General features: G+C 50.8%; 107 protein-coding genes and 1 tRNA gene (1 of these 108 running past the window's edge). 70 read left to right on the plus strand and 38 right to left on the minus strand.

Annotated features, from left to right (window positions below):
• A partial coding sequence (locus NDI52_RS13875) for a helix-turn-helix domain-containing protein (protein ID WP_190774902.1) occupies window positions 1–440 on the minus strand: 440 nt, incomplete at its 3' end.
• Window positions 441–748: 308 nt separating this feature from the next.
• On the opposite strand from NDI52_RS13875, the gene NDI52_RS13880 reads away from it, so the two are divergent.
• A complete protein-coding gene (locus NDI52_RS13880) occupies window positions 749–1,564 on the plus strand; it encodes a DUF1186 domain-containing protein (protein WP_190773009.1) in 816 nt (271 codons plus the stop codon).
• Between the two features lie 143 nt (window positions 1,565–1,707).
• Here NDI52_RS13880 and NDI52_RS13885 read toward each other — a convergent pair whose 3' ends face one another.
• Complete coding sequence (locus NDI52_RS13885) at window positions 1,708–2,307, minus strand: hypothetical protein (protein WP_190773010.1); 600 nt, start codon at window positions 2,305–2,307, stop codon at window positions 1,708–1,710.
• A gap of 234 nt (window positions 2,308–2,541) precedes the next feature.
• Between NDI52_RS13885 and NDI52_RS13890 the strand changes: the two genes are divergently transcribed.
• Window positions 2,542–2,814, plus strand: a complete 273-nt coding sequence (locus NDI52_RS13890; RefSeq protein WP_242045932.1) for a hypothetical protein — start codon at window positions 2,542–2,544, stop codon at window positions 2,812–2,814.
• Window positions 2,815–3,470: 656 nt separating this feature from the next.
• Here the strand turns inward: NDI52_RS13890 and NDI52_RS13895 are convergent.
• From NDI52_RS13895 to NDI52_RS13910, 4 genes are all read right to left on the minus strand, one after another.
• A complete protein-coding gene (locus NDI52_RS13895; protein WP_190773012.1) occupies window positions 3,471–3,926 on the minus strand; it encodes a DNA phosphorothioation-associated protein 4 in 456 nt (151 codons plus the stop codon).
• Between the two features lie 54 nt (window positions 3,927–3,980).
• Window positions 3,981–6,041, minus strand: coding sequence for an AAA family ATPase (locus NDI52_RS13900; protein ID WP_190773013.1), 2,061 nt, complete (start codon window positions 6,039–6,041; stop codon window positions 3,981–3,983).
• Window positions 6,038–6,202, minus strand: coding sequence for a hypothetical protein (locus NDI52_RS13905; RefSeq protein ID WP_190773014.1), 165 nt, complete (start codon window positions 6,200–6,202; stop codon window positions 6,038–6,040). Before NDI52_RS13905 ends, NDI52_RS13900 begins: the two co-directional genes overlap by 4 nt.
• Window positions 6,203–6,463: 261 nt before the next feature.
• Complete coding sequence (locus tag NDI52_RS13910; RefSeq protein ID WP_199330832.1) at window positions 6,464–8,578, minus strand: DNA phosphorothioation system restriction enzyme; 2,115 nt, start codon at window positions 8,576–8,578, stop codon at window positions 6,464–6,466.
• Window positions 8,579–9,038: 460 nt separating this feature from the next.
• On the opposite strand from NDI52_RS13910, the gene NDI52_RS13915 reads away from it, so the two are divergent.
• Window positions 9,039–10,724 carry an alpha-glucosidase gene (locus tag NDI52_RS13915; protein ID WP_190773015.1) on the plus strand — a complete coding sequence of 562 codons (1,686 nt, stop codon included), beginning with the start codon at window positions 9,039–9,041 and terminating at the stop codon, window positions 10,722–10,724.
• A 109-nt stretch (window positions 10,725–10,833) separates the two neighbouring features.
• Here NDI52_RS13915 and NDI52_RS13920 read toward each other — a convergent pair whose 3' ends face one another.
• The 3 genes from NDI52_RS13920 to NDI52_RS13930 form a co-directional block, all read right to left on the minus strand.
• On the minus strand, window positions 10,834–11,466 hold the full coding sequence (locus NDI52_RS13920) for a LuxR C-terminal-related transcriptional regulator (protein ID WP_190773151.1): 633 nt from the start codon (window positions 11,464–11,466) through the stop codon (window positions 10,834–10,836).
• 22 nt (window positions 11,467–11,488) lie between these two features.
• Complete coding sequence (locus NDI52_RS13925) at window positions 11,489–12,382, minus strand: trypsin-like peptidase domain-containing protein (RefSeq protein WP_190773016.1); 894 nt, start codon at window positions 12,380–12,382, stop codon at window positions 11,489–11,491.
• A gap of 176 nt (window positions 12,383–12,558) precedes the next feature.
• Window positions 12,559–13,005 carry a molybdopterin-binding protein gene (locus tag NDI52_RS13930; RefSeq protein ID WP_348256440.1) on the minus strand — a complete coding sequence of 149 codons (447 nt, stop codon included), beginning with the start codon at window positions 13,003–13,005 and terminating at the stop codon, window positions 12,559–12,561.
• A 318-nt stretch (window positions 13,006–13,323) separates the two neighbouring features.
• Here NDI52_RS13930 and modA point away from each other — a divergent pair, with 318 nt between their 5' ends.
• The 3 genes from modA to NDI52_RS13945 all read left to right on the plus strand — a co-directional run bounded on the left by modA (window position 13,324) and on the right by NDI52_RS13945 (window position 16,953).
• Window positions 13,324–14,121: a molybdate ABC transporter substrate-binding protein gene (modA, locus tag NDI52_RS13935; RefSeq protein ID WP_190773018.1), complete on the plus strand. Its 798-nt coding sequence runs from the start codon at window positions 13,324–13,326 to the stop codon at window positions 14,119–14,121.
• A gap of 197 nt (window positions 14,122–14,318) precedes the next feature.
• The gene (modB, locus tag NDI52_RS13940) at window positions 14,319–16,166 is read left to right on the plus strand and encodes a molybdate ABC transporter permease subunit (RefSeq protein ID WP_190773019.1); all 1,848 of its coding nucleotides are present in this window, start codon (window positions 14,319–14,321) and stop codon (window positions 16,164–16,166) included.
• Window positions 16,167–16,458: 292 nt separating this feature from the next.
• Window positions 16,459–16,953, plus strand: coding sequence for a 3'-5' exonuclease (locus tag NDI52_RS13945; RefSeq protein WP_190773020.1), 495 nt, complete (start codon window positions 16,459–16,461; stop codon window positions 16,951–16,953).
• Window positions 16,954–17,060: 107 nt separating this feature from the next.
• Here NDI52_RS13945 and NDI52_RS13950 read toward each other — a convergent pair whose 3' ends face one another.
• The 4 genes from NDI52_RS13950 to NDI52_RS13965 form a co-directional block, all read right to left on the minus strand.
• Entirely contained in the window at window positions 17,061–17,996 is a 936-nt protein-coding gene (locus tag NDI52_RS13950) for a DUF4432 family protein (protein ID WP_190773021.1), read from the minus strand.
• Window positions 17,997–18,318: 322 nt separating this feature from the next.
• Window positions 18,319–18,615, minus strand: coding sequence for a GIY-YIG nuclease family protein (locus tag NDI52_RS13955; protein ID WP_190773152.1), 297 nt, complete (start codon window positions 18,613–18,615; stop codon window positions 18,319–18,321).
• 45 nt (window positions 18,616–18,660) lie between these two features.
• Window positions 18,661–19,158: a hypothetical protein gene (locus NDI52_RS13960; protein WP_190773022.1), complete on the minus strand. Its 498-nt coding sequence runs from the start codon at window positions 19,156–19,158 to the stop codon at window positions 18,661–18,663.
• A 327-nt stretch (window positions 19,159–19,485) separates the two neighbouring features.
• Window positions 19,486–19,983 carry a hypothetical protein gene (locus NDI52_RS13965; protein ID WP_190773023.1) on the minus strand — a complete coding sequence of 166 codons (498 nt, stop codon included), beginning with the start codon at window positions 19,981–19,983 and terminating at the stop codon, window positions 19,486–19,488.
• A gap of 247 nt (window positions 19,984–20,230) precedes the next feature.
• Here NDI52_RS13965 and NDI52_RS13970 point away from each other — a divergent pair, with 247 nt between their 5' ends.
• Window positions 20,231–21,427, plus strand: coding sequence for an HNH endonuclease domain-containing protein (locus NDI52_RS13970; protein ID WP_190773024.1), 1,197 nt, complete (start codon window positions 20,231–20,233; stop codon window positions 21,425–21,427).
• 212 nt (window positions 21,428–21,639) lie between these two features.
• Here NDI52_RS13970 and NDI52_RS13975 read toward each other — a convergent pair whose 3' ends face one another.
• Entirely contained in the window at window positions 21,640–23,265 is a 1,626-nt protein-coding gene (locus NDI52_RS13975; RefSeq protein WP_348256441.1) for a tetratricopeptide repeat protein, read from the minus strand.
• Between the two features lie 196 nt (window positions 23,266–23,461).
• Here NDI52_RS13975 and NDI52_RS13980 point away from each other — a divergent pair, with 196 nt between their 5' ends.
• Window positions 23,462–23,623, plus strand: coding sequence for a hypothetical protein (locus NDI52_RS13980; protein ID WP_190773026.1), 162 nt, complete (start codon window positions 23,462–23,464; stop codon window positions 23,621–23,623).
• Window position 23,624: 1 nt separating this feature from the next.
• Window positions 23,625–23,834 carry a hypothetical protein gene (locus tag NDI52_RS13985; RefSeq protein ID WP_190773027.1) on the plus strand — a complete coding sequence of 70 codons (210 nt, stop codon included), beginning with the start codon at window positions 23,625–23,627 and terminating at the stop codon, window positions 23,832–23,834.
• A 146-nt stretch (window positions 23,835–23,980) separates the two neighbouring features.
• On the opposite strand, the gene NDI52_RS13990 is transcribed toward NDI52_RS13985, so the two are convergent.
• The 3 genes from NDI52_RS13990 to NDI52_RS14000 form a co-directional block, all read right to left on the minus strand.
• A complete protein-coding gene (locus NDI52_RS13990; protein WP_199330834.1) occupies window positions 23,981–24,520 on the minus strand; it encodes a hypothetical protein in 540 nt (179 codons plus the stop codon).
• 413 nt (window positions 24,521–24,933) lie between these two features.
• A tRNA-Arg gene (locus NDI52_RS13995) sits at window positions 24,934–25,007 on the minus strand.
• A 73-nt stretch (window positions 25,008–25,080) separates the two neighbouring features.
• Window positions 25,081–26,175, minus strand: coding sequence for a tocopherol cyclase family protein (locus NDI52_RS14000; protein WP_190773028.1), 1,095 nt, complete (start codon window positions 26,173–26,175; stop codon window positions 25,081–25,083).
• A 29-nt stretch (window positions 26,176–26,204) separates the two neighbouring features.
• Between NDI52_RS14000 and NDI52_RS14005 the strand changes: the two genes are divergently transcribed.
• A complete protein-coding gene (locus tag NDI52_RS14005) occupies window positions 26,205–28,028 on the plus strand; it encodes a WD40 repeat domain-containing serine/threonine-protein kinase (RefSeq protein ID WP_190773029.1) in 1,824 nt (607 codons plus the stop codon).
• 23 nt (window positions 28,029–28,051) lie between these two features.
• Here the strand turns inward: NDI52_RS14005 and NDI52_RS14010 are convergent, their stop codons facing one another.
• The 4 genes from NDI52_RS14010 to NDI52_RS14025 all read right to left on the minus strand — a co-directional run bounded on the left by NDI52_RS14010 (window position 28,052) and on the right by NDI52_RS14025 (window position 31,884).
• The gene (locus NDI52_RS14010) at window positions 28,052–28,480 is read right to left on the minus strand and encodes a hypothetical protein (protein ID WP_190773030.1); all 429 of its coding nucleotides are present in this window, start codon (window positions 28,478–28,480) and stop codon (window positions 28,052–28,054) included.
• 625 nt (window positions 28,481–29,105) lie between these two features.
• Complete coding sequence (locus tag NDI52_RS14015; protein WP_348256442.1) at window positions 29,106–29,900, minus strand: calcium-binding protein; 795 nt, start codon at window positions 29,898–29,900, stop codon at window positions 29,106–29,108.
• Between the two features lie 490 nt (window positions 29,901–30,390).
• On the minus strand, window positions 30,391–31,206 hold the full coding sequence (locus tag NDI52_RS14020) for an SH3 domain-containing protein (protein ID WP_190773031.1): 816 nt from the start codon (window positions 31,204–31,206) through the stop codon (window positions 30,391–30,393).
• 345 nt (window positions 31,207–31,551) lie between these two features.
• Window positions 31,552–31,884 (minus strand): hypothetical protein, encoded by a 333-nt coding sequence (locus NDI52_RS14025; RefSeq protein WP_190773032.1) that lies wholly within the window; start codon window positions 31,882–31,884, stop codon window positions 31,552–31,554.
• A gap of 306 nt (window positions 31,885–32,190) precedes the next feature.
• On the opposite strand from NDI52_RS14025, the gene NDI52_RS14030 reads away from it, so the two are divergent.
• From NDI52_RS14030 to NDI52_RS14090, 13 genes are all read left to right on the plus strand, one after another.
• Entirely contained in the window at window positions 32,191–33,492 is a 1,302-nt protein-coding gene (locus tag NDI52_RS14030; protein ID WP_190773033.1) for an ABC transporter ATP-binding protein, read from the plus strand.
• A 108-nt stretch (window positions 33,493–33,600) separates the two neighbouring features.
• Complete coding sequence (locus NDI52_RS14035; protein ID WP_190773034.1) at window positions 33,601–34,389, plus strand: exostosin family protein; 789 nt, start codon at window positions 33,601–33,603, stop codon at window positions 34,387–34,389.
• Between the two features lie 64 nt (window positions 34,390–34,453).
• A complete protein-coding gene (locus NDI52_RS14040) occupies window positions 34,454–35,311 on the plus strand; it encodes an FkbM family methyltransferase (protein WP_190773035.1) in 858 nt (285 codons plus the stop codon).
• A gap of 30 nt (window positions 35,312–35,341) precedes the next feature.
• Window positions 35,342–36,439, plus strand: coding sequence for a polysaccharide pyruvyl transferase family protein (locus NDI52_RS14045; protein WP_190773036.1), 1,098 nt, complete (start codon window positions 35,342–35,344; stop codon window positions 36,437–36,439).
• A complete protein-coding gene (locus NDI52_RS14050) occupies window positions 36,423–37,421 on the plus strand; it encodes a glycosyltransferase family 2 protein (RefSeq protein WP_190773037.1) in 999 nt (332 codons plus the stop codon). Before NDI52_RS14045 ends, NDI52_RS14050 begins: the two co-directional genes overlap by 17 nt.
• 64 nt (window positions 37,422–37,485) lie before the next feature.
• Window positions 37,486–38,277 carry an FkbM family methyltransferase gene (locus NDI52_RS14055; protein ID WP_190773038.1) on the plus strand — a complete coding sequence of 264 codons (792 nt, stop codon included), beginning with the start codon at window positions 37,486–37,488 and terminating at the stop codon, window positions 38,275–38,277.
• Between the two features lie 33 nt (window positions 38,278–38,310).
• On the plus strand, window positions 38,311–39,453 hold the full coding sequence (locus tag NDI52_RS14060) for a hypothetical protein (protein WP_190773039.1): 1,143 nt from the start codon (window positions 38,311–38,313) through the stop codon (window positions 39,451–39,453).
• On the plus strand, window positions 39,450–40,481 hold the full coding sequence (locus tag NDI52_RS14065; protein WP_190773040.1) for a glycosyltransferase: 1,032 nt from the start codon (window positions 39,450–39,452) through the stop codon (window positions 40,479–40,481). Before NDI52_RS14060 ends, NDI52_RS14065 begins: the two co-directional genes overlap by 4 nt.
• A 21-nt stretch (window positions 40,482–40,502) precedes the next feature.
• Window positions 40,503–41,291 (plus strand): sulfotransferase family 2 domain-containing protein, encoded by a 789-nt coding sequence (locus NDI52_RS14070; RefSeq protein WP_190773041.1) that lies wholly within the window; start codon window positions 40,503–40,505, stop codon window positions 41,289–41,291.
• A 45-nt stretch (window positions 41,292–41,336) separates the two neighbouring features.
• Window positions 41,337–42,476 (plus strand): glycosyltransferase family 4 protein, encoded by a 1,140-nt coding sequence (locus NDI52_RS14075; RefSeq protein ID WP_190773042.1) that lies wholly within the window; start codon window positions 41,337–41,339, stop codon window positions 42,474–42,476.
• Between the two features lie 341 nt (window positions 42,477–42,817).
• Window positions 42,818–43,930 (plus strand): acyltransferase, encoded by a 1,113-nt coding sequence (locus NDI52_RS14080; RefSeq protein WP_190773043.1) that lies wholly within the window; start codon window positions 42,818–42,820, stop codon window positions 43,928–43,930.
• A 107-nt stretch (window positions 43,931–44,037) separates the two neighbouring features.
• A complete protein-coding gene (locus NDI52_RS14085; protein WP_190773044.1) occupies window positions 44,038–44,577 on the plus strand; it encodes a DapH/DapD/GlmU-related protein in 540 nt (179 codons plus the stop codon).
• Between the two features lie 99 nt (window positions 44,578–44,676).
• A complete protein-coding gene (locus NDI52_RS14090; protein WP_190773045.1) occupies window positions 44,677–45,519 on the plus strand; it encodes a sulfotransferase domain-containing protein in 843 nt (280 codons plus the stop codon).
• A 262-nt stretch (window positions 45,520–45,781) separates the two neighbouring features.
• Here NDI52_RS14090 and NDI52_RS14095 read toward each other — a convergent pair whose 3' ends face one another.
• The 11 genes from NDI52_RS14095 to NDI52_RS14145 form a co-directional block, all read right to left on the minus strand.
• Complete coding sequence (locus NDI52_RS14095) at window positions 45,782–51,496, minus strand: Ig-like domain-containing protein (RefSeq protein WP_190773046.1); 5,715 nt, start codon at window positions 51,494–51,496, stop codon at window positions 45,782–45,784.
• A gap of 505 nt (window positions 51,497–52,001) precedes the next feature.
• Window positions 52,002–53,201, minus strand: coding sequence for an HhoA/HhoB/HtrA family serine endopeptidase (locus NDI52_RS14100; RefSeq protein ID WP_190773047.1), 1,200 nt, complete (start codon window positions 53,199–53,201; stop codon window positions 52,002–52,004).
• A gap of 728 nt (window positions 53,202–53,929) precedes the next feature.
• Window positions 53,930–54,886, minus strand: coding sequence for an RpoD/SigA family RNA polymerase sigma factor (locus NDI52_RS14105; RefSeq protein WP_190773048.1), 957 nt, complete (start codon window positions 54,884–54,886; stop codon window positions 53,930–53,932).
• A 902-nt stretch (window positions 54,887–55,788) separates the two neighbouring features.
• Entirely contained in the window at window positions 55,789–56,088 is a 300-nt protein-coding gene (locus NDI52_RS14110) for an RNA-binding protein (protein ID WP_190773049.1), read from the minus strand.
• 219 nt (window positions 56,089–56,307) lie between these two features.
• The gene (locus NDI52_RS14115) at window positions 56,308–56,763 is read right to left on the minus strand and encodes a nitrate reductase associated protein (protein ID WP_190773155.1); all 456 of its coding nucleotides are present in this window, start codon (window positions 56,761–56,763) and stop codon (window positions 56,308–56,310) included.
• Window positions 56,764–56,985: 222 nt separating this feature from the next.
• On the minus strand, window positions 56,986–59,193 hold the full coding sequence (locus NDI52_RS14120; RefSeq protein ID WP_190773050.1) for a nitrate reductase: 2,208 nt from the start codon (window positions 59,191–59,193) through the stop codon (window positions 56,986–56,988).
• 101 nt (window positions 59,194–59,294) lie between these two features.
• The gene (locus NDI52_RS14125) at window positions 59,295–60,125 is read right to left on the minus strand and encodes a nitrate ABC transporter ATP-binding protein (protein WP_190773051.1); all 831 of its coding nucleotides are present in this window, start codon (window positions 60,123–60,125) and stop codon (window positions 59,295–59,297) included.
• A 61-nt stretch (window positions 60,126–60,186) separates the two neighbouring features.
• A complete protein-coding gene (locus tag NDI52_RS14130; RefSeq protein WP_190773052.1) occupies window positions 60,187–62,181 on the minus strand; it encodes a nitrate ABC transporter ATP-binding protein in 1,995 nt (664 codons plus the stop codon).
• Between the two features lie 52 nt (window positions 62,182–62,233).
• Window positions 62,234–63,073 carry a nitrate ABC transporter permease gene (ntrB, locus tag NDI52_RS14135; RefSeq protein WP_190773053.1) on the minus strand — a complete coding sequence of 280 codons (840 nt, stop codon included), beginning with the start codon at window positions 63,071–63,073 and terminating at the stop codon, window positions 62,234–62,236.
• Window positions 63,074–63,207: 134 nt separating this feature from the next.
• Window positions 63,208–64,524, minus strand: coding sequence for an ABC transporter substrate-binding protein (locus tag NDI52_RS14140; protein ID WP_190773054.1), 1,317 nt, complete (start codon window positions 64,522–64,524; stop codon window positions 63,208–63,210).
• Between the two features lie 134 nt (window positions 64,525–64,658).
• Window positions 64,659–66,200 carry a ferredoxin--nitrite reductase gene (locus NDI52_RS14145; RefSeq protein ID WP_190773055.1) on the minus strand — a complete coding sequence of 514 codons (1,542 nt, stop codon included), beginning with the start codon at window positions 66,198–66,200 and terminating at the stop codon, window positions 64,659–64,661.
• A gap of 269 nt (window positions 66,201–66,469) precedes the next feature.
• On the opposite strand from NDI52_RS14145, the gene NDI52_RS14150 reads away from it, so the two are divergent.
• The 3 genes from NDI52_RS14150 to NDI52_RS14160 all read left to right on the plus strand — a co-directional run bounded on the left by NDI52_RS14150 (window position 66,470) and on the right by NDI52_RS14160 (window position 70,639).
• A complete protein-coding gene (locus tag NDI52_RS14150; RefSeq protein WP_190773056.1) occupies window positions 66,470–67,687 on the plus strand; it encodes a HEAT repeat domain-containing protein in 1,218 nt (405 codons plus the stop codon).
• 756 nt (window positions 67,688–68,443) lie between these two features.
• On the plus strand, window positions 68,444–69,406 hold the full coding sequence (locus NDI52_RS14155) for a LysR family transcriptional regulator (RefSeq protein ID WP_190773156.1): 963 nt from the start codon (window positions 68,444–68,446) through the stop codon (window positions 69,404–69,406).
• A 117-nt stretch (window positions 69,407–69,523) separates the two neighbouring features.
• Window positions 69,524–70,639, plus strand: coding sequence for an anthranilate phosphoribosyltransferase family protein (locus NDI52_RS14160; RefSeq protein ID WP_190773057.1), 1,116 nt, complete (start codon window positions 69,524–69,526; stop codon window positions 70,637–70,639).
• Between the two features lie 80 nt (window positions 70,640–70,719).
• Here NDI52_RS14160 and NDI52_RS14165 read toward each other — a convergent pair whose 3' ends face one another.
• Window positions 70,720–71,397 carry a molybdenum cofactor guanylyltransferase gene (locus NDI52_RS14165; RefSeq protein ID WP_348256443.1) on the minus strand — a complete coding sequence of 226 codons (678 nt, stop codon included), beginning with the start codon at window positions 71,395–71,397 and terminating at the stop codon, window positions 70,720–70,722.
• Window positions 71,398–71,829: 432 nt separating this feature from the next.
• On the opposite strand from NDI52_RS14165, the gene NDI52_RS14170 reads away from it, so the two are divergent.
• The 3 genes from NDI52_RS14170 (at window position 71,830) to NDI52_RS14180 (ending at window position 74,895) form a co-directional block, all read left to right on the plus strand.
• Window positions 71,830–72,759, plus strand: coding sequence for a response regulator (locus tag NDI52_RS14170; protein WP_190773158.1), 930 nt, complete (start codon window positions 71,830–71,832; stop codon window positions 72,757–72,759).
• 129 nt (window positions 72,760–72,888) lie between these two features.
• Entirely contained in the window at window positions 72,889–73,584 is a 696-nt protein-coding gene (gene ubiE / locus NDI52_RS14175; protein ID WP_190773058.1) for a bifunctional demethylmenaquinone methyltransferase/2-methoxy-6-polyprenyl-1,4-benzoquinol methylase UbiE, read from the plus strand.
• 75 nt (window positions 73,585–73,659) lie between these two features.
• A complete protein-coding gene (locus NDI52_RS14180) occupies window positions 73,660–74,895 on the plus strand; it encodes a DUF445 family protein (protein ID WP_190773059.1) in 1,236 nt (411 codons plus the stop codon).
• Window positions 74,896–75,120: 225 nt separating this feature from the next.
• On the opposite strand, the gene NDI52_RS14185 is transcribed toward NDI52_RS14180, so the two are convergent.
• Together NDI52_RS14185 and NDI52_RS14190 are read right to left on the minus strand one after the other, a co-directional pair.
• Entirely contained in the window at window positions 75,121–75,471 is a 351-nt protein-coding gene (locus NDI52_RS14185) for a hypothetical protein (protein WP_190773060.1), read from the minus strand.
• A complete protein-coding gene (locus NDI52_RS14190; protein ID WP_190773061.1) occupies window positions 75,458–75,736 on the minus strand; it encodes a hypothetical protein in 279 nt (92 codons plus the stop codon). The genes NDI52_RS14185 and NDI52_RS14190 overlap by 14 nt, the downstream gene beginning before the upstream one ends.
• Before the next feature lie 442 nt (window positions 75,737–76,178).
• Here NDI52_RS14190 and NDI52_RS14195 point away from each other — a divergent pair, with 442 nt between their 5' ends.
• From NDI52_RS14195 to NDI52_RS14230, 8 genes are all read left to right on the plus strand, one after another.
• Window positions 76,179–77,516: a hypothetical protein gene (locus NDI52_RS14195; protein ID WP_190773062.1), complete on the plus strand. Its 1,338-nt coding sequence runs from the start codon at window positions 76,179–76,181 to the stop codon at window positions 77,514–77,516.
• Between the two features lie 796 nt (window positions 77,517–78,312).
• Window positions 78,313–78,702, plus strand: coding sequence for a DUF4160 domain-containing protein (locus NDI52_RS14200; protein ID WP_190773063.1), 390 nt, complete (start codon window positions 78,313–78,315; stop codon window positions 78,700–78,702).
• Window positions 78,692–79,093, plus strand: a complete 402-nt coding sequence (locus tag NDI52_RS14205; protein WP_190773064.1) for a hypothetical protein — start codon at window positions 78,692–78,694, stop codon at window positions 79,091–79,093. The genes NDI52_RS14200 and NDI52_RS14205 overlap by 11 nt, the downstream gene beginning before the upstream one ends.
• A gap of 1 nt (window position 79,094) precedes the next feature.
• The gene (locus NDI52_RS14210) at window positions 79,095–79,985 is read left to right on the plus strand and encodes a hypothetical protein (protein WP_190773065.1); all 891 of its coding nucleotides are present in this window, start codon (window positions 79,095–79,097) and stop codon (window positions 79,983–79,985) included.
• A 109-nt stretch (window positions 79,986–80,094) separates the two neighbouring features.
• Window positions 80,095–80,958 (plus strand): tyrosine-type recombinase/integrase, encoded by an 864-nt coding sequence (locus NDI52_RS14215; protein WP_190773066.1) that lies wholly within the window; start codon window positions 80,095–80,097, stop codon window positions 80,956–80,958.
• Window positions 80,959–81,052: 94 nt separating this feature from the next.
• Window positions 81,053–81,343: an HU family DNA-binding protein gene (locus tag NDI52_RS14220; protein ID WP_190773067.1), complete on the plus strand. Its 291-nt coding sequence runs from the start codon at window positions 81,053–81,055 to the stop codon at window positions 81,341–81,343.
• Window positions 81,344–81,461: 118 nt separating this feature from the next.
• Window positions 81,462–81,686 (plus strand): hypothetical protein, encoded by a 225-nt coding sequence (locus tag NDI52_RS14225; protein ID WP_190773068.1) that lies wholly within the window; start codon window positions 81,462–81,464, stop codon window positions 81,684–81,686.
• Window positions 81,687–81,694: 8 nt separating this feature from the next.
• Complete coding sequence (locus tag NDI52_RS14230) at window positions 81,695–81,958, plus strand: DUF1653 domain-containing protein (protein ID WP_190773069.1); 264 nt, start codon at window positions 81,695–81,697, stop codon at window positions 81,956–81,958.
• Between the two features lie 2 nt (window positions 81,959–81,960).
• Here NDI52_RS14230 and NDI52_RS14235 read toward each other — a convergent pair whose 3' ends face one another.
• Complete coding sequence (locus tag NDI52_RS14235; RefSeq protein ID WP_348256444.1) at window positions 81,961–82,362, minus strand: hypothetical protein; 402 nt, start codon at window positions 82,360–82,362, stop codon at window positions 81,961–81,963.
• Window positions 82,363–82,470: 108 nt separating this feature from the next.
• Here NDI52_RS14235 and NDI52_RS14240 point away from each other — a divergent pair, with 108 nt between their 5' ends.
• The 25 genes from NDI52_RS14240 to NDI52_RS14360 all read left to right on the plus strand — a co-directional run bounded on the left by NDI52_RS14240 (window position 82,471) and on the right by NDI52_RS14360 (window position 109,053).
• Window positions 82,471–83,295 (plus strand): sigma-70 family RNA polymerase sigma factor, encoded by an 825-nt coding sequence (locus NDI52_RS14240; protein ID WP_190773071.1) that lies wholly within the window; start codon window positions 82,471–82,473, stop codon window positions 83,293–83,295.
• Window positions 83,288–84,139 (plus strand): hypothetical protein, encoded by an 852-nt coding sequence (locus NDI52_RS14245; RefSeq protein ID WP_190773072.1) that lies wholly within the window; start codon window positions 83,288–83,290, stop codon window positions 84,137–84,139. Before NDI52_RS14240 ends, NDI52_RS14245 begins: the two co-directional genes overlap by 8 nt.
• 263 nt (window positions 84,140–84,402) lie before the next feature.
• Window positions 84,403–84,894, plus strand: a complete 492-nt coding sequence (locus NDI52_RS14250; RefSeq protein ID WP_190773073.1) for a helix-turn-helix domain-containing protein — start codon at window positions 84,403–84,405, stop codon at window positions 84,892–84,894.
• A complete protein-coding gene (locus NDI52_RS14255) occupies window positions 84,876–86,207 on the plus strand; it encodes a PBSX family phage terminase large subunit (RefSeq protein WP_348256445.1) in 1,332 nt (443 codons plus the stop codon). The genes NDI52_RS14250 and NDI52_RS14255 overlap by 19 nt, the downstream gene beginning before the upstream one ends.
• A 20-nt stretch (window positions 86,208–86,227) precedes the next feature.
• Entirely contained in the window at window positions 86,228–87,805 is a 1,578-nt protein-coding gene (locus NDI52_RS14260) for a DUF4055 domain-containing protein (RefSeq protein ID WP_190773074.1), read from the plus strand.
• A 14-nt stretch (window positions 87,806–87,819) separates the two neighbouring features.
• The gene (locus NDI52_RS14265; RefSeq protein ID WP_190773075.1) at window positions 87,820–88,182 is read left to right on the plus strand and encodes a hypothetical protein; all 363 of its coding nucleotides are present in this window, start codon (window positions 87,820–87,822) and stop codon (window positions 88,180–88,182) included.
• Complete coding sequence (locus tag NDI52_RS14270; RefSeq protein WP_190773076.1) at window positions 88,182–89,087, plus strand: minor capsid protein; 906 nt, start codon at window positions 88,182–88,184, stop codon at window positions 89,085–89,087. Before NDI52_RS14265 ends, NDI52_RS14270 begins: the two co-directional genes overlap by 1 nt.
• On the plus strand, window positions 89,084–89,269 hold the full coding sequence (locus tag NDI52_RS14275) for a hypothetical protein (protein WP_190773077.1): 186 nt from the start codon (window positions 89,084–89,086) through the stop codon (window positions 89,267–89,269). Before NDI52_RS14270 ends, NDI52_RS14275 begins: the two co-directional genes overlap by 4 nt.
• A 47-nt stretch (window positions 89,270–89,316) precedes the next feature.
• The gene (locus NDI52_RS14280; RefSeq protein ID WP_348256446.1) at window positions 89,317–90,063 is read left to right on the plus strand and encodes a hypothetical protein; all 747 of its coding nucleotides are present in this window, start codon (window positions 89,317–89,319) and stop codon (window positions 90,061–90,063) included.
• A gap of 159 nt (window positions 90,064–90,222) precedes the next feature.
• On the plus strand, window positions 90,223–91,209 hold the full coding sequence (locus NDI52_RS14285; protein WP_190773079.1) for a major capsid protein: 987 nt from the start codon (window positions 90,223–90,225) through the stop codon (window positions 91,207–91,209).
• 100 nt (window positions 91,210–91,309) lie between these two features.
• Window positions 91,310–91,699, plus strand: a complete 390-nt coding sequence (locus NDI52_RS14290) for a hypothetical protein (protein WP_190773080.1) — start codon at window positions 91,310–91,312, stop codon at window positions 91,697–91,699.
• On the plus strand, window positions 91,699–92,076 hold the full coding sequence (locus NDI52_RS14295) for a hypothetical protein (protein WP_190773081.1): 378 nt from the start codon (window positions 91,699–91,701) through the stop codon (window positions 92,074–92,076). The genes NDI52_RS14290 and NDI52_RS14295 overlap by 1 nt, the downstream gene beginning before the upstream one ends.
• Before the next feature lie 4 nt (window positions 92,077–92,080).
• The gene (locus tag NDI52_RS14300; protein WP_190773082.1) at window positions 92,081–92,359 is read left to right on the plus strand and encodes a hypothetical protein; all 279 of its coding nucleotides are present in this window, start codon (window positions 92,081–92,083) and stop codon (window positions 92,357–92,359) included.
• 9 nt (window positions 92,360–92,368) lie between these two features.
• Window positions 92,369–95,260, plus strand: coding sequence for a hypothetical protein (locus tag NDI52_RS14305; RefSeq protein ID WP_348256447.1), 2,892 nt, complete (start codon window positions 92,369–92,371; stop codon window positions 95,258–95,260).
• Window positions 95,261–95,307: 47 nt separating this feature from the next.
• Complete coding sequence (locus tag NDI52_RS14310) at window positions 95,308–96,048, plus strand: hypothetical protein (RefSeq protein ID WP_190773084.1); 741 nt, start codon at window positions 95,308–95,310, stop codon at window positions 96,046–96,048.
• Between the two features lie 3 nt (window positions 96,049–96,051).
• Window positions 96,052–97,086 (plus strand): hypothetical protein, encoded by a 1,035-nt coding sequence (locus NDI52_RS14315; protein WP_348256448.1) that lies wholly within the window; start codon window positions 96,052–96,054, stop codon window positions 97,084–97,086.
• The gene (locus NDI52_RS14320) at window positions 97,086–98,729 is read left to right on the plus strand and encodes a hypothetical protein (RefSeq protein ID WP_190773086.1); all 1,644 of its coding nucleotides are present in this window, start codon (window positions 97,086–97,088) and stop codon (window positions 98,727–98,729) included. Before NDI52_RS14315 ends, NDI52_RS14320 begins: the two co-directional genes overlap by 1 nt.
• The gene (locus NDI52_RS14325) at window positions 98,726–99,169 is read left to right on the plus strand and encodes a hypothetical protein (RefSeq protein WP_190773087.1); all 444 of its coding nucleotides are present in this window, start codon (window positions 98,726–98,728) and stop codon (window positions 99,167–99,169) included. The genes NDI52_RS14320 and NDI52_RS14325 overlap by 4 nt, the downstream gene beginning before the upstream one ends.
• 3 nt (window positions 99,170–99,172) lie before the next feature.
• Entirely contained in the window at window positions 99,173–99,634 is a 462-nt protein-coding gene (locus tag NDI52_RS14330) for a hypothetical protein (RefSeq protein ID WP_190773088.1), read from the plus strand.
• Window positions 99,635–99,775: 141 nt separating this feature from the next.
• Window positions 99,776–100,165 (plus strand): hypothetical protein, encoded by a 390-nt coding sequence (locus NDI52_RS14335; protein WP_190773089.1) that lies wholly within the window; start codon window positions 99,776–99,778, stop codon window positions 100,163–100,165.
• A gap of 39 nt (window positions 100,166–100,204) precedes the next feature.
• Window positions 100,205–100,633, plus strand: a complete 429-nt coding sequence (locus tag NDI52_RS14340; RefSeq protein ID WP_190773090.1) for a hypothetical protein — start codon at window positions 100,205–100,207, stop codon at window positions 100,631–100,633.
• A 42-nt stretch (window positions 100,634–100,675) separates the two neighbouring features.
• On the plus strand, window positions 100,676–101,377 hold the full coding sequence (locus NDI52_RS14345) for a hypothetical protein (protein ID WP_190773091.1): 702 nt from the start codon (window positions 100,676–100,678) through the stop codon (window positions 101,375–101,377).
• Complete coding sequence (locus tag NDI52_RS14350) at window positions 101,377–101,601, plus strand: hypothetical protein (protein ID WP_206758189.1); 225 nt, start codon at window positions 101,377–101,379, stop codon at window positions 101,599–101,601. Before NDI52_RS14345 ends, NDI52_RS14350 begins: the two co-directional genes overlap by 1 nt.
• A gap of 43 nt (window positions 101,602–101,644) precedes the next feature.
• Window positions 101,645–102,337 carry a hypothetical protein gene (locus tag NDI52_RS14355; protein WP_190773093.1) on the plus strand — a complete coding sequence of 231 codons (693 nt, stop codon included), beginning with the start codon at window positions 101,645–101,647 and terminating at the stop codon, window positions 102,335–102,337.
• A 53-nt stretch (window positions 102,338–102,390) separates the two neighbouring features.
• Complete coding sequence (locus NDI52_RS14360; RefSeq protein ID WP_348256449.1) at window positions 102,391–109,053, plus strand: hypothetical protein; 6,663 nt, start codon at window positions 102,391–102,393, stop codon at window positions 109,051–109,053.
• A 29-nt stretch (window positions 109,054–109,082) separates the two neighbouring features.
• Here the strand turns inward: NDI52_RS14360 and NDI52_RS14365 are convergent, their stop codons facing one another.
• Window positions 109,083–109,214, minus strand: coding sequence for a hypothetical protein (locus NDI52_RS14365; RefSeq protein ID WP_277874851.1), 132 nt, complete (start codon window positions 109,212–109,214; stop codon window positions 109,083–109,085).
• Window positions 109,215–109,288: 74 nt separating this feature from the next.
• Here NDI52_RS14365 and NDI52_RS14370 point away from each other — a divergent pair, with 74 nt between their 5' ends.
• From NDI52_RS14370 to NDI52_RS14405, 8 genes are all read left to right on the plus strand, one after another.
• Window positions 109,289–109,783, plus strand: a complete 495-nt coding sequence (locus NDI52_RS14370; RefSeq protein WP_190773095.1) for a hypothetical protein — start codon at window positions 109,289–109,291, stop codon at window positions 109,781–109,783.
• A 48-nt stretch (window positions 109,784–109,831) separates the two neighbouring features.
• Entirely contained in the window at window positions 109,832–111,649 is a 1,818-nt protein-coding gene (locus NDI52_RS14375; RefSeq protein ID WP_190773096.1) for a hypothetical protein, read from the plus strand.
• Window positions 111,650–111,651: 2 nt separating this feature from the next.
• Window positions 111,652–111,918: a hypothetical protein gene (locus NDI52_RS14380; RefSeq protein ID WP_190773097.1), complete on the plus strand. Its 267-nt coding sequence runs from the start codon at window positions 111,652–111,654 to the stop codon at window positions 111,916–111,918.
• 194 nt (window positions 111,919–112,112) lie between these two features.
• Window positions 112,113–112,334, plus strand: coding sequence for a hypothetical protein (locus NDI52_RS14385; protein WP_190773098.1), 222 nt, complete (start codon window positions 112,113–112,115; stop codon window positions 112,332–112,334).
• Window positions 112,321–113,406: a hypothetical protein gene (locus NDI52_RS14390; RefSeq protein ID WP_190773099.1), complete on the plus strand. Its 1,086-nt coding sequence runs from the start codon at window positions 112,321–112,323 to the stop codon at window positions 113,404–113,406. Before NDI52_RS14385 ends, NDI52_RS14390 begins: the two co-directional genes overlap by 14 nt.
• Before the next feature lie 39 nt (window positions 113,407–113,445).
• The gene (locus tag NDI52_RS14395; protein WP_190773100.1) at window positions 113,446–114,117 is read left to right on the plus strand and encodes a lysozyme; all 672 of its coding nucleotides are present in this window, start codon (window positions 113,446–113,448) and stop codon (window positions 114,115–114,117) included.
• Between the two features lie 75 nt (window positions 114,118–114,192).
• A complete protein-coding gene (locus tag NDI52_RS14400; RefSeq protein WP_190773101.1) occupies window positions 114,193–114,429 on the plus strand; it encodes a hypothetical protein in 237 nt (78 codons plus the stop codon).
• 15 nt (window positions 114,430–114,444) lie between these two features.
• Window positions 114,445–115,125: a hypothetical protein gene (locus NDI52_RS14405; RefSeq protein WP_190773102.1), complete on the plus strand. Its 681-nt coding sequence runs from the start codon at window positions 114,445–114,447 to the stop codon at window positions 115,123–115,125.
• A gap of 99 nt (window positions 115,126–115,224) precedes the next feature.
• Here NDI52_RS14405 and NDI52_RS14410 read toward each other — a convergent pair whose 3' ends face one another.
• Window positions 115,225–115,343: the 3' portion of a hypothetical protein gene (locus NDI52_RS14410; protein WP_190773103.1), read on the minus strand. It continues 196 nt past the right edge of the window; the window shows 119 of its 315 coding nt (coding positions 197–315); the start codon falls outside the window, past its right edge; its stop codon occupies window positions 115,225–115,227.

A 115,343-nucleotide genomic window follows, 5' to 3' on the forward strand; every position in this document is an offset into this window, starting at 1 on the left:
TTTTTAAGAGTTTGTCGAATCGTTTCATGGGAAATGCTCTCGACATACTCCAGTTCCACCATCTTTTCGGCGAGTAGGCGGAGACTCCAACGGGCTCTGCCGTCTGGAACCTCCCCACAGGTCATCGTAATCAAACGGGCTTCCTGCTCACCATCTAAGCGTCGAGCTTTTCGCTGGTGCTGAACTTGCCGAGTTAAAGCGGCCTCTAAACTGGTTTCGACGAACCGTTGCCGTACCCGTTCAATGGTGGCAATACTGATATCTAAGGCGTCACTGATAGCCTCATCCGTCCAACCGCCTTCCGCTCGATTGATATCGGCCTTCAGCAGAATCCGGGCATGATTCATTTTGTAGGCTGAGGTTTTGCCTGTCGTCGTCAGTTTTTCCAATGTTTCTCGCTCTTGCTCAGTCAGAGCTACGATGTATTTCTTTTTTGCCATGCTGTTAAAGGGGGAGACGAGCTTTCATCCATTATCGTTTAGTTACCCCTCAAAATAAAGCTGACAGACCACTAGATTCTGAGTGCAAACTGTGTGCGCTGTTATTGCGAACGCTGAACGCTAACAACTTTAACAATTACAGCTCTTAGAATCCGACCTTCACACGGAAGGGGTCACTGGTTCGAATCCAGTATCGCCCATAATATTACATGCCCTATGCTGAGGGCTTTGTTATGCCTTCAAAGTCCTTTGCATAGGCAAAAGTTCCCGATAATGTTAGGGAAACTGATGCTTTGGAGATTCAGCTCGTGACTCTGGAATCTTATACTGGCCCTGTTGCACAGCTACTCACCTATGGGCAGAAGGACATATCCTACAGCAAGCCGTGGCCGGATTATGTAGATAATTTTGGGCTGACCACGGAAAATGTTCCTGAGCTGATTCGTATGGTGCTCGATCCCATCTTCAACGAATTGGATTCAGAGGGACCAGAGGTTTGGGCTCCTATCCATGCAATGCGAGCTCTGGGCCAGTTGCAGGCAACAGAAGCGATCGCCTCTCTCATCCCAGTTATGACATGGGAAGACGATTACATCCCAGGTAGTTTACCTTTAGTGTTTGGAATGATGGGGGAAAAGGCGATCGCCCATCTCATGGACTTTATTCACGATTCGGAACCCGATGTATGGGCGAAAACCGCAGCCGTTAGAGGAATTGCGGCAATACCTACTTACCATCATGAACTACGGGAAACGTGTGTAAACCTGTTGAAAACTGAACTGCATGATCTCGGCAACCTTGATGACATCCTGATGAGTTACCTTGTGGATGAACTCATTCAACTGAAGGCAACAGAGGCTCTACCAGAGATAGAACAGGCTTTTGCAACGGGAAAGGTAGACGAGCTTCTGACCGGCAGTTGGGCACAGGTTCAGGTAGATTTCGGGATAAAGCAGCAGTCAGATTTTACTCCTGAAGAACTGCGTCCCAAAATACCAGAGTCCATGAAGGCGATCGCCAAATTGTCAAATTTGATAGATCGAATGCCACCTCCACCCAAGGGGTTTGGCGTAGGTTCACCTCCTCCATCTAAAAAGAATAAAAAGAACAAGAAGAAAAAGTAAAAATTTGCTTTACCGGACATGATTTATTTCCCGGTAGCAATCACCAAGCTCATGTATTCAATAATTTGTCATTCTTTTTGTGAGGGTGCCGGTTGCGCCGACACCCTCACAAAAAGAATGACAGGCTAATTTATTCGTGATCTTTAACGGCCTGAGAGGGGATGGTGATCAGAGTCGAGAAAATATTTGGCTAATAGCAATGGGCCTCCAATACCTACCGCTATATTGAGCAACAGCCATAGAAAAGAAGTCGCTCCATCAAATCCGTGAATATAAAATCCACGTTTTGTTGAAGACAACAGAGCATCCCAGGCAAGATGTGCAGAGATACCCACCGACAGACCGATCGCACTATCTCGCAGTAAATCTACACCTAATCGCTGGAGGCTATTCAGTCCTGGCTTTTGACGCCACCAGAACCAAAGTCCTTTAAGCCCCATAGGAATAAGGACAGAATGAAACAACCAACTGCGATGAATCAAAAATCTTAGCCGGGTTGCGTTGTAGATGGGAATATCCCAATCTGGAAACGCCATGTAGAACATTTGGTGACTGAGTAGTGGAATGCCAAGTTTACGAAAAAAGAACAATCCACTAGCGCCCCAAACCAACATAATCAAAAACACAATTGGGTTGATAGTACGAGCAGCAGGACGAGCGTAGCGTTCCAGCAAATACCAGAAGCCTATACCAACCGCAACACCAACGATAAAGTGCAGTAGCTTGTCTAAAAATGCGCTCATACTCAGCCAGTTGAGACTTATAACGATAATGCCCTTTTTAACAAGAAACGGCTACATTTCTGCTGTTTGCCGAGGGTGAATGAGAAGTGTGACCTGGACTTACGCATTTGTGTTGTGGGTGGTGTGCGAAGTACACCACCCACAACGCAAATGCTTTATACGTGGTGGACTTGCGTAAGTCTTGTTTATATTTGGCAGATGAGGTTTAGGCAATATTTCAGTGCTGGCGATGCCATGCTAGGGCTTCAAGGCTGGGATAGAAGCGTTCTTCGGCTGGCAGATAGATTCCCCTGCAAAGTCGAGCATGGAACGGGAATTGTGGGGGGCTTCTTCGAAGAAGCGATCGCCCTCCATCACAATCCGGTAATCATCACTGATACTGAACTAACCCCGATCGCAGGCCCAATGATGATTTTTGCAAAGGGCCAGGCCGTTTTGAAAGCGATCGTCTCGGAACTGGGAAAAGGGTTTGATGTGCCCTCCATCCACAATATTCTGACTATCTGAACTGATGATTTTTAGGCGGCAAAAGCACATCGCTGCGTATATAAGGAAACGATAATGCGGCGAAATGCAGCAGTTCTGACAAAAGTTTTGTCATCGTCTTTTAGTTCCCCCATGCTGTAGACTGAGCCACCCTGCTCAAACAACTGGGGCCGGATGCTTTCAAACTCATCAATGCCGTAAAGTTGATTAACATCCTGTGCTTTATTCTGATATCATGTCGCGTTAAATGCACACAACAAAAAGCAATGTGACGCTTTGCGTCACATTGCTTTTTGTTGTGTGCATTTAACCTTACTTGTTATGAAACTAGGCTTGAATTAGAACTGCAATGAGTTACATAGTATTGGAGATCTTTTGTCATAAGAGATACTCACCTTCAGCCCCACTTGTAAAACTTGTTGAGCTTGTTGTATTCCTGTTCTGGCGTTACCTGATAGGCGAGAGGAGCGCAGAATCTTGAGCGCGATCGCTTCTTAGGTGTTGAAACTTCCTGGCGTAAGAACTTAATAATTCAATATTTTGGATAGTCCTTTTGTATTCACTTTTAGACATACAGCGTTTTTCAACCGCTTAAAACCTGGTTGTTTTTGTGAGAGCCGCGCGGAGCGCGGCTCTCACAAAAACAACCGTGTCTGACTCAAGCGCAAGGCGCTGTATCAAAATAATTGATCTAAATCGAAATCCTCTTCGTCAGGTTGCTTTCTTCTCTTTTCTGCATACAAGATTAATAAAGTGCGTTCCAATGGCTCTTTAATGCCATATAACTCCTTACTTAAAATTTCCAGTCCTCCATTTGCATACTCTTGAAAAATCTCAACTCTTTGAAGGTCGGTTTCTGGATCAGGGGAAAGAATTTTAGGATTATTTGTTTCTGCTACGGCAATCAAATCAATTACTGAACGATCTCTAAATTGTTCCTGCAATACGGCATCTGGGTCTTTTCTTGAAAATTTCCCCAAGGGCACTCTTTTCTTATGTTGAAATCCCAAGCTTGCAGCAAATGTCAAGACATCAGCATAGGTTAGGAATAGCCCTGTTCCATCTTCTTTGGCTCTGAGGGCTTTGACTATTTCCGCTTTGTCTTGAGATATTTGGACCCTGGCTAAAGGCATATTGAGTCTCGGTGTTAATATCCAACTCTTATACCATCAGAAGCTCGCTTGCAATCATGAGCGTTTCACCTCCACAATCTCCGCCCACTCGAATGCGTTGGGGCTTTGCCGCACCCAGGGATACGTTTCTCCATTTAACTCAATGGTATCGGGTTGACAGTCCGGCTTGGCGGAATTAAATACCAGCACGTATTCCTTGGCGATGTAGGGCTCCATCTCGTTTTCCACCTCGTCCCGCCACTGGGTCTTCGTCACCAGCACTACCAACTGGTCTGCCAGGGTAGGGATGAGCCGGGCAATTTGCCGCTTATAGTTCTCATCCAGTGTGCCAAAGGGCGAATCCATCACAATGGGAAAACTGCTACCGTCCAGCCCAATTAGCGAGTGCTTCCGGCTCCAATACCGCACCCGCTCAATGATGCTGCCAATAAACGATAGACTCAAAATCTGATTTTCCCCCGTCGAAGGTGCAACCACACTTTCTCCATCCGTCAGGGTTTCGGTCAGCATCAGCTCGTAGTTCTCCGTCAACTTGGGCACCTGTGTCTTAAACGATACCTGCCGGAAAATCTCGCGCACCTTCTGTTCCAGCACCACCCGGAATTTTTGATCGACGCGCGATCGCACCTCCGTAATTCGCTCCATCGCATCATCTGCCGCCCGAATCTGCCGCTGAATCAGCGCCTGCTGTTTCCCCTTCGCCTTCAGTTCCTTAATCTGTTTGTTGAGGGCCGCGATCTGCTCGTTACACTTCGCGATATCCCCCGCAATGCTCTCGTCTTCCCGGTGCAATTCAATAATTTTGCCTTCAATATCCTCCAGCCGCTTCTCCAGACCGCTAACATTAACATCCTCGCTGCCCTTCAACTGCTCCCGGATGCCATCCAACTGATCCTCCAGGGTCGAAAGGTGCCGCCGCAAATTCTCAATGCTGGCCTGCTCCTGCTCCACCTCGGCCCAAAATTCTGGGAGCTGCCGCTCCATGCTGTTAACCTCGCCTCCCATCTGGATGACGGCTTCTTCGACCTGTTGAATTCCCGAGCGATCGAGCCAGGATTCTACCCAGGTTCGGGCTTTGGTTCCCTGCTTCAGCTCTGTCCCACAGATACAAGTCTCATCTTCCAGCAAGTCCTCTACAAACTGCTGCTTAATCCCCGCGGGCAATTCCCCCCGCTGGCGCAGGTCATCGGATAGGTTGCGAAACTGGGCGATCGCATCTGTCAGAAATACCATGTAGCCTCTCGCAGAGATGGTTCGCCGTAGCTTATCCTCACTCCGCTCTAGCTGGGCCTGAATTTCCTCCGCCTGGGCCTTCAGGTCATCTCGTCGTTCCTGAATCTGGCCAACCTTGTCCAATTCCCTCAGTAGAGCGGTAACCTTCTGCTTCTGCTCTTCATAGGCTTCCAGTTCCGAGGCAATTTCTCCCCGCCCTATTTCCCATTCTTCCTTCTCTTTAATGAAGTCCTCTTTTTCTTTGACAAGCCGCTTCGTTTCGGGGTCGCCAATCTCAGCTAATTCTCTATTGAGCGATCGCACCGCTTCCTTCAAATGGTTAATCGCCCGATCCAATACTTCTACACTTAACAGTGTCCGAATGGCTTTCGAAATTTCGGATTTATTTTCTGACTTAACAATATAATCAATCCGCTCTCCATCAAAGAAGAAATAGCGATGCAAGCTCTCCGGTAAAACCTGCCCAATTTTGTCCTCGGGTATCTCTGGAGCTTGAACCAATTTGTCATTGATCTGAAGGGCCAGTCCCCCATCCTGCTCTACGGGCATCTCATCAGAGCGTAGCTTTTCCATATAGCACGAGCGTTTGGCCCGGTAGTGATTGCTATTGTGCTCAAACGTTACCTCGACCCAGCAATCCACGCGTTCTCCCAGGTTGGTTTGGGCGATCGCACGTTTATTAATATGCTGCTCTGGCGAGGAAAACGCCTTCGTATGCTGACCGTATAGCACCCAGGTAAAGGCGTTGAGCAGCGTCGTTTTTCCGGCCCCGTTACTGCCATGTATGACCGTTACGCTACGTCCCGGCTGCCCTGCCAAACTAATCTCAACTTCGCCCCAAAACTGACGGAAATTGAACAACTTTATCGACAGTAGCTTCATCGCACCGCATCCTTGATGATCTGGAGAATATCGGCTTTCACCCTGGGTCTATCCGAGTGTAAGTTCTCTTTCTCCACTCGAATCACCTCCCGAATAATTTTTTCAACTTCCGGTGGTGCCGTTGTAATTGGTTCTTCAATATCATTTTCTGAGCTAGGCATAATCATGTTAAGAGGTACTTACAGCACACGGAGGCGTTAACCTCTATGATGCCTGTTATTTTAAGCCTGGATGCCGTTAATCTAACCGATAGTCCCTTGAAACGGTTCAGGACTTACGCAAGTCCGCCACCTGTCGTGTATTGTCGTTGTGGGTGGGGTGCAGAGCACCCCACCCACAACGACAATGCGTAAGTTCTGACGGTTCTTAGCTCCCCGACCTTTTGAAAAAATCGGGCTGAATATTCAGCTCTGCTGAAAGCGCTACAAATCTAACAATTGATACTTTTCTTGTAAGGACAAAAGTACCTTTCGCGCAGCACCACTATTGATTGCTAAATCTGCAAACTCAACAAATCGCTTCAATTCTTTTCGCAGCAAGTTTCGTTCGATCGTCCAGGATTCTCGCCCTAAATCAGGGGGAACTACGATCATGTCAAACAGCTCTGCCCTCTCCTTACCAGGGCTTGTACGTAGAATCCGTCCTCGTCGCTGCACGAACTGACGGGGGTTGCTGCTGCTTGCCAAAATCACCGCCGTTTGAATGGCTGGAATATCCACCCCCTCATCCAGGCAACGAATTGCAACCAATCCCGACAGGATGCCATTAGCGAACTGGTAGCGCAGTTCCTCTCGTTCTTCCAGGCTCGTTTCGGCTGTGTACGCTTTTACCTGATAGCCCAGGTCTTCTTTTAGCAACGTCACAACTGCTTCAAATTGACGAACACTCTCTTCTGTCGTTTCGTCCTCTACAGAACCGTCACCACAATAGAACAGCGTATGATTCGTTTGCAGTCGGTTAGACATGATTTGCCGTAACGCACCCAGTTTGTTTGTTGCGGCTCCCACTAATCGTGCCCGTTGCATCAGCAAAGCAGTCAACAACTCATCGTCATGGGTATCACCTCCCATCCCGATCGCCCGGCCAATGCGGCTTGTCAATTCCTCGTACCGCTCAATTTCGGGTTCTGTTAACTCCACTAAAATGGGGTAGTAAAGGTAGGGAACCAGGGCTTTAGCGGCGATCGCATCTTTCAACGTAAACTCTGGTTCTAGAACAGAACCAAAATACTTCAACAACTGCTCTGTGCCCCGCTCATCAAAGTACCGTTCGGGAGTGGCAGATAGCCCCAGCCGCAGCTTGATCCCCTGGGGCAAACTTGCCTCCAAACGAGCGGCACCCAGGTTATGAGCCTCATCCCCAATGATGAGCGATCGCTTCGGAAAAAATTGCAGTTGGGATTGCAGACTATCGCGAATTAATGTTGCATTCGTTGTAATAACCGTGACAAACTTTTGATTTCCTGAAAGCACAGCCAACAATTGAGATTGCAGTTCACCCTGCCAGCTTTGCACACTTTCAAAAGCCAAAATCGGCTGTAATCCAAACTGACGAGCTTCTGCGGCCCATTGTGTGACTAAATGCCGATAAGGGCAGACAATCAGCAACCCCTGAAGGGGTTTATCCTGTTCGGCGCTTTTGCGATAGAGTTCTGCTGCGATCGCCAAAGAGGTAATTGTTTTACCACTCCCCGTTGCCATCTTGAGCGTTCCCCGTCCCTTGTTCGCAAACCAGTTGGCGATCGCCTGCTCCTGATAAGGCCGGAGTTTTAGCCAGGAGGGAAGGATAGGAACTCCACTTGAAGATGCCAAGCTAGAATAACGACCGTTCAGTTCTTTCACCTTGGCCTCCATCAAGGGTGACTCTTGAGGGCAGAGTTTGAGGAGCGATCGCCGCGCCGCTTCTGGAAACTCCAGCACATCCAGGTTCTCAGTCTGATTATCCCAAAGCCTTTGGAAATTCTCAACTTTCCGCAGAGCCCGCTTGCGGAGAGCCGCATCCCATGACCAATAAACGTCGATGCACTCAAAGTTTTCGATGAGGGCACTGTAACTCTCATTGGCTGAGCCCATGAAGGTAACAACGTTTCCCTCATTGTCAGCGAAAATCCCCACCTTCTCGTGATAAATCCCTCGGTCACGTGCCTTTTGGGGAATGGCAAGCTTAATTTCTAGTAAACCCTTCGCAAGGAGCCATGCAAGACAGGCAAGGCGATCGCCAACGACTTGATCAAATTCACGCTCCAGCTCGCGCAAAAGCGTTTCGCTAACAACCTCTTCCCGTTGCTTCAATCCCTGCTCAATCGCTTCGGCATCTTCAGGCGACAACTGTGGAGAGGCAATCAGTTGCATCCTTCCGCCAGAACGGATTAAAGCAGACAATCCCTTTGCCGCTGCTGCCATTGAGGAACTGGAGAAATAGCCAACGGCCCGGTTGTAAACCATTGAGTTTTCGAGACAGGGAATATAGAAATCCTGAATCAAATTGCAGCGATCGCTTCGATATTCATCCTGAAGCTCTAAAACGCTCAAACTCAATGCTTACAGCCCTTTAATCTATGAACTTTAGTTTAGCCTGTTCAACCATTTTCATTATGAGCTTCAAGCCTGGGAGTTCACGTCTTATATCATGTCGTGTTAAATGCACATAACAAAAAGCAAGGTGACGCAAAGCGTCACCTTGCTTTTTGTTATGTGCATTTAACCTTACTTGTTATTACTGGCGCAACTCCCAGGCTTGCAGTCCCGAAACAGTCCAGAGTGGGCTGTTTCGGGACTGCATTTCAAAATGAGAATTGCTGAGACTGTTCCTCAATGCTTTATCGCCAGGAAACTTCCGCAAGTTCTCATTCTCAGCGAAGCACACTAACGCCAATCGTTCCAGGGATAGAGCCTTGCTCGCCGGTTCATCGATACGCTGATGGGCAGTATGTTTTTTGGAAGGAGTAACCCTGGATGGGGCTATTCACTTCCGAATCCAATTGGAGGCAATTCTGATATGCAGAAGACATGGTGGAAAGAGAGTGTTGTCTATCAAATCTATCCCCAGAGCTTCTGCGACAGCGATGGTGATGGCGTTGGTGATCTACGCGGCATCATTCAAAAACTGGATTACTTGAAGGAGCTAGGCATCGATGTGGTCTGGCTCTCGCCGGTCTACCAATCCCCCAACCACGATATGGGGTATGACATCAGTGATTATCAGGCCATTATGGACAGGTTTGGTACTCTCGCTGATTGGGAAGAGATGGTAGCTGGGATGCATGCGCGTGGCATCAAACTGGTGATGGATCTCGTGGTTAACCATACCTCCGATGAGCATCCCTGGTTTGTTGAGGCGCGTAAGTCGAAGGATAACCCTTACCGCGACTATTACATCTGGCGGCAGGGGGACGAAGGTCATGAACCAAATAACTGGCGAGGTTTTTTTGGTGGCTCCGTTTGGACCTATGACGAGTTAACGGGTGAGTATTACCTGCATCTCTTCTCAGAAAAGCAGCCAGATCTGAATTGGGAGAACCCAAAGGTGCGTCAGGCTGTGTATGACATGATGCGCTGGTGGCTGGATAAAGGGGTCGATGGCTTCCGGATGGATGTGATCAATCTCATCTCAAAAGTATCGGGATTACCCAGCGCCCCGATTACGTCCACCTACCGCTATCAGTGGGGAGGGCAATATTTTCTCCATGGCCCCCGATTCATGGAATTTTTGCGGGAAATGCGGCAGCAGGTGTTAGACGACTACAACACGCTAACTGTGGGGGAGGCGATCGCCGCTACCCCTGCCCAGGCCATTGAACTCACCCATCCCGAAACCGGACCACTCAGCATGATCTTCCACTTCGAGCATATGCAGCTCGACGAGGAGCCAGGAGCACCGATGGGCTGGGGCTGGCGGCATTGGAGCTTGCTGGAACTTAAACAAATCATGACCCGCTGGCAGAAGGAGCTGGAAGGGAAGGGGTGGAACAGCCAGTACCTTTCAAACCATGACCAGCCGCGCCAGGTTTCACGCTTTGGCGACGAGGGCCAGTACCGTGTTGAGTCGGCAAAGATGCTGGCGACTTTCCTCCACTTATTGCAGGGAACGCCTTATATCTACCAGGGGGAAGAAATTGGCATGACGAATGTCATTTTTCCCTCAATTGAGGATTACCGCGATATTGCGACGCGCAACCGGTACCGTGAAATGTTGGAGGAGGAAGGCGTGGATCGGCAAGCCGCGATGGAACTGGTTCACCGAAAGAGCCGAGATAACGCCCGCACACCGATGCAGTGGGACGACAGCCCCAACGCTGGCTTCAGCACGGGCACTCCCTGGATTAAGGTCAACCCTAATTACAAGGAGATCAATGTTGCGCACGCTCTAAGCGATCCTGAATCCATCTTCTACTACTATCAGCGGCTCATTCAGTTGCGCAAAACCAATCCTGTCATTGTGGAAGGCCGATATGACCTGATTCTAGAGGATGACCCTGAGATTTATGCCTTTACTCGAACGTTAGAAGGCGATCGCCTCTTGGTCATTCTCAACTTCACGGCCAACACTCCCATTTTTCGATTACCCAAAGATCTGTCTGCCAACTCACCAACCCTACTCATTGCTAACTATTCAGTGGACGAGACAGAAGCCATACAGGAACTAACACTGCGCCCCTTTGAAGCGAGAGTTTACCGGTTGTAGCTCTACACGTAGTTGTGTTCTGGAGATGTAAATGTGGTGAAAGGGGCATGAAGTGCCCCTTTCACCACATTCGCATGTTTAAACCATGGAACGGTTTCACCAAGCCAAATCAAATAAAAATAAGTCCCTGTCGCATACCGAGAGTGACAGCTTCAGTGCGGCTTGTTGCATTGAGCTTGGAGAAGATCGAGCTGATATGAAACTTGACGGTGTGTTCGGAGATATTGAGCTGGCGAGCGATCGCCTTATTCCCCAACCCCGTTGCCAGCAATTGCAGCACTTCTATTTCACGGGGCGTTAGAGGTGCATCCGAAGCGACCTCTGGTTCATCGGGTTCAGCCAATCCTTTCAGTAGGGCTTCTGCCACTTCCGGGTGTAGTACAACAAGACCTGTGGCGATCGCCTCCACAGTTACAATCATTTCGTCCGTTGTAACATCCATGGGAATAATGGCCCGAATGCCAGATTGGAGGAGTGTTGCAGCGGAGTAGGATTCATTTGGGGTAACCAGGAGGGCGATCGCCGCCTCATCATGGACGGTTGTGAGCAGCTCCAGATCGGTATCCATCAGCAGAGCGAACTCCAGCAGAACGACATCTGGTTGTTGGGTGCGGAGGGATTGCTCTAGGGTGGATAGCTCAGCGGTACGTCCGACCACTTGAATGGTAGGCTCGCGCGTCATCAGTGCCTCCAGCCCTGCTTGCATGATGAGCGAACGAGCCACAATTAGAACACGAATCACCAGAGCATCCTCGCAGGGAAGGCTAACGTCCACCGATCGTAACGGGCAACTCGATCAACTGCCCGCCCCGAATAATCTGTGCTGTGATGGATTGACCAATGCGATCAGGGCGGAGTTGCGATCGCAAGGCATGAGGACTGGCGATCGCCTCACCCTCCAACGTTAACAAAATATCTCCAATCAGTAATCCAGCCCGTTCGGCAGGGCTATCCGCCTCTACACTAACGATTAAAATCCCTGCTTCCTGGGTGAGGTTGAGGGATTGTTTGAGCTGGGTTGGTAGCTCTACAGGCTGTAGCCCTACGCCCAAATAACCCCGCATGACCCGCCCCCCTTGCACGATTTGATCCACTACTCGGTTGACTGTTGCCGTGGGAATGGTAATCGCAAAACGTCCTCGGGAATGGGTTGTATTAATGCCTAGCACCTGGCCCTGAGTATCGAGCAGAGGGCTTCCAGAAAAGCCTGGAAACGGTCGAATATCAGGGCGAATCAAGCAGTCAATATGTCCCCCGGTCCAGCTTTGCCACGGCCCACCTAGGGATGACAGAATGCTACTGCTAGCGCGGATATTTCCATCGTCGGAGCGGCCAACAGCCAGCACCAGATGCCCGACTCGTAGTGTATCGGATTCACCCAATTCAACGGTTGGTAGATTTGATGCCTCAACCCGCAACACAGCAATGTCCGTGCCTGGATCAGACCCCACTACCCTGGCCGGTAAAGCCTCTCCATTGGGGAGCAACAGCTCTAATTCCTCTCGACAGCGAACGGCATCAATCGTTGTTACAACAATGCCCGATCGCCAGTGAACACCGCTAATGGCAAAACGGCCCGACGGTAGGGCGACGATCGTTGTCGCGGCCTGGGCGATCGCATTGGCCAGTTCTTCTGAAAAAGCTGAAAGGGTAGTCATCGCAGTTCTCCAACGCTTTTCTTCAGAATGCCAAAGCATCCCCAAGTCAACATCGGGCAAATTGGTAGCTCCTCTCCTAGAAAAATGGCTAGGACTACACAGCGAAAATCTAACCTTAAAAACACGGACAAACCGATGATTATTTTTGCTGTGCGAAGCACAGCAAAAATAATCGTTTAACCGGCGGCAATCATGACGTTGTTAGATTTAATAACGGCAAATACTTCTTTTCCTTTTGCCAGCTTGAGTCTGTCTGCGGATGTGCGCGTCACGACAGAGACTAGCTCCACGCCGGGGGCGATCGCCAATGTCACTTCTGCATTCACCGTTCCTTTAGTAATGCGTTTTACTTTTGCCTTCAAGATATTGCGCGCACTAATTTGCACAGTCTGTAAATCGACTGTACTTACAGATTCATCCGTAATCTCTTCTTCCAGATCTTCTGAAAATTCAATGGCGCTAGTATCAACAGGGGAAGTGGATTGCGATCGCCCCATCTGCCGAATCATTTCTCTCAAAATTTCTGTTTTCGTCCGTTGTGTTTGTTTGCAGAGTTGCTCCAGAATTTGCCGCTCTTCATCGGAGGATTGGAAGGTGATCCAGCCTTGCTCTTTTCTTGGCATTGTAAGATACCAAAAATGTTGGTATAAAGTTGGTACTATCTGACGGTGGTTCAATTTTAACGGCAGGCCACTGGTTTTATCCAATGGCCAACTTTTACAGAGATTTCTGCATAAGGTTTACCCGTGATGTGGGTGCTTTGCCTACGAAGCGGGCAAAGCACCCACATCACAGAGGTCATTTCATGACAGGAAATCTCCTAATTTGGGCGTTTGAGGGGGCGTTTGAAACGTTGCTTTTTGCATCACGTAGACGAGAAATGAACGGTTTAACCATCGTCTGAATTCACCATACCAACCTTATCTCTTCCCCTCAAATCCATGAAACGAAGACACATTCTCGCTTTTCTAAGCGGACTCTCTGTCACGCTGCTGGTTGCCTGTGGGGCCCAGGTTGACCCGCCCACATCCGCTAAGGCTCAGGATACAACGCTTTTAATCGCTGCCGCTGCCAGCCTTCAAGATGTACTGGAGGAGCTTGATCCCGTGTTTAAAGCAGCCCATGATGGAATTATCATCAATTACAACTTTGCCGCGTCTGGGCCGCTACAGCAGCAGATTGAGCAGGGTTCCCCGGCCGATGTCTTTATTTCGGCGGGCAAGCGACAAATGGACGCGTTGCAGAGCCAAAATTTGATTGTGGCGGATACCCGTCGCAATATTCTGACCAACAGCCTGGTTCTGGTGGTCCCCAAGGATTCCACCCTGGGTTTAAGAGATTTTCGGCAACTCACCAGTAGCACTGTCGAGAAGATTTCCGTGGGTGAACCCCGGAGTGTACCCGCCGGACAATATGCAGAGGAATTGTTTACCAACCTGGGAGTTTTAGAGCAACTACGGTCCAAGTTTGTCTATGGAAATTCCGTGCGAAATGTTCTCAGCACAGTCGAGAGCGGTAACGCCGATGCTGGGATCGTCTACGCCACTGATGCCCGCGCTTCCGAGCAGATCGCCCATGTGGCGACGGCATCTGACAGCTTGCACTCACCTATCGTTTATCCGATGGCTGTTATTGCAGCAAGCCGTCACCAGGATGCGGCTCGTACCTATGCTCAATTTCTCACCAGCCCAGAAGCGCAAGCGGTTTTTCGTCGATACGGTTTTGGTGTTGCGCCTTAGCGATCGCCCCAATGATTCTGCTCTTATAGGACTTACGTGTTCGTGTTGTGGGTGGGGTGCTTTGCACCCCACCCACAACACGAATACATTACAGATAGTGGACTTGCGTAAGTCCTGTCTTACAAAGCATCATTGTTTTCCATCATTATTCTGCGGATATAGGCTGTTCTCACCCGCTTCTTTCTCACTTGATTACAATGACTTTCGATCTTTCCCCACTGTGGATTTCCTTGAAAACCGCAGGACTTGCGACCCTGTTTACCTTCTTTGCAGGCATTGCAGCCGCTTATTGGATGTTGGGATATCGAGGTCGTTGGAAATCAATCATTGAAGGAATTTTTGTTTCTCCACTGATATTGCCGCCAACCGTGGTGGGCTTCCTATTACTGTTGCTGTTTGGGAGAAAGGGGCCGTTGGGGCAACTGATGGCTCAGTTCGATTTCACCATCATTTTCACCTGGTATGCAGCGGTCATTACGGCAACGGTAGTGGCATTTCCGCTCATGTACAAAACAGCATTAGGAGCGTTTGAGCAGGTAGATAGCAGTTTGCTGCAAGTGGCTCAAACCCTTGGTGCATCGAAAAAGCATATCTTTTGGCAGGTGCTATTGCCTCTTTCGATTCCGGGGGTACTAGCGGGAACGGTACTGGCCTTTGCACGAGCCCTGGGGGAGTTTGGTGCAACGCTAATGTTGGCAGGAAATATTCCGGGACAAACGCAAACCATCCCCATGGCGATCTATTTTGCTGTGGAAGCCGGGGCAATGAATGAAGCCTGGTTGTGGGCTGCTACCATCATGGCGATTTCCCTGTCTGGGATTATTGCCGTTAATCTTTGGCAACAGCAGTATGAACGGAGGACTCAAGGCAGTTCTGGGATGGTGGAAGCCTATGAGCCAGTGGGCAGGCAAAGAGGGCTTGAAACGCCTCCAATTGTCCCCCTTGTTAGTCTTCCGTTGAACCAGACCGATCAAGGATTGTGGGTTGATATTGAGAAACAACTCAACACCTTCGCCCTCAAGACGGCTTTCACGGCTCAGCACGAAACCCTGGGGATACTAGGTGGCTCGGGTTCAGGTAAGAGTATGACGCTACGATGTATCGCTGGTGTTGACTCACCGACAAAGGGACGCATTGTTCTCAATGGAAAAACGTTATTTGATGCTGATAAACAAATCAATATCCCCAGCCATAAACGCAAAGTCAGTCTGGTATTTCAAAACTATGCGTTGTTTCCGCACATGACCGTTGCCCAGAATATTGCCTTTGGCTTACAGCATTTGCCCCAGTGGTTGCGATCGCAACGCACCCAGCAACAATTGGCCCTGGTGCAATTGGAGGGGTTAGGCGATCGCTACCCCCATCAACTCTCCGGTGGCCAACAGCAACGGGTTGCCCTGGCGAGAGCTCTAGCGACTGATCCAGAAGTTTTATTGTTGGATGAACCCTTTTCGGCGCTGGATACTTACCTCCGAGCACAGATGGAGCGTCAGTTGGTTGAAACACTTTCGACTTATTCGGGGGTAACGTTATTTGTGACTCATAACCTGGAGGAGGCCTATCGAGTTTGTGGGAGGTTGATGGTGATGTCGGGAGGACGGGCGATCGCCTTCGGCTCTAAACACCACATTTTTGAGCATCCTCGCACCGTACGGGTTGCCCAACTAACCGGATGCAAGAATTTCTCGCGAGCCAAAGTCTTATGTGCTGATGCGATCGCAGCAACCGATTGGGGCATTACATTGCAAGTAGTAGAAGCAATCCCTGATGGTTTGACTGATGTTGGCATTCGCGCCCACCAGTTAAAGCTGATGTCTCAGCCAGATACGGAACAACCCAATGTATTTTCCTGCTGGTTGGCGGCTACCAGCGAAACTCCCCACCGCATCACTCTGTTCTTAAAATTGAACGCTGCATCAGAAGGGGCACAAGACTTTCATATTCAGGCAGAAATGTTTAAGGAACAGTGGCAAGCCATTAAAGAGCAACCATTTCCCTGGTTTGTCAAGCTTGATCCTCTTCGTCTTATGTTGATGACGGGCTAATAATACAGTTTCTAAATTTAGAAAATTGTTATTAAGAGGGATACTCTTCGTTTATTTTCAGGCGGGCAAAAGACGTTCTCCACTATCCCCTCCATTTCCAGGCTAGCCGCTCCCCAAGTGGCAAAAAGGTTAGGGCACAGATATTAGAGTTTGTTTGAAGAGTTGTTTTTGCGTGTGCTTCGCGCGCAAAAAATAACTCTTCAAACAAACCCCAAACTATTTGTATTATTTTAGGAATGCTCAACGCTGATTGATGCGAGCATATTTTGAAAACCTGCGCTGTATGGCTGCTATGACGACCTTTGTTGCTCTGGACTTTGAAACTGCTGATAACGGGCGGGATAGTGCCTGCGCCATTGGCCTGGTTCGAGTACGAGATTGGAAAATCACCGAGCGAATCCATTATCTGATCCGACCTCCACGGCCGCAGATTCGCTTCACCGATATTCATGGCATTTGTTGGGAGGATGTTGCTAACCAGCCCTCTTTTGGCGAGCTTTGGAGCTCTATTTGGCCCCTGTTGGAAGATGCCGATTTTCTGGCGGCGCACAATGCGCCTTTTGACAAAGGAGTTCTGCATGGCTGTTGCAGTGCTTATGGCATTGCTCCACCGGCTCAAGCTTTTATCTGTACAGTGCAGCTTGCCCGTAAAACCTGGAATATTCGTCCTACTAAATTGCCCGATGTCTGTCAGTTTCTAGGAATTCCGCTACAGCACCACCAGGCACTATCGGATGCAGAAGCCTGCGCCAGAATTGTCATCGCAGCCAACCAAAACTCGTTGTAACGGTAAAAAGGCGCGGCGTTCACGTTGTCTCCCTTCTACCCTTATTTACCCAGTTTCAGTGGATTACAAAGGCTCGTTTGTGATCCACTGAAATTTTGATAATTGAGTTACCGATGTGAGTTTAATTGCAGGGTGAGCATACGGCGTTGTTTCTCATGAGGTTGGAGCAATGCAGCTGTTTGCTGACGGCAGGCCTCTTCCAGGTCAGAGGGCATTGTAGTACAAGGTTCTACCACAACTACATAGTGATCACGCCATCCACCATAACTTTGAAACATCCACACATACGGAAAATCAGATGTATCAAAGGTCATCCTTAACGAGGACTGGGTGCGCTGATTGCGAATGCCGCAGTATCCACTGGCTAAGTCAGAGCTGTAGTAGAACTCTTGTAATTGAGAGGATGGCGGTGGAATCATACGCAAGTCAACATCCTCGCCGTTAGCACCAACTGCCTTTGGAAAGCGGGTTTTTCCCGGTTCACCGATCAGTTTGCTAAACTCTAAAAATGCAGGCTCTACCCAACAATCGGGAAGTAAAATTTCATCCCCTGCTTCGATCGCGATCGCCGCATGGTGCTTCAACAAAAACGGAATTTCCTCGCCAGACTGGTTCTGAAACTCATACACCAACCTGGCCTCTGGCTGCTCTGGATCAAGCTGAATACTCTTTGTCACCTGGATTGGTACAGTCTGGCATTGATACCCGAGGGTAATGCTGAAAGGCGAGCTTTCCAGAACATCCCACCGTTGAGACCACAGTTCCCCATGATCGACAAGATTTCTTCCCCCAAATGGCCCAGCAGCATCATTGGGAAACACTTCATCCCATCCCCCTGTCCACGCTTCGTCAAAGGATGCACCGATGGAGAGCGATCGCGTCTCTTCTGAGTTGTAGCTTTCCGGATGCCAGAGCCAGGAATGCCCTGTTTCCAAATCTTCTAGCTGATCAATGCGTCCTCCCAGATCAGGGCGAATCGTGAGCCTGATTTTAGAGTTTTCCAGTTTTAAGACTTGAGCCTGTTCTACTATTTCCAGTGCCATTCTTACACTGACCCTCGTTATCATTCCTGCCATCAAAGTTACAGTGCAGGCTCATGTATATCCCTATGTCGAAAGGGATATTTTCGGAGAGGTTAGAATCAGGCATAAATTAGCCCATCATTCTTTGTGTGAAGGTGCCGGCTGCGCTGACACCCTCACACAAAGAATGACAGGTTATTGAATACGCGCTCCTTATGGATGGGTTGGGCGATCGCTGACTGCGGTAGTATCTGTGCGTTCCTTCCCTGGGAATTTTGGAGCGTTTCTGGGCGTGCAACGCACGCCCAGAAACGCTCGTTTGCGATCTATCTATTCAACTGGATCACATGTTATTTGCGATTTTTGTAGCCTCTAACAACCATTCAGGACATGCCATTTCTTCAATAATTTCTAACTTTTTGACACGGGATAACTGCTTAATTTGATACTCAATTTGCAGGGCTTCACGCTTAGTTTTCAGGCACCAGCAGGCAACGAGTTCTACCGGACGGTGCGCCCTCGTATAGCGACTGCCCTTACCCGCATTATGAGTCTTAATACGCGCTTTAGGGTTTCGGGTGTAGCCGGTGTATAACGAGCCATCTGCACATCGCACTACATAGACATAATGCTCATGCAGTTGCCGTTTCTCCCCCAACTGTTGCGTTTCCATTCACTCACACAGTTATGATTTCTTAGAATCCGACATGCTTGACACAACAGAGAGGTGAAACTGATCCTTGGTTTCTTTCAACTCAAAATCGAAAATATATCGCTTATGTTGAGCGAATTGAGTTCGTTTGCGCTCAACGAGTTCCGCCACCATCTCCTGCACCTCTAATTGAAACTGAGGATCTCGACCATCCGATAACTGTTGGATAATCATGTCCTGGGCTGACTGCTGCTCTTCCTCAGGAAGCAGAGGAATGTTCCAGGCAATAACAGCAATTTGAAACAAACTCTGACGCTGATTGAGGGTCAGGTGATCACCTATATAGGGTTCGACAAAAGCTTCCAAAACTTCAGACATCTTGGCCTCGCCTTTAGGATTGATGACAAGACCTCCCACTTTATCCTTAAAGTTGCGTTTGACTCGCTTGGCTAACCTGTCCAAGGATTCCTGTTCAGAGCCAGCCTGTTTTTGCTGTTGCACCAGTTTGCTAAACCCCTTCTTTTTCGCCATGGCTCAAATTTCTAACTTAGAAGAACACTCCGCTACATTTTACTCCTTCAGTCAAATGGCTAAGGGGTAACGCGCTATTAGTCAGCAATTCTCAGTATGGGCATCAAAGCCAAGAGTTCACGCCCTACGGGCGTGAACTCTTGGCTTTGATGCTCGAAAACCGCGCGCCTTTGAGGCGCGCGGTTTTTGGGCCTGATTTCAAAATGAGAATTGCTGGCTATTAGTGGCATGCCCCCCTTCGTCATTCAACCGATTCGATTAGATTGCCTCGGCAATTTCAGAGAATGAATACACACCCCAAACTCTGTTACGTTACCTGCCGTTACTTTACGGCTCCTGAGAATCCAGATCTGTTGAGACTACCGACAGGAAAAAATCATTTGGAGTTTCTTTCAATTCATAATCGAGAATATAGCGTCGATGGCTTGCGAAGTAGGCTAGCTTTCGCTCCATCAACTCTGCCAGAATTTCCCTTGTATCTTGTTCAAGCTGTGGGTTGTCACTCCCAGCTATGCTCTGAACGATATTGTCGATTTCGGCTTGCTGTTGATCTTCAGGAAGTAAGGTGATATTCCAGGCAAAGGCGGCGATCGCCAACAATTTCTTGCGTTGCTCGGTATTCTTAGTCGCGTTCAGAAAGGGCTTTACGAAGGCTTCCAGCACTTCAGATGTCTTGATTTCGCCCTCATTCCAATGCACAGTTTCAACTTTGCCCTGAAGGCTCTGTTGAATGCGCTGTTCTAGCTTTTCCCTAGACTGCTGCTGTGCCTGAAAGCGTTTCTGCTGGTGCAGCAATTCACCGAACCCCTTTGATTTCTTTGCCATGATCCTTTCCTGCATGGAGGCCATAGAGATTTATTTTATCGGCTTGGCATCGGATGCGCTCCTGGGCATCGTATAACCAGCTTGACATTGCTTCAAACCAAAGTGCTGCATAAAATTTCAGGCGTAACACTTGATGAACGGCCAGATGACGTTAGCTCAGAACGGGAATAAGGTGGAGGAGTAATCATGGGTAGATTTCGCATCCTTTCAACCTAAACATCAGGCCGTTGGCTCTTGTCGAGAGAACATGGCAGAAGAATCTGCAGGTTACTTTACATCTGGCGTAAGACAACTTCCTGAATCTGCGGAAGTGAATATTGCTGCTCTCTCAAGACTTTTTGCGGATACGACCAATTCTTATAAATATGTCTTCTTCATTTCCATGTTGGATATTTTGAAGAGACGAAATTTTGATGCCTTACAACCCATCGCCTTCAAAGAATTGATCATTGAGATGCTGGCAAACGCCTGGTATCCTCACACCTATTTCAAGCTGTCCTTTGGAATACGCGACAAAATCGCTGAAAGTCTTGATTCATTGACACTGGACATTCAAGAACCTATCTTAAAATTTACAGACACAGACAAAAAACTATTACGGGCAGCAATTGACGACCAAGATCTCAAGCAAGTCATCCAAAAGCTTAGAAGGTATGTTCCCTTCAGGTTAATTGTTCCTTTTTTTGAGAATGAGTTAGCCAATATCGAAAACAGGCATAAAGGAAATACTTTAGATGTTTTAGTGCCTAAAGTTGCAGAAACTCATTTTGGCGATCGCAAGCCTCTATACCGCTTCGATTCTGATAACTATAGCTCTTGCAATGCCATCATTCTGCATCCATCCTGGGCAATCTACTTGGAGAAGCACCATGCGATCGTTCGTGGCTGGGCTTCCTGGGAGTGGCTTAGCTATATGCAGAAACGCAATCCTAATACTCCAAGCATTATTCACAAACTATTTGCGCCAAACAAGAGAGAATCACTTTCAAAGCAAACAGTTTACTGGAGGATTGTTTTAGAAAATATTGATTTGCGTTGTATCTATTCTGGTCAACCAATAGAAATTAATAACTTCTCCCTGGATCACTACTTACCCTGGTCATTTGTCGCTCATGATCAACTATGGAATTTGGTTCCAACACTTCCTGAAGTCAATTCCTCAAAATCAAATGATTTACCCTCTCCTGGATTCTTTGAGAAATTCGTTGAAGCACAGCATCGAGGCTTGAGAGTGTGCCATGAAAAACTTGCGACTCAACAATGGAATAAAACAGTAGAAACTTATATCAATGATTTAGGAATTCAGAATCAGGATGATTTGCTGGATTTGGAGAAACTGGGAAATTCCTATAGCCATGTCATTCAACCCTTAGTATCTTTAGCCATCAATCAAGGCTTTAGATTATGGCAGCCCTCATCTAAAAAATTGACCTCTACTGCCTGATATACTCAGGACTTACGCAAGTACGCTATATCTAAAGTATTTGTGTTGTGTGGGGTGCTCTGCACCCCACACAACACAAATGCGTAAGTCCTGATAGTGACATCTTGCATCAACGTCAAAAGCTCTATTTTTCGTGTGCTTCGTGTACGAAAAATAGAGCTTTTGACGTTGGTATTGTAGCGATCGCCCTTCCCTTATCCCGCCCTACGTTCCTAATACATAGGATTAGAGCGCATCTCATCCCGCAACGTTTGGGCCTGCTGCGTATACTGCTGTGCCTGATCGCCCCGTCCCTGCCGCTCGTAGAGATTTGCCAAGCGCTCAAGAACAAAAATCTGTCCGTAGGGGAACATGGCTTTCTGATACTGCGCCAGGGCTTGCTGATAAGCTGTTAAAGCAGGCTCAAATTGTTCCCCGGTCTCGTAAATCTGCCCCATCTGCTGGAAAATTCGGGCTATGTTGGTCGTCTGCTCACCAAATTCCTGTTGCGACTCCTCAAAGGTGGTCAGGGCTTGCTGATAGGTTGCTAACGCCCGCTCCCATTGCCCTGCTCGTTGATAAGCTTGAGCTAACCCCGCCAAAGATTCAGCGTTGTTCACAGGAAGCCCTGCCTCCCGTAAGACTTCCAGTCTTCTTTCCTCATAGGGGATGGCTTGCCCCGGCTGCCCAGCTCGGGTGTAATGCAAAGTGATACTGCCGAGCAGACTGCTCTCATCGTAGGGAGCATTGAGGGATTGGTGGGCGATCGCCAGTGCCCGCTCAAAATAACGGTTTGCCCGATCAAAGTCTCTTTCTGCCAGGTAAAACTCCCCAACGTTCTCCAGAATCAGAGCTTGCCGCAACGAATCCCCCGCGGGTGAAACACCATCCTCAGGAGGAGTGCTCAAGGCCGTCTCGGCTTGTTGAGCATAGGCAGTGGCCTGCTCGGTCTGACCTCGCACCTCGTAGAGATGGCTGATGTTTTCGAGGGTTAGAATGCGATTCACAACTTGGAAGGACTCTTGGGGGTCAGTAATAGCATCCAGACCTTGCTGATAGGCCGTAAGGGCTGGCTCAAATTGCCCCTGTGCCAGATAGATCAATCCAATACGATTCCATACAAGCGGTGCATTGTAAGAATTGCCTCCCAGGTCTTGATAGTAAGTGAGCGCTTGCTGATAAGCTGTCAACGCCTGGTCGGGTTGTTCAGCCAAACGGTAAGCAATGCCCATCTGGCTCAGGATATTCGCTTGTCCCCAGGGGGTTAAGGCTCGACGGGCGATCGCTAATCCCTGTTCATAGGCCGTTAACGCCTGCTCCGTCTCTTCCAACGCGAGATAAACGGCACCGAGTCGCTTCACTAACTCACTCAGCTCATAAGCATAGTTATCGGGGCTGCCGAAAGAATCAGCGCCACCATCGTAGAGATCCAACGCTCGCTGATAGTAGATAGCCGCACGTTGCAACAGCCCTTGATATTCCAGGCTGGATGCAAGAGCATTTAGAGTCGCAACCTCTTCCTGGTGGTCACCCTGTTCGTGGAAGCGTTGCAATTCCTCCTCATAGAGTGCTATTCCATCCTCAATCAACCCTAGCCTGATGAGGCTGTCGGCTTGCAACAGACGTTGTGCCTCTAGGCTCGTAATGTCTGGAAAGATCTGGGCGATCGCCGGAGCAACCCCTGCCGATACGGCACGTTTATGAATATTTCTACCCCTGGCTTGAAACGGTTGGCTAGAAGCGGGATTGCCTGACCTTAAAAACTCTGGTTGATTCAGAAACGCTGGCTCGTTTAGTGGTGTGGTTAAACGAGCAGTCAGAGGAATCGTCAGAGCAAGAGATACAAGAATTGAAAGCATAACTGTTTAGTTTTTAGGGTTCTGATAAATAGCGACCCTGGTTGAATTCGCAATATAGGGTGACCTTAAGCACCACGCCATCCCATATTACTGATTCAACCGAATATCACGCCAGGAAATTCGCATTGCTGAATGAAGAGATGAAATGGAACGTGAAACCGTAGTTTCACGTTCCATTTCATCTCTTCATTCAGCAATGCCAAGTAATCAGTGCAGCAGCTTCGGTGCAGCCTCCCGTCGTACCCATACCGTAGATGCCTCGTTGTTTCATAAGCGAGAGCTAGAGTTAAGCCTGCTGAAGAACTGGGTTTCGCAGGTTCGCTGTCGGCTGGTCATGCTGTTTGTTGGGCATGGGTAGAATGGGCAAGACGATGTTGTCTGTGCGATTAGCTCAGCCGCTAGAGGAGGAATTTGAGGAGATAATTTGGCGATCGCTCCGCAATGCCCTTCCCCTCTCCACCCTCCTGGCAGACGTCTTGCTAACATTATCGGGCAATCAGCGGGTGCATCCTATTTCTGTAAGTGAGGCGGACGCAGCCCACCTCACTCACAAAAGTTCAAATGACTAACTCTGAGATTCAGTCATGTCCTCAATTTACTGCCGCATCCGATGGTCGGACGACTCAGCATGGTGTGATTTACAAGAGGCAGGAGTTTTAGATTCTAACTCACGATTCTGCACAAAAATAGCAGCAGGGATTGCACCTGTTTCTATTTAGTCGAAAGCCTCCAGTTGGCCTTCGTGAATGTATCCTCTAGAGCCGCAGGCGTCTGTAATGGCCCATGCGCCCTCCCAGCCATAAACATTAACAGCCTGCACGGAACGGATGCTGCATTGGACTGCTCCGTTGGGCCTGACTCTTACATTCGATGGCGGTTCAGAGACAACCCAGGTTATTTCATGGGTGCCCTCATAGGTGGCTTCTGAAGCATTGCTATAGCCACCGTTACAAACCAAACGAATCATCTCAGCCGTAGTTGCAGATTGAGGGCTGTGAACGACCCCATCCTCAAATGTAGTCCAGGTACCGTTGCCACAGTTCGCTTGGCTATACCGTTCGTCATTGCCCAAATAATAGGTAAAATCAACACTTCGGCCACTAACACGGTTGATTGAGTTCAGATCAACACTGACCCGCTGTCCTCCAACAGCTTGGCCAATATAGTGAAGCGAACTTTGGGCCTGAGCTGTTGACGGTGCGATCGCTAATACTCCGGCACTGAGAGCGATCGTGAGCCATTGAGCTAATTTCATAGATTGCCTTGGTAGACTAACAGGAATGCTTATTTAGAATTCCCAAAGCTGAGGACTGCCTCCTATTGAAGAGCATCTCAATTAAAAATATTTAGAACTATACAAAATTATTAGCGATGTAGAAAAAACGTGAAAGGAGACCGACAAATTAGATTCTCAGTTTTGAGAGGGGATGTTTGACGCTAGTCAAACGTCCCCTCCCAAAACTGAGAGGCTTTTTTTGAGGGGCGCACTTTATACGCTCTTCAAAAAAGCCCTTTTGGCGTACGCTCTGCGCACGCTAAAAGGGGCACTTGGGCTTGTCCCGAATTGGGTTGATAAAGCTCCCCTCAATATAAAAATGTGACGTATTCTCACGCGTTTTGCATGATTGCGAATGCCCAGAAACATTTAATAGAAGGGGTTTTGAGGGACGGGACTGGTGCGGTTCGAACGCACGGCCTAGCGCTTAGGAGGCGCTCGCTCTATCCAGCTGAGCTACAGCCCCAAGTGAATATAGACATGATAATAGCTTAGCCGATGGATGAATAGGGGCAAGAGAGCCGAGGAGCAGATATAGATTACCTATCGCCCATTACCCAGGAGACATCCCAAGGGCCGCCGCCCACTTCTAGGCCAGCAGATTGAGTGTGGGCTTCGAGAATGAGTGTGGTGCCTTCCCAGAGTTTGAGGGTGAGGTGGCCGTGGGTAGTATCTTGGCAGGCAAAGACCATGCCTTCCGCGGTGGGAACACGAACTTGGGCAGGAGGGCGATCGCACCAACCTACCACCTCTGCACGATAGCGATCGCTCTCAGCCCACACCGTCCACTTACCCCACGGCTCTACTCGCCAGGCAATCTTCGAGTTCCAGGGTACGAACTCGTAGAAGCGACCGTGATGGTGGATGCCGATGAGGCCCACCTGTTCTCGCCAGGCTAGCACTTGTCGCCAACTGCCAACGGCGGTGAGGGAGAGTTCAGATTCGTTTTCAAAGGCGTTGCATTGAATCCAAAACCACTTTTCTGGAAAGGCTCCGCCCCAGTTTTTCTCGGCATAGGTGGGAGCATGGGTAAAGTCATAGCGATCGCCCTGCCACTCGATCCAGCCTGAGGCGAGGCCGTGGGCCATGAGCACTTGCCAGCCGGGTTCGAAGATTGGGAAATAGGAGAGCCATCCGGCCGTGGCAAGGGGGAAGGTATGGCGCTCGCCCCACCCATCCAGGGGCTGCACCTGGTACTGCCAGCGCACCCAGGAGTTGGATGCAGGATCCCACAGTTGGCCCTGGTGTAACGTTGCTATAACCTGAAAGCCTTCTGAAACTTTTTGGACAAACGAGTCGGGGGGAAGATAGCGAGGGGAGGAGCAGCGAGAGGTGCGCCAGTAACCCAGCCCTAAACTGCGAGGCCACGTCCAGAAGCACCGTACATCGGGGAGGGTACGGCAGAAATAGGATTCCTGTGGCCCCAGGATTTGAGCCGTACCGCCGCTGTGGGGGCGATCGCCGCTTGGGTCTTCCAGGGAGTACATAAACGCGAAGGACTCTTGAATTTCTGGCAGGGTCAGCCGAAAGTACCAGCCCTCAAAGAAACGGCGAGGGGAGCCATCCCAGTGATAGCCGCTGTGGGGAGGCTGAAGCCAAATTTTCGGGAATCTAGCACGGGGAGATGAAGCCATAATGAAATGGAACCAATTGCCTTGCTTTGATGAGCTACTGTCTCAGTCCGGATTGCGCCCACCCCCATAACCCCGATGACGCCAGGTTCTGTCTGGCCTGTGGGGCCGCGATCGCCCTACAAAGCCGCTATCAGGCTATGAAGTTATTGGGCCAAGGGGGGTTTGGGCGCACGTTTTTAGGGATTGACCTGCATGAAACAACCCACCCCCTGTGTGTTATAAAGCAATGCTGCCCCTATCGTCAAAATCGGCATCGCCTGGCAAAGGTTGCGGAACTGTTTGAGCGAGAGGTCAAAAACCTGCAAATTCTGGGGCAGCATCCTCAAATTCCCGATCTATTGGCTCATTTTTCTGAGGGGGTACAGGAGTATTTAATCCAAACCTATGTTGAGGGGCCAACGCTGGAACAGGTCTTGAACCGTCGCGGCCCTTATGATGAGGCACAAATTCGTCAAGTATTAAGCGATTTACTGCCAGTCCTACAGTTTATTCACGATCAGCAGGTGATTCACCGGGATATTAAGCCCGCCAACTTGATTCACAGTAAGGTGAATGATCACCTGGTCCTTGTCGATTTTGGGGCCTCAAAAACCATGGCAGGTGCTGCCTTTGTCCGTACGGGAACCTCTATTGGCAGTGCCGGGTATGCCGCGCCAGAGCAGGTGATGGGCCGAGCCACCTATGCCAGCGATCTCTACAGCTTAGGGGTAACCTGCCTCAACTTACTGACGGGGATTTCTCCGGTGGATTTGTTCTCGTTTGGAGAAGGGGAGTGGGCCTGGAAAGATTATCTGCAACAACCCGTCAGTGATGAGTTAGCGGCTATTCTAAACCGTATGGTGGAACGGGATTTAGATAACCGCTACACATCAGCCGCCAGCATTTTATATGACCTCGACCCCAATAATGTCAAGCCTGCGGAACACACAACGGAATTCTTTCAAGCATTTCATGTCGTTACACCGGATATTGGGTGGCACTGTGTAGAAACGCTGTGTGGACACCGGGGGCCGGTGACAGCGATCGCGGTGCATCCCAACGGCCAGTACATCGCTAGCAGCAGTTTTGACAGAACAATTCAACTCTGGTCGTTAGAACATCGCCAGGTCATCGGTACCTTTTTGGGGCACAGTGAAGCGGTTACCTCCTTAGCCTTTAATGCGACAGGAAGTATATTAGTGAGTGGCGGGGTGGATGACACAATTCGCCTTTGGGATGTGGCGACTCAAAGTTTAATCCGGTTAATTGATGATCCGTCGGATTCCATCACCTCTCTGGTTGTAGCGTTATGTCCATTAGGCCAAACTATCGTCAGCGGCAGTGACGATTGTAGCCTGCGGTTATGGAACGTCAACACTGGAAAGCTGCTCCGCACCTTTCGGGAAACGCGCTCAGTTACAGGGGTTCAGTTCACCCCAGAGGGCGATCGCTTGGTCACTAGCAGCAGCAACAACACCCTCAAGATCTGGCATCTTGCCACAGGCAAATGCCTGCAAACCCTGTCTGCCCATAGCCAGGATGTACTGGCCTTTGCGATCGCCCCCCAAGGCAATCTCATTGTTAGTGGAGGCGGGGACAATACGGTGCGGCTGTGGGAGCTGGAAACAAAGCAACTCAAAACTCTGACTGGGCATCTTGATTGGGTAAAAAGCATTGCCCTACAACCCGGTGGCACTCTCATTGCCAGTGGTAGCAGCGACACCACCATTCGCCTTTGGCAATGGCCTCAAGGCACTTTGAACACCACGTTGACAGGCCATACGCGGGATGTAAATGCTTTGGCGTTTACGCCAGATGGCACAACACTGGTGAGTGGAAGTGGCGATCGCACTCTAAAAATTTGGCAGGTCTAGTGGCAACCTTAAGCCGCCGAGCATTAGATACTTAGTATTGTTACTACAACAGCAAAGAAGATAAGGATGGCGACGATAACGACATAAGGCACGCTCGCTGCAGTGGTGGAACGTCTAGCAGGAAGCTTAAAGCCACTTTCCGCTACAGCCTTAAAGACTCGCCATTGAATCACGAGAAGGATAAGCCCAACGCTGTAAGAAACAACAAATCCTAACCCAGTATCAACCCCAAGCAGAAGATTGAGCGGTGCAACTAATACGCCCATCACTCCTAATGTGTATGCACAGGCTCGAAGGGCCAGGCCAAACGGACCTCTGCCACCTAGTACTGTTGCGCCAGCCCAATATACCAAAGCCAGGAACAGCATTGTAATGCAGGCTTGCAGGGGCACAACAAATAGAGCTGACACCAAATCGGTTACTAATGAGCGATCGGAGTCAAGCCCCGCCAACGCATATCTGAGCCGTTCGCATGGGCTTATGAGAACGGCTGAAATGAATAGAAAAAGAAACGCATCCCTAACGTTACCTCCCGGAATAAGCGAGCCAAATTGCGAAGGAGAACGGAGACAAAGACGGAGTGTTTCAAACCATCGTAAGGGAAGAAAGCGATTGCTTTCTTCCCAGGGTACAACCTCGAATTTTTTAGGTGATGGCGGGCGAGGCCGTGCAGGGTCGCGTTGTCGATGATTTGGTTTGCTCATTTTAGCGTAGGTCTACCCAACCAATCCTTGACGGAACTTTCCGTTCATTATCTCGAAGAAAGGATGAGAAGGCTCTTTCTTTCGTATTTTTTTACGAATAAGGACCGGCACTATCAGTGCGCTCCACAGAAACGAACAATCTAGTACGCTGAGGCGGAAATCCATCACCTATGTTTTTGTATGGGGTGCTTCGCACCCCATACAAAAACATAGGTTGCAAACTTAAGCCGCAGCCTACTAGATACTGCACTTGGCCTATCGCTCATCATGTCAGCCAGCTAAGGTCTGGGTTACCGCTAGCTGGCTTAAAGTTGTCCTTTCTGAAGTTAAGACGAACTTGAATCACCGCTTTATTCTGTGCATTCAAGTCTTGCTAAATCGTTTTGAAGTAATCACTAGCAAGGCTGAGTTGCCCAACCGCAACATCTTGAATAACTGCAATCAGTTCATTAGCTGCACCATTTGTGCCTTTTAGATAAACACCTGTATCCGCTTTGTCCGCTAAACCGAGTGAGATCGGCGAGTTCTTCAAGATGTATAGCGACTTGCTTCCTGCCAGCTTGATCTTGTCCTCGTTCTTATTGAAATAAGCAATCTGTGCATAGTCAGCAAGTCCAGCTGTTGTTGCTACCTGGTCGTCATAGAATACACGAGCCGTACCAGTATGGTCTTTCTGGCCTAGATAAAACGTATCTTTGCCATTATTGGCAGCTGTTCCAGCGCTCAGATAGTCAATTTCTCCTTTTCCTATTGAAATGCCCAAACTGCCTGAATTTTCCTTACCTGAACCGATCAAAGTGTCATCGCCCTCATTACCAAAGAGAGCGTCATTACCGCCGCCGCCAATGAGTAAATCATTGCCGTAACCACCATGTAGAGTATCTTTACCCGAACCTCCAAAGAGTTGGTCGTTGCCTGTACCTCCGTAGATTAAATCATGTCCCCAATTACCGTTCAGCAGGTCATTACCATCAAAAGCACCATTATTAAAAGCCGTCTGACTACTGCCACCATAAATGACGTCATCGCTATCTAAAGCAGATATTGTATCGTTGCCACCATTTCCATAAATGGTATCAGTCAAAAGAGTTCCAAAAGTGTTATCATCGCCGTTGCCTAAATTTATTACTGCCATTGTCATTTCCCCTAAAAATTTCAGTGTTTTCAATTACATGTCTTCGCAGTACAAGTTCAGCTGCCTTACCTGAGGTAATGAAGCTGAAGTAACTTACTGCAAGTTAGTCAAAAGCTTGTGAACGGGAACAGGCGAAAAAGGGGAAAATAAATCTTATCTTTCTCCTCTTTTATGTCCTTGTTCTTTGAGGCTCTCTTGTTGCTTTTGTAACTTTGACATCATCACGATATACCGAGTTTTTGAGGATGTCGTTGCAGAAAAAGTCTGGAGTTGAATCAGCGAGAGTAGGAGCTTTTTTGAGGAAATACCAGTAGAATTTCAAGGATTCTGAAAAGTTCAGGTTAGGAATAACACAGGCAGTAGGGCTGGAGCAGGAAAACCGCAAGAGTCTGCTCCATGTTCTCGAGTTGCTGAAGTACCATTCTTGTGTACGTTTCCCGCACAAAAATTGGATGTTTTGAAGTGCCACGTGTTGTGCGGCACTTCAAAACATCTTTAATCCATCAGGTTCGCTAGCAAAGAGTTATGGTGTTGAGATAGAACTTGGGCGTGTCCGGTCAATTGTGACAAAATCCTCACGTACCCAACCAACATGCCTCGACTCCTGAAAACGGACTTGATACCAGGTAGAATTCCGGTTGTCTTGGGTTTCGGCCAGCAGAACGACTCGGTCGCCAGCAAAGCCATAGGCAGATGAGCTGGCCGAGGTGGAGGGACCGCTGCGGACATTAATTCGGCTTCCAGGCGTATCCGAGGTGAGTTCAGCAGGGGTTTCAGACAATGATGTAATGTCAGAGCCAGTTGTGGGAGAAGGCGATCGCCCTAATTCGGTCGTGACAAAATCCTCACGTACCCAACCAACATGCTTGGACTTGTTAAATCGCACCTGATACCAGGTAGCGTTTTGCTCATCCTGCGCTTCAGCCAGCAATACAATGGCATCTCCAGCATAGCCATAAGCTGAAGCCCGTGCTGCGGTAGAAGGCCCATTCCGAATATTGATTTTGGCATCGGGGGTTTCGGATGTCAGTACAGCTGGAGTTTCGGGTAGAGGTCTTGTTTGTGGGCTCACGCTAGGGGATGGTGCCGTTGCTTGAGGTGACGCAGGGCTACCGTTCCACTCATCGCAGAAATGACGGAAAGAAGCTGAGAACCAATCAATGTAGTCACCTACAGTTTCTTCCAGACCATCGGGTGGCCCGATCTGAAGTAGAGCGCGATCGCCATTCTGTTTCAGATCTGTGCAGTTGATGACGACTGAAGTTTCTTCATTCGTCTCCAGGGTGATCAGGGTCAGATTAAGGTCACCAGAATCAGTGATGGGTTCTAACAGAACCATGTACTGTTTGGTTTCCTCGTTGGTGAAAGTCGGCTTACTTTGATGCTCTGGTTTAACAAGGCTTTTAGATAGTGCAGGGTTAGCAGGTGGCTCAGTTTGAGGAACAACAGCTTCGTTTTTGTTTGAGCTGGTTTCGTTTCCGCACCCACTTAGGAGCATGAGTCCAGAAACGGCTAGCACTGTTATTGTCCTTTGACACAGGTGTTTTAGCATAAATCTTGAGCTCTCCTCAGTATGCATGAGTTGATTGCCAGGAAATTGCTATGGGTCATAGTGGGTCGACTTCCTTGTGAGGAACGCACGGCATACAAAGCTTCATCACAAGGGAGTCAATGTGTAAACAGGTTAGCGATCGCTTACGGGTAACCCACCCTTCTTAATGTTCTTAGACTTGGAATTGGCTGGGAGTTTAATCTCTACTTGAAGGTGGTCGGGTTTTCCCTTGATCTGTTTCCGATCAAAGGATTTGTTGATTGAATCGGATACTTGCTTCAAGTAGTCAATGCCAGAGGTAGGCTTGCTGACAGCAGGTTCAATGCTTTTATAAACAGGTTTACCATCGCCGCCCAGTAAATCTTTGGCGGCTCCTGGAGAAGCGATTGAGGTGGCGATACTGGGTTGGCCCACCAGTGCTCCCATTGGTTCAGCCAGGGCAGGGCTATTCAATACTAATCCCACTACCATCACACAGCAAATGACAATACTCTGGACAGTTTTTCTGAAACCCTTGATTTTGCGTGCGCTTCGCACACGCAAAATCAAGGGTTTCAGAAAAACTGTCCGAACTAATGAAATGACAAACAGGTGAAATAAATGCACAACACGGCGTTTCATAAGTGAAGTTCTCTAAGGAGCAATGAGCGACTATGTTTTTCTACAACAGAGGCGCGATCGCAGATTCCGCAGGATGGCCTTGATTTTTCCTGATTTTTCATATTGCTCCTTGTAAAGGGGAAGGACATTATTAGGGCAACGCCCCACGTTATGAGCGATCCCGTAATTCGCGTTGAAAATTTAGGCAAACACTACCGTCTCCGCCACCAACAACCGGAGCGGTACACTGCCCTACGCGATGTGATTGCCCATCGTACACAATCCTTTTTGCAGCGGCTAAATCCGTTAAGCTCCTTCAAGCCTCAGAGCGCAAACCGGAATGAGGAGGAGTTTTGGGCACTGAGGGATGTGTCATTTGAGGTAAATGCGGGCGATCGCATCGGTATCATCGGTCGTAACGGAGCCGGAAAATCCACCTTACTCAAAATCCTCAGTCGCATTACCGAACCCAGTACGGGCAGTATCCGCATCAAAGGCCGCGTTGCCAGTCTTCTGGAAGTTGGCACAGGCTTTCATCCCGAACTCACAGGCCGCGAAAACATTTTTCTAAATGGTGCCATTCTCGGCATGAGTAGAACCGAAATTCGTCGCAAGTTTGATGAAATTGTTGCTTTTGCCGAAGTTGAAAAATTTCTGGATACCCCCGTCAAACGCTACTCCTCGGGCATGTATGTGCGCCTAGCGTTTGCCGTTGCTGCCCACCTCGAACCTGAAATTTTAATTATTGATGAAGTGCTAGCGGTTGGAGATGCAGCATTCCAAAAGAAGTGTTTAGGCAAAATGGAAGATATCGCTGAAAATGAAGGACGAACAATTCTATTTGTTAGCCATAATGTAGCTGCTATTAAGAAGCTCTGCAATTATGGCTTCTTCCTACAAAATGGAGACCTTCTATTTCAAGGTGTAGTAGATAAAAGTATCGAGTTTTATCAAGAAAATATTCATTCCGATGCAAGCTTTGGAAATAACCAGAATATTCAAATTAACGATGTTTATCCTAAGAAAATTAATGATTTCTTTGAAATAAAAAACATAAATCTAGTCGATCAAAATGGTAGCGAAATTAAAACCATTACAACAGGGAAAAGCCTGCAAATTCAGATAGATTATTTGTCTCAAGAAAAAGTAATTTATCCATCATTTATACTAGCTTGTAAGACAGCAACAGACATAAAGCTATTCGAATTGCATTCATCTCCAACTATCTCGGGACATATGCCAGATATCGAAAAAGGACATGGCAGCATTACGTTAATAATCCCGTATCTTCCATTGTTGGGAGGAACCTATTATTTTGATTTAAGCCTGGCTCAAGTTGCTGTTAAACGCTACTTTACTATTGAACGGTTGATAAAGCTGCTTATTGAACCTTCAGATGTTTATAGCACAGGCTATCTCTTCGATCAGAAGAATGGATTTATTGAAATTCCTCATAAATGGGAATATTCGTGAAGAATTAGGCGTGAGATCTAAATCTAGAGTCTTGAGTTTTCTATGAAAGTATTACAAGTTAATGTTTCTTTCGACCTCATTCAGTCCATACGTCTTCTACACGCTCTTATGGAATCTGATTACAAAATTTTTGTTCCACCCGAACATACAGAAAAATTTTCAGAATTAAGGAAGCGATTTAACATTAATTATGTTTATGACTGCCCTTCTGAAAATCTACTGATATTACAGAAGCCTCATATTGAAGTATTACATCATGAACCAGAAACTAGGATTGGTACCCTCAGCCGACCTTTGATTTTTCCTCACCAGATTTTCCAATACTGTCAAAGTTTGTGGGCATCTAATAGACAGCACAAATTTACTTTTTCTGGACTGATAACTGCTTCCAGGAGAAAGATAATTGAAGACTGGATCAAAAACAGGCATCTAGAGGCTATAGAACCATTAAAAATTTTTGATGGTCAGAAAAAGAGAGGAAAAATAAGTTCTAGAATTCAAAAACTTTTTTTAGGAGCTTCCCGTAGAGACGTTGTCCTTCAGAGCGAAGATATTCTATTTTGGTCATCTGAAAATGGACGTAAGTTTCCTTTGAAATCTTGGGATAACCAGTATTTTAAGTTGTTAGCTAATTCTGAATTTACTTTATGCCCAGATGGAGATTTTGTTTGGACCTACCGATTTTTTGAATCTGCTATTTGCGGCGCAATACCTATTATTCAAAACTATACCTCTGTTTATGAGGGCTTTCGTTTTAAGATGATGGAAGAGACAACAAGAGATATGGTTTGGTCTAAAGAGGATGCTGAACATAACTTCCAGCTATGCCAGGAACGGCTAACAATTCCCCTCAATTTAATGAATGATGAGCTTGGAAAGCTGTTAGCCAAAGTATAGATAAAAGGCTGAATGACAAAGTATTAATGGTTGTTACTTAAATACTGTCTGTAGGAGAGGAAAAATGATTGTTGCTGATTTCATTCAAATTTTTAGAAATACTCGGTATCTAAGTGGAAAAAAATCAATAGGATTGCCTTCCAATATCATAGCAAAAGAATATTTTAACTTAAGCATAAAACTACTACTAAATAATTCTCCCGGTTCAAAAATAGATAATCGTCTACCTATTTTAGGATATGAGATTGAATATCTAGAGCTTCGTACACTCAAATACTTATTTGAAGAAATTTTTTCAAAACAGAACTATTATTTTTATACTGAGAAGGAAGATCCAATTGTGATTGATTGTGGCTCCAATATAGGGATGTCAATTTTATACTTTAAGCAGATATATCCGAAGTCTAAAATTATTGGATTTGAACCTTCAAAAGTAGAATTTGAAATACTTGCAAACAATATTAAAAACAATCATCTCAGAGATGTCGAAGTCTTTAACTTAGGTCTTGCTGAAGATGAGGGAATCCGTCCTTTGTTCTATAATTCCAATCGTTCAGGAAGTCTCTCGATGAGTCTTCTTGAAGAGCGATTTCAGGGTAATGAAACATGCTCGACGGCTATTGAAACAACTTGCTTGTCACGCTATATAAACTCAGAAGTAGATTTTTTAAAGTTAGATATTGAAGGTGCAGAACTTGCTGTTTTGAAGGAACTGGATGAAAAGAAGAAGCTCCCTCTTATAAAAGAAATGGTGATTGAGTATCATCATCATATTAAGCAAGATCATGATACTCTTTCAACAGTTTTTTCTATATTGGAATCTAATGGATTTGGTTATCAAGTTTCTGCCTATATCGATGGGCCCTTCAAGAAACAAAAATTTCAGGATATGTTAGTTTTTGCTTACAGAAAGAATGAATAAGCCCACCAGGAAACTTCCATTTGAATCTCTATGAAAACTTACTATGTTCATGGATGGCATGGCAACCTCAATGCTGGAGATGATGCTTTTGCCATTGTTGTTAACTGGGGGTTGCAGAAGTACTGTCATGCTGAATCAATGGTTCTAGAGGCTGATAAGTCTGGAACTCTAACTGAAAAATATGGGATCAAGACAGTTCAAATTTCAGGTATTACTATTCCGGGTTTAAGCCGGCTGAGAAGGTCATACTATCTATCACGCTCCAAACACTTTATTCTGGCGGGCGGTAGCCTGTTTAATGAAGGATCAGTTCATTCGATTTTAAGTACACCTTATTTCAGCTCACATAAGCCTTTAGCTTTAGGAGTATCAGTTGGACCATTTAAGTCAAACGACCATGAGGACAAAGTTATCGAATTGATGAATCGAATGCTTTATGTCGGTTTTCGGGACGACTATTCATATAACTGGGCCATCTCTAGAAATATATCTTGTCCCTTTTCTCGATCTTTTGATCTGGCAGCTTTAATGCCTTTCGTGCCTCAAAAAAACACTTCAATTGTTCCTGGCAAGAAAAAGATCGGGATTGTTCCGCTTGCTTTTCATGTGTTGACTGAAAAGACAGTTTCAACTGATTTGACGTATATTAAAAAATTTGCAGAACATACATATGAAATATCTAAAGAGTATGATGCAGATATAGAGCTATATGCGTTATGTACAAATCCTAATTACGATGATCGGTTAGTTTGTCAAGCTTTCTTGGATGCTATTCCTACAGCTGATAATATCCATATTTACAGGCATAATGGTGATGCCATTGAAACATTTAATGCTTTAAAAAGATGCACGCATGTTGTTTCCATGCGTCTGCATGGAAGTGTTTTTGCTTATGCTAATCAACTTCCATTGTTAATTTTAAGTTATCACCAGAAATGCCGAGATTTTGCAGATACTATTGGTCTGAAAAATGATTTCTTTCTGGATCTAAGGGATTTTGATTTTGAGTCCTATCAGACTTCGCTTGCCAAGTTCTTGACAACTCAGGTTCTCGACGCCACGCTATCTCTTCAATCTGCTCAAGATCGCGCTTTGGAGAATTTTAGAAGTTATGAAATTTGGCAATGATATTCAAGGTAATGCTTTATGTGATGAAGTGAGCCCCAAAATTTCCGTAATCTGTCCTCTTTTCAACAAGGAGCAATACATTGTAGAAACAATACAATCCTTGCAGGCCCAAAGTTATTCGAATTGGGAGCTTTTAATCGTCGATAATGGCTCCACTGATAATAGTGTTGATAAAGTAAAAAATATTGAAGAGACTCGGCTGCAATTGCTACGATCGCCCCAACGTGGCCCTGGAGCAGCCCGCAACTTTGGTCTCAAGCACTCCGTGGGTGACTGGGTACTATTTCTGGATGCTGATGATTTGTTGGAACCGGATTATCTGGCAACACAGATACAAACGGTTACGCAACACCCGACAGCCAGTATAGTGGCGGCAGGATGGCAGGAGTTTCAAGACGACGCGCCACAACAACGGGTTGTAAAACAGCCTGCGGGTTTAGGGCAATCTCTACAACAATTGCGGGATGGGGCGATCGCTTTCGTTCCCTGGGCCGTTCATGCGGCTATGATTCGTCGTTCTGCGCTCCTCCCTGAGTGCCACTGGCCAGAGGCATTGGATGGGTTTCTGGGGGAAGATTTGGCTTTCTGGTTCCGTCTGGTGAGCCGTTATCTAGTTGCCCATAGTGCCTGCCAGGGAGCCCTATATCGCATACACACCCCTCACTGCCGCACACAAAACCGGGATGTTGAAAAGTGGTTTACAGGGCTTCATGCAGCTGTAAGCGACAACCTGCAAGATTGCCAGAGGCGCAGCTCTCCCTTAACGGCCGGACAGTGTGAAAGCTTAACTCGTCTTTATAGCCAACTTTATCAACAGGCACTCAAGGCCAAGCATGATGCAGTCGCTAAAGAGACGCTTCAGTTAGCCCGTAGTTATCTGCAACAATACCTGGCGATCGCCCCTCAGCCTAAACCTTCTATGCGGTTGCGATATCTTTTAGGGCTGCGGCTATTTTCCCAACTGGCTACCCATTTGTCCTGACACACGCGATGAGGGCTGTATCTAGAGGGTAGTGAAGTAATGATGGCGATCGCCCTTACCTTTCATGATTCCACGGTTCTTACGTGATAGTTTTTTTAAGTTGTGGTACGGGTTTCGCGGAGTTCCGCGCACTCTGGGCAAACACTCTGTTCGGTTTGATGAATCCTTGCGCCGATGGGAGCTGGAAGCGGAGGATGTTGCTATTCAAGCCATTCAGCAATATCTACATCCTGGCCAGGTCTTTGTAGATGTAGGTGCAAACTTTGGATTACACACCCTGCATGCAGCCAAACAAGTTGGAGAACAGGGATTTGTATTTGCATTTGAACCCGTTCCTAGCAACTTAAAGTTATTACGGCGGAACATTGCGTTGAATGGAATTGAACATCAAGTTTTGATTGTTCCATCCGCTGTTTCAAATCAGACAGAAGCAACACTTTCGTTCCACGTGCCGGATGAAGAAATTCCTGTAACCGCCTCTTTAAGCACAGCAGAACAGTCCCGTAGCATTCAGGTCGCGAACGTTCGTTTGGATGACTACTGGGAGATGGTGAACCGCCCTATCCATCTAATCAAAATTGATGTCGAAGGAGCGGAGCTGGAGGTGTTGCGAGGCGCTGAGAATCTGCTACAGCGATGGCGACCCCACTTACTGATTGAGGTGCATGGTTTTGCTTTGCCTGCGTTTGGTAGCAGTGTCGAGGAACTACAAGATTTTCTGACGAAGCTGGGCTATCAAGAACACCGCTTAGAGTCGGCTCATTTTTCAGGAAAGGATTACTACCAGGCTATTTATCTCTGTCAGTCTGCCAGTGAGCTGGAGTTTCAATCCACACAATCTGAAATTCTGCTCTAACGCTTTCTTTGTGTACCTTCAAGCTGACCCATCATGACCATTGGGATTGTTGTTACAACGATTTATCACGGGGAATTCCTCGATGAATACTACGAGCACTTTAAGACCCGCCATGAGTTAGAACAGGTTCGTTTCTATATCATTGGCGATTTATCTACACCCATTGAATGTGAGCTTCGTGCTGAGCGTTACCGGGCAGAGGGACTGCCCTGGTTGTATGTAGGCCCAGATGCGCAAAAAGACTTTCTCTTATCCTTTCCAGAACTGGCTGCTGAAATTCCCTGGAATAGTGACAACCGGCGAAATATTGGATTCTTGATGGCCTATCGCGATCGCTGTGATGTGATCATTGCGATTGACGATGACAACTACCCCCGTTCAGATTGGCCTTTCTTAGACGGACATCGTGAGGTGGGAACTCAGATAACCGCTTCCATGGCTACAGGATATAACGGGTGGTTTAACCTGTGTGCGTTGATGCAGGTTCACTGTCCTGCACTCGATGGGCCTGGAACGGTTTACGCTCGAGGCTTTCCCTATGTTCGCCGAGATCCCCGTTGCGGGCAGATAAACACCACCTCCCAGCAGGGCTATGTCGCCGTTAACGCAGGCCTGTGGTCTGGAGATCCCGATGTTGATGCGGCAACTCGCCTGGTGACCCGCTGTGAAGCAGAGGCCGCATTTCAACAGAGCGTGCTGCTAGCGCCTGATACTCTGATGCCAATCAATACTCAGAACACGGCCCTGATTCGAGATGCCATTCCGGCTTACTACTACGTGCGGATGGGACATCCGGTAGGGGGCATGAAGCTGGATCGCTTTGGTGATATTTTTAGTGGCTTCTTTGTACAGAAGTGTGTTCAAGCGATGGGCCATGTGGTGCGGATTGGTAGCCCCGTAGTGGAGCATCGGCGATCGCCCCACAACCTCTACAAAGACCTCTGGCACGAACTGGCTGGCATGGTTGTGATCGACGATATGCTACCCCTGTTGGAAACTCCCCTACCCCCTGCTGGCTCCTATAGTGAAGCTGCGTTGACCCTGGCTGATCGCATTGAAGATTGGGCCAGGGAACGGCAAGGATTCCTGTGGGATGATGCCCTGCGAGGATACTTCCTCAGTGTTAGCCAGAACATCAGGCTTTGGACTGTCGTTTGCCGAGAGTTAGACACATGATTTCCCTGGTTTCGACAGTTCTGAATGACATAGAGGGGCTGAAAGTATTTTTTACTCAGATGGAAGCCCAAACCCGCCAACCCGATGAAATTGTCATCACGGATGCGGGGTCAACGGATGGTTCCTGGGAGCTATTACAGGATTATGCATTGACGGGTTCAATCCTGTTGCGCTGTCATCAGGAATTGGGTTGCAACGTGGCACGGGGGCGAAATTTAGCGATCGCCCTCACCCACCATGATCTGATTGCATCCACAGACATCGGCTGCTCCTGGGACCCAGAATGGTTGGAGGAGTTAACAGAACCTCTAGTGCAGAATCCCCAGACTCAAGCTGTGATGGGCAGTTGGGATGTGCCATGGGATACGTTGGAGAGTGATTGGGCCAAAGTAGATTATTGCTTGAATAGGGGGTTGCGCTTTATTGCAACGCCCAAAGCTCATGCATCGTCACGGGCGATCGCTTACCGCAAACAACTTTGGGAAAACATTGGTGGTTATCCGGAAGACTTGACTTTGGCCGGAGACGATATGGTGTTTGCCCTGCTGCTGCATAACACTACAGACCAGATTGCCTGTGCTCCTATTCCTCGCTGTCACTGGCAACGCCCTGTAACCTTACGTTCGTTCTTGAAGGAATCTCGCCGTAATTTTCGGGGAGGCGGAGAAGCCGGAATCTGGTTAGACTACGGGCTTTTAACAGGCGGAAGGCTGCTATTTGATGGCCTATTCAGTATTGGATTGTTCCTACTGTTACTGCCGCATTTTAAGGGAATGGCTGTTCTTTTGATGGTAGCTGCCAGCCTCAGTTTTATATTACGGATGTGGCGTTTGCTACCTGCTGTTAAACATTTTCGAGAGCAGGGTGGTTCAGGAAGCTGGCTCAAAATTTTGATCTTTGAATATCTGATCAAAGTATCAGGAGTACTGGGTTACTGGAAGGGATTCTTAATGGGCTTTAATCGCTGTCATCAATGTCGAGAACGACTAAGGCAGGTAAAGGCCCTAGAATCCGCACAGGTCATTTGAATTATCTGAACTGTATAGACGATGAAAATCTACAACCCTGATCAACCGCTATTCTCCTTACATATTCCAAAAACAGGAGGTTCTAGTCTGGAATATGTTCTGGCGACTTGGTTTAACAAAAGAAAGTTTCCTATCTTAAGAAACCGCCCAAAACTAGAACGAATACTATCCATTGGTAGCCTAGATTTTCAAATTCAGAGAACCTTGGGGTGCGGCTTTTACTTTCATTACAAAAATCATAGAAGAAATGAAGTTCCACGGAGAGTTCCGTTGGGGAAGACCTATGGCTTCTTAAGACCGACAAAGCAACCCGAGTGTGTTCACGGCCACTTTAGTGACTATAACACTGGAGAAAATGTGTTCGATTTTTACCCCGAAGCCAGCCAATTTATTATGGTTTTACGAGATCCTCTAGAGATGCATATCTCTTTGTACCACTATACAAAGCGAATGATTGAGGATAACTCTTTATATTGGAATGGGCAGAAACGAGATGAATTTCAATTTAATAGTTTGGATCAATGGATTTTGGAAAGAGATTTCTTCCTTCTAAAATCACTACCATGGAATTTAAAAGCCGAAAATTTTAAGGGTATTATTGATAAGTATTTTGTTCACGTCTGTGTCTTAGAGAACTTTCAAGAATCTCTTAATAAATTAGCTGATAAGTTGGGGTTTGAACCTGTAAAAATTCCTCAGGTCAATACAACCCTCAGGTGTGAGATGTCGTCCAGTGAGGCTGCTATTGCTTTTCGGGAAAAGTACAGCCTCGAGTATGCGATTTATGACTATGCTAAAACCCTAAGTTGATTATGCCTTTCTAAGCAAGATGACAAATGGAACGGTCACTGAACAATGAAGCTTCTTTACTATTTGCCACTTAGCTATGGGGGAATTGCTCGTTACGCCCATGAGCAGGCAAATGCTTTGGTAGGTTTGGGGACCGAGGTGTATTTGCTGACAACTGCCAGTTATCCAATCGGGCCGGAATCAAATTACAAAGTTTTGCCTTACTTGCAAGACCTGTGGAGCAGCCAACGATCCTCAAATAAAATTACTAGAGGTATTCAATACATTCGTGTAACTCTATTTAATATTCAACAATTAACTCAAACGATTCAAAAGCATCCATTTCAGTCCATCTTATTGGGGAGTTATTCAGAGTATCTGGCTCCCCTATGGTCTGGCTCTTTAACTCGATTAGCAAAGGAAGGAAAGACTTTTGGAGCGATTGTTCATGATCCCGTAAGGGATTTTGTAGTGGGGCCATATTGGTGGCATCGCTGGTCTATTGCCTGTGGCTATTCCTTCCTGCGAGAAGCTTTTGTCCATGAAGTCATTGCCCTAGAAACCGTCCGTCCTATGCCACAACTCCGGACAACTGTAATTCCCCACGGGCCATATCCTTTTCCATCTGTACCGATGTCTCGCGAGGAGCTGAGGCGGCGGTTTAGCTTGCCAGTAGAGGCCAAAGTTCTACTTGCCTTTGGCCATATTCGGGATAACAAGAACTTAGACCTCGTTATCCAGGCGATCGTCAATATTCCTGATATCTATCTCCTTGTGGCTGGCAAGGAGCAATCGAGCCAGCAGAAACCTGCTTGGTATTATCAACAACTGGCGGAAAAGTGTGGGGTAGGCGATCGTATCCGCTGGCACCTGGATTTCATTCCTGATATTGATGTAGCAAGCTTCTTTACCGCAACTGATCTGGTGCTATTGACCTACAGTGAGAGCTTTCGATCCGCCAGTGGAGTCCTGAATACAGCAGCGGTATTCCGCAAACCCTGTTTGGCTTCTAGTGGTGAAAGCAATTTGAAATCTGTAGTTGAACAATACAAGCTTGGCTTCTGGGTGCAGCCAGATTCCGTGAATGCCATCCAGCAAGGGCTGCAAACCTGGTTACGGGGCTCCCTGGAACCTTGCTGGGATGGCTACTTGATGGACTATTCCTGGAAAACGAATGCTGAACGTGTTCTGAAATCAATGTTGTAAATCAACTGCTACGTATGCTCATGGAGCACACCATCCTATGTCTACGCTTAAGATTCTGATTGAACTCAGTTGGCTTGTACAGATCAGGCGATCGCGTTCGGGTTGCCTATCGAGCCATCTTTCTTCCAGGAATCACAATTGAGGAGGGGGTGGCTGTGGGTGCAAGAACTGTCGTAATTAAAGATGTGGCACCTTACACACTTGTTACTGGCAATCCGGCACGTGCCCTTGGAGAGCGATCGCCCAATTTTGCATATACCCTCAATTACAATCCCAGGCTTCTTTGAAACTTCAAGAATCTCCTGGGCAGCAAGAAACGATGGAAATGTAATTCATTAAGAATGAGTATTAATCAGCAGATTGATTTAGAAAAACAGCCCGAAGGCAAAATACGGCATAGATTTACGTTGATTGATGGATTGCGTGGAATAGCTGCATTAGCCGTTGCTGGATACCACTTTTATCTGGGAAGCCCGTTACATGAACCCCTCTCTAAAGTTATTCCTACTCCCTTTGGCTTGCTGTTATCGTATGGCTGGCTGGGCGTAGAAGTTTTTTTCGTTATTAGCGGGTTTGTTATTGCCTATAGCTTAAGAGAATCTGAGATCACACTGGCTTTTCTGGGTAACTTCGCACTACGCCGCATTTTGCGCCTGAGCCCTCCTTATTGGATAACGATTGCTTTAGCTCTTTTTATTAAAGGGGTTTCCAATCTAGTTCTAAGTGATCGCATTGCTGCCCTGCCATCATCAAGTGTGGTTTTGGCTCACATTGTTTATCTTCAGAACGTCCTCAATATGGATAATATTGTGCCCGTTTTTTGGACACTTTGTCTGGAAATTCAATTCTACTTTGTATTTATTATCCTTATAAGTATTGATCAGCGCTTGTCTAAAAAGAAATCCAATTTATCTAGTTTTTTCAGTCCTTTACTCTTTTTTGTTTTGTTTCTTGGGTCACTGATTTTAAGGACAACCTCTCAAGAGTCAATACAATCATTTTTATATCCCTACTGGTATATGTTTTTTATGGGTTCCTTAACATGGTGGGTGTTGGAAAAGAAAATTCATACAACTTTTTACTGGCTTTATATTGCCATAATGATAGTGCCCCTAGTCCATCACTGGGATATTCGAATACTGGCAACCTTAATTACTGGCTTAAGTATTTATCTTGCCTCTTTAGGAAATCAATTAGATCATTGGTTGGATAATAGATGGCAGCAGTACCTCGGCAAAATTTCCTATAGCTTTTACTTAGTACACATTCCTATTGGAATGAGCCTTATTAATGTTGGTTATCGTTTAAGTGGTGGTTCTTCTGTAATGGCCTTAATTTGGTTTTTTCTAGCTTTCCTTGTTAGCATTGCAGCTGCTCATTTTATTTATCAATTTGTTGAAAAGCCAAGCTTAAAGCTGAGCCAAAAGTTTAAATTTGATACTTCATCGATTTAGTTTGAAATCTGGCCGACCCTTGTCTTAGATCAGATTTTGATGAGTATGAGGGACTTTTTTGCCAGCTGGAAAAGATAGATATTCCATTTGTTGGAAACGACTCACTTATGACATGGAAGCTAACAGTTGGCCAGATCATGCAATATAGCTACAACCAGATGGTTGGTAAAATTCCTTCTCGTACCATCCGCAATGCTTATCTAGAGATATATTTGGGAGGCATGGGAACAGGTGTTTCGGTGCAACTGGGATGTCGGTTTTTAAATGGAAGAAAAGTATATTTGGGCGATCGCACCATTCTCAATTTTGGCTGTTTATTTGATGGCCGAACTTACCCCATTCATATTGGTAATGATGTATCGATTGGCCCTGAAGCGACTCTTCTGACCCTGGGGCACGACCCATACTCTCCGGATTTCGCCGACAAGGGTGGAGAAGTAGTTATTGGCGATCGTGTCTGGATTGCCTATCGCGCCATCATCCTCCCAGGAATCACGGTTGGAGAGGGGGCGGTTGTGGGTGCAGGAGCCGTTGTCACCAAAAATGTTGAAGCTTACACTATTGTCGCTGGAAACCCGGCACGAGTGATTGGAAAGCGATCGCCTCATCTAACCTACACTTTGAACTATAAACCCTGGTTGCTGTGACATTTAACGGGTCTTGTATGTGCGCTGTTGTTTTATCGTGGACCACAATTGACAGCTAGTAGCCTTCATCTATGGGGAGTCCATAAGGAATCGATCGTCATGTCACCCTTCGCAAATATTGGCAAACCTATTTTAATTGCTAGCCATCCCCGTTCAGGCACTCATCTTACGATTGACTTGCTACGGAAACAGTTTCATGAATGTGCATCCTGGAAATATCCGGGAGAGTCACTAGGACATCTTTATCTACCTTTAGAGGGGCTAACAGTATCTACCCAGAAAATGGAGCGTGCAATGGCATTAGGGGTTCTTCAACGTAGCCAAAGACCTATTCTCAAAACTCATGATCACCCCACTTTGACGGCGCTGTCTCAGCAAGACCCAGAGTGGTTTGATTGGATTAAAACGGAAGCGACTCGATTATACATTTTTCGAGATGGGCGGGATGTTCTATGTTCGTTTCATCTTTATATGCAAAGTTTCCATGCCCCTAGTCGTTGCTCTCTGAGTGAGTTTTTGCGGCAACCAGATCTCAAACGCACCTGGATTCGACGGTGGGTTGAGCATGTTGAGCGCTGGCTAGCCGAACCGGATGTTACCCCATTGCAGTTTGAAAAAGTTTTACGCCAGCCGTTTGAAACCTTAACGCTCCTGGGTCAAGTGCTAGATTTAACCCCGAAATTTCACGAACCCCTGTTACCTCGGCCCTACCAAAACATTTGGCAAAGCCGCTGGAACCGCCTTACAGCTCAGCGACCAGAGAGCACAGCAATTTTGGGATTTTACAAAGGACAAAAGAAACAGCGGTGGCAGCAACACTTTACCCGAGCCGATCGCGAGTTTTTTCACCAGGAAGCGGGTGCCCTATTAATTCGGTTAGGCTATGAATCATCTGATGACTGGATTGATCGGGAGTCTCGACCGAACCTGCCACGGCATTGAAATAATACTCGTCTGGAATGTACACGGTGCTATGCACTGTGTACATTCCATATTTCGGTTCTATAGTTATTGAATGGGATTTGATATAGCAGTCCTAAATTATTTGTGAAATAAGTTGTGAGAGAGGCGGGCTTTGCTCGCCTCTCTCACAACTTATTTAGTAGTGCTATATTCCATTTTGCATCAAACTCTAAAAGCCTAGCTTTGCCGTCGTATCACGATGACAAAATTAGGCTTTTAAAGCTTAGTACAAGATGTAAAACTAAATGATCGACAAATTATTCAAATTGCCGGTATAGCCCGTAATCTCGACAATGGCATCCGTTGTGGCGGAAAATCCAGCTGTCGCATTATTGAGGGCGACAAAAGTACGAGTCCCAACAGTGAAAACCGCAGCTCCACTGGCAGAGAAATTGCTCGTTGTTAGTGCTGCACTGATTCCACTTTCTGTTAAGGTCGCGATCGCCCCTGCATTAAAAATTCTGGATGAATCTACGGCTGTAGGCCCATCAATGGAATCGATACCGATCTCCAGATCAGTGACGTGATCGATGTTACTTAACAGTGAGTCAGCTAAATTAAACCTGAACGTGTCAGCCCCAAAACTACCTGTTAGCAGATCGGCTCCGACACCGCCCACGAGAGTATCATCCCCATTTCCACCAAAAAGGTGATCGTTGCCACCACTGCCATTGAGCAAATCGCGGCCACTATAGCCTACGACGATATCCGCATTAGCTGCTCCAGTCAGGGTATTGTCCAACCCGTCACCAGCAACAACCCTGGCTGTAGCAAAAACGCTACTATTGCCTGCAACATCCATTGCTCTGACAAGAACAGAATAATTACCTCCGACCAGGCTGCCAACTGCATCAAAGCTCCAGCTACCATCACCTGTGGCAATAGTGGTTCCTAGCGTTGTACTCCCTACGTTGATGAATACTGTACTACCTGCCTCAGCTTTACCTGTCAGGGTTAGAGTGTTTGTCTCACTCGTAGTGGCATAGCTACTAATAACCGTGCCGGTTGGGATCGTGGTATCCAGGGTGAATACAAGGGGAGTAGGCGTTGAGGTTGAGGTGTTACCGACTACGTCGGTTTGACGCACGATAACTTTCTTAAGGCCGTCACCCGTTAGCGTGAAACTTGCGCCAGTGCCTGTAATCCAATTTTGTCCTTCGTCAATGCTATATTGCCAGGTTCCACCCACCTCGATCCCGGCTACATAAACCAACCCAGAGCGAGTAATTTTATCTGCGTTGGAGATGCCAGAATCCGATGCCAAATAGAAATTTGGAGTATTTGCGATGGTGTCTACGGTAAGACCCCGGTTTGTAGCCAATACACTTTGATTGCCAGCCATATCCTTAATATGAGCTGTAATCACATAGTATCGATCGAGCAAGGCGGTAGACGTTAGCGAAACACTTCCGTCGGCAATATCCTGGTTGGTCAAAACCCTGGTTGCGAGCACAGTAGAACCATTGATGAGCTGTAAAACATCGCCTGCACCGTGACTATTATTCAAACCAATGACAAAGGTTGGGGTTGTATCATCTGTGCGACCGGCGTTGGCAACAGAACCCTGGATAGAGCCCACATCATCTATTACGTCGATAATTGCAGGAGCATCTGGAACCACAGTATCGATATGCACTGAGCGAGTAACTGTGGAGCTGATGTTACCAGCATCATCTTGTGTTGTTACGCTGATAGTGCTGAGGTCTGTGTTACTACCGGTAGGGATTTCTGTTGAAGGGAAGACACGGACCCACTTTCCATTGGTATCTGTCCGGCTGGTAAGGGTCGTTTCACCCCAAACAATCGTGACATAGCTATCGGGCTCAGCGGTGCCGTATAGGACAACCCCTTTCATCTTTTCTGCGTAGTTAACCTGGTCGTCGTATGAAACGACATTAATAGTGGGCGCCACAATAACCGTATCAACCTGGACGGTACGGCTGGCGATCGCACTCACATTGCCAGCCGCATCTTGGCTAGAAACATTAATCACTGTCGACCCATCATCAGGTATTTGCTCTGGAGTGAAAGCTTGGCTCCAGGCTCCATTTGCATCAGCCTGAATGGTTACCGTGGTGTTGCCCCAGCTAAGACTAATAATGCTATTAGCTTCAGCGGTACCTGAGATTGTAGTACCCTGGCCCTTCTCATCCAGACTGATGCGGTCATCTCCAGAAACGATCGCAATAACGGGTTTTTCTACAGTAGTCGTATCGATGCTAAAAGGCTGAGAGATACTGGAAGTCGTATTTCCGGCTCTGTCGGTTGATAGAACCGTGATAGTTTTGCCTGTTCCTTCTCCCAACACGGTCAGGTCAGCGTTGGTAAGGGTATAACTCCAGGTTGTCCCACTGACAACGGCATTTCGAGTTTGCCCACCCATAATCAGGCTAACTTGAGAGCCTGCTTCCGTAGTACCCGTGAGCTCAACTCCGGCTACAGCTTCTGCAACGTTAATGATGTTATCCGTTGCGATCGCCCCAATTGCTGGAGCTACGGGAGCTGTCGTATCACGGGTAAAGGCAACGGAAGCCGGATTAGAAACATTGCCAGCCTGATCAACTTGCCGAACCTGAACGACATAATCACCATCCGTAACAGGTGTCAGATAGACAGAAGACCAATCACCGTTGTTGATCTTATACTCAACATTTGCATCCGGCTCTATTCCAGATACCGTTAAGTTGGCGTCATTGGTAATGTTGTCTCCGGAGCTGCCTGAATCGTTCGTCAGGGCGATCGCCAGAGCATTGGGGGCAATCGTGTCGACGGTAAAGTTGAGAGGGGTGACGACAGAGACATTACCTGCTACGTCAATCTGACGGACCTGAACTGTGTTTAGCCCCTCAACGGGAATAAAGCTAGTTGTCCAGGTATTGCCGCCATTCAGGCTGTACTCAATCCGAGCACCATTTTCTGCGGTGATAGCCAGCGCTCCATTGCTGGTGATGCGATCGCTATTAGATGTACCTGTATCCTGGACCAGTGTCACTCCTGGAGCCTGAATAGTAGTATCCAGGGTAAAGGAAAAGGAGGTAACCGTAGAGGTATTACCTGCAGCATCTATTTGCCGCACTAAAAACGTATTACTGCCCTCAACAGGAGTAAAACTATGGGTCCAGGTTCCACCTCCATTGAAGCTGTACTCAATTGTTGCCCCGGTTTCAGCCGCAATGCTCAGGGCTCCATCCCTTGTGATTTTGTCACTGCTGGAAAAGCCCGTATCATTGGCCAGTACCACTCCCGGAGCAATGATGGTTGTGTCTAACGTGAAGCTGAAACTGGTAGGGTCAGAAATATTGCCAGCTGTATCAGTCTGTCTGACCAGAATGGTGTTGTTGCCTTCTACAGGGGTGAAGCTGCCGATCCAGGTTTGACCATTGTTGGTGCTGTACTCGATCATGGCTCCAGTGACAGGTGTAACCGACAGGACACCATAGTTGGTGGTTTTATCGCTATTGGAAGTGCCTGTGTCATAGACCAAGGCAACTTCTGGAGGTAGGGCGATCGTGTCCAGGGTGAAGCTGAAACTAGTAGAGGCAGAAATATTACCAGCCGTATCAGTTTGCCGTACCCAGACGGTATTATTGCCTTCTACAGGGGTAAAACTGCTCGTCCAGGTTTGGCCATTATCGGTGCTGTACTGAATTGTGGCCCCATTTTCAGCCGTAATGGCTAGGTCGCCCTTGTTGGTAACTCTATCAATGTAGGAGCCTGTATCGCTGCTTAATGCAACACCTGGAGCCGCAGCAAAGGTATCAAGGGTGAAATTGAAGGGGTTGGAGGTGGAGATGTTACCTGCCAAGTCTGTTTGACGTACAATCACTGACTTGGCACCGTCACCGCCCAGTGTGAAGCTAGTGCCAGAGAAGGCTGTCCAGGTTTGACCATTGTTGGTGCTGTACTCGCGGATGGAACCTGCTTCCAATCCAGAGACGTTAACGACACTAGAATTGGTGATGCGATCGCTGTTGGAGCTACCAGAGTCAAGGGCCAGGCTCAAGGCAGCTGCCCCTGGAGCGGTAGTATCGAGGGTGAAATTGAAGGGGTTGGAGGTGGAGATGTTACCTGCCAAGTCCGTCTGACGCACAATCACTGACTTGGCACCGTCAGCACTCAGCGTGAAGCCAGCGCCAGAGAAGGCTGTCCAGGTTTGGCCGTTGTTGATGCTGTACTCACGGATGGAGCCTGCTTCCAATCCAGAGACGTTAACGACACCGGAGTTGGTGACGCCGTCACTGTTGGAACTACCAGAATCAAGTGCCAAGCCCAATGTGGAAGCAGTCGGAGCGACGTTATCAAAGGTAAACGTAAAGGTTGTTGAGGTAGAGTTATTGCCAGCTACGTCAACTTGTCTGACCAGAACGGTGTTGCTTCCCTGTGCTGGAGTAAAGCTGCTTGTCCAGGTTTGACCATTGTCGGTGCTGTACTGGACAGTAGCACTTGTCTCCAAATTGGATAAGGTGAGTGCCGCATTGTTGGTGATCCTGTCCGTGTTGGAGCTACCCGTATCATTTATAAGGGCAACGCCTGGAGCAAGAGCAATGGTGTCAAGGGTAAAGGTGAAGCTGTTACTAGTGGCAGTGATGCCGCCATTGTTGAAGGAGGCAGTAACGTTATAGGTACCATTAGTGCTTAAAGTAGGAGTCCAGCTCCAAACTCCGCTTGCATTTGAGGTTACTGTTGCCAAACCTGAAGCTGCCCCAGTGTAGTTAATAGTGATCTGGGTGTTGGCCGGAGCTGTTCCACTAAAGGCTGGTGTAGTGTCGTCGGTAGTAGTACCATTAGCTGCTGCTGGGGCCTGGATAAAGCCAGCATCATCATTAAAGCTATTAACTGTGACAAAGCCAGTGTTGTAGTAAACACTAGTACCGATGTTATATGCACTAGCAGTGTTCCAGTCAATGTTGGACTCACTAACTGAAGTTGCGCTTTGTCCTCGGTAATTAAAGCCACTATTACTACTTGTTGGAAAACTGACGACTGCTCCACTATAAGGCCTAGAAGAGGCGGGGGCATTGGGATTGGTAGTTCCTTGCCAAAAGGTGAAGTAAAAACTGCCGTTGTAGTTTCCTAGAGCATTCATTAAATTGAAGCTACTAGTGAAAGACGTACCACTACCCGTATTTCTGAAGGACTGCCAATATAATAAAGTTCCGTTAGAACTGTAGATGGCCATCAACAAAGATGCACCAATGCTACTTGTTGTGTCGAAACTGTAGTTGATGTTAACGTTTGATGCGTCAGTAGCTGTGAAAAGAGTATCTGTCGGAACTGTGCCTGAACCCGAGTTGGAACCAGGAATAGGAGTACTAACACCATTAAGGGTCAGTGAGGTAATGGCTAGAGTGCTTTGATATGTCTTTAGAGCTTTGCTTGTGAAGGGAGAGAAACTAAGCTTCTGATTTAACTCCCAACTACCTCCTTGCTTTGAGGATCCTACTTTGTCAGGGGATGCAGCAACTTTGGCTTTAGTTAAGTCTTCCAGGGTGGCAATGAAAGATGGATCTGTGGCAACTTCACAACTGTAGAGGGCAATTTCTTCTACCCCCCATTCCTGTAATAGATGAGCTTGTGCTTCTAGCTGCTGCAAATTCAGTGGCTTTAAACCAATATGAACCACTCCCGGTTCACCGTGGGCCACGATCGCCAATCGCTTTGCCCCTGTTTCTGCTAACCACCGAGTTATGGCCGAAAGCGCGTCAGTCTGAGGATGCAGCGTGTAAGCAATAGTTTCTGGCAACAAACCCTCGTAGAGTACTTCCAGGTCCGCTACACGGCTATCAAACACAACTAGGGTAGGCGCCAGTTGAGTCGGGCGATCGCCCACCATAGTTTTCATACAAGATAAGCCAGAGGTAATTTCCGGTTGAGGGGAAAGGGTGCATACATTGCTACTATCCATCGCAAAGGCGTATGGATTAAAACGCAGGGTCTCAGATGACAGAGAGTCCATAAATACAATCCTGGCTAGAGATTAAGGGCAAATTGACAGCAGCCCAAATCTCAGGAACGGTTAAAACCATCCCTACGATGTGGGTATTATGGCAGTGCCCCAAGTCGTGGTCTGAAGAAAGTACTTTGATGCCTGGCTTAATGATTTGCCTCGCCTGCTTTCAAGGTTTTAAGTCTTCAAGGGTGAAGACTCAGGAGATGCAAAAACCTTGAAACAGTGGGTAGTCGCCCTGGAAATTACGGAACTGAGGTAGGTGCAGCCAGAGGTTGGCTACGTACATCATAGTAATAGTATCTATGGGAATAAGTGAAGCCTATGTAAATTTATTGATTTTGAGGATGAATCTTAATTGGGACTTATGCATTTATGTTGTGGTTGGGGTGCTTCACACCCTAACCACAACATAAATGCTCTAGATATAAACGAAAAAAAGGCGGCTTAAAGGCCGCCTGTCTAAGTCAAGGAAGATACATCTATTCCAGATACCCCGATGGTTAGGCCTGTACTACGATCGCTCAGGCATTGCCTCTGGTTGCACCGTTACGGAGACAGTTTGACCATTGCGTCGTACTTGGAGGGGTAAGTTACTGCCAATGGCTGTGCCTTCAACGATTTCCTGCACATCTTCGGATTTGGAGATGTCGCGATCGCCCACCCGAAGTACTACATCTCCAGCTCGTAGTCCTGCTTTTGCCGCTGGGGAGTTCGGCATTACTTCTAGAATCAGTACCCCTTTATCCTCTTGAACCTGGAAGGGTACTTCATTGCTTTCGTTAATATTCTGCTTCAGCTCTGGAGTCAAGGTTGCCATTTGAATTCCCAGGAACGGGTGCTCAACCTTCCCGGTGGAAATGAGTTGCTGAGCAATGCGCTGGGCCGTATTGATAGGAATGGCAAAGCCCAACCCCTGAGCATTGGCCCGAATGGCTGTATTGATTCCAATGACTTCACCCCGCTCGTTTAGAAGCGGCCCACCAGAGTTTCCAGGGTTGATGGCTGCGTCTGTCTGAATATAACTCGCCCGTTGGTCGGGAACTCCTACCTGAGCGCTGCTGCGGCCTGTGGCGCTGATAATACCTGCGGTAACGGTGTTATCCAGGCCCAGGGGGTTACCGATGGCGATCGCCCACTCTCCAGGCTGGAGCTGGTCTGAGTTGCCCAGGGAAACAGTGGGTAAGTCTGCGGCTTCAATTTTGACTACGGCTACATCCGTGACACGGTCTTCCCCAAGGACTTTACCTTCAAACGTGCGGCCATCTCGTAGCGTAACTGTAACCTCATCGGCTCCATCGACGACGTGAGCATTGGTCATGATCACACCGTTCTTGTCCACAATGAACCCTGAACCAACGCCTCGCTCGACCCGCGAACCTTCTGAGGGGAGGCGATCGCCAAAGAATTCTCGGAAGCCTGGATCGTTAAAGATGGGCGGTAAATTCTGACTGACTGTGCGGGAGGAGTTGACGCGCACTACCGCTGGGCCCACGCGCTGGGCGGCATCAGCAATAAAGTTCTCGCCGTTCCGACCGATAGCTGAAGTAATAGGGTTCTGAGCGGTTAATTGACTGACGACGGGTTGGGGAGCTGGGTCCGAAAGGGCCTTGGAATCCAAGAAGCGCTCGCCCGCTACGACTGCCCCCGCTCCCAGTAACACAAGGGATAGGTAAACCAGGGGTTGTTTACGGGAGGAGTGAGAATCGTTCATAGGGGTAGGATTGTTCGTTCGTGAATCATCTGCGACATTGACTAGTCTAATGAGGAATTATGTCAGTCAGGTGTCGGCTTCGTCGCATCTATATGTCTCTCTCCAGAAACTCAAAGTTTCTTTTGTATATGAGCGGGTGGAGGGCGATCGCTCTCTACTCGCTCATTCGCGCCTAAAAAACACACCTGTTTCTTTCATATGTCGCCAAGTGAGAAACCCATATCTTGCACTAAAACCCAGAACCGTTGTTTTTTCGTCATGAAGCGACGAAAAAACAACGGTTCTGGGTTTTGACCCTAAAAAAGGTGCAACATGTGAGTCTTTTTAGAACACGATAGGGCATCCTAGTGCGAGGTCCAAAATCCCGCAAAATCAGGCTTTTGCTGCCGAAGCTGCCTTCCCACAAGGTTTTAGAGGCAAATGAACACTTTGTCATGGGAATGTCACATCAGCACCATCGCAAAGACAAACAGAATCCCTACCTTAAGAAGTACAGGTGAATGAATGCGATAGAGGTGCGATCGCTTTGCCAGAGAGGCTCTACGGCAAACTCTAGCGATCGGCCTCTTTTTTTTCTAAATCACTGCGTTCGCAAAACTATAGCTTTCGCCTTCTTTGTGGGAAAGTGCGCCTCTGCCAAAGCTCAAGGCGACAGAAATAAGGAGAGAGTAAGGCACGTACCTCGCTCTCTCCTTATTTCGCTGGTTTGGGCAATTGCCACATTAACGTCAACTGACCAGGTAGCCGTTAACCCGTTTACGATGCTGCCGTAGCTTGTTAAGGGCATCCCGCTCAATCTGACGGACACGCTCACGACTGATATTCATTCGGGCACCAATCTTAGCCAGCGTTAACTCTTTGCCATCTTCAAAGCCATACCGTAAACACAGCACTTCCTGCTGTTGAGGGGTTAGATGGCTCATCAATTCTCGGAGTTCCTGACGGAGGATTTGCTGAGTTGTGTAATCTTCAGGGGATGAGGATTCATCTTCCAGCACATCAATTAACTCAGTATCCTGCTCATTGCCCACCCGCATTTCTAGAGAGACGGGTGCCCGACTATGGCTGAGATAGCGCCGTACGTCGGGTTCTGGAATATCCAAAATGTGAGCGATCTCTGCATTTGTGGCAGGCCGTCCCATTTGTTGCATCAAATCCCGCTGGACGGCACGAATTTTGGTGAGTTTTTCGGTGATGTGGATGGGGAGGCGGATGGTGCGGCTTTTTTCAGCGATCGCCCGAGTAATGGCCTGACGAATCCACCAATAGGCGTAGGTTGAGAATCGATAGCCTTTGCGGGGATCAAACTTCTCAACGCCGCGCACCAGACCCATCGCGCCTTCCTGGATGAGGTCCATCAAATCCATCGATGCTTTGTCGTATTTCTTGGCAATGGATACCACCAGGCGCAAGTTTGCGGTAACCATCTTATGCTTCGCAGCACGACCCAGTGCTAGCGCAGATTGTAACTCTTCAACGGTCAAATTTGCAGATTCTGCCCATTCTTCCAGGTTGGGTAATTGCTGGGAGCGTTTGGCTAAGGATTCTCTCAGCTCTTCTAACTGCATAAGGCGCTGCACTTGCTTGCCCAGATAAACCTCTTGCTCTTTGCTTAGAAGAGGAATACGCCCAATCTCTTTCAAGTAGGTGCGGACAATATCAACCGTAGATGAGGACTGAGTCATAACGAATGTTGCGCTCTGTAATTAGCGTTCTAATCGGACGGAGCGAGGCTCGATATAGTTCGAAGGCTATTGTATGGGGTATTCTACAAGGGCTTAATAGACCCTAAGAACTAGATTTCACAAGTTGACCTCCATCATAAGATTGAGCTTTAAATGTCTTTTTCTAGACTGGTTCTTTTTGAACTCTATCTCTATAAATAGAAGTATTTTTAATAGCTAATAACGTGCTAAACCAAAAATAAAATCCGAGCTCTATTATAGTTCTTTTGTGCTATTGCGGAGTAGTTCCGATGGCTGAAATCCCTATGGTGAATACGTTATATGTATTCACCCATGATGAGAATTTCAGCGCACACAATACTTTATAAGAAAAACAAAATTTGAATAGGTCATATTTAGCAGGATGGCCCCTACGGAATTCCCACTATTCTGTATGCCAATTCAATACAAGTAGAACTTATACGTTTCTATTAGATATGTAATACATCGTACTTAGGAGATTTCTGGGAAACAATATCCCCATTATTTGGAAAAAAGGCGCGGCGAAGCCGCGCCTTTTTTCCAAATAATGGGGAAGTTCTTATCTGGAAATCTCCTTAATAGAAATGTATTCAGTTGGCAAGAGCTATCAATACATCTCCAGTTCGGGGTAAGCCTAAATACCTATTTTGATGATGCTCTGTATACACCGCCATTCTAAACAGCCCTTAACCCAAACTCAGGTCAAATCTGACAAAGAACAGGACTTATATATTTATGTTGTGGGTGGAGTGCGAAGCACCCCACCCACAACATAAATATATAAGTCCTGAAAAAACACAAATACAGAAAGTGCGTGAGGCCATGCCCCACGCACCTTATTTCTATTCCTACTCAGCCGAAGCTGATACTAAGCGAAAGAACTAGAAGGAACGACGGTTATAGTTCCGACCACCGCCACCACCGCTGGAAGCTCCTTCTGTGCGAGGACGAGCTTTGTTAACCCGCAGGTCACGGCCCATCCACTCAGCACCATCAAGAGCCGCGATCGCCGCATCCTCTTCAGCATCCGATGACATATCAACAAATGCAAAGCCACGGGGACGATTGGTTTCCCGATCAACAGGAAGGCTGATTCGGCCAACTTTACCGTACTCAGCGAATACGTTAGTCAAATCTTCTTGCGTAACGTTGTAGGACAAATTACCAACATAAATAGACATGAGTCATCTCCGTCTGAAGAACAACGTGTAGCGAGTTAAACGGAGATGAAACTGGAATCGAATCGAAATTGACAGGAACCAAGCTAAGTCTTCCGAAAACTACTAACTCTCCCAACGTAACACACATACAAGTATATAAACAGTGTTTTGAAACTTTTAAGTCTTTAGATAGGGAAGAAGTAACAATTTTCGGAGAAATATCTGACTTAAGACAGATAGTTAGGCCAGAAATTCTTGCAAGGCAGGGACGAAGTTTAAGTTTTCGTGGCCAGGACGGCTCAGCTTGATCAGGGCGAAGCGTTGGATGGGGGTGAAGTCCGCCCATTGCTCCTGAGATAGTAATGCACCCACTTCAGAAAGTTTGTCTTGAACAGTTGTTGGCAAGTTGCTTGTATCAAGCCAGGCAGGATGAGAATCAACAGGCAGTTCTCCAGCGGGTTCCCCGTTGTACTGGGTTACGAGTTCTTGCAGGTAGGCGCGATAGTTGGCGATCGCCTCTGCTGTATCACAGGGCATGACCACCAGTTGTTGCCGTTCTTCCTGAGAGAACTGATGCCAGTGTTTTAGTTTCAGCTTTACCCCACAAGTGTCGAGCTTGTAACGTACTTGCATAGGAATGCAACGCAGGGAGGCTACGAAGTCTGCCTCAAATTGAAAGTAGACGTCTTGAAGCATGGTCATTGTGTAAATCCTGAAATTGATCATAGTGAAATTGCTGTAAGGATGAGAATTGTAGTTCTGAACTTCAGTGCAGGACAAAACCTCTAAACCCAGATTTTTTTGTTATAGGGACTTCGCCCCTATAACAAAAAAATCTGGGTTTAGAGGCAACATGCTCGCCGTTTTCTCAAGCCTTTGAGAAAAACGGCGAAGATATCGTTATTCAATTCACGGTCTTCAATGAGATAACGCTGGGGCAGCCTGATCGAGTGTTGCTTCCTGAATCAGAAAGTCCGATTCAATCTCTTCAGAATCGCCTTGTAAGGTGATAGGAACGAGCTGTACGGCACAGGCTTTTAGTTCGGGTTCCAGAGATTCGGGACAGACGGCGGGATGGGTTAAGGTGTTGACTTCGGCTTGATCGGCCCAGAGGGTTCCCCAATGCATGGGCATGAAGACGGTGCCGGGGGCGATCGCCTCGGTTACTTTCGCTTTCAAACAGGCCATGCCACGGCGCGATCGCACCTCTACCCATTGCCCATCTTCGATATCCTGCCGTCGCGCATCTTTTGGATGGATCTCCAAAAAAGGTTGAGGATGCATCAACCGCGTTTTCTCAATCCGCCCAGTGCGGGTCAGGGTGTGCCAGTGGCCGTAAAGTCGTCCATTAGTCAGAACCATCGGGAAGTTTTCGTCGGGAGGTTCTGCTAATCCACGAGAGTGATAGGCTGCAAACCGGGCCCGACCGTCTGGTGTAGGAAATTTGTGGTCCGTATAAAGCCGCTTAGGGCTGTGACCTGTGGAACTCGACCTCTTCTCCTGCTCAGTACCCTCTGCCTGCGGCCATTGAATAGGGCCATGTTTCAACGTTTCATGGGTAATGCCCGATTGGTCACAAACGCGTCCCTGTGTGAGAGCGGCAAATTCACAACGCACCTCAGCAGAGGTTTGAAATTGAAAATATTGCTCAAACCCCAGTCGCCGTCCCACTTCTGCGAAGATGGCCCAGTCAGCGCGGGCTTCTCCGGGAGCGGGGCGATAGGACTGGCAGAGGGTGACCATACGCTCGGAATTGGTCATGGTACCTGTTTTTTCACCCCACTGGGCTGCGGGTAGCAAAAGATGAGCGTAGGCAGATGTTTCTGTTGGGTAGTAAGCGTCCTGGTAAACGGTGAAGGGCGATCGCTGCAATGCCTTCTTCGTTCGCTCCAAATCTGGCAGACTTACGGCTGGGTTTGTCGCAGCAATCCACAACAAGCCGACTTCATCTTGCTCTAACCCGCGAACCATGCTCGAAACATCGCGGCCTGGTTCTGGAGCAATTTGTCCGCCAGGCAACCCCCAGAAGGCTTCCACCTCTGCTCGATCTACCGAATTTTTGACACTGCGGTATCCCGGCAGCAGGGAAGCTAGACCTCCTGCTTCGCGGCCTCCCATGGCGTTGGGCTGGCCTGTCAGGGAAAATGGCCCACAGCCCGGCTTGCCAATGGTGCCGGTCATCAAGTGCAGATTGATCAGCGTGCGGATTTTGGCGGTGCCTTCCGAGTATTGGTTCAGACCCATAGACCAGAGGGAGAGCGATCGCGCACTCTCGGCCCACCATCGCGCGGCTGTTTCCAGGTCTTCCCGCGCGATGCCACAGCGGACGGCAACGACATCTGGAGTGTAGTGATGGGTAACCTGCGCGTACTCCTCAAAACCATTGGTGTGGTTCTGGATAAAGGATTGGGCGATCGCTCCCCATTCCATCAAGAGATAGGCAATACCATGCAGCAAATCAATATCCGTACCGGGACGAATGGCCAGATGTAAATCTGCGGCTTCTGCGGTGGGAGTGCGGCGTGGATCAACCACTACCAGCTTCATTGCTGGGTTGCGCTTGTGATACTTCTGCAACCGATTAAAAATGATCGGATGACATTCAGCCGTATTTGTCCCAATCAAAAAAGCGTGATCTGTTTGTTCTAAATCGTCATAACAGCAGGGAGGCCCATCGGAACCCAAACTCTGAATGTACCCGGCTACTGCTGAGGACATGCAAAGGCGAGAATTTGCATCAAAATTATTCGTTCCCAGACAACCTTTCATCAACTTCTGAGCAACGTAATAATCCTCCGTCTGGAACTGCCCAGACCCATACATGCAAATACCATCAGCTCCCAAAGTTTGCCGGACGCGCTGAATTTCTTGCACAATCCGGTTTAACGCCTCGTCCCAGGAGACACGCTGAAACGGCTCGTCTAGGCTGTTTCGCAACATGGGGTAGAGCAGCCGATCTTTGTCCAAAGCTTCAGCAATGGTGGCTCCTTTGACACAGACCATACCCTGGCTGGAAGGATGGTTGCGATCGCCGCGCACTTTCACCGTGGGAGAACCCGTCGGTACGACCTCCAGGCCACAACCAACACCACAGTAAGGACAAAGAGTTTTGGTGGATTCAGACATCAGACCATCCACAACAAATGATTAAACAAAGCTCTATGACTCAAAGTCCCCCTTTGAGGGGGATTTAGGAAAATACTCGCAATTTGAATCAACGATCAAGCTTATTCGTCATCGTGAGCAAAACGGCGATACAGGAAGTCCAGCGCATAGTTCCGCAATTCGTAGAACCGTGGGTCTTCCATAATATGTGCCCGTTTCCGAGGACGGATAAACGGAATATCAATGATGTCACCAATCGTAGCTGATGGACCATTGGTCATCATGACTAAACGATCTGCAAGAAACAGGGCTTCGTCAATGTCGTGAGTGATCATCAACACAGTGCAACGGTGTTCCTGCCAGATGGTGAGCAGTTCTTCTTGAAGTTCCTCTTTGGTGATCGCATCCAATGCACCAAAAGGTTCATCTAACAGCAACATTTGTGGACGAATGGCCAGCGCGCGGGCGATCGCCACCCGTTGCTTCATCCCCCCGGAAAGCTCATGGGGACGCTTGTTCTGGGCGTCCATTAGACCGACCATCGCCAGGTGTTCGCGAGCAATCTCTAGCTTGTCCTTTTTAGACTTCTTTGGAAACGCGGCGTGGACGGCCAGAAACACATTCTCTAGAGCGGTCTTCCAGGGCAGCAAGGAGTAGTTCTGGAACACCATCATGCGATCCGGGCCAGGACGGGTGATCGGCTGATCCCCCAGGTATACACTACCCAGGGTAGGTTGGGTGAATCCGGCCACCATGTTCAACAGGGTGCTTTTGCCGCAGCCTGAGTGACCAATCAGACAAATAAATTCTCCTTCTTGTACCGTCAGATCCAGATTTTCGATAACTGGATAGGGGCCTTTGGCTGTGGGATAAACCTTCGAGACGTTTTGAACCGACAGCAGGGACTGCGTCGGCATTTGACCTTGGATTTGACTGTTAGGGAGAGTCTGCATGGTAAGTCGTAAGTAGTAGACGAGGGGTAGGGGCAGTGGGGTCGGCCCCTACCGTTATGGATCAGGCTGCGATCGCGGGTGCATCTAACACAATTTCTTCGATGCGAATGGCGTGGTGGAACGGCAAACTGTTCAGATACCCAATCGGATCATTCGGATCAAACAGGGTTTCATCGAACACCTGGAAGGGCTTGGGTGCCGTTTCCAGATCGGGGATTCCCAGATCCCGAGCGGCAGCGCTGAACAGATCCAGTCGCCGGGTGCGGCCTACGACTTCAACCCAGTTTTTGGGGAAAGGAGTAATGCCCCAGCGAGCCAGTTGGGTCATAATCCACAGCGCCTCGCCCCAGTCTGGGCTATTGGCCCGATTGACAAAGAACTGGTTGTATCGGGGCATGCTCTCAGGCTCGGCCTCTGCACTCCGCAGGTAGGGATCAATGAAACCGAGGCGAGTATAGGTCGGGTCAGACCCAACATACTGTGGCAAACACAGCAAATCGAGAATTTCTTCGCGGTGACGGCGATCGTCACAGTATTCGCAAGCTTCCATCAAGGCTTTGATCAGCGCCAGGTGGGTTTCGGGTTGTTCATTAGCCCATTCTTCCCGCACACCCAACACTTTCTCAGGGTGACTGGGCCACAGATCCAGACTAGTGGCTATGACAAAGCCCAGGTCTTCATGGATAGCACGGGCATTCCAGGGCTCCCCAGCGCAGAAGCCGTCGATGTTGCCGGCCTTCAGGTTCGACACCATTTGGGCCGGAGGAATGACCGTCAAGCTGACATCCTGGTCAGGATTAATGCCGCCGGAGGCCAACCAGTGACGCAGCAGCAGGTTGTGCATGGATGCCGGGTGAACGACGCCAAAGGTAAGGCTGCGATCGGGGGTTTGGTTCAAAACCGCCTTCAAGTCTTCTAAGGTGCGAACGCCACGACGCTGTAGGTCTTTGCTGAGGGTAATGGCATTACCGTTGCGGCTCAACACTAACCCGGTGACCACAGGTGCAGGCGCATTGTTTCCAATGCCCAGAGTTAGACCCAGAGGCATTCCGGCGACCATCTGAGCGCCGTCCAGCCGTTTGCTGGCGATCCCCTCGGCGATCGCTCCCCAACCCGGTTCCCGGTTCAGGGTGACTTCTAACCCGTACTTCTTAAACAGTCCTTTTTCCTGAGCAACGACCAACGGTGCACAGTCCGTCAAAGGGATAAAGCCAAGATCCACCGTTGCTTTCTTGGTGCCAACGCTTGCAGCTACAGGAGCCTGCTGGCGACGCTTGGCCCGCTTCTGCTGATTCAGGAAGTAGATGATCTCATTCCGCAGCGCGTAGTAGCTAGGATGATTGACGACTTCTAATCGATGGCGGGGGCGGGGAATGGGAACGTCCAGCACCCGGCCGACGCGAGCTTCAGGGCCGTTGGTGAGCATCACGACGCGATCGCTCAGCAACAACGCTTCATCTACGTCATGAGTCACCATGATGCAGGTAGTGTGGCTCTCCTGGCAGATTTGCATCAGTCGCTCTTGCAGGTTGCCACGGGTCAACGCATCCAGCGCCCCGAAGGGTTCATCCAGGAGCAACAGTTTGGGACGGATAGCCAGGGCGCGGGCGATCGCTACCCGCTGTTTCATCCCGCCGGAAAGTTCACTAGGATACTTGTCGCGAGCCTGACGTAATCCCACCATATCGAGGTGGTGTTCGACAATGCCGCGTCGCTCACCCTGGGGTAAGTGGCTCATGGCAGAATCTACTGCCAGGGAAATGTTTTGATAAACCGTTTTCCAGGGCAACAGGGAGTAGTTTTGGAACACCACCATCCGGTCAGGACCAGGTTCATTCACCTCGCGGCCTTCCAGAATGACTCCGCCCGTTGAGGCTTGTTCCAGACCAGCCACGATGTTTAGCAGCGTCGATTTACCGCAACCGGAGTGGCCGATGAGGGAGATGAATTCTCCCTGCTGAACGGTCAGGTCGATGTTCTTGAGGGCAATGTAGCGATCGCCATTGGGTAATGCGAACACCTTATCGACGTGGTCAATATCAACAAACGTTTTCATGGCACAAGCCTTTGGATGTGGATTGGCGAGGTTAATGTCGAGCCGTTGTTAATTAGGGACGGCCACCGGGAATAATGCGGTTCGCAATGAAGACCACGAGCTTGTCCAGTACCAGGCCCACGATTCCTACATACACCAGGGCCAGAATAATTTCACTAATCAGTGAGCTGTTCCAGGCATCCCAGATGAAGAAGCCAATGCCGACACCACCAATCAACATTTCTGCCGCAACGATCGCCAACCAAGACAGACCCACTGCAATCCGTAGACCTGTGAAGATGTAAGGAACAGTCGCCGGGAAAACCACATTCAGGAAGTAATCTTTCTTCGACAGACGCAGCACCCGTGCCACGTTTTTGTAGTCCTGGGGAATTTGTTGAACACCAACAGCGGTATTGATAATGATCGGCCAGATGGCGGTAATGAAGATAACGAAAATCGCAGAGGGTTCACTGCTTTGGAATGCAGCCAGTGAAATGGGCAACCATGCTAGAGGAGGTACCGTTCGCAATACCTGGAACATGGGATCAAGCGCATCGTAGATCACAGCGCTGGCGCCAATCGCAATACCGAGAGCAATACCGGCAACGGCTGCTAACGAAAAGCCAATGAATACCCGCTGTAAACTGGCGAGAATTTGCCAGAACAACCCTTTATCTGTACCACCGTTATCAAAGAAGGGATCGATGATCAGTTCCCACGTATCTTGCAAAACCGTAATCGGGCCAGGGAGGGGCGCATCTGGGCTGAGGCAAAGCAGTTGCCAGAGGGTGAGGGCAACGAGGAGGGCGATCGCCGAGGTCAAAAACTTCCGTACATTCTGAGGCAGCCGGGACAGCAGTGTTGCGAGTCCATTACTGGAAGTAGTCCGGCGATAGGTGCTGGTAGCCATAGTGCGATTGGGTAGAGAAAGACAGTAAGAACGACACAGTCATCAAGGAAATTCTTATGGGGTGGGCCTTCTGACCATCTGAGTGGGCAAGATGCCCACCCCACAATTCATTCAATCCACACTCTTAGTTCGTGTTAGATTTTTTTGATCGCCAGTGAATCCAGATACGCCTGGGGATTCTCAGGGTCAAAGGTCTTGCCATCGAAGAAGGTTTCCACACCGCGAGAGGGGCTGGTAGGAATTTCCGAATCGGCTACACCCAGAGTCTTCGCTGCTTCCCGCCAGAGGTCTTCGCGGTTCACCTTGTCTACTAGAGCTTTGGTATCAAAGTCAGGAGCCAGCATGCCCCAACGGATGTGCTCGGTCAGGAACCACTGGTCATGGCTCTTGTAGGGGTAAGAGGCGTTATCGCGCCAGTACTTCTGCATCAGGTCGGTGCTTTCCAGTTGGCGGGTGCCCAAGTTGAACTTACCAACGGAGCGATCAATGATGTCCTCGTAGGGCACCTTGAACCATTCTCGCTTAGCAAGAATCTTGCACATTTCTTCCTTGTTCTCGTCCTTGTCACACCACTGCTGGGCTTCCAGAACGGCCATTAAGATAGCTTTTGCCGCTTTCGGATGCTGGTCAACCCAGTCAGCACGCATGGCGAAAGCTTTTTCGGGGTGGTCTTTCCACAGTTCACCCGTGGTCAGTGCGCTATAGCCAACGCCCTGGTTCACGGTCTGCAAAGGCCAGGGTTCGCCCACGCAGAAGGCTTCCATAGTGCCCGTCTTAATGTTGGCAACCATTTGAGGCGGCGGTACCACAATTGTCGAAACATCAGTATCAGGGTTGATCCCGCCAGCCGCCAACCAGTAGCGCATCCACAGGTCGTGGGTGCCACCGGGGAAGGTTACGGCCACTTTTACCTCTTTACCGCCTGCTTTCGCCTTGGCAAACTCCTGCTTCAGGGGCGTGCTGTCCATGCCAACTTTCAAACCCTCGTAGGTCTTGGAGAGCTGAATGCCCTGACCGTTGGTGTTCAAACGGGCCAGAATGTACATGGGCACGGGCTTACCATCGGTCACTTTACCCGTGGTGATCAGGTAAGGCATGGGGGTGAGGATATGTGCCCCATCAATGCCGCCACCACCAGAGCCCAACACGATGTTGTCTCGGGTGGTGCCCCAGGAGGCTTGCTTCACCACGTTGACACCAGTCATGCCGTACTTGTCGAAAATTCCCTTTTCTTTAGCAATGATCAGGGGGGCAGAGTCGGTCAGCGCGATGAAGCCCAGGGTGGCGGTGGTAACTTCGGGGGCATCAATGGACGCGACGGGGCTGGAGGAAGAAGCTTCTGGAGAAGCACTGGAGGTGCTGTTAGACGAACTACAGCCGTGAATTAACATCGTCGCTGCGGCACTGGCCCCAGCGGTGATGAGAAAATTACGCCGCGATACCTTGGACATGAGTGAACTCCTGAAATTCGGTGAAAATGAACGAAAAAAGATACAGAACTCTGTTCCCAAGACGGGATGAACCCGTTTGAGACATCGAACGATAGGGTCGTGTCAAAGGTACTGTTGAAGTTCTCAGTCGCTCGTCAGGAGGCACCCGCGGGCTGAGCCGCAAAATGCTCCATCAACAAATCGCGTAATACGGGTCGCAACTCGTCACAAGGAATGCCCTTCATCACACAGGAGCCGAGGGCGGCATCTTTGCCTACCTTGCCTCCCATATAGATATCAACCGCTTCAACAGTCTGGCCATTCTTGCGAATCTTGGTGCCCATCAATCCAATGTCGGCTACTTGAGGTTGACCACAGGAGTTGGGGCAGCCTGTCCAGTGAATGCGGACAGGACGAGAGAGGGCCAGTTCCGTTTCTAGCTCGCGGATCAGGGCGATCGCCCGATTCTTGGTCTCAATCAACGCAAAGTTACAAAACTGTGCGCCGGTACAGGAAACGAGCGATCGCTCCAACCCGCCAGGCGAAACAGAAAACTTTTCTAACAATGGCTCTTGCAGCAGCGCTTCCACTCGAGAAGCCGGCACATGGGGGATGATCACGTTCTGCTCCAGAGTCAGGCGCAGTTCTCCGGCACCATAGACCTCTGCTAAGCGCGCCAGCTCAAACATATCGCTGGCAAAGAGACGGCCTACAGGGATGTGCAATCCCGCATAGTTCAGTCCCTCTTGCTTTTGGGGATAGACCCCAATGTGGTCCCGCTTTTCCCAATTGATTTCGTCTTCCTCAGCGGCAGTCAACAACGTCTGACCCAGGCGTTGCTCTAGCATTGAGCGGAAGGACTGAAGCCCAATTTCATCAATCAGCCACATCAGACGGGCTTTCTGACGATTTGCCCGGGGGCCGTGATCCCGGAAGACTTCCAGAATGGCGCGGCAGAGAGCTACGACCTCCTGAGGAGGTACCCAGGCATCGAGCGGGATCGCCGCTTCACAGCGTTTGGCCGAGAAAAAGCCTCCCACCAGCACGTTGAACCCCAGTTCTCCGGCTCGGTAGGCCGGCACAAAGGCAACGTCGTTAATTTCCGCGTGGATGGAGTTGTCGCGTCCACCTTCGATGGCGATGTTGAACTTTCGGGGAAGATTAGTAAATTCGGCATTGCCCTCGCCCCCATTGGTGATCATGTCTTGCACCTGTTGCACCAGGTCTCGGACATCCATTAACTCGCCTGCATCCAACCCAGCAACGGGAGACGCAGTGATGTTGCGAACGTTGTCCATACCCGACTGCACACTGGTCAGGCCAGCATCCTGCAGGCGGTTGAAAATATCGGGAATATCCTCTAAGCGAATGCCCCGCAGTTGCAGATTTTGCCGTGTGGTGATGTCAGCATTGCCATCATCGCCATAGCGCTGCACAATTTCCGCGAGAACTCTTAATTGCATGCTGGTCAAGATTCCAGCCGGCATCCGCAACCGTAACATGAACTTGCCAGGGGTCACCGGACGAAAAAATACCCCTAACCATTTGAGTCGGTGATCGCGATCGGTTTCATCCATCGCTTCCCAGCCGATCTCTGCAAACCGATCCAATTCGTTCTTGACCTGAAGCCCATCCTTCTCGGCCTTGAACTTTTCAAATTTATTCAGTGTTCCCTGCGGTGCAAGTGTGCCTGTCACGGTTCCACCTTTAGAGCTATCAACATAGGAAGCTAAAACCCTGATTGAATCTGGATTCTGGCGCAACCTGTTGATTTGTAGATTAAGGATCCCCGAGAAGTAATTTCGTAACAGTCGTTACAAATGTTCATCTTTTATGACGGTTATGCAGAATTTGCATGCAGGATTTGCATAATGCACCCTTTTTGGAGGCTGACAGGAGCCGATCGCCGATGCCCCTTTGCCCCTCTGCACAGTAGACTCGCTTTAACGTCCGCTATGAGAAATCCATGACGTTCTCCTCTTCCTATTCCGGCTCCTACACCGCTGCTGCCTCGGAGCCCCTACCTCTCAGCCTTGAAACGGCTTTAGAAAGCCTTCAATCTGAAGACTTTGCCCATCGCTGGGATGCTGCAAAAGTTATTAAGCGTTACGGAGAATTAGCGATCGCCCCCCTCCTCAACCTGCTTCAAGAGGCGGATGATGACGATGATCTGATGTGGTTTATCGTTCGTACCTTAGGGGAAATTGCTCACCCACTTGCCCTTCAAGCCTTGATACAAATTCTGCAATCCACCCATGCAGACGATATCCGTCAGGCCAGCGCCACAGCTCTGGCCCAGCATCCAGAGGCGGTATTACCTCAATTGGAGTTGTTGCTGAAAGATAAGCAGGGGCGATCCCATGCCATCCTGGTGCTGGTGCAAATGCATCATCCAAATGCGTTGCCTTTACTGCTGTCTCTGGCGAATGAGGCCGATACAGCAATCCGCGTCCTTGCCGTTGAAGCCCTCAGTTATAGCCATGACCCAATTGTGCTTCCCATTTTGAAGCAAGCGCTCACCGACCCCATCGCTGCAATTCGCCGTGCTGCGGTAGCCGGGTTGAGCATTTGGAAGGATGACCAAGCTCCCAAAGATCTAGTGGCGTTGATCGCTCCCCTGCTTAGAGATCTAAATTTAGAAGTGTGTCGTCAGGCAATTCTTACTCTGGGGCGGTTGGGGCATGAAGTGGCAATCGTCCCTCTAGATGAGGTATTGCGATCGCCCTACACTCCAGATTCCCTTCGCCCCGATGTGATTCGCAGCTTGAGTTGGATTGATCATCCTGCTGCTCTAGATTGCTTATGGCGCGAACTCTCAACAACTGCTGCCCCTGCCATAGCACAAGAGATTATCGCTATTTTGGGACGATTAACCGCAGCGCATCTGCATCCAACGGCAAATCAAATTCTGCTGGAGGCATTACAGAGTCATAATGCAGTTCTAAAAACAACAGAAGTACGACGGGCGATCGCCCATAGCTTAGGGCAATTGCGTCAACCCAATGCTTTGCAGCACCTCATTCATTTGTTGTTGGATGGCGATCGTAGTGTTCAACTTCACGCTCTTGCAGCTCTAAGAAATTGGCCTACTGCTTCCTTAAATGAAGCGATTCAGTATTTGCGACAGCAGGTTCAAGTTTCTTCTTCCTTAGAAACTGAATTGAATCAGCTTTTGGCAGAATGAAAGTCTCTTTATACAAAAGCGGTTTAGGCTGAACTCATCAGGATACGCCTGGTTTCTTCCCTCTGGTTCTGTTTCCCTGAAACTGCTTGAAAAGTCATTGAAAAGTTTGATTTTTCAAGTTCTTAGGAGATTTCTAGCAATGAAATTACCCCCCAGGATATTGGTGTTTTGCCCGCGAAGCGGGCAAAACACCAATATCCTGGGTAAATTCTTATGCAGAAACGTTCTTAGAACTCGAAAAATCAAACTTTTTAAGTGAGTTCTTAGGGAAGAAAATGACGTCTCACTAATGAATGATTCTCCAACGTGAGCGAGTTATCCCAGTACGGTGGGTTCTCTCGCCACATCATGATGAGGTCAAAATTTCCTGTTGAGAGATAGATATCAAATGTGAAGGGTAAGCAGCAGCACTATCTAGCAGCGGGCTTAACTTGAAAAACTATATAACTATTTATTTATTGAAAGTTCGAAGTTTTTACAACTTAATAAATGCCAGCCAGGTTTGCCCAAGCAGAGGTTCTCTCCACAACCAATGACCTGTAGAGCTGCTTTTGGCGTGTGCACCATCTTCTGCCCTTTGCCTTGCATCCTCCCTACCTTTCCGCATCCCTTCCCCTTTTGCTCCCTTCCCTTCCCCCTGACTGGCCCCTGAAATGTAATCAACGATACTAAGCCGAATCAATAACTCTTTTAATGTGACCGATACAAAGATAGTGCCAGTCTGTCTGCGTGCCTACCTTATCGGTTCAAGCCAGTATGCGCCTGGAGCAATTGCAAGCTTTTCTGTCTGTTGCCGAAACCCATAGTTTTCAGCGGGCGGCCCAGCAGTGCGGCGTATCGCAATCTACGGTCAGTCGGCAGGTACAAAGCCTGGAGTCTGATTTGGGTGTGCCTTTGTTTCATCGAGGCGCTCAAGCCAAGCTGACCGTCGCTGGAGAGCGATTCCTGCCCCGGGCTCGTCGTATTTGCCAGGAATGGCGCAGTGCGACCGAGGAATTTGCAGAGCTTTTGGCTGGGAAACAGCCTGAACTTTGCATTGCGGTCATTCACTCGGTCTGCGCTTCCTATCTCCCCCCTGTGCTGCAACAGTTCTGTCAGGATTACCCGGACGTGCAGCTACGGGTGACTTCCTTGGGAAGCGATCGCGCCCTCAAAGTGCTCCGCGATGGCCTGGTGGATCTGGCGATCGTGATGAACAACCGCTTCTTGACCACCAGTACAGAAATGGTTGTAGATCCCCTTTATGAGGAACCCATTCAAGTATTGATGGCGGCCCAGCATCCTCTGGCCCAGTTTTCTGAAATTCGTTGGGAGGATTTGGCCCGCTACTCGCAAGTTGTATTTAAGGATGGGTATGGCATGCAACGCCTGGTTCAGGAGCAATTTCAACGTCGCAATTTGACCCTACAAGCTACCCTGGAACTAAACACGCTAGATGCATTCCGAGGTACGGTTCGACAGGGAGAACTTGTCGCCCTGTTGCCGGAATCTGCCGTTCAGGAAAATCGTCAGGATCCTGCCCTGGCAGTTCGTCCGACGGCTGAACCTCGCCTCACCCGTCAGGTGGTACTTGTGACAACTCAAGATCGGCTCAACATTCCCCCTATTCAACACTTCCGAACTCTCGTACAGGAATACTTTCAACAGTCTGTTAACCCGCTATTTTCCTCGGTTTCTGCTAACGTAGCGGAACCTCCCACCATACTCTCCCAAAGCTAGTGCTTGCTTTAGAGGTTGATTTTTTGTGAGCTTCGCACGAAAAATCAACCTCTAAAGGCAGCGTTAAGCCGTGTTCTATCCAGCCCGTTTGCTCAGACCGTTGAGAGGTCAGACCCCATGAGTAATACTTTCCGTGAGTTTTTAAAAAAAGTTGGCAGTGGTCCCCATACGGGGAAAGATCTGACCCGCGCTGAAGCCGCTGAAGCGACTCGGCTCATGCTGACCCAGGAGGCAACCCCCGCTCAAATAGGGGCTTTTATGATTGCTCACCGGATCAAACGCCCTACCAGCGAGGAATTGGCGGGTACTCTCGATGCCTATGAGCAATTAGGACCCCACCTGGAAGCAATTACGGCCTCCTATCCAGCGGTAGTAATGGGAATTCCTTACGATGGGCGATCGCGCACCGCTCCCCTCGGGCCCCTGATTGCACTTCTACTGGCAGCGGTAGATTGCCCGGTGATACAGCATGGGGGCGATCGCCTTCCCACCAAATACGGCATCTCTCTGACTGAGCTATGGAAGGGTTTAGGGGTAGATTGGACGACCCTTACGTTGACTGAAGTACAGCATGTTCTCGAACAAACCAAACTGGCTTACCTGTACCTGCCTAACCATTTTCCCGAAGCTCATGCTTTAGTACCCTACCGGGAGCAGATTGGGAAACGCCCCCCCTTTGCGACGGTTGAGCTTGCCTGGTGCCCCTACCGGGGAGATGTGAAGCTAATTTCGGGTTATGTTCACCCCCCTACGGAAAGCTTATTCCAGGGGATCGCTGAGCTGCGGCAGGTGCCCACATTGATTACGGTGAAGGGGTTGGAGGGTAGTTGTGATTTACCCCGCGATCGCACCAGCATTATTGGGATCAACCACTTTATAGGTTCAGAATCTACGTTTGATCGGATTCTGTTGCATCCTCGGGACTATGATCTGGGAGGGTTGGAAGTTCCTCTCCCCGATGATCAGACGATGATTCAAGAGCTGCAAGATGTATTGAATGGTGCAGCGGGTGATTTAACGCAAGCTGTTATCTTGAACGGAGGTTTCTACCTCTGGCAATGTGGCCATGCTCCTAGCCTGGAAGAAGGGTTTAGGATCGCTCAGACCTTGCTCCGGGAAGGGCAGGCTTTGCAAAAACTCAATGAGTTGAAAGCAGCTCTTCAAAAGCCATTAGAGCCTGTTTATTTGGACAATAGAGTCGAACGTATTCCTGCTACCAAACCCAATTTTTAGGGTATACGTTGGAGGGTTGTTTTTTCGTGGGCCAAGCGCACGAAAGAACAACCCTTCCAGCTAGCTTTGAAGCACGCCCATTAATCTTCTAATTGTTCCTCAGCTTTTTGCCAATCTTCCACTGTATTGCAGTTAAACAGAACCTGGCGATCGCCTAAATTCCAGGGCTGCACGGTCACCTCTCCGAGCCATCCCTGAAAGGAGCGGCCCCCACGTTGCACAAAGGTTGTCAAAGCTATTAAGCAGTCCTGCCGATAAAAAGCACATAATGGTTCCCACCCCTCGCTGCTTTGAGGTACAAAAGCGAGCACGTCAGGCGGTATCGCTGTTAGTTGGGTGGTTCCTGCTTGTAAGGTTTCAAGGTTTAACCGTGGCAAATCACAGGCTAACAACAGAATCCAGGGGCTGCTTGCTGCGTCACCCGTAGTCGAGAAAATCTCGGAGGACTCATCTTGAAGCCATTCCAGTCCCCGTAATAACCCAACCAGGGGGCCAGGGGGCTTGTCTCCCTCTGCGGGTAATGGTTCTTGAATGAATCGGCAGGATTTTGGCAAGAGGGGTTGATACCGTTTCGGCCAGGGGGTTACGACCGCAACAGTAGAGCTAACTGCGGCTGCAACTTCATAGACTCGGCGCAGCAAGGGTATCCCGTGTACTGGCAATTGAGCTTTGTCCTGTCCCATGCGGGAGCTACGTCCACCGGCCAGGATGAGCACTGCTTTAGGTTCGGGCGATCGCCTCTGCATAACGCTATCCATAGGATTCTCGAAATAATGCACTATCATCCCACCTGGCTCAAGACCATCGTGAACGCTGGCTGAGTGCCCAAGCCACGAAATACTTGACAAAATCCGTAAAACTCAAACACCTGGCAGATGTTGTCCAAACATCCTGGGCTTTGGGCAAAGGAGTCGAAGAGTAGTATCAGTTTGAAATAAGATGAGGTGCTGATACAGGTGCGCTTCGCGCCTGTATCATGCTCCTCTTCAGAGGCTCGTCTCTGGGCTGCCCTTGAGAAGGGTATAAACCCAGACTAAGAGAGGAATAGTTTTGTAACAGAAAGGTCCCCAACCGAGTTAGAAATTTGGCAAATTTGGCAAAACTAGAGAGGCTGGCACCTGATTTGATCATAGGGGGATCTTTTGCTGCTGTGGCGATCGCTAACTCCCCCTGTCTTAGGAGAACCCATGATGGACACTGGAATTCCAGAACTCAACGCAATCGGTGAACAACTTATGAGCCTGGAACGCCCCAAAAAGCCGAAGATGTTGGTCGTAGATGATGAGCCTGACAACTTGGATCTGCTCTATCGCACCTTTCGCCGTGAGTTTAACGTGCTACGTGCAGAGAGCGGTGTTTCAGCCTTAGAAGTACTGGCTGCCGAAGGTGAAGTGGCTGTCATTATCTCTGATCAGAGAATGCCAGAGATGAAAGGTACCGAGTTTCTCAGCAAAACGGTGCCCCAGTTTCCCGACACGATGCGAATCATCCTCACCGGCTTTACTGATGTAGAAGATCTTGTAGACGCGATCAACTCAGGCCAGGTCTACAAATACATCACCAAACCCTGGGATCCCAACGAACTCAAAACAGTGGTGCAACGTGCTGTAGAAACCTACGAGTTTTACAAATACCGGACAGAACACCTGCGTTGGGCTCAGGCTCAAACACGCCTGCTGGACAAAATTGTGCAGGTAACCCGCCAACCGGTTCCCCTGGAAACAATTCTGAAAGAACTGGCGATCGCTCTCCTCGAAACCTTCTCCGCTGATGCTTGCATCATTCAGATGACTATCGGTGAGCAACTGTCCAAATCTAGCGGGCAAGCACAAGCGGGAGGCGTGACCGCGTTACCGTTGAGCCAGGAAGCCAAGGTGCAGGAAGCGATCGCCACTCAGTCTCCTCAACTGGCTGTTTATGATGAAGTTCCTGATGCACCGCTACGCATCAATTTGTTGGTTCCAGCTATTTTCCAGGGAAAAGTGCTGGGTCTCGTCTCCCTGCAATGGAAAACTAGCTATGCTCTCCAGCAGGATGAACTCACACTCCTCTACCTATCCGTTCAGCACATTGCTCTCACTCTTGCCTGTCTTGACCTCCCGGGGATCACAGCTGAATAGAGTCTGCACCGAGGACAAACTCAACGCATAGAATGAAGTTAGAGATGTTCCTCAAGAACATCTATGTGCTTCTTATTCAGCTCTGTTGACTCAGCTTCTGCTGATATTTGTCCTCGTATTCATAGACCTATGACCCCAACGGTGGAATCTTCCCAACCTATTCAGACTCTCTTTAATCGCATTGCCCCGGTTTACGACCAACTCAATGATTTGCTTAGTTTGGGAATGCATCGGGTCTGGAAACGGATGGCGGTGAAATGGTGTGCTCCTCCGGTAGGAGGTACGGTGCTAGATGTCTGCTGCGGTAGTGGAGATTTGGCTCAACTGCTGGCTCAGCAAGTTGGTTTCCAGGGCAAGGTGTATGGTTTGGATTTTTCGTCAGAGCAGTTGGCAGTTGCGGCCCAACGCACCACGAACCAACCCATCACCTGGGTCGAAGGCGATGCCCTCCAACTTCCTTTTCCCGGCAACCACTTCGATGGGCTCACCATGGGCTACGGTCTCCGTAACGTGGTCGATATTCCCACCAGTCTTAAAGAACTTCACCGTGTCCTTAAACCCGGCACTCGCGCAGTCATCCTCGACTTCCATCGACCCAGCAACCCCACCTTGCAAACCTTCCAGCAGTGGTACCTGGATCATCTCGTCGTCCCCGCTGCCACCCACTTTGGTCTCCACGACGAATACGCCTACATCTTCCCCAGCCTCGAACGCTTTCCCATTGGCTCTGAACAGGTGCGTCTCGCTGAGGCCGCTGGATTTTCTGGGGCCGTACATTATGCGATCGCCAACGGCCTCATGGGTGTCCTAGTCGCAACAAAATAAGAAGGCAGAAGGAAACCCCGTTCTCCTGCCCTCTCCCCTGTCCCCTAGCTTGTTCCTCCACCCCCTCCTCATACCTTGTCGTCCCTCTACTCTTTCTGGCTCTACATTGCCCCCCCGGTTCTCGGCGGCGTCATTGGCTACTTCACCAATGACGTCGCCATCAAAATGCTGTTTCGCCCTTACCGTGCCATCTACATAGGCAAGCGTAAGCTTCCGTTCACCCCAGGTCTAATTCCCAGCAATCAGGAACGGCTCGCCCAACGGGTATCCAATGCCATCATGGGCTCTCTACTGACCCCTGATGAGCTACAAAAAGTGGCCCGCCGCCTTCTTGATCCGTCTCGTGTTCAGTCGGCGATCGAGTGGTTGCTAAGGTTGGCTCTAGACCAACTTCGGGAAGACAAAGAGCAACGTACTGCCAAAATCCTCGCGAAAATTTTGCAGGATCTAGTCGGTGAATCTGTTCCCCGTGCCATCAAAACCCTGGCCCGCCGTGAAGATTTTCTGGAAGAACAACTGAACCAGATCTTTGACCAGGTACTCCTGGAATTTCAACTAACCGAGGCTCAGTCCGCTCAGTTCGCCACCTGGATGCTGGACGCTATTCTCTCTCCCGATGTCATCCGTCAGGGCATTGTCGATTTTCTCACCGATCGCAACATCCAGACGATCGACGACAACTTCCGTGAAAAAACCAGCGGTACCTACTGGGTCGTTGCCAATCTCTTCGGCGTCCGCAATGCCCTAGTTCGCCTCCGCACCTACATGCTCGACGAACGAGATGCAGGAAATGCCCTTATCTCCGACATGTTCCGCACCCTTAACGTGCAACGCCGTCTGCAAGAATGGCTGCAAAATTTCTCCCTACAAAACTTACCCGTTTCCACCGTACGCCAACTTCGCAAAACCATGCGCGATAGTGTGCGTGACTACGTACAGACAAAAGGGGTTGATCTCTTGCATGGGCTCAGCGGTTCAATCAATTGGGATCACGTCTCCACCCTCCTGATTAACCGCTTACAATCCTCCGAGGTGGTAAACAACTCTCTGGAACCCGTCAGTCGGGAGCTGACCCTGGTTCTGGAACGCTACCTGGAACGGGATTTAGAAGCCCTTGTCACCCAAATTATCCCAATTCTTGATCTCGATCGCGTCATTATGGAACGAGTCAAAGCTACTTCTCCTGCTGAGCTTGAAGATGCTATTCAGGGCATCGTCCGCAATGAGCTCCAGGGTATCGTCAACTTGGGCGGAATTCTGGGGATCTTGGTTGGGTTGGTGCAGACCGCAATTCTTTTGAGTACACGATAAGAGAGAGGGCGACATAAATGTCGCCCTCTCTCTTATCGATTCAAGTCTCCGGAACGGAGAGGGGGGGATTCGAACCCCCGTTGGATTTGACTCCAAAACAGATTTCGAGCTAGGTGCGCACAGACTGAAATTATTGATACATAGGGATTCTAAGGGCAGGCTGAACAGTGCCCCTCAGTTACCCCTCACCTTCAAACTTGGTTTGATAGATTGAAATCTATGGATTTAGTGAATAGCCGTTTGCATTTCTATGGTTGCGATCGCCTGCCGGGTTTCTAGCTTCGCCACACTGAACTGATTAAGCATCAAAGTCAATTCAATCTCAGCCTGGGCAACTGTATCCTGAGCCTTATTAAGAGATGTTACGGCTTCTTCCATCTCAGCAGTGCTCATTAGTTCTCCCAGCTTTGCCTTCCGCTGGTTGTCATTCTTCAGGTCGCTATCGAAAGCCACCGCATATTCAACGCGCAACTTGAGGCGAGCCAACCGGTTTTCTGTCTGGTCACGGCAATCTTTAGCCGTTCTTACGACCTGTTGGAGGGCGGCGATCGCGCCGGGGAAATCAGAGAGTTTCATGGTTCTGGGTTAGTCGCTGCATGGCCTTCGTGAAAGCGTGTCGATTGAAGGCATAATCGTCGCGGCCCTCAATGACGTGAAACACGGCATCACTGGCCATCATTTCTATAGTGCCCTCCATCCACAGCACCAGGGCTTGCAGCAGTTCCTCCAGGGGATAGCAGTGCCCTTCTTCATTTAGATAGTGAGCCTGCAACTGCTCAGCGGCCTGCTGCAAACTCTCAATGGTGGTGTCGGTGATGGTGGGTCGGTGGGTAGTGAGCATAGGTGGTCCCCTCGTGTGACGAGAGGGTTCCACGCAGCCTAATTGTCTGTCCTTTTCGGGTTATCTTCGCTACTTTCAAATGCAAGGAGGATTTCAAGATTTCTTCTTATTTCTAGAGTTTCCTATCAAGCATTGATAAATATTGGCTGAGATCGGTTCATCCTGTGAAGTTTCTAATTAATCTTGTAATTATCAGAACTTCCTCAAATTCGCCATACTTAGAATCTCTTTGAAGAGCTGATTTTGGTGTGCCGTGTGCACGAAAAATCAGTCTTCTACGGGTCTTTTTAAACACGCCCCTAAACATTTTTTTGTATGTGATTTACTTCGTAAACTACACACAAAAGAAATGTAAGTTCTGGCTGTGAATGAATCAGTTAGTGCTATCTCCCAATTTTCGATACATCGCATTATCGCCATTGGGTAAGGGAGAAAAGTGCTTATGAAGGCTTTAGCGTGGGGTTATCGGCTTGGACAAAAATTATCCGGCAGGAAAGATGACCGAGGCTATGCTATGCCTGTTGCCATTGGGTTTGGTCTAGCTATCTTAATGGTCACTACGGCCATGCTGTCGCGATCGCAAACTGACACCATGAGCGCCAACTCGCAGGAAGCTATTGGTAGTAGCCTGAACGTTGCGGAAGGTGGACTAGCTCGTGTTCAGTCTTTCATCAATAACAACCGTTCTGTTTCCACCTATAACTTGAGTTCCTGGGCCAGCACACGCTCCACCATGAGTACTGGTCCATCGTGTGGGACATCTAATACCACGGACATTGTTGCATTTGCCAATGCAGCGCGTACATGGCAGAATCTTGACCCCACTAACCCAAGTAAAGGCCAATATCGCGTGGTGGACTATACTTATGCCTCCAGTGATCCAACCAGACCTAATAGTGCTCCGGGTATCGGTACCTTACAGGTGGAAGGACGGCTCACCAACCGTAGCAGTGTGAACAGTTTGCGGGTTACTATTCCTATCCAAGCCGGTGATCTAAGTGGTGTACCAATTCCTGGCCTATGGCTCAGTGGTGGTGCTACAGGAAACAATTCCATTAAGGGGAATGTGGTTACCAATGACTGTTCAGTTGGGCTCAGTTCCTTCCAGACAACAGGAGTTGATCCAAGCACCAATGAGCCTTACCGGGCTTATTACACCACGATGCAGCTTCCCCCTCTGCCCCCTCAACCAGCAGCGAACCAGCTCAACACCCTACCTCCTAATGCCTTTAACAGTACCAACACGCGAGATATTGTTCTGCCACAAAACAATGACCGAGCCACAACCCGAACCTTGAATAATGGGCAGTCAGTACAGGTTTATGAATATTTGATCAATAGCCTAAATATTCCCCAAAACGGCAGCCTGACCATTACCCCTGGAACCCGAGTCACGTTCTACTTAAATGGCAGCATTAATCGTGGGGGGAACATCATCCATGACTGTACGGGAGTACCTAACTGTTATCCCACCAATTTCCAGATCTTTGGCTATGGCCCTATCGGCAGTACCATCTGCTTAAACGGCAACAACTACATCGATATGTTTGTTCTGGCTCCCAACTATACATCTGGGGTAGCAGGTTCTGGGGGTAATGGCGGTATCCGTGGGACGGCGTGGATTAAGGACTGGAGTAATGGTGCTGGCTGTGGCTCCAACACCAGCAATATCACCGTAATTCAGACTGCAAACTGGGATTTGATGAGCGTTATGCCCTTAAACTTACCTCCTCGGTTTTCTCCCATCAGCACTTGGCAGCGGCAGGATGCACAACCATAAGAAGCTGTTTGGCAATCTAGACTCTCCTCCCAGATCACTTAATATGGGCACTAGAATTCCGGAGCCCTACCTTGTGCCAGCTGCAGTAGTCTAACCTCAGGATTGTCTGCGTGGGCGGCAACTATTCAAGCTCAAGAAAAACCCCGAAAGCCTCACCGAGAGAAGGTTTCCGGGGTTTTTAACTGATGTTGAAGAACAAACTGGCACAATCAGGCAGAATCAGGGTTTCAGTTCATAACCGAATAGCGATTAAGTCCAAATTTAGTCCATTGTTTTTGGATTCAACTGGCACATCAGAAAACTGTCACACATTGCTTGACTTTTCTGTTTGAGTAGCTTCTCTCATCTGTGCCTCCAAAAACTCCTCTCCTTTAGTTGAGAGGTACCACAGTTTAACTCTGGACAACTTATGTTGCTTCCTCCAAAGGATCATCCCCTCCCCTTGCAGCTCGTTCACATAGCGACGGGCCAAGGGTAACTCAGCTCCCCTACGAATCGTTTCAATCGTTGAGCCTGGGTATTGCTGAATGTAACGGAGTGTTTTGAGTTGGCGATTGTTCAAGCTCATGGCTGTGTTCGGTGCTCCCGACTTTGGATGCAGCTTGTGTGAAGAGTCAGTGAAGAAGGGGTGAAACCCCCTCGACGTCTGCCCATTTTCCGAGGATCCACCCGGAGCAAAGCCGGACAGAGTGAGCATTATTGAATTAGCGGACCTGTTTGCCCTGAGTGATGCACTGCATTTGATTTCGACTCATGGGAAGCAGCTCAGCCCTCACCCTTCCCTCCCCTCGTCGAAATGTCACCCGCCACAGTTCAGGTTCTATGCCGCCTCTCTATGAGCGGTTACTCAGTACGTGCTATTTCCCGCCGTACCCACATTCCTAAGTCCACAATCCACGACTGCCTGAAAAGGCATCTGGGTAAGAAGTCCCAGGAAGTACGCCAGGGCTCATTCCTAATCCTAGACGAGCATTTACAACGTGGTTCGCTCACTGAGAAGCAACAGTCTGAGGTACGGTCCTGGGTTGCAAAGAACCAGGAACGGATTATGCAGATCGATATGCAAAGCAACACCCGGTTGCTGACCGTTAAGCGCGAGCAGGAGCTGTCATGGCGCGAGTGTGGCTCTAAGAGGGATTGGAGAGAGGCTACCTGCCTCCCAAAGGATCTCGGCGATGCGGCTTAACGCTTCTATATGGGCTGCATTAAATGACCCACGGCCCACCGGCTACATCGACTTAGTGCAGCTTGAAGAATGTCTTTATCAGTTCTGGGCTGGAACTCTGGATGAAGTTCCGGACATCAGCCGGATCTATCTTCCCGTAGACCAGCTCATTGAGGAGCAACCACTGCTCAGCCAAATCGATAGTGATTTGATGCGAAGCTGCTTAGCTTGGCTTTCTCTAGCTCACTGGAATGCGATCGCCTTCCAGTACAGACCAGAGGAAGCGCAACATCGGAGGGCGATCGCCCGTGATTTTGTGAATTCGGATGCTGCCAACTTCGAGCTGTACTGCCGTGAGACTTACTTTCAAGCCCTGGTGAGCCTGGGTGAACTCGTTCATAAGAAGCTTTGAGATGCTGACCCCACAAGACTGGATTACCCTGGCTCACACGAAATGGACGCGCTTTAAAGCGATCGCCCCGGTTGCCCGCACTTCCCTAATGAAGTGGACCGAAGAGGACAAACGACTGCTGATTGATTGCGCCTCGGATATGGATGTTGAAGTGATTAACGATCACATCTCAGAGGTGTCTTGGTTGGCCTGGTTGGTGCTGGGTTGTGAAGAATTGGGAGTCTATTCTAGAGACTCAACACTCTTTGAAGGAGACACACGCCGAATTCCTCCTATAGAATCGGGAGAAATACCCGACTTATTGGGAGAGGTTGAAGCTATGGTGGCGACTCTAGATCGTGGGCAGGTAGAAGAGTTAGCAGTGAAGGAATTTCAGGCAACCCTGGATGAGCAGATTGATAGCATTGCTGATGAAGCGGTGCAGAAGTACCTTTCAAGCTCTGAGTTCCAGAACTACGTTTCCCAGCGCTTAGCGCAGAAGTGGCGATCGCCATCCTCCACCAACGGTACTTCTGCAACTGCGACCATTGAAGCTCCCACGACTCCCACTGAAGCCCCGGCAGCAGAGCCAGCGGCGGAAACTCCTGCAACAACTCCCAGTTTTGAAATTAGTCGCAGCTACTCCATTACCTTGTGGAATGCGATTCAGGCCATCATCCCTGACTCAAGCACTCGCCTGGATATGCTGACTAAGATTCGGGGCAAGCGAAAGGAAGGCAAAGAATTTCTCAACCAAGTGACCGCTGCCTATCCGGAGGAAAAGCGAGCGAAGGCCTGGACCGAGCTGACGAAGCCTCAAACTCTAGATGCTGTAAAGGCAAAGCTCCAGCCTAATGCGACGAAAGCTGCCCCACCAAAAGCGAAAGGTACGCCATCTAAACGGGCAAAATAAGATCAGCAAACTTTCAAGGTGAACATGAGGCCTCCCGAAATTGGGGGGCTTTTTTTGTGGGTGCGGAGGAACCATTTCACCGAAATCTACAAAAGTGCAGTTTTGTTGAATGGCAGATTCTGACGCTGCTTTGACGAGGGCGAGTAGCGATGACAAGTTAATTGAAATGTGGCTCCATGATCGCCCCGCCGGAACCCAAACTAACTATCGAGCAACCGTGCGATCGTTCCAACGGTTTCTCAACTTCAAACCTTTGCAGAGCATCACTCTTGAGGATCTACAAGCCTATCAAGATAGCTTGAGCGAGCAGCAGTTAAAGGATTCAACGAAGCGTTGCAAACTTAATGCAATCAAATCACTATTTACATTCGCGACGAAGTTGCAATATACCCGCTTCAACGTTGCAGCAGCCGTCCGCGTCAAGAAGGGCCGAACAACATTAGCAGGCCGCATCCTCAATAAATCTCAAGTTGCAAAGATGCTGCGAGAGGAGAGCAACCCCCGCAATGCTGCTCTGTTGAAGCTGATGTATGCCACCGGTGCCCGGGTGAGTGAGGTGTGTGGTTTGACCTGGGAGGACTTTCAGGAGCGTGATGATTGCTCGGTTCAGGTTCGCATTCTGGGCAAGGGTAACAAGCAGCGGGTGGTGCTGGTGCCAGAGCCGGTGTGGGATGAGGTGAGGCGGCTTAAGGGCGATCGCTCGGTTGGCTCCCCTGTGTTTGTTGGCAAGCAGGGCAAGTCGTTGGATCGGACGACAGCCCACAAGATTCTCAAGGCAGCAGCGGAGCGGGTTGGGCTCAACTCCAAGGTGAGCTGCCATTGGTTGCGCCATGCTCATGCCCAGCATTCTCTAGCGGGTGGAGCACCGCTGCCCCTAGTGCGAGACTCTTTGGGGCATTCCTCCATTGCAGTTACCAACGTTTATCTGGAGTCCAGTCCAGAGGATTCCAGTAGTAAGTATTTGGGATTTTGATGTTAAATCCTTAGAAGCCAGACGCAGGAATACTTCCACCTCTGAGTTAAATGGATATAATAACCCTCAAACCACGAGGAATCGTTGAGGGTTTATGAACAAAGGTGAACTTGTAGACAAAGTGGCTGAGAAGGCTAATGTCACCAAAAAGGTGGCAGACGCTATCGTGACCGCAGCAGTCGAAAGCATCATGGAAGCTGTATCTCAAGGCGACAAAGTAACTCTGGTTGGCTTCGGCTCCTTTGAGCCTCGCGAGCGGCAATCCCGTGAAGGTCGCAACCCCAAGACCGGGGAAGTCATGACTATCCCTGCAACCAAAGTGCCTGCATTCTCCGCTGGAAAGATGTTCAAAGAGAAGGTCGCACCTGGCGCTGAGGATAACTAAAACAATCTCTAACAGTGTTTACTGCTCCTCTCTCCCGCCTCCGTCGGCGGGATTTTTGTAGCTAGATACAATTGAACTAGACTCTTAGGACTAGCTATGAGAAGTGAGAGCGATCGCTATGCCTGAAGCTGCACGATGCGCATGGGAAGTCGTAGCTGGGATAATCCCTGGGCAGCCCATCCCGTCGATGACTAGGCGATGGGGAATGACCGCAGCCGAGTATGAGTCGCCGTTGGCAGACCAGATCTATCTGAAACGGATGATGGATGCGGTCGAGTACGCACAATCGTTGCAAAATCCCCAGCAGGTTAACTGGGTACGATTGGATTGGATTTGGTTCTAAGGACCCGTATGCATATTGAAGACGTCAAAATTGGCAAGCGCTACCGCAACCTGAAGACCAGGGGTATCTACTATGTGGTCGGCTGGGGGTACCACTCAGAATCCCTGGAAACCGTCATTGTTTACATTGCCCAAGGGGCAACACTTTGGACGCGCTTCTGGCTTTGGGTGATGGCGATCGCAGCTCGGCAGGTTCAGGAAGACGTGGGGGTATGGGTACGGCCCGAGAAGCTATTTGCCGAGAAGTTTGAACCTATAGATGGTAACCCGTGAGGCTATGCCAGCAGCCATGCCTCCAGTCGTTTGAGCACATCGGCGGGCGTGTGCCCATCCCATTCTGGGGCCCTTTCTCGTACCGGAATCCCCTTCAATAGATCCCACATCCGAGCTGGGAGATGGTAGGTGATTGTCCCGGTAGGCAAGTCCATCCCAGCGATAAACCACCCGCCCCAATGGGAGCCGTCGTGGTGTTGGTGGCTTCTCCAGCAGCGGTCTTTGCAGAACATGCCAGTGGCGTACTCTCGCATGAAGGCCGCAAACAGTAGGCAACGGTGGTCATACAGCTCGTCTATGGTGTGGTAGCCATCGCTCGTTTTACCGGGGATGCAGGGCACGAAGCTGGGTTGTCCCGAACCATCAAAAACCGTTACGCCCTGAGCATTCTGGGTTGCAGTCATCTTTTGCCTCCAGCTTGATGCCTCAATTATGGCCTCCCCCTCCCCCAAATCCGGACACCCGCATATATAGAGGGGTCTAATTTTCTCCCGCCCCTCTGGGGAGAAGCCATGGTCGCCATTATTGATGAAGTCCGCAGCAGAAAGCAGCAGGCCAAAACACCTGTCACTGAGAAGACAGCCGAGCTGCTAGCCAAATATGTTCGTGAGTCCAATGAGGACCGCAAGCGGCTGATTGAGAGCCAGATCGTTCGTCTGAACCAAGGTCTGGTGAAAACAGTGGTGGGCCGGGCCAAGGAGAATGTGCCGAACTGCCTGACCCTAGATGATCTATTTAATGTAGGGGTGCGAGGGCTGCTGAAGGCGATCGAACGCTTTGATGCGAGTCGCAACTGTGCCTTCAGCTCCTATGCTGTGCCCTGGATTCGGGGCGAAATTCAGCACTACCTCAGGGATTACACCCCCGACAGCGGCATCAAGATCCGCCGACAGAGCCGGGAGGTTCGGGCAGAGGTCCGGCAGAAGACAAAGGCTCGCTGCCAGAGAGGGCAGGTTGTAAGTGAAGAATTTGTTGCGCTGACGATGGGTATTGAGCCCGAGGAATGGGCTCAGATTGTGGCGGAAACAAGCCGTCTCCACATAATTTCGTTGGACTCCCGCGACTCTGCCTCCGATGAGCCGCTGCAACTGGAGGCCCCCGAGGAGGAAGAAGAGTTGGCTCCCGACCCCGAGCGGGAAGCAGTACGCGGGAAACTGGTGTGGGCGATCGCCCGAGTCCCAAATCCCAAAGCCCGACATTGCCTGGAACTGTTCCACGCTGGGTGGGAGATGGAGGCGATCGCCAACCAATCGGGAGCGTCAGTAACGGAAGTGGAACACTTAATTCAGATTGGAATCACCGCTATCCGCAGCAAGCTGCACCTAAACCATGCCTGACACCCTACTAGCTCCTGAAACCGTTGCCCAACCCGTTCAAGTCGAAATTGTCCAGGAATTTGACCTTGGCACTGTTCCTGCTGCCCTCCGCGACTCGTTGCATGAAGACACTCAAGCCATCCGAAAGGAGATGGAAAGCACTGCCCAGGCTCTCTACCGGATTGGGGCGATCGTCTCCAAATGGCACGAAGCCCTGGGGGACTACCACGGCGCATATACGGCCTGGATTAACTATTGCTTTGAGAAAAGTGCATCCTACGCTCGGGTTTGTGAAGCCGTTTATGCAAAGTTCTGTAACGGAAACGCGCAGTTGCTGCGCGCTTTCGATTTCAACTCACTCCAGATCCTCTGTGCCCCAAGCGTGTCATCTGAAGTATTTGATAGCGCTCTGGCTTTAGCTCAGAAGGGACAGCAGGTTACCAAGGCCCGTGCCCAACTCCTCAAGAAAGGGGTGGCAGTAATGACGGTGGCAGAGGGTGACCAGGTGGCAGTGTGCAACCCGATGTCTCCCGCTTATAGTGCTGATAAGCCCCTCACGGGTAAGGTTTATGCGACTGATCCAAAGCATGGTCAGATCGATATTGAGGACGCTGAAGGGAAGCTGCACCGGGTTACCTTATGGGAGCTGAACGCTCCGGCCCCACTCCCTAAGAAAGAAGAGAAGCCCCCAGCTCCCCCAGCCCTTCCTCAGGTTGAAAGCGTGGATGCCGTTCGCCTAGCAGGAGTTGAAGAAGTCCTACAGCGGCTCATTGCAGCCGGATTGGCCGCGGCTCCCCTGTTGCCCGTTGGTTCCGAACGGGTTGAACTGGAGTTGGCGATCGCCACCGCAAACGAATTTTTCTAGGGCACTCCGGAGCTCCGGAGCTCTGGCACCCTCCAACCACTTAGACATAGGAAATACTCCTTTACACCGCTGCTCCTAACCATGAAGGGGTAGCGGTTTTCTATTGGGGGTCATGCGATGGCCATTGCTGCCTCTAATGCCCTCTCTCCCCTCTGCTGCGGTAAATCTGAGCTGTACCGCAAAACCGCAATTCCCCTCAAAGCTTTGCAGCATGGGAACCCTGGCCGTGTAACGTTCGATTGCGGTCGCGGCAACTGCGGTAAATGGCAAAGTACACCCCAGAGTTCAAGGAAGAAGTTAAGCAGGCCTATTTGAGCGGCAATGAGTCACTGTCTGCGATCGCTTCCCAGTTTGGTGTAGGGGAGCGAACGGTCGAAGGCTGGTCGAAGGAAGGCGGCTGGGATGGGCTGAAGAAGGCCAGCAAGGTTGTGCCCATTGGCGAGGGTAAGAAAAAGGCTAAGCCAGCGCAGGCCAATGACTATGACGATGCACCACGCATCCGGCGATCGCCCAATAGCCTAGACCCTTTGCAGCTCGTGGATACGGCCCTATACGACGTCAGCGGTATGATGGGCGGCGGCGAGGATGGGCGGGAGATAGCTGCCCTGGCGGGTGCTCTGTGCAAGCTCATTGAACTGAAGTTGAAGTTGGAACCACCCACGGCCGCTGCCCTGGCTGAGCGAGTGATCGCCCTGGGTCTGACACCCCATGAGTTCGCAGCGGCGCTGAAGGACCAGTGGCGACTCAAAGCGTAAAGCAGAGCTTTTTTGATGACTTAGAAGCAGAGCTGGGCATTGCTGAAGGGAGCGATCGCCCGGAGGAAGCGGCGCGTCTTGCAGAAGCCCTCGTTGAATGGGCAAAGCCACTCTTCAACCCAGCTCGGTACAAGTGCCTCTATGGGGGCCGGGGAAGTGGTAAGAGCTATGCGATCGCCGATGCCCTGTTGATTACCGGGTTGAGCCGCAAGATTCGTGTGCTCTGCGCTCGCGAGTTTCAGGAGTCGATGAAGGAGTCTGTTCATGCCCTGCTAAAGGAGCGGATTGCAGAGCTGGACCTGGAGGATTTTTATAAGGTGCAGGCCGATACCATCATCGGCAAGAACGGCTCGCAGTTCATCTTCAAAGGGGTTCGGCATAACGTTGCCAGTATCAAATCAATGGCGGGGATTACCCACTGTTGGTTTGAGGAGGCCCAGACCATCAGTCAGGACTCCTGGCGGGTTGTCATCCCCACCATTCGAGAAGAGGGCTCTGAGGTCTGGGTATCGTTCAACCCGCTTAATGAGTCCGATACCGTCTATCAGGAACTGGTAGCCAAAGACCGTGCCAGTGCCTACATTCGCCGCGTCAATTGGGACGAGAACCCCCATTTCCCCAGCGTTCTGGATGCCGAGCGCCGGGAGATGGCAGAGACAGACCCAGACGCCTATCACCACATTTGGGAAGGTGGGTTCTGGCTCCGGAGCAATGCCCAGATCCTCAATGGCAAGTGGGCGATCGCCGAGTTCGAGCCTGGCCCAGGGTGGAATGGCCCTTACCATGGCGCTGACTGGGGATTCAGCTCTGACCCGACGACGGCTATCCGCTGTTGGATTAACGGACGCAAGCTTTATATCGAATATGAGAGCTATGCTCACAGCTTGGAACTGGATCAGGTTGGGCGGTTGTGGCTGGAAGACATCCCTGACATTGACCGCTACTCCGTGAGGGCCGACAGTTCCCGACCTGAATCAATTAACCATGTACGAAGAGGGCGATCGCCCTCTGGCAACGATCCTGGATGCCCATCCATTTCGAAACTGGTAGCAGCAACGAAGGGGCCGGGGTCGGTTGAGGATGGCATTGCCCACTTGCGGAGCTATGAGCAGATCGTTATCCACCCGCGCTGCAAGCACACTATTGAAGAGGCTCGGCTCTATAGCTATAAGGTGGATCGGCTGAGTGGCGAGGTACTGCCGATCATCATTGATGCCCATAATCATTGTTTTGATGGAATTCGGTACGCCCTAGAACCCATCATGCACGCTCGCTCTGGCAAGGCCCAGAAGTCGGGCATCAAGTTTGCATAGGCCAGTGGAACCCTCCCCGCATGGCCTACAACTATTCCGACAGATTTAAAGCAACTGCCGTTCGGGACGGGAAGCCCAACATAGCAGCAGGTGATCCGCAGCAGAAGCGATCGCCCGTTTTTTTGCCGGGTGACCTGCACGAAGAGATGTGTCCCTACTGGGATGCCATTGAGGCTGTGCGAGGTGGCACTCAGAAGCTATTGGAAATGGGTGAGGCGTACCTCCCCAAAGAGCCGATGGAGGACGACGAAGCCTATAGCCGTCGCCTGAATCGGGCTGTGTTAGGCTTCACCCCCTGGTATGTGCGGCTTGTGGCTGGCATGACGGGCACAGTATTTCGGAAGCCTGTGGTGATGCCAGAGCAGGTTCCTGTAGAAGTGGAGCCGCAGTTTAAAGACTTGACCCTCAAAGGTGACGGCATTGATGCCGTTTCGGCTGAGTGGTTTGAGTCGGGTGTGGATTACAACTACGCCGGTATGCTCATCGACTACCCTGACACCGAAGGCCTCCAAACACGCCGGGATGAGCGCGATCGCCAGGTGCGCCCCTACTGGATTCTCTACCCCGGCTCCAAGATTCTCGACATCGAATATTCCCAACAGGGCAGTGTGCGGAAGGTGTCTTTCGTGCGCCTACATCAGGTTGTGAAGGAGTCCGTAGAGGGCAGTGAGTTTGAGAAAGAGTTGATTGAGCAGGTGTTGGTCTACGACCTGATGGCCACCCCCGATGGCACCCGCTGCCGTTACCGCATCTTCAGGCAGGATGATGATGGTGAATTTGTCCACAAGCAAGGGATAACTTCGCTGGATGAAGTGCCGTTTGTGGTGTTCGCCGTCGACAAGAAGAACGACATGGCGATCGCCCCGCCGATGACCCAGATCGCCAACTTAAATCTCAAGCATTATCAGTTATCAGGTGACATAGATCATGCGCTCCATATTGGTGCTGTTCCCCGGCTATTCATTTTTGGGATGAGTGCCAATGAGCTGGGAGACCTCGGCTCTACCAGTGAGGCCGTATGTATCCCCAACCCTGATGCAAAGGTGGAATGGGTTGTTGCACCCATCACTAGCTATGACGCCCTTCAGAGCCGCATTGAGAAGTGCGAGTTGCAGATGGCCTCTCTGGCTCTAGCAGCCATGCACGCCCAAAAGAATGTGGGTGAGAGTGCCGACGCGAAAAAGCTAGACCGCGCGCAATCGGACAGCATCCTGAGCCAGATGGCGATCGCCTTCCAAACAGCTTTAAACCAGGCTCTTGCTATCCACTGCAAGTACATAGGTCTTGAGCCAGTAGAGGTTGAAATCCCCCGTGACTTCGACGCCACCCAGATCACCAGCGACATGGTGCGAGCGTTGGCAGACGTGGTGAACACCGGACGGCTTACCACTGAAACCTTCCTGCGGATCCTCCACCGAGGCGAGTTGGGCTTCCCCGATGGCTGGACTGTGGAGGACGAAGTGAAGCGACTGGAAGCCGAGAACAAACAGGAGGCAGCTCCAAAGCAGCTCCCTGACCCATTCGGGGAAGAGGACATCCCCGACGAAGCCGACCCAGAATCTGAGCCCGAGCCCGACCCTGAATCAGTTGATCAATAGAGGTTTACCATCCCATGATTTCACTCGTTAACCCCACCGAAGGCTTCCACCGACTTTGCGGCGCTGAGATTCCTGTGCAGAGCACCGAGCTGATGGATACGGATATGGGCCGTGTTGTGCATGTTGAATTCTTCATAACCGAGGCGATCGCCCGTCAAGTATCCGAGGCCCATTGCAGCCGAATGCCGCTGCCCTATGAGAGCCGGATGTCCTACGCCAATGGCGCAATGCCCCTGCACTTTAACGCTCTGCTCTACATCAAGAAGATCCGGCTGGCTGCGGATGAACTAATCACGGTAGAAGCCGAAGGGCCTGTCATTGGAGATGCTGTGGATGTCATTGATGCTGACCTGGTTCTAGGGGAAGCGGGTGAGTAATGCTCCTTGAATGGGATGCTCTACCCGAGCTGATAGACGCTTACGATCGCCGCTTCCGGTTGTTGGAGAAGGAGGCGATCGCAGCGATAGACCTTCGCATCGACAATGCACTGCAAGTGCTTGAGAGGGCATTTATCCCGACCTACACGGCCCTGCTGCTGAACCCATCCCTCACCCCATCGCAGAAGCGAGCGGTGCTGATGGATCAACTAAGACAGCAATCGCAGCTGATCAACCCAGCTATGGAGGCCGACTACCTCGACCTATTCGAGCAGCTCATTGAGACGAACACCCAGGGCGGTGCACAGTTAGGCCGTGAGCTGACTGGGCACAGTGCTCCGGTCATCTCCACCGTGGCGATCGCAGCCCTAGCAGCCGAAGCCGTCCGACGCTTGTACTCCCATAACGCTCGGTTCCAGTCCAAGCTTTCAGCTCTGGCTGAATTTGGGTTTAGCCGTCGTCAGGGGGCGCGAGCCATGCTGACCGAGATCCGAAAGGGAGCGGGGGAGCTAAAAACTCGAGCACGGGCAATCGTAGAGACGGAAGCCAGCGGTGCCCTCAATGGAGGGGCGATCGCCACCTACCAGGCCGCTGGAGTGGCGCTGGTGATGTTCTACACGGTTGGTGATGACAAGGTGTGTGGGTATTGCAGCCCTCGTCAGGGACTGGTCTACCAGCTCGGGGAAATTGCGACCCCGCTCCACGTCTTCTGTCGATGCCTCCTGTTACCCCTGCTGGAAGTCGACCTTAGAGATCCGCGCTTTCAAAAGTGGTCACGCGCTGCCTCACTAGCAGCAATGAAAGAATTGAGGAATGCTGGGAAGAGGGTCGCGAATAGTGTCGCCCCCTTCGAGCGAGCAGCCGGGCGCGATCGCCCTCCTAAACCAACGTGGAGCCCACGATGAATGAACCCAACATAGGTGATGCCCTAACCCCTGACCAGGCCGCCATCCTCACCGAAGGCATTTGCCCCATCTGCTTTAAAGAGGTTGAATTTGTAGGGGACCAGACCTGGAGCTGTGGCCAGCATTGGTGGAGTTTGGTGCCAGATGAGCCGGGCGATCGCCCCCACTCTGGAACTCCATAGCCTTGGCGGGAACTATCCCGCTGACGATTTAAGGCTATGCCCACCCTATGGGAATCGAAATCCGTACCGACTTTGACACGCTGGAAGAAGCGATCGCTTACCTCACTGGGGATTTGCAAACCGCTGTTTCTGGCTTGGAAGACGAGAAAACAAAACTACTGGCGAAGCGTGACGAGCTGCTAGCTACCGTCCGCAAAACCAAAGACAAATTCACCAAGTTTGAAAAGTACGTCGATCAGGACCTCGATATTGATGAGCTGATCGAGATCAAAGACAAATTTGAATCTGGCTCCAGCGATGTGAAGGCGACCTATGAGAAGCGGTATGAAGAAGACCGCAAGCGCTGGGAGAACCGTATTAAAGCTCTGGAAGACGAGCGAGCTACTGAGAAGCAGGAAGCTGCTCAGGAGAAGGAAAAGAGCCGCGTTGCCCTTATCAAGTCGGATGGTATTGCAGAGCTGAGCAAGCCACAGTACCAAGTCCGCAACCCTCAGCAATTCTGGACATTGTTTTTCGAAGGCCAGGTTGAGCGCAATGACGACGGCAAGCTCGTGATGAGCGGCGACTATAAGTCCATTGCTGACCGCATCAAAGCCCTCGAAATGGAAGAGGACAACTTGCACCACTTTAAAGCGAGTGGTGTCTCTGGCTCCGGTTCATCGGCGGGTGTCGGTGGGGTAAAGGCCAAGAGTAACCCTTGGAAGAAGGAAACCTTCAACCTCACCGAGCAGGGCCGAATCACCCGCGAGAATCCCGAGGAAGCTAAGCGTCTGAAAGCCGCAGCCGGGAAATGAAGCACCGGGGCTCAGGAAGATAGACAACCCATAAACCACCAAGCGCTCCACCAGGGGCGCTTTCTTGTTGCGGGAACCCTCCCGGCGCAATCGCTGATAGCGATCGCCTGCGTGGCCGATGGCCCCAGTTAGCCAATCGACCAACACAGGAGAACTATTTTGGCCCCTACCCGTTTGGCGGACGTCATCGTCCCAGAAATCTTTGCTCCGTATGTACTTGAGCGTACTGCTGACCTGTCTGCTCTGTACCAGTCCAGCATCATCGAATCCAATGAAGAGTTGAACTCGATCGCCACTGGCGGTGGTTCAACTGCAAACATGCCTTTCTTCCAGGATCTCTCTGGCTCATCTGAACTGCTGTCTGAGACTGTGCCTCTGACCGTCAACAACATCACCTCTGCTCGTGATATTTGCTCCATCCATCAGCGTGGTAAGGCTTGGGGTGCGAACTTCCTGGCTAAGGCCAAATCCGGTGCTGACCCCATGGCGCAGATTGCTGACCTGGTGGCTGACTGGTGGGCTCGTGATATGCAAGCGACCCTGATTGCTACCCTGCGTGGTGTGTTTGCCTCTGCCACAATGGCGAGTGAGCAAGTGTTGGATTTGTCCATTGAAGCGGGTAATGCTGCCACTGCTGATAACCTGATCAGCTCTGGTGCTACCCTGAATGCCCTGAAGAAGCTGGGTGATGCGACCAATGCCATCACGGCGATCGCCATGCACTCAGACATCTACTACAGCCTGCTAGACCAGGATGTAATTCAGTTCGACGCCCCTTCTGAGCAGGGTATCTCTCTGCCTCGGTACAAGGGCCGTCAGGTGATTGTAGATGATGGAATGCCGAAGGTTGCTGGCACCACCTCTGGTTTCAAGTACGACACCTATCTCTTCGGCGCTGGCTCCATCAACTATGGTGAAGCGACCTTAGATCCGATGGATGCGGTTGAGACTGACCGTGACAGCTTGCAAGGTGATGACTACTTGGTGAACCGCCGTCGCTTCGTTCTCCACCCCGTTGGTGTGCGTTGGCAGGGAACCCCTGCTGGCACCTCCCCCAGCAACGGTGAACTGGCAGTTGGGACCAACTGGTCTCGGGTTTACACCAAGAAAAATACCCGACTCATCCTGCTTCGCACGAACGGCTAAAGCCTTGGTGTTTCGTTAGTTGAGCGATCGCCCTGTGATGGGGGCGATCGCTTTTTCTATGGGGGGAACCCTCGCCGCGAGACGTTGAGCGAGAGGAACTATGGGCGCTTCAGGATTTATGCGAGCACGGCGCATTGCAGCCGAGCGGATGAACAAACCCGTGGAGGAAGTTGGGTATCAGGAGGCAGCAGAGTACCTCCGCAAGCCTCAGGAAGAACAGCCAGTGCAGGAATCTGACGCCGGAGTTACAGGCGAGCAGCCGGAGGATGAGATGCCCACCACGCCCCTCCCCGCTGCCCTGGCCCTCATAAATGGAGCTGCCAGCGCCAAAGCAATTGAAAAGCTCCCCACCATTGGTGCGAAGGGAGCTCAAAAGATTTTTGATGTCCGGCCTGAGAACGGATTTGTGGCACTAGAGCAGGTCGCAGCCATGACCGACCTGCAAAGTGCTAACTGGACTGAGATCGCTGCTTGGGAGGCTCCCGAGTAATGCCATTCGCCCCCACCACTCTTGATGCTGTGATGGATGCCCTCAGCTTACCGGTAGTTGCTCCTATCTGGGTGGAGTTCACCCAGGGAGCGTTGGATCGGGTTGCTAACTACGGCGGGGAACCGGCGATCGCTCGCATTGAGGAGTATGTCGTTAAGTACCAGGAAGCCGAAGAGAACCGCAACGCGGCTGCTGGCGATGCCTTCATGACCCGTGCAGATGTTGTGGAGTGGGAGCCGGGTGGCCAGGTGAAGGGCTTCCAAAACGAGCAAGTCTACTACGCCGACAAGATTCTCAAAGCTTTATTCCTGCCATCTGAGCAGGCCGAGATCCGCCGCATGATGGGCGGTTCGAATCGCGTATCCAATCTGAGGTAACCCCTTGAGCAACATCCCAAGCAGCAATCACAATTTCGATTTCGACCTGGGGGGCCGTGGCTTCCCTCAGTACCTCAACGGTGCTGGCACCTACAACAATGGCGCATGGTTTGCGCTGATGGCTGATGGCAATGGCTGTGTGATTACCAGCGTGACGATTCAGGGTGAAGGGGTGCGAACACTCAACTTATCACTGGCACCTGGCCAGTCCTTTCCCTTCTATGGGGCGATCGTGACCAGCATCACCCTGGCTTCCGGTGGCCTTCTAGTGTTCTCTCGGTAGGTCAAAACTATGCCTGGATTAGGTTTAGGGCTGGGATTATCGACGCGACGAGCGCTGGGGGGCGTTGGGCCTGAGGTTCCGCCCTCTGCCAGTATCAGCGGATCGCTAGTGGTTGGGGAAACGTTGACCGTTATCGTTGCGGGCGTTGCGTCAATTGTTTCCTACCTCTGGGAGCGGTTCTATGAGGATTATTCAGAGGTCGCCTACTCAACGGCCTCTATTGTTCTTGATGCCGCCGATATGGGCTATAACATGCGGCTCACTATTCAGTATCTGGATAGTGAGGGCAACCCTGGAACGTTGACCATAGAAACAGAGGACTATGTTCGAAATATTAATTTCCTGGGTTTTGTCGTTGTTGTAAAAACCGCCAATTTCCTAGACGGTTTTCTATTTGATATCAACGGAATCAACCGCTACAAAACAGCCATCTGGGAGCGATCGCTTACAGGTGAGATCTGGCAATTTGTATCCAGTTCTACGTTGAATCAGCCGCCCAGGTATACCCTATCGACATCAGATTTAGGCTATCGATATCGGCTCACAGCAACCTATGTTGATGGGCAGGGATACGAGGACACCATTACATCTGAGCCTACTGGCACCGTTAATAACACCCCTGGATCCATCAACATTACCGATGGCGGCGGCGGCAATATTACAACCGTAACGGTAGGCGATCAGCTATATGCATCCATTCCAATTGATGCTGACGGCTGGTCTTTCTCTGATACCCCTGTTTATGGGTGGCAGTTTGCAAGCTTCCCAGCAGGCCCATGGACGGCGATCGCTGGATACGGTTTCGCCCTGAATGTTGAGCCATCACTGGCCGGAAAATATATCCGTTTCCAGGGCTCTTTTGTGGATAATATCGGCACCTCTGAGCTTTTCACATCTGAGGTGTTTGGGCCTGTTATCCCGCCTAACTCCCCAGGCTCTGTGACTATTTCAGGTAACTATCGCGTCGGTTCAACACTCACCGCCAGCGCAACTGACATCAACGGCATTCCTGGGCCGATTAATTGGGTTTGGGAAGTCTCAACCAATAACGGCCCCTGGCTGGCCGCTGATGGGTTTGGTAATGAGTATTATCCAAGCTTTAGCGATCGCGGCTCTAGGTTCCGTGTAACGGCCTTTTATGTGGATGGCCTGGGAGCGAATGAGACAGCCACTAGCGATCCGGTATTGATTCCCTATGGGGAGGTTAATTTAAGCGTTGAATATCCCATCTTCCCCGGTGATGTCGTTGAAGCGATCGTTACAACGCCCAACGGGATAGGCGGCCCGATCACGTTTCAATGGTGGCGCTTTGATTTCAGCCTGGGGGCATCTCAGCCCATCTCCGGAGCAACGGGCCAGAGCTACACGGCAACTAGCGCAGATGTCGATAAATCCATCTTTGTTGTTGTAACCTATACCGATAATTTAGGGCGACAGGAAAGCCTGTATTCAAAGCTGGGCGGTGTTGCCAGCCCAACCATCGGCGGCGGCATACTGACGATCAACGGCCAGCGGCGGGTAGGTGAATATCTCAGCGCTACTCTGAGCAATGCAGATGGCCCTGTTGATACTGCCTTTTTCGACTGGCAAAGGTCTTTAGATGGCCTGGCCTGGGTTGCGGTTTCCTCTGGCCCATCATCCTTATTGTTGTTGCCCTCAGATGCCTCAGGCTATCAATACAGGCTAGTTGCTGGATACCTGGATCAATCGCCTGGATTCAAAACGGTGTTTGCAACAACTGGGGCGATCGCCCCTGCTGATCAGCCAGGATCCGCATCCATCCAGGGCGCTGTTAGCTATGGGAACACGGTTGAGGGAGTTGTTAGCGATCCTAATGGCGTTGCCTCTGTTCAATCCCGATACTGGCAACGCTCGTTAGATGGGGTAAGCTGGCTAACCATTGCAGGGGAAACGGCGGCCCAGTATCTGCTGGATGATAATTTCTTGAACGGCCAGCGGATCAGGTTTGGGGCAACCTACACCGATAACCTGGGCAATACCTCAACAGTGTTGAGCCCAGCATCCGCCGCGATCATCGTGCCAGATCAGCCTGGCTCATTGGTTATCCAGGGGACGCTGGCAGAGTATCAGGATCTATCCGCCGTGATTATCGACGGCAACAACATTGAAGGCGGATCAGAGTCTTACACCTGGCAATATACCTATGATTCAAGCTTTGCCCCTGGATCATGGCTTGCCCTCGGTTTGACCGCAAATACCATCACAGTACAGCCAGGCTACAGCGGCGCGTACTTCCGGGCGATCGCATCCTATACCGATCTGGCTGGGTATGTTGCGACCGTAACGAGTGCCCCTGCTGGGCCTATCGTTGCCGCTGGGGCAAGCACTAGGGCGGCCTCAGTTGATGGTATCGCCCAGGTGGGGCAGGCGCTGAGCGCCTCAGCCGTTGACACTGGCGGAATTCAGGGCAGCATCCTCTGGCGCTGGCAAGTTTCAGATTCAGCAGATATCGGCTGGCAAACGATCGCTAATTCAACGGGCCAAGTTTTTGCTCCTACCATTGCCCAGGGCGATCGCCTGATCCGCGCCTATGGCCTGTATCTCGATGGCCAGGGCGTGTTTAGGGAGATATACAGCCCCCCAACGAATTATGTAAACGTTCTGGGAGCGGCGGGTATCTCAGGCCAGGCAAAGGTTGGGCAAATTTTGCAGGGCTCTGCTGGGGATAGCTACAACGGCATCGGCGGGCCGGTCGCTGGGCAGTTTGAGGAGTACGACGATAACGCGGGCTGGGTTGCCATTGCTGGCGCTACAGCCTACACCTATCTGATTCCCGCATCTAAGGTTGGAAAACTCATCCGATACGCGCCTTATTTTGTGGATGGGCGCGGCTATGACGAGTTCCCCGTTTCCCCAGCCGTTGGGCCTGTAGTGGCCTAATTCTAGACCCTGGAACCCTTGGGGCATGAGTTAGCAGCGATCGCCCCATGGCTTCCATCTTCAATTTCTCAGGAGAATATGCACCCGAGCAGGGGTTAGCGTTCCGAGTTGCCTTGAGTTATCCAGGCGACTGGAGCGCTGCTGCATTTCTGGGAGGCATTGAGGCGAGCAGCGGTGCACCACTCGGGTCATGGTCGTTTGAAGCTCCCAGCTATGACGACGGAACCGACACCACCCAAATCAACTGCACCCTGGCACGCTCCATCACCGCAGCTCTGCCACTTGCCCCCGGCAATTGCAACTACGACATCCTGGCACGGCTCCCCGACCAGGAACCCGTTCGAATCCTGCGGGGCCGGATGAGTGCCACAGATGTCATCAGTGATCCATCCGCTCTCATTGGCTCCGGTTCCACCGATGGCAGCTTCGCTCCCCAGGTACGGCTCACAGTTCAGGTCAATGGCCAGGTCACGGTCGAAGGTGTTGCTGGTTTCAGCACTGCAATTGTGGATGCGGCGATCGCCACCTACATCGCCCAAAACCCGGTCAGTGGTGACGCTGGCATTGCCTTCGAGACAACCTTCACCAGCACAAATCTGACAGTGGCGGGGTTGTTACCGGTGGTGCATGACCTGAACCGGCGTCCATCGGGTGTGGTGGTGTGGAACCCGGTTGGTGAGTCTGTTGCTCCCGATGGGGTGGATGTCATCTCCCTGAACGCGATCGCCATCAATCTCGAATCTTTTGTCCCCATATCCGGCACGTGGCGCGTGTCGTTGGTTGCCTGATATATGTTTACCGGACTTCGCAAGTTTTTAAACCTGGGGGTGCGCTTCTTTCGTAGCGCCGCCTCTGCCACCTATGTTGGCATCCGTGGGCCTCAATCGGTTGATCCGGCTAGCAGTTACTATCTAGAGCTGCCTGATGCCCTGCCAGCCTCAACCCAGATGATGGTGGTGACCAGTGCTGGGAAGATGCAGTTTCAGGCGGCTGGTGGAGGCGGTAGCGTCACCAGCGTTGATCTAACTGCACCTAGCTTCCTTGCCGTGGGTGGAAACCCGGTAACCACCGCTGGCACCCTCACCCTCACCCTTGATAACCAGAACGCCAATACATTTTTTGCAGGGCCTACCAGTGGGGGAGCTGCAACTCCAGGCTTCCGGGCGATCGCCTGGGCCGATGTCTCTTTCCTGGCTGGCACCTCCGGCACCTCATTCACCGTGGGTAATGACTCCCGACTGCATACCCAAAATACTGACACCGGCACCACTCAGGCCAGTTTTTCTATCGACAGCACTGGCACTGGGGTTCGGCTGAAGAACAGCGCTGGCACTTTGCTGCTCCGCAACCTGGCAGACAGCGGCTATGCCAGCCTCGAAGTTGAGAACCTGATTGTTCGTGGTACCACAACCACCATCAACAGTGAAACGATGGCGATCGCCGACAATACCATCGTCCTCAACTCCGATGTCACTGGCACCCCTTCAGAAAACGCTGGTATCCAGGTAGAGCGCGGCAACAGCACTGATGCAACGTTGCTATGGGATGAGAGCAACGACCGCTGGATGGCTGGCCTTGCTGGAGCTGAGGTGGCGATCGCTCGCGTCTTCCAAACCACCTTTACCAATGCAACGTTGGTCGCTGGGGTTTTGACGGTGACCCATAACCTGGGCAACCAATGCCCCGATGTGCGGATCATTGACAACTCTGGGAAGGCGATCGGTGAGCCCGACGAAATCACCTATACCAGCACAACCGCCCTCACTTGCGACTTCAGTAGCTTCGGGGCTCTGACGGGTACCTGGAGAGTGACGGTGGTGGGCTGATGAGATTTGGATCGAGCAACATCAATAGCCTGATTCCCAGCGCTGCCAATATCAAGGCAGCGCTGGAATCCCTTGCTGAGGGCCTAGCCGCATCAGCAATTCGGTTGGTAACCACGAGCATGAAGGTTGTGCCTGTAGCCAGCCTCCAGGCCTGGGCTGAAGCAGTAGACACAGCACTGCTGAATGCCCGCAGCAGTGGCATACGGTATGGGGGAATTTCTTCTGTTGTAGGTGGAATCGGTGTCGGTACGACGGTATCGATAACAGCCGGGGCAGGGCAACTCCTCAACAACGCAGATGCCAGCAATCCGACCTATACAGCGGTTTCGTGGACCGCGAAGACAGGTTTGGCGATCGCCAACACAACGACCAGTCAGACCTGGTGGTATGTGGATGATGCGTCCGATACCATCAAGCAGCAGACCACCAAACCCACTCGCTCGGAACGGCGATCGCGCCTCTACCTATTCAGAACCTCATTCACCAATGGAGTTATCTCGGCGCTTGAGTCGGAAGCTTCGCCGGTGCAGCAGGCAAGCTTGGCAACCCGAGATCTGGGTGAGGCACTGGGGACGCTGCGAGCAGGTCGAAGCGACCTCACTCCATCCAAGGGTGGCGGGGCATTGAAGCTGGCAATGACAGGGGGAGGGCTGTTCAAGTTCGGCTCAAACTACCCGTTTAGCTATCTCGATCCGAACGTTGTAACCTTTGACGCCTTCGACTCTGCGGGAACTGGCAGGTTTCGCTATGCCATCCCAGCAGGTCCACTCGCTCCCGACCTGTCTGATATTCAGGTGGGGAACTACGCTCCCAATGGAGCGGTCGCTGCAATCCCTGGCTCGACTTCCAGAGTCGGCCTGCATTTCATCTTCCGGTTCCCTGGCGGAAACACGCGCATCGTCTACGGCGACCAGTATTACAACAACCTTGATGAAGCGGTTGTGGCACTCGGCTCGATAGACCCGTTTGCTCTGGCACCAGCTTCCTTCGAGACGAGCGGCTTTGTGGTGGGAGCGATCGCTGCCACTGCCGGGACAACTGACCTGACCACTGCCAGGTTTGTGCGAACCAACCAGTTTGGGAATTTCAGTGGTGGGGTTGTTTCCCAATCCGGGGCACTGCTGCGATCGAACAACCTGAGCGACGTGGCCAGCCCTGCTACAGCCTGCTCCAACCTCGGGGTGTATGGAGCCAGAAGTATCATTGCCCATCGGGAGTTTGGCAACTTGCAAGCCGTAGCTAGTGGTGCCAATGACGTGACAGTGGTTGATTTTACCCTTCCCGCTCTCCAAAGTGGCGACACCGTTCACATCGCGATGTATGCCCAGGGCGGGGGCACAATGTCTGCTTCGGGCGGCCTCTGGCTTCGGTGGATTCGCGACGGTGTGACATCCCTGGATCTCTACACGTTATTCAACGCCACGATCAATACGGTCGGGGTTCAACGTTATATAAAGGTCCGTGATGCCGATTTTTGGTTAGCAGTTCTGGGGGATACAAACCTTGGTTCAAATGCTACAGCACCCACAACGGGCGCAATCAACCGAGCTTCAACCCAGAAGATTCAGGTGGTTTTTAGAAGCCAGAATCTCACCACTACGCTCCACAACCTTGTAATCACCGTCTGGAGGGATACCCCATGATCACTGCCCCTCTGGCCTATCTAGATGATGGTTCGATCGCCCCTCCTGAGTCTCCACCTGGTACCCAATGGACGGCGATCGACGTACCCGCTGGGGTCTACCGCTATTACGAAGCAGGGGATGAGTTGCCCCAGATTCCTATCCCACCTCCAGCTCCTAGCTGGGCAGTATTCCGCTTGGGGATGCTTGGTGATCCTGGGTTTCGTCGGGTTGTCTCTTACGGTGAACCGATTGATCAGGCATCCCTAGCCTCAGAAATTAATAAGAATGAGCCTGACGCACCTAACGTTCCGGCACTTCAACTCCTATGGGGCTTAATCGTTTCGCTAATCCCGAGCAGCACTGCTCCCACTGTCTTTGAGGTCGGGTCCTGGAATGCGATCGCCACCGAGGCCAACATCCCGTTTCGATTCAGCCCTGAAGGATACCTGGAGGTTTAAACCATGGCACAGCGATCGCCCTTCACCAGGTTTGAAAACTTCAGTGGTCAGTTTCAGGCGCAAGGCTCTGGTGTAACCGTCGACAGCAAAAACAACACCGTACCCGTGAAGCAGTGGGTACGGGTGAGGGCTGTGATGAAGCAGGTTTCAGCTGATTCAGTTGCAAGAATCGCCACCCGTACCCCTGAGCAGATGGGTGTTGACTCTCGGGCCGTGTTCATCAAAGGGCGAATTATTGCCCCCCTTCCAGTGACAAAGGGAGATACCACTCTGCTGGATACCCTAATCGATTGGAACACCCCATGCCTTGCCACCTTTGATGGGGAAGTGGGCCGGTTCTACTGGGACAAGAAAGCGCGAAACCCCTACCTGGTTGGGGTAGGGGTCGATATTGTTCGCGAGTTCCAGGGCTACTGGCTGAAGGGTGCAACTTTCCAGATCCAGGGCACAGAGCGTACTTCGTAGGCGATCGCTACAATCCAACAAGAAGATCTTCGAAACTAGCATTCGAGCCCTCGTTACCGGGGGCTTTTCTATTGAGGGCTATGGAGTTCCAGAGCCCTGCCCGGTACCATCCCTGCACAGTTACCGAGGTAGGTATTGGGTATGAGCAACAGTAGCAGGATCGAAATCAAAATTGACCAGCGCCCGATCGCCGATGCTGCAAAGAAAGCGCTGCGTGACCTGGCGAAGGAACTGAATAAGGAATCGCTGAGGATCATTGCCACCCCTGGTTACTTCGAGTCGAGCGACCAGGACATCATCGACACGGAGACGCTGGAGAAAGCGCAGCGGGTCGAGAAGGTAAGCGAGACAGAGTACAGGCTTGTGAACGATGCGGACCAGGGCAAAGGTATCTACGCTAGCCATGTTTACAACGGGCACGTCACCTCCGCTGGTAACTTTGTCCAAGGTCGGCCCTGGATGGCAGCGGCTGTCTTCGTCACTAAGCCGTCGCAATATTTTGAGGAGCGGTTGAAGAAGTATCTGCGCTAGTGCCATTGGAACCATCGGGGCAAATTGCAGGACTGCCCTATGGCTCTCGACTATGAACGTGTGCGATCGATTCTCACTGATGCTTTGGGTGGGGAGTTAGGCTACTTCACTACGCATGGCGGGGCAACCATCCCCGCTATGCAGTTGGATGATGGCACCGAAGACCTGGTGAATGATTGGGAATCTATTACTGGCTTGCAGGTAACCATCGTGGTCGACCTGGAGATTCCTTTCACTCAACTGCTGGGAAATAAGGGATTAGGCACCGAGCGAGCTGTGATTGTCCTTGCACAGCACACACCAGGTCAGCCCCTCTTTGAACCGACCCAGCGAGCCATGATGGCCCTCCAGAAAGGCTACCTAAATCTGAAAGTGGACCCACCACGAGGTAGCCGCGCGAGCGCACGCCTAGACCGTATTGGCAGTATGAACTTTGTCATCTCTTTGACATCTCACTGGGCTCAGTAGCCATCTGGAACCCTCCCGACAGTTTTTTGAGGGAATTCCCGAATGGCTGGCAACTATACTCCTGTACTCGGTACAGGTACCACTATCAAAGTCGCGCTACTCCCCAAGGGCAGTACCGCCGAGCCTGTCGAGACGAGCATCACGCTGGCTGCATTGGCTGCAAAAGATACGACGACCCCCGCTTCCATCACGACCCCCGCACTTGCTACCGGCGTATCCATCCCCGAGAATGCCTACCTGGCATGGGAAGCGGAAAATGGTCAGGTCGTCGCAACCAAGGTCGTCGAAGCAGCAGAAGCGGCTGATGTAGCGATCGCCGTCGACATCATCCCCCGTGATATCGCCTCTGGCTCCATTGCAGCATGGCCCCCCGAGCTGCAAATCCGTACAGGTGTGGACCTCGACCGTTCATCGAACGAGGTGACCTACGTTACTCTGAAGTCCGCATTTGAGCAGCGGGTTGGTGTGTCGATCGCCACTGGTCTAAACCTCCCTGGCTACTACAACGCCAATGACGCAGCCTACAAAATGCTTGAGTTCGCGCAAGCGAATCAGCAGTTTGTTTATGTGATTGTTGAGTACCCCAACCAGGATCCGCTGGCCTACAGCACGGGTGACATCGTGAAAGGGGTTTGTAGCGTAACCGGCTTACCCAAGAATGCTCCCGCTGATGGTCTGATCAGTGCCGACGTAACCCTTGGTTTCGCTGCTCCTCCCGTATTCGCAGACGCTACGCCTGTCTAATGCGTTTTTTTAGCTCACGGACAGTTACGGGCTGTGGGATTCAAGAGGATGGCGATCGCTTGGAGATCGCCATCCTCTTGGTGCGGGAAAAGACACGACCAGGGCGGCACAAGGTTTGTATTGAAGGGGTTGTGGGCGCGACGATGACAATTGAGCTCACAGCGGACCATAAGCCCGGAAGACATTACGGAACCAAAGTGAGGCGGGTTGATGTTCCTGTTTAACAATCCGTATCAGGAATTCATTGAGCTCCCAGACGTCGGCCCCGTGTCGAAATTTGGGAGCCTTACCTTATGGGAGCATCTGGCTGTCGAAGGTCGCCTTGAGGAGCTGCGGGAGGACCTAGCCGACCCAGTAGCAGCGATCGCCTTCGCTCCCCTGCTGAACAAGATCCTTGCCTCCATACTGCTGGTCTCCCGAGTCAGAGCAAATTACTCATGGGCCGAGGTTGAAGATTTGGCACCAGAAACCATTGAGGCGATCGCAGACTTTCTGCTAAGCGAGCGCCGGCGATGGGCCGACCCTACGATTGTCACTGAGCCCCGCAAGGGCAGCTCTGACGAGCCAGTTGATGGGGTCGATTGGAATGAAGTGTATGTGCGGCTGGCGACCGCAATGCCGGGTGACCCCCGATGGACCCCCCAGAAATTTCAGACAGTACCCCTGAACCAAATCGAGGCGGCGATCGCCACACTGGGCCGTGTCGAGTTGCAGAGGGCTTCTTTGAGTGCCCTACCCCTGGCCCTCGGTTTTACATATTTGCTCAAGGCCCAGGGCGTCAAAAAGATTGAGGTTGGTGACCTTGAGCCATATGGGCGGGAGCTCCGGATTCAGGCCGAGGTGGCCAAGCTTCCCACCGATGCGGCTCGGATTCTCCAAGAGTTGATTGATACCAATCAGTGCCCACAGTGGGCCGCGAACATGATTGAGCCTGAAGTGCTGAAGAGAGCTGCTGCCTAGCCCTGGAACCATCACCCCGAAGCGCCCACTGTGGGTGACCTACTGGGGTTTGTATGAGCGGCAATGGTAACAACGAAGTCGAGCTAAAGGTTGGCTATGACTTTGCGAAACTCAACCAAGAGTCGAAGAAACTTGAGGGCGAGATTCGCAAACAGGTTAAGGATGTCAAGGTAGATGTCAAACCCGAGGTCGAAAACCGCAGCCTCATCGCGCTTGCAAAAACGCTGAACGTTAGTTTTTCGGCGGTTCAGAAATTTACTGAAAGCCTCCAACTCACAGGAACAGCAGCTAATTCCGCATTTAATAGGCTGAAAGAATTAAAGAGCGTTGGGGCCAGTTCCACCGATACATTCAAGGCTCTCAATGCTGAATTTGGGCTCAGCGAGAATCAGGTACGGGGCCTTAGCAATGCCTACAAAGGACTGCAAGACCGGGAGCAGGCCGCTGCCCAAGCTGCCGCTGACCAGGCCGCTGCTCAGAAGAAGGCGGCTCAGGAAAATGCCGCCGCTCAGCAGGCCACCAAAACCGCCAGCAACGATCGCAAATCTCAAGACACCGCCGCTAAGCTGAACAGCCAGCAGGCGATCGCTCAAACAAGAGCTGGGGCTGATGTTGAGAAAGCCAATCAGCGCACGGCCCAGGAACAGATTAAATCCCAAACCACATTGGGCAAAGCTGCTGAGCAACGCGCCACTGCTGAGATTAAGGCAAGTAGTGAGGTCGAAAAGGCCAATCAACGCACAGCTCAGGAGCAGATTAAGTCTCAAACGACACTGGGCAAAGCGGCTGAGCAACGTGCCACCGCTGAGATTAAGGCGAGTAGTGAGGTCGAAAAGGCTAATCAACGCACAGCTCAGGAGCAGATTAAGTCTCAAACCACTCTGGGCAAAGCGGCTGAGCAACGCGCCACCGCTGAGATTAAGGCGAGTAGTGAGGTCGAAAAGGCCAATCAGCGCACAGCCCAGGAGCAGATTAAGTCTCAAACCACTCTGGGCAAAGCGGCTGAGCAACGCGCCACCGCTGAGATTAAGGCGAGTAGTGAGGTCGAAAAGGCTAATCAACGCACAGCTCAGGAGCAGATTAAGTCTCAAACGACACTGGGCAAAGCGGCTGAGCAACGCGCCACTGCCGAGATTAAGGCAAGTAGTGAGATTGAGAAGGCCAATCAACGCACAGCTCAGGAGCAAATCAAATCCCAAACCACACTGGGCAAAGCGGCTGAGCAGCGTGCTACCGCCGAGATTAAGGCAAGTAGTGAGATTGAGAAGGCCAATCAGCGCACGGCCCAGGAGCAAATCAAATCCCAAACCACGCTAGGCAAAGCTGCTGAGCAACGTGCTACCGCCGAAGTCAAAGCGAGTAGTGAGATTGAGAGGGCCAATCAACGTACTGCTCAGGAGCAGATTAAATCCCAGACCACATTAGGTAAGGCCGCTGAGCAACGCGCCACCGCTGAGATTAAGGCGAGTAGTGAGGTCGAAAAGGCCAATCAGCGCACAGCCCAGGAGCAGATTAAGTCTCAAACCACTCTGGGCAAAGCGGCTGAGCAACGTGCCACCGCTGAGATTAAGGCGAGTAGTGAGGTCGAAAAGGCTAATCAACGCACAGCTCAGGAGCAGATTAAGTCTCAAACGACACTGGGCAAAGCGGCTGAGCAACGTGCTACCGCCGAGATTAAGGCAAGTAGTGAGATTGAGAAGGCCAATCAGCGCACGGCCCAGGAACAGATTAAGTCTCAAACGACACTGGGCAAAGCGGCTGAGCAACGTGCTACCGCCGAGATTAAGGCAAGTAGTGAGATTGAGAAGGCCAATCAGCGCACGGCCCAGGAACAGATTAAGTCTCAAACGACACTGGGCAAAGCGGCTGAGCAACGTGCTACCGCCGAGATTAAGGCAAGTAGTGAGATTGAGAAGGCCAATCAGCGCACGGCCCAGGAACAGATTAAGTCTCAAACCACTCTGGGCAAAGCGGCTGAGCAGCGTGCCACTGCTGAGATTAAGGCAAGCAGTGAAATCGAAAAAGCTAATCAGCGTACTGCCCAGGAGCAAATCAAATCCCAGACCACATTGGGCAAAGCGGCTGAGCAGCGTGCCACCGCCGAAATTAAGGCAAGTAGTGAGGTCGAAAAGGCCAATCAACGCACAGCTCAGGAGCAGATTAAGTCTCAAACCACACTGGGCAAAGCGGCTGAGCAACGTGCCACTGCTGAGGTTAAGGCAAGTAGTGAGGTTGAGAAGGCTAATCAACGCACGGCTCAGGAGCAGATTAAGTCCCAAACTACACTGGGCAAAGCGGCTGAACAGCGTGCTACCGCTGAGATTAAGGCTACAGCCACGATTTCGACGGCGAAGGAAAGAACCGCTCAGGAGGAGTTAAGAACCAACGCCAAGCTACAGCAGGCCGAAGCACGCCTACAAGAGGCACGGATTAAGGGCGAATATGCCCTAGAGCAAATCAGGCTAAGGCAGGCAGCTAAGGCCTCTAAACCCGTTCAGGAGATCGATCGCCGCCAGGTGAAGGTTGACTACAAAGCTGCCACCGTTCCTGTGGCGATCGCTCCCAAGATTGAAAGTAAAGCGCTGGTCGATCTCTCCAAAACTTTAGGGGGGAACATCGGCAGTGCTAAAGCCTTCGCCGATTCTCTCAACATTACTGGCAGTGCAGCTAAAGAGGCGCTGGCACGAATGCAAGCTTTAGCCGCCGCTGGAGCAACAACCGCCGAGAAATATACGGCTCTGTCCCGTGAGTTTGGCCTTAATGCCAAACAGATCAGCACTTTGAGTCAGGCGGCCAATGGGCTATCGGCAAAACAGGCTGCGATCGCCACCTCCAGTGGCAATGCTTCCGCCGAAGTGACGAAGCTCGCCCGATCCTTTGGGGGCACCTACTCACAAGCCCTCCAGCTATCTCAAGGCCTCGGCCTAACGGCAAGAGAAGCCCGTGTTGCCATCACTCAGCTCCAGCAGCTCAAAGGATCGGGTGCAACATCGGCTCAGGCTTTCACTACCCTTCGCTCAGAGCTGGGCCTCACTGCGGACCAATTCCACAAATTGGAGACCGTCGCAGGGCAGGCCAAAAACACATTGAGTGGTCTCAATGGCATAGTCACCGGCGTAGCTCAGGGGATTGCGCAGGCGGGTACCCAGGCCGCTGTCAATGCACTACAGGGTGCTGTGAGTGGAATTGAGGGGGCGATCGCCACCTCAGTCGGGACTTTTGCCGACTATCAATTCGCCTTAACCGACTTCGCAAGTAAGGCACAAGTCCCGGTTGATTCGCTCGATAGCCTGGAGGCGGAGATCCGCGAGATTGCGAAGACCTCGACGAAAGCGCCGCCTGAGCTCGCCGAAACGGCTTCTATGCTGGTTTCGATGGGTCGCTCCGCGAAGCAAGCCGAGGAGGAGCTCAGGCCGATCACCTTGTTAGCTGACTCCCTCGGCGGCGACGTTAAGGTGGTCGGGCGAGTGGTTACTCAGACCGTTTCAATTTTCGAGGACTTCGGCGAAACCGCCGAAACCGCCGCCGACAAAATTCAATACTTCATTGATACGACGGCGATCGGCTCGACGGGAGGCCCGAGGGAATTCGAAAAATTACTCGCTCAGGCCGGGCCTTCCGCGAAGAAAGCGGGCATTGGTTTTGAGGAACTCGCCTCCGCCTTCGCGACCCTACGTGCCTCCGGTTTCAGCGATCGCGTCGCTGCGACCTCGATCAAAACCTCATTACTCGCCCTATCCGGGCCGACCGATAAGGCGGCGGTCGAGCTGAGAAAAATCGGCGTCGAGGCTTTCGACGCTCAGGGCAAATTTAAAGGCCTCGCCCAGGTCTATACGGATTTTGCGGCGGCCCTCCAGGGCAAGTCACAACAGGAGCAGCTGCGCTTCGCGACCCTAGTTTTCGGTCGCGAAGGGGCGAGCGGGTTCCTCGAAATGATGGATAAGGTAGGCACCAAATTCATCGACACTCTCAACGGAGCCCGAGCCAATGCCAGTGGAGCCGTCGAGCGCCGGGCCGCCCTTCTAAATGGCACGCTAACCCGCCTCGGCGAAAACTTTAAGGGCTCCATCGAAACCCTGATTAACGACGTGGGGGCGGCCTTAGAGCCGTTTCTCTCAGGGATTCTCAACATCGCGAACCAGGTTGGCCAGCAGCTGGTCGATCGCGGCTCCTTCGATGATCTCACCGACGCCGCGACCCGGTTCGGCAACGCCCTGAAAGACGATCCGAAGCTCATCGCCAACATTACCGAAAACTGTCTCCGACTCATCGACATAATCGACGAAGTCGGGGCATCGGTGGTCGACACGATTTCGGCCTTCGCTCAGGGCGAATCGCCGGGCGAAACCATTCAATCGCTCATCTCCTTTCTTGAGGCGCTGAGCAATACGATCAAGGGCCTCTCTGCAACTGTTCAGATTAGCTTTGCTATCCTCGACCCCTTCATTAGTCCGACGATCGAGCTATTCGGGACGCTCTATCAAGCCGTTAACGCCGTCGGCGATGCGATCGCCGCCTTAGTCGATAAGTTCGGAGGGCTCGGGGCGATTATCGAGCGGATCCCTTTAATTGGCACGTTTATTGAAAGTAAGCGAGCCGCTGACGACCTCGCGCCGAGCGTCGACGAAGCTCAGAAGGCATTTAGGCAACGGCAGGCATTTAGCGGGAGCGGCGGCGGTCGCGAGGGTTTCGACACTCAATCAGAGGAAGGCGGCCTGGAGGCCGACATCAACCCCGACGATATGAGCTCGCCGACCGCCGAGGAGGATAAACAGCTCGCGGCGCTCGAAGTCGAGGCGAAGCAACGCGAGGCTGTTCTCCGGGCCTCTGGGAAAAGCGAGGTCGAAATCGAGCAATCTATCGCCGATCAGGAACAGGAGATCCTTGACCGGCGGATCGGACTGAATGAACAAAAACTCCAAAAACTGAAGGAGGCGAAGGAAGGAACCTCCGACCCAGGCGAGATCGCGGAGCTCGAAAAAGAGATCCTACAGGTCGAGGGCACGATCGCTGATGACCGTCTGGAAGTTCAACAGGAGTTAGCAGACGAACGGGAGCGGGTTGAGCGAGTAGCCCTGGAGAAAATTGAGAAGGCCAATGCGGATGCGGATGCTCGCATTACGCAATCCCAGAGCGCACGAGCCGCCGCCATCCGTCAACGACAACTAGCGGGGCAACTGTCGGAGGAGGAGGCATCGGAAGCGATCGCCAAAATCCAAGCCGACAGCATTAATGAAACCATCGCGGCAAAACGGCAAGAACTGACCAGCATCCAGCAGTTGCGCCAGGCTGGGACTATCAGTGCTGAAGAGGCGGCTGAGCGCGAGCGCGACCTGGTGACCGAAATTGGGCAGCTCAACGTCCAGGCGCTTGAGGAGCAGATTCAAGCCCAGGAAGAACAGAAGAAGCGCAGACTGGAAGACCTTGAGGAAATTTCTAAGGCCGAGCAACGGACCATTGAGAAGGGCAAGAATGAACGGGCGATCGCCATCCGTGAGCAGCAACTAGCCGGAGGGTTGTCCGAGGATCAAGCCGATGACGCTCTAGTGAAATCGGAGCAGCAGGCCAGTGATGAGATTTTGGCCCTGAAGACGGCTGAATTGCAGCAGGTTCAGGAGCTTCGCAACCAGGGCATTCTCTCAGCTGAAGAATTTGCCGAGCGTGAGGCCCAGCTCCAGGGTGAGATTGAGAATGCCACCCTAAGCCGGATTGAATCGGAGATTGATGCACGGGAGCGCGCGGCTGAGACGGCCAAACAGCAGGCTGAGGAGGAACTGAAGCAGGCCAAACTGGTCGCTGATACTCGTGCCCGGTTGGAGCAGGCTGCATTCGACCGTAAGACCCAAGCCGTCGAACAGCAGAACAATTTGCTCAGTGCCCAGGCCGGTCTGGTATCAGCTCTGGCAGAACTCCAAAACTCGGGAACTGAAGCCCAAATTGCTCAGGCAGAGGCTAGTGGTGATACAGCCCGAGCTGCCCAACTCCGGCTAGACCTGTTAGGCCAACAGCAGCAACAGCTCATCCAGCAACAGGCGATCGAGGCCCAGCAGCTCGCCCTCTCCCAGCAGCAGGCACGGCTGGAACTGGAGCGGGAGATCCGGCTGAGTCGCCAGCGGGAATTGGAGCTTGAGCTTGAAATCTCCCAAGCTCGACGCACCGGCGCTACTCAAGCAGAGCTGGATAACCTCCAGGCTCAATTGTCCATCCAGCAAAGCCTGACCCAGGATACCCAGCGATCGCGCTCTACTCTGGACCAAACCCAGGCTATTCAGCGTTCAGCTCAGGCCGCATCTCAGCAAGCTGCAGTCAACAACCTGAACACTTCGCAGATTGGCACGATTCGGCAACTCGGTGAGGAAGGCGGTTTCACCCGTGAGATGAGGGACCGCATCAACCAGCTCTCATCCGCAACGACCTCCGCCTCAATGCTGCCCCCCAACATTGCCCAGGCCAGGCTACCCGCGCCGCTCGCACCGCAGTTGAGCATGCCAAACCCAGGGGCACGAGCAATCGCACCCAAAAATGACCCCCAGATGCAAGACCTGGGGACGGCAGTGGAACTGCTTCGGAGCATTGATGGCCTGCTGCGGGATGGGGCAGCCACCACTGAAATCACTAACAAGATTGAGGTGAATGGGGTATCTGACCCACGACTGGCAGCAGCCCAGACGGCGGAAGCGATCGCCAAGCAGGGGATGCGTCGCAAGGGGCGATAGGGCTATGGAGTTCCATAGTAGGACCGCGCTTAGCGCGGCTCTACTGCACATTCAGGATATTTAGCTTCACAGGGGGGATTCTTCGCGCTCGCCACACCTGCCAACACCAGAAAGGCGATTAGGGCGATCGCAGTCCCAACAAACAATCCACGTATTTCCATAGGTAGCACCTTCAACTTTTGCCTGGAGGGTGCCTCCCTCTGGAACCCTCGCTAGGACAGACGAGGGAAGAGATATGGCGGTTAGCGACGTTACTTTTGCAGATCCATTAGGCATCATCGCCACCGTCAGTTTCTCGCCACTGCGTGATGGTGGCTATGGTCGGGTCTGGAACCAGGCCGCATTCGTTGACGGCGAAAACCAAGCGGGGAAAGACATCATCCGAGCACGGGCGATCGGCTCAAAATACACCTGGTCGATTGGGGGCCGGGTAACGGCGGCGAGGCTCAGCGACCTGGATGAGCTCATAGCTAAGCAAGATTCAGAGCTCAGCGACGGTACCCCCTACCTCATCCGCTTCACTGATGAGGTCCGGAAGGTCTTTCCATTTCCAGCTCCTCACCCCAAGCTCATCGTCAGCGGGTCGGTAGTGAAAGGCAGCGGGGCAACTGAGGGTTATGCTCGCTTCAATGTAAAAGTCACCACTGGCGATTCCCACGGCGAGTATGTTGGGCCTGCTCCGGAGGGCGACCTCCACATCGTGGATTTAACGGTGCAAGAAATTTTGTAGTGAGGCGATCGCTCTGGAACCCTCGCAGCGTAGTCTTCTGCGCTGGCTGTGCTCCTAACCTTCTCGATTCCATGCCGAGTTCATCTGTCGTCTCCAAGTGGTGCGAGCCCCCTGGAGATCACCTCGCAGTTGAAAGTGCTGGAGGTTGGCAACCAACGGCTCGATACTACCGGACTTATCAAAACCACCGGCACGATGAAACTTGCCGGAGTGCCTATCAACGGCGGAATTGGGGAGAGTCTAGACCCCCGCGTTAATCCCTCCCGGTGGGCACTGGGCTCCCGTGTTGACGTACAAATTTTTAATGGCTCCGAGTGGGTACCACACCCACGGGGGGCTCTCAGGATTCTGCAAAACGTTAAGCCGAGTGTCTTTCAGGAGGACATCGATATTGAGGTGGGCTGTGAACTTGCCTACCTTGATACCGGCGAGAATGCCCCCTGGTCTACCCGCAAGTATTGGGCAGCAAGCCTAGACGCAATCGTCACCTACGTCAGCGGGGTCGAAGTTCCTGGCAACATCAACTCGAAACCCTGGCGCATTCAGGGCACCTCTCTGCCCAGCCTGAAGAACGTTTCTAAATCTGATTTAATCAATGCCCTGGGAGAAGGGTTTGATACCCCGCTAACCCTCATAGATGCCATCCCTGGCCAACTGAGTTACCTCCGCAGGCTGGAGGGCTCTCTCATTGCCCAGATGGGTCAGGTAGCCTACAGTGCTGGCTACTGGCTCTGGATTGATGGCGATCGCCTGCTCCGAGCAACAGCGCTCAACCTCACCCGGCTTCCCGACTTGGTGCTGAGTGCTGTGCATGGCAGTCTGCGCTATGAGGTGCTCGTGGGTGGCGAACGTCCTGCCCAGGCGGTGGTAGCCAGTGCCCCCTCCACGAAGCAAATTTTCTTCATCCACAACACATGGCGGGAGAACCGAAACCTCACCAACCCAGAAGGGGAGAATGAGGCGATTGATGTCACGGGTGATGAGGAGGAAAGTACCGTCACGACCCAAAAGAGCTTGAAGGAGTTGTTTCCTCTGGCTTCCACGTCATCAGCTCTCATCGACGATGCAGAAACCAGCGTCGAGAATACCTACGATGCAGCCGGGTATTTGATTAAGACGGTGGAGGAGGGGCAAGCGCTCAAGGGCGTGATTCTCAAGAACCTCTACGCCTACCCAGATGCAGGGTCCACGAGCCTGTTCCCATCCTCAAAGAAGATCACCGACTACGAGATCGTTGATGGGGCTGTGCGTTCCATCCGTGAGCGCTTCTACGAACCGGGGGCACTGGTGTTTCCCTCCGGCGGCACTGAATCCCTCGTGCTCAGTCGCAGCATTACCAGGCTTTGGACACCCTACAAAGACGGCTGGATGGAGACGACCAGCGAGATTGACCATAAGACTGGTCAGTCTACCTGCTTCCCCAGATATGGCCCAGACACTACCCCTCCAGAACCCACGATGAAACCGGAGGAGGTTGAGGAGGTTGAGGGCAATGAGGAAGCTGAAGCGGGGTTTGATGGAGAGCCGCCCCGCAGAACGCTGCATCTGCAACTCAAGGCCCCTGTGAATAATTCGGATGAGCTCAAGGCGATCGCCGAGCGTGAGGGTGCAATCCTTTACGGGCGAAGCTACCCGGCACAATGGGTCATCCCCATGCCTGCGAGCTACCTGGAAGACTATACCCCCTTCCAGTCATACCGATGGGAAGAACCCGCTGGCCTGCTGCCCCGGTATGTAGCGGATAGCGAAACCTTCGTGATGGACGCTAACAGTTCCACCGTCGCGGCTGAAGGTCTTCTGATGGGGGTCGATACCCCATCCGGTGGTGGATATACTCTCGCCCCTCCATACACTCTGCTGGCATGACCATGAATGATTTGATTTCAGCAGCCTTAATCAGGCTAATCAGCGATCGCACTCTGGCCTATCAGGAGGCGGCTCCCCCAGCTCCTACAGCATTTCCAGTGAAGGTTGTCCGTGCCGATGGGCGGAAGATTTTTGCAGTACCTCTGGGTACTGGTAGCAATGAGGAGTTAGAAATTCGGCCTATTAGCAATGGCAGTGTGAGAGCGGGAGACATTGGGGCGGCATTCTATACAGGTGGAACCATTCGTGGCGTATTTAGGAGCCGTTAACTTATGTCGGGGAAAAGGATTTTCAACAATTTGCAAGCCGGAAATCGCTGCCTATTGTGTACTTGCCTTATCCCTGGAAACTCCCGCCGCTCCCGCTTCTATCAGGCTGGTAAACGTTCACCTCACGGGCAATATCACGCAGGCCCGTATGCAGGAAAAATCTGCCGAAGCTGTTTAAGAAGAAGGGAAGAGTCATGAAAAGCGAACTGGAAAACCTGAAACAGATGTTGGCGATCGCCATCCGAATAGAATCTGACCATCGCACCTCAATGGATACCTGCGAGCGCTGCTGGGCTTTGGAGAAGGCCGCGATGAGTGTGAGCCATCGTAAGCAACGTGAGCGGATGGAGGCGGAGCTGAGGCAGGCCCAGGCAATGGTGAAAGAGATTGAGGCGGCGATCGATGGACTTAATTGAGCAGGCCCGAGCACGGCTAGCAGGCGATCGCGCTACTGCCCTGGAGCGCAACCAACCACAGCCACCGGCCTACACCTACCAGGATCGGGATGGCCGTAGTGTGCGACTGGCTGGCAGCGACGGCAGTGAAGCTGAGGTGCGCATGCTGAGCAGCGGGAGCCTGAGAGTGGGTGATCCAGTAATTCGAGTCGGGTCGTTGGGGATAGGCCGCAATGGGAGCCGAATGCCCGAGCGTCGGCGATACCTCCCGCTCGTCATTCCTACAGGGGGCTGGGTGTACAGCTCCCATGAGGGGGCACTGTCCGTTCCACAAAATGAAGACGGAACGCTCCGGTACATCTACACCACAACCCCCAACACGTCTCTGTGGGAAGGTTTGATTAATTTTTACAATACTGATTTCGAGGGGAACCTATACATAGAATTTGCGGGTTACTACCAGATAAGGGAAGTAGACGCCACAGTTGCCCGCTATCTGGATGTCAGCACCCCTACACGGATCACAATCACATCAATCATCGATCATCTAGAGCCGCGCTATATCGGCCCAACTGGCTTCCAGGCTCGCCGCCCTGAATTCAGATTTTCAGCTTTTAGAATGCTTGATGATCAGCCGCCCCCAGCACTCAACTCTCCCAATGATTTGATTAATGATGCGATCGCCAAAACCAATGCTGGCCTGGCGTATGTTACTCCCATCATCACCGCCGATAGCCTACCAGGGGGCGGGCCGAATGATTATCCATCATTTGATTTGGATAATCCGTGGAACAGATTTAGCACGTTCCAGCAAATCGATAACCCCATAGCTGGCATCGCCTACCGCATTGGAGGGACATCGATCCTGACAAATATCGAAACAACCGTTACGCGAACCTTTGATATATACGACCCTGGAAAATATTTACTCCTAGGCTCATGGGGAGCGGACTCTCTAGCGCTGCTAAGGGGATTTGACGGGGTAAGTGAGGAAATAAGGATTGATCAACCTAACCGCATCATCCATTCCCAAACCCTAGACACTACGATCACGATCGCCCCTATCCCGCCAGAACCAGAGCCTGAACCATAGGCGCAAGGCACCCTCCAGGCAGATAAGAACTGGAGGACTATGAAGGCTACCATTACCCATTCAACCGTTTTTAAAGACTCCCCTCGCCCTTCTGCTGAGCTGACTGCAAACTCGAAGCTGGATGTGCCAGCAGGGCAGGAACTTGAGGTGCTCGCCTACCGCGATGGCGGGGCTAACCATCTCAAAATCACCTTCAACCAGAATCTGGGACCACAGCGCCGGAACACCTGGTACGTGTATAAAGACCACATCCAGCTTGAGCAGCCGGGGACTGCTGAGAGTGGGCTGCACATCTCCGAGCAAGGTTTGGCCCTGATCAAAAAGTACGAAGGCTTTCGGTCTCGAAGCTATTTGTGCCCCTCGGGAACTTGGACGATTGGGTATGGCTCAACCCACGACGTCACACGTGGCCAGTGGATTTCCGAGCCTGAGGCGGCGGCGCGGCTCAGGCGTGAGGTACAGATTTATGAGCATGGTGTTTTGGCCGCGCTGAAGGTCGAAGCAAGCCAGGCCCAGTTCGATGCCCTGGTAAGCCTCTGCTACAACATCGGCGTGGGTGCGATCGCTCGCAGCTCTGTTATGAGGTTTCACAACCGCCGTGACTTTGCAGCTGCGGCTGATGCCTTTCTACTGTGGAACAAGGGGGGTGGGAAGGAGATCCCCGGACTTACTCGGCGTCGGCGTGAGGAGCGCAGTTTGTACCTGACATAACGACGGCAAGGGGGGGCAATCGCCCCCCTTTCTTATTGCTGCTGGCACCCTCCTAGCAACTATGGAGCCGCCGCAATGAATTCTGCCAAGTGGGCCGTTTATCTATTTGCCCTCATCCTTTCTGCCCCCATCCCAGTGCTCTGCTTTGAGCGGGATAGCAACGGCAATTGGGCACCTAACGATAATCCTCCACTGGCTCTCATCTTCGGCCTCAGTACCTTCGCAGCCTGCGCTTTAGGGGTCCAAATCCCACGAGATGCGATCGCCTCCATCCTGCATCTGCCTCAATCTCCACCCGACGAAAACCCCTAAACCAATGCTTGCACCGTGGACTCCCACTCACATCTCCCTCGGTTCATTAACCGATTCTTTCGCTGGCTCCGTGCGTCGGTGGGCGCAAAGCCTGAAGCGTTGCCCCCCGGCACCAAGATTGCTACCAACAACGGCATTGTCCTCTGGCGACTCGAATCCGATGAGCCTGGAGTCGTTGCGGCATGGTGGATCGTCAATCAGTACGCCAACCGTGATCTGGCGATCGCACTCATCAACCTCGCTCGATTGCGAGAAGACCTGGCAACTGGAACCGGGAACCTCAATCGGGGAACGGCTGATCCGCTACAGCTTACCAGCCGTAAATCCTTCAGAGCTGAGCTGAATCATTACCTGGCAGAGGATGAGGACCTAAATCTGCGAGCGATTTCTCACATCTTCGTCGTAGCATTTCAGGGCCGCACGCCCAATGCAAACCGCCATTACAAGGTAGAACCGTTGTGCGCCATCCCCTGTGACCTGCAAGGAATTGGCGGGGCCTGGGCCATTGGCGATCGCCGAGCTATGGCCATCACCGAAGCTATGGCACGCCAACTGCTCAGGCTATCGGTTCCAGCCGGGGAGCCATGGGAAAACTACATCTCTCGAATTGATTGGCTGGGATGGCTACAGGATTACACGCGCCATCAGTTTGGCAATGCTCATGTGCTCCAACCCAGAAAGGTACCGGCACCCTAAAGGCAAGTGCAACTGATTCCAACATCAAACCCCCGGCGATCGCATGGATTGCCGGGGGTTTTTCTGTGGAGGGCTATGGAATTCCAGAATGGGAAGGGGCTACTCAAAGGACTCTAAACGTTCCAGTTCTGCCATCTCCTCAGCAGTCAACTTGCGATATTCACCCTTGAGAATCTGCAGCCACATCTCCTCAAACGAAACTCCCCTCTTCACCGCAA

The sequence above is a fragment of the Leptolyngbya sp. PL-A3 genome (assembly GCF_039962325.1).
In the GTDB taxonomy this organism is placed as follows: Bacteria; Cyanobacteriota; Cyanobacteriia; order Elainellales; family Elainellaceae; genus Vacuolonema.

Coding starts and splice junctions, on each gene's coding strand:
- NDI52_RS14005 (WP_190773029.1), top strand. CDS start 26,205: ATGAGCTACTGTCTCAGTCCGGATTGCGCCCACCCCCATAACCCCGAT.
- NDI52_RS14400 (WP_190773101.1), top strand. CDS start 114,193: ATGAATTCTGCCAAGTGGGCCGTTTATCTATTTGCCCTCATCCTTTCT.
- NDI52_RS14140 (WP_190773054.1), bottom strand. CDS start 64,524: ATGTCCAAGGTATCGCGGCGTAATTTTCTCATCACCGCTGGGGCCAGT.
- NDI52_RS14075 (WP_190773042.1), top strand. CDS start 41,337: ATGAAGCTTCTTTACTATTTGCCACTTAGCTATGGGGGAATTGCTCGT.
- NDI52_RS14365 (WP_277874851.1), bottom strand. CDS start 109,214: ATGGAAATACGTGGATTGTTTGTTGGGACTGCGATCGCCCTAATCGCC.
- NDI52_RS14290 (WP_190773080.1), top strand. CDS start 91,310: ATGGGCGCTTCAGGATTTATGCGAGCACGGCGCATTGCAGCCGAGCGG.
- NDI52_RS14195 (WP_190773062.1), top strand. CDS start 76,179: ATGAAGGCTTTAGCGTGGGGTTATCGGCTTGGACAAAAATTATCCGGC.
- NDI52_RS14320 (WP_190773086.1), top strand. CDS start 97,086: ATGAGATTTGGATCGAGCAACATCAATAGCCTGATTCCCAGCGCTGCC.
- NDI52_RS14100 (WP_190773047.1), bottom strand. CDS start 53,201: ATGAACGATTCTCACTCCTCCCGTAAACAACCCCTGGTTTACCTATCC.
- NDI52_RS14055 (WP_190773038.1), top strand. CDS start 37,486: ATGATTCCACGGTTCTTACGTGATAGTTTTTTTAAGTTGTGGTACGGG.
- NDI52_RS14130 (WP_190773052.1), bottom strand. CDS start 62,181: ATGAAAACGTTTGTTGATATTGACCACGTCGATAAGGTGTTCGCATTA.
- NDI52_RS14225 (WP_190773068.1), top strand. CDS start 81,462: ATGCCTGAAGCTGCACGATGCGCATGGGAAGTCGTAGCTGGGATAATC.
- NDI52_RS14060 (WP_190773039.1), top strand. CDS start 38,311: ATGACCATTGGGATTGTTGTTACAACGATTTATCACGGGGAATTCCTC.
- NDI52_RS14395 (WP_190773100.1), top strand. CDS start 113,446: ATGAAGGCTACCATTACCCATTCAACCGTTTTTAAAGACTCCCCTCGC.
- NDI52_RS14110 (WP_190773049.1), bottom strand. CDS start 56,088: ATGTCTATTTATGTTGGTAATTTGTCCTACAACGTTACGCAAGAAGAT.
- NDI52_RS13950 (WP_190773021.1), bottom strand. CDS start 17,996: ATGGCACTGGAAATAGTAGAACAGGCTCAAGTCTTAAAACTGGAAAAC.
- NDI52_RS14310 (WP_190773084.1), top strand. CDS start 95,308: ATGGCTTCCATCTTCAATTTCTCAGGAGAATATGCACCCGAGCAGGGG.
- NDI52_RS14020 (WP_190773031.1), bottom strand. CDS start 31,206: ATGGTTCTGTTAGAACCCATCACTGATTCTGGTGACCTTAATCTGACC.
- NDI52_RS13915 (WP_190773015.1), top strand. CDS start 9,039: ATGCAGAAGACATGGTGGAAAGAGAGTGTTGTCTATCAAATCTATCCC.
- NDI52_RS14165 (WP_348256443.1), bottom strand. CDS start 71,397: ATGGATAGCGTTATGCAGAGGCGATCGCCCGAACCTAAAGCAGTGCTC.
- NDI52_RS14085 (WP_190773044.1), top strand. CDS start 44,038: ATGACATGGAAGCTAACAGTTGGCCAGATCATGCAATATAGCTACAAC.
- NDI52_RS14050 (WP_190773037.1), top strand. CDS start 36,423: ATGAAATTTGGCAATGATATTCAAGGTAATGCTTTATGTGATGAAGTG.
- NDI52_RS14370 (WP_190773095.1), top strand. CDS start 109,289: ATGGCGGTTAGCGACGTTACTTTTGCAGATCCATTAGGCATCATCGCC.
- NDI52_RS14330 (WP_190773088.1), top strand. CDS start 99,173: ATGGCACAGCGATCGCCCTTCACCAGGTTTGAAAACTTCAGTGGTCAG.
- NDI52_RS14095 (WP_190773046.1), bottom strand. CDS start 51,496: ATGGACTCTCTGTCATCTGAGACCCTGCGTTTTAATCCATACGCCTTT.
- NDI52_RS14030 (WP_190773033.1), top strand. CDS start 32,191: ATGAGCGATCCCGTAATTCGCGTTGAAAATTTAGGCAAACACTACCGT.
- modB (WP_190773019.1), top strand. CDS start 14,319: ATGACTTTCGATCTTTCCCCACTGTGGATTTCCTTGAAAACCGCAGGA.
- NDI52_RS14185 (WP_190773060.1), bottom strand. CDS start 75,471: ATGAAACTCTCTGATTTCCCCGGCGCGATCGCCGCCCTCCAACAGGTC.
- NDI52_RS14190 (WP_190773061.1), bottom strand. CDS start 75,736: ATGCTCACTACCCACCGACCCACCATCACCGACACCACCATTGAGAGT.
- NDI52_RS14385 (WP_190773098.1), top strand. CDS start 112,113: ATGAAAAGCGAACTGGAAAACCTGAAACAGATGTTGGCGATCGCCATC.
- NDI52_RS13925 (WP_190773016.1), bottom strand. CDS start 12,382: ATGACTACCCTTTCAGCTTTTTCAGAAGAACTGGCCAATGCGATCGCC.
- NDI52_RS13905 (WP_190773014.1), bottom strand. CDS start 6,202: ATGCCTAGCTCAGAAAATGATATTGAAGAACCAATTACAACGGCACCA.
- NDI52_RS14245 (WP_190773072.1), top strand. CDS start 83,288: ATGCCTGACACCCTACTAGCTCCTGAAACCGTTGCCCAACCCGTTCAA.
- NDI52_RS13985 (WP_190773027.1), top strand. CDS start 23,625: ATGGGCAAGACGATGTTGTCTGTGCGATTAGCTCAGCCGCTAGAGGAG.
- NDI52_RS14115 (WP_190773155.1), bottom strand. CDS start 56,763: ATGCTTCAAGACGTCTACTTTCAATTTGAGGCAGACTTCGTAGCCTCC.
- NDI52_RS14170 (WP_190773158.1), top strand. CDS start 71,830: ATGGACACTGGAATTCCAGAACTCAACGCAATCGGTGAACAACTTATG.
- NDI52_RS14150 (WP_190773056.1), top strand. CDS start 66,470: ATGACGTTCTCCTCTTCCTATTCCGGCTCCTACACCGCTGCTGCCTCG.
- NDI52_RS14240 (WP_190773071.1), top strand. CDS start 82,471: ATGGTCGCCATTATTGATGAAGTCCGCAGCAGAAAGCAGCAGGCCAAA.
- NDI52_RS14380 (WP_190773097.1), top strand. CDS start 111,652: ATGAATGATTTGATTTCAGCAGCCTTAATCAGGCTAATCAGCGATCGC.
- NDI52_RS14305 (WP_348256447.1), top strand. CDS start 92,369: ATGCCTGGATTAGGTTTAGGGCTGGGATTATCGACGCGACGAGCGCTG.
- NDI52_RS13975 (WP_348256441.1), bottom strand. CDS start 23,265: ATGCTTTCAATTCTTGTATCTCTTGCTCTGACGATTCCTCTGACTGCT.
- NDI52_RS14280 (WP_348256446.1), top strand. CDS start 89,317: ATGGGAATCGAAATCCGTACCGACTTTGACACGCTGGAAGAAGCGATC.
- NDI52_RS14260 (WP_190773074.1), top strand. CDS start 86,228: ATGGCCTACAACTATTCCGACAGATTTAAAGCAACTGCCGTTCGGGAC.
- NDI52_RS13970 (WP_190773024.1), top strand. CDS start 20,231: ATGGCAGAAGAATCTGCAGGTTACTTTACATCTGGCGTAAGACAACTT.
- NDI52_RS14315 (WP_348256448.1), top strand. CDS start 96,052: ATGTTTACCGGACTTCGCAAGTTTTTAAACCTGGGGGTGCGCTTCTTT.
- NDI52_RS14120 (WP_190773050.1), bottom strand. CDS start 59,193: ATGTCTGAATCCACCAAAACTCTTTGTCCTTACTGTGGTGTTGGTTGT.
- NDI52_RS13980 (WP_190773026.1), top strand. CDS start 23,462: ATGCCAAGTAATCAGTGCAGCAGCTTCGGTGCAGCCTCCCGTCGTACC.
- NDI52_RS14250 (WP_190773073.1), top strand. CDS start 84,403: ATGGCAAAGTACACCCCAGAGTTCAAGGAAGAAGTTAAGCAGGCCTAT.
- NDI52_RS14360 (WP_348256449.1), top strand. CDS start 102,391: ATGAGCGGCAATGGTAACAACGAAGTCGAGCTAAAGGTTGGCTATGAC.
- NDI52_RS14390 (WP_190773099.1), top strand. CDS start 112,321: ATGGACTTAATTGAGCAGGCCCGAGCACGGCTAGCAGGCGATCGCGCT.
- ubiE (WP_190773058.1), top strand. CDS start 72,889: ATGACCCCAACGGTGGAATCTTCCCAACCTATTCAGACTCTCTTTAAT.
- NDI52_RS14205 (WP_190773064.1), top strand. CDS start 78,692: ATGCGGCTTAACGCTTCTATATGGGCTGCATTAAATGACCCACGGCCC.
- NDI52_RS14220 (WP_190773067.1), top strand. CDS start 81,053: ATGAACAAAGGTGAACTTGTAGACAAAGTGGCTGAGAAGGCTAATGTC.
- NDI52_RS13885 (WP_190773010.1), bottom strand. CDS start 2,307: ATGAGCGCATTTTTAGACAAGCTACTGCACTTTATCGTTGGTGTTGCG.
- NDI52_RS13930 (WP_348256440.1), bottom strand. CDS start 13,005: ATGCCAAGAAAAGAGCAAGGCTGGATCACCTTCCAATCCTCCGATGAA.
- NDI52_RS14200 (WP_190773063.1), top strand. CDS start 78,313: ATGTCACCCGCCACAGTTCAGGTTCTATGCCGCCTCTCTATGAGCGGT.
- NDI52_RS14345 (WP_190773091.1), top strand. CDS start 100,676: ATGGCTGGCAACTATACTCCTGTACTCGGTACAGGTACCACTATCAAA.
- NDI52_RS14215 (WP_190773066.1), top strand. CDS start 80,095: ATGGCAGATTCTGACGCTGCTTTGACGAGGGCGAGTAGCGATGACAAG.
- NDI52_RS14335 (WP_190773089.1), top strand. CDS start 99,776: ATGAGCAACAGTAGCAGGATCGAAATCAAAATTGACCAGCGCCCGATC.
- NDI52_RS13890 (WP_242045932.1), top strand. CDS start 2,542: ATGCTAGGGCTTCAAGGCTGGGATAGAAGCGTTCTTCGGCTGGCAGAT.
- NDI52_RS14265 (WP_190773075.1), top strand. CDS start 87,820: ATGATTTCACTCGTTAACCCCACCGAAGGCTTCCACCGACTTTGCGGC.
- NDI52_RS14230 (WP_190773069.1), top strand. CDS start 81,695: ATGCATATTGAAGACGTCAAAATTGGCAAGCGCTACCGCAACCTGAAG.
- NDI52_RS14275 (WP_190773077.1), top strand. CDS start 89,084: ATGAATGAACCCAACATAGGTGATGCCCTAACCCCTGACCAGGCCGCC.
- NDI52_RS14080 (WP_190773043.1), top strand. CDS start 42,818: ATGAGTATTAATCAGCAGATTGATTTAGAAAAACAGCCCGAAGGCAAA.
- NDI52_RS14160 (WP_190773057.1), top strand. CDS start 69,524: ATGAGTAATACTTTCCGTGAGTTTTTAAAAAAAGTTGGCAGTGGTCCC.
- NDI52_RS14270 (WP_190773076.1), top strand. CDS start 88,182: ATGCTCCTTGAATGGGATGCTCTACCCGAGCTGATAGACGCTTACGAT.
- NDI52_RS13960 (WP_190773022.1), bottom strand. CDS start 19,158: ATGGCGAAAAAGAAGGGGTTTAGCAAACTGGTGCAACAGCAAAAACAG.
- NDI52_RS13895 (WP_190773012.1), bottom strand. CDS start 3,926: ATGCCTTTAGCCAGGGTCCAAATATCTCAAGACAAAGCGGAAATAGTC.
- NDI52_RS14035 (WP_190773034.1), top strand. CDS start 33,601: ATGGAATCTGATTACAAAATTTTTGTTCCACCCGAACATACAGAAAAA.
- NDI52_RS14295 (WP_190773081.1), top strand. CDS start 91,699: ATGCCATTCGCCCCCACCACTCTTGATGCTGTGATGGATGCCCTCAGC.
- NDI52_RS14325 (WP_190773087.1), top strand. CDS start 98,726: ATGATCACTGCCCCTCTGGCCTATCTAGATGATGGTTCGATCGCCCCT.
- NDI52_RS13900 (WP_190773013.1), bottom strand. CDS start 6,041: ATGAAGCTACTGTCGATAAAGTTGTTCAATTTCCGTCAGTTTTGGGGC.
- NDI52_RS14235 (WP_348256444.1), bottom strand. CDS start 82,362: ATGACTGCAACCCAGAATGCTCAGGGCGTAACGGTTTTTGATGGTTCG.
- NDI52_RS14125 (WP_190773051.1), bottom strand. CDS start 60,125: ATGCAGACTCTCCCTAACAGTCAAATCCAAGGTCAAATGCCGACGCAG.
- NDI52_RS14065 (WP_190773040.1), top strand. CDS start 39,450: ATGATTTCCCTGGTTTCGACAGTTCTGAATGACATAGAGGGGCTGAAA.
- NDI52_RS14000 (WP_190773028.1), bottom strand. CDS start 26,175: ATGGCTTCATCTCCCCGTGCTAGATTCCCGAAAATTTGGCTTCAGCCT.
- NDI52_RS14350 (WP_206758189.1), top strand. CDS start 101,377: ATGCGTTTTTTTAGCTCACGGACAGTTACGGGCTGTGGGATTCAAGAG.
- NDI52_RS14155 (WP_190773156.1), top strand. CDS start 68,444: ATGCGCCTGGAGCAATTGCAAGCTTTTCTGTCTGTTGCCGAAACCCAT.
- ntrB (WP_190773053.1), bottom strand. CDS start 63,073: ATGGCTACCAGCACCTATCGCCGGACTACTTCCAGTAATGGACTCGCA.
- NDI52_RS14090 (WP_190773045.1), top strand. CDS start 44,677: ATGTCACCCTTCGCAAATATTGGCAAACCTATTTTAATTGCTAGCCAT.
- NDI52_RS14040 (WP_190773035.1), top strand. CDS start 34,454: ATGATTGTTGCTGATTTCATTCAAATTTTTAGAAATACTCGGTATCTA.
- NDI52_RS14105 (WP_190773048.1), bottom strand. CDS start 54,886: ATGACTCAGTCCTCATCTACGGTTGATATTGTCCGCACCTACTTGAAA.
- NDI52_RS14340 (WP_190773090.1), top strand. CDS start 100,205: ATGGCTCTCGACTATGAACGTGTGCGATCGATTCTCACTGATGCTTTG.
- NDI52_RS13990 (WP_199330834.1), bottom strand. CDS start 24,520: ATGAAATTAGCTCAATGGCTCACGATCGCTCTCAGTGCCGGAGTATTA.
- NDI52_RS14045 (WP_190773036.1), top strand. CDS start 35,342: ATGAAAACTTACTATGTTCATGGATGGCATGGCAACCTCAATGCTGGA.
- NDI52_RS14070 (WP_190773041.1), top strand. CDS start 40,503: ATGAAAATCTACAACCCTGATCAACCGCTATTCTCCTTACATATTCCA.
- NDI52_RS13945 (WP_190773020.1), top strand. CDS start 16,459: ATGACGACCTTTGTTGCTCTGGACTTTGAAACTGCTGATAACGGGCGG.
- modA (WP_190773018.1), top strand. CDS start 13,324: ATGAAACGAAGACACATTCTCGCTTTTCTAAGCGGACTCTCTGTCACG.
- NDI52_RS13965 (WP_190773023.1), bottom strand. CDS start 19,983: ATGGCAAAGAAATCAAAGGGGTTCGGTGAATTGCTGCACCAGCAGAAA.
- NDI52_RS14210 (WP_190773065.1), top strand. CDS start 79,095: ATGCTGACCCCACAAGACTGGATTACCCTGGCTCACACGAAATGGACG.